115 protein-coding genes and 1 pseudogene (2 of these 116 cut by a window edge) are annotated in these 111416 nt (G+C 63.2%); 53 read left to right on the plus strand and 63 right to left on the minus strand.

The features are described from left to right. Nucleotides 1–237, plus strand: the 3' end of a protein-coding gene (locus tag GC125_RS17020; RefSeq protein WP_151986736.1) for a cupin domain-containing protein. The gene continues 246 nt to the left of window position 1, outside the view; the window shows 237 of its 483 coding nt (coding positions 247–483); the start codon falls outside the window, past its left edge; the stop codon is at nucleotides 235–237. Here GC125_RS17020 and yddG read toward each other — a convergent pair. Both yddG and GC125_RS17030 read right to left on the minus strand, forming a co-directional pair. After that, complete coding sequence (yddG, locus tag GC125_RS17025) at nucleotides 226–1107, minus strand: aromatic amino acid exporter YddG (RefSeq protein ID WP_151986737.1); 882 nt, start codon at nucleotides 1105–1107, stop codon at nucleotides 226–228. The genes GC125_RS17020 and yddG overlap by 12 nt on opposite strands. Nucleotides 1108–1176: 69 nt before the next feature. After that, complete coding sequence (locus GC125_RS17030) at nucleotides 1177–1968, minus strand: DUF3108 domain-containing protein (protein ID WP_151986738.1); 792 nt, start codon at nucleotides 1966–1968, stop codon at nucleotides 1177–1179. Between the two features lie 282 nt (nucleotides 1969–2250). Between GC125_RS17030 and rpmB the strand changes: the two genes are divergently transcribed. Both rpmB and GC125_RS17040 read left to right on the plus strand, forming a co-directional pair. Continuing rightward, nucleotides 2251–2553, plus strand: coding sequence for a 50S ribosomal protein L28 (gene rpmB, locus GC125_RS17035; protein ID WP_151986739.1), 303 nt, complete (start codon nucleotides 2251–2253; stop codon nucleotides 2551–2553). Nucleotides 2554–2636: 83 nt separating this feature from the next. Next, nucleotides 2637–3272: a queuosine precursor transporter gene (locus tag GC125_RS17040; protein WP_151986740.1), complete on the plus strand. Its 636-nt coding sequence runs from the start codon at nucleotides 2637–2639 to the stop codon at nucleotides 3270–3272. On the opposite strand, the gene GC125_RS17045 is transcribed toward GC125_RS17040, so the two are convergent. The 4 genes from GC125_RS17045 to GC125_RS17060 all read right to left on the minus strand — a co-directional run bounded on the left by GC125_RS17045 (nucleotide 3273) and on the right by GC125_RS17060 (nucleotide 7901). After that, nucleotides 3273–4277: an esterase-like activity of phytase family protein gene (locus tag GC125_RS17045; protein WP_199864625.1), complete on the minus strand. Its 1005-nt coding sequence runs from the start codon at nucleotides 4275–4277 to the stop codon at nucleotides 3273–3275. Continuing rightward, nucleotides 4274–6184 carry a cobaltochelatase subunit CobT gene (cobT, locus tag GC125_RS17050; RefSeq protein ID WP_151986741.1) on the minus strand — a complete coding sequence of 637 codons (1911 nt, stop codon included), beginning with the start codon at nucleotides 6182–6184 and terminating at the stop codon, nucleotides 4274–4276. Before cobT ends, GC125_RS17045 begins: the two co-directional genes overlap by 4 nt. A gap of 16 nt (nucleotides 6185–6200) precedes the next feature. Then, a complete protein-coding gene (gene cobS / locus GC125_RS17055) occupies nucleotides 6201–7196 on the minus strand; it encodes a cobaltochelatase subunit CobS (RefSeq protein ID WP_151988033.1) in 996 nt (331 codons plus the stop codon). Between the two features lie 78 nt (nucleotides 7197–7274). Next, entirely contained in the window at nucleotides 7275–7901 is a 627-nt protein-coding gene (locus tag GC125_RS17060) for a J domain-containing protein (protein WP_151986742.1), read from the minus strand. Nucleotides 7902–8014: 113 nt separating this feature from the next. On the opposite strand from GC125_RS17060, the gene GC125_RS17065 reads away from it, so the two are divergent. Continuing rightward, on the plus strand, nucleotides 8015–8293 hold the full coding sequence (locus GC125_RS17065; RefSeq protein ID WP_151986743.1) for a BolA family protein: 279 nt from the start codon (nucleotides 8015–8017) through the stop codon (nucleotides 8291–8293). Between the two features lie 6 nt (nucleotides 8294–8299). Here the strand turns inward: GC125_RS17065 and GC125_RS17070 are convergent, their stop codons facing one another. Genes GC125_RS17070 through GC125_RS17080 form a run of 3 tightly spaced genes read right to left on the minus strand, consistent with a single transcriptional unit; the run spans nucleotide 8300 to nucleotide 11321 of the window. Continuing rightward, nucleotides 8300–9601, minus strand: coding sequence for an HlyC/CorC family transporter (locus GC125_RS17070; RefSeq protein WP_151986744.1), 1302 nt, complete (start codon nucleotides 9599–9601; stop codon nucleotides 8300–8302). Further along, complete coding sequence (gene aroB, locus GC125_RS17075) at nucleotides 9598–10728, minus strand: 3-dehydroquinate synthase (RefSeq protein WP_151988036.1); 1131 nt, start codon at nucleotides 10726–10728, stop codon at nucleotides 9598–9600. Before aroB ends, GC125_RS17070 begins: the two co-directional genes overlap by 4 nt. Nucleotides 10729–10730: 2 nt before the next feature. Continuing rightward, a complete protein-coding gene (locus GC125_RS17080; protein ID WP_151986745.1) occupies nucleotides 10731–11321 on the minus strand; it encodes a shikimate kinase in 591 nt (196 codons plus the stop codon). A 145-nt stretch (nucleotides 11322–11466) separates the two neighbouring features. Between GC125_RS17080 and GC125_RS17085 the strand changes: the two genes are divergently transcribed. The 3 genes from GC125_RS17085 (at nucleotide 11467) to GC125_RS17095 (ending at nucleotide 13737) form a co-directional block, all read left to right on the plus strand. Then, nucleotides 11467–11664: a hypothetical protein gene (locus tag GC125_RS17085; RefSeq protein ID WP_151986746.1), complete on the plus strand. Its 198-nt coding sequence runs from the start codon at nucleotides 11467–11469 to the stop codon at nucleotides 11662–11664. 51 nt (nucleotides 11665–11715) lie between these two features. Beyond that, entirely contained in the window at nucleotides 11716–12696 is a 981-nt protein-coding gene (locus tag GC125_RS17090) for a site-specific tyrosine recombinase XerD (protein WP_151986747.1), read from the plus strand. Between the two features lie 87 nt (nucleotides 12697–12783). After that, complete coding sequence (locus tag GC125_RS17095; RefSeq protein ID WP_151986748.1) at nucleotides 12784–13737, plus strand: acetyl-CoA carboxylase carboxyltransferase subunit alpha; 954 nt, start codon at nucleotides 12784–12786, stop codon at nucleotides 13735–13737. A gap of 41 nt (nucleotides 13738–13778) precedes the next feature. On the opposite strand, the gene GC125_RS17100 is transcribed toward GC125_RS17095, so the two are convergent. The 8 genes from GC125_RS17100 to panC form a co-directional block, all read right to left on the minus strand. Further along, nucleotides 13779–14171 carry a RidA family protein gene (locus tag GC125_RS17100; RefSeq protein WP_151986749.1) on the minus strand — a complete coding sequence of 131 codons (393 nt, stop codon included), beginning with the start codon at nucleotides 14169–14171 and terminating at the stop codon, nucleotides 13779–13781. Between the two features lie 23 nt (nucleotides 14172–14194). Next, on the minus strand, nucleotides 14195–15817 hold the full coding sequence (locus GC125_RS17105; RefSeq protein WP_151986750.1) for an AMP-binding protein: 1623 nt from the start codon (nucleotides 15815–15817) through the stop codon (nucleotides 14195–14197). A 75-nt stretch (nucleotides 15818–15892) separates the two neighbouring features. Continuing rightward, a complete protein-coding gene (locus GC125_RS17110) occupies nucleotides 15893–17035 on the minus strand; it encodes an acyl-CoA dehydrogenase family protein (RefSeq protein ID WP_151986751.1) in 1143 nt (380 codons plus the stop codon). Continuing rightward, nucleotides 17035–17847, minus strand: a complete 813-nt coding sequence (locus tag GC125_RS17115; protein WP_151986752.1) for an enoyl-CoA hydratase family protein — start codon at nucleotides 17845–17847, stop codon at nucleotides 17035–17037. The genes GC125_RS17110 and GC125_RS17115 overlap by 1 nt, the downstream gene beginning before the upstream one ends. Further along, nucleotides 17844–18338 (minus strand): MarR family winged helix-turn-helix transcriptional regulator, encoded by a 495-nt coding sequence (locus GC125_RS17120; protein ID WP_151986753.1) that lies wholly within the window; start codon nucleotides 18336–18338, stop codon nucleotides 17844–17846. The genes GC125_RS17115 and GC125_RS17120 overlap by 4 nt, the downstream gene beginning before the upstream one ends. After that, nucleotides 18335–19102, minus strand: coding sequence for an SDR family NAD(P)-dependent oxidoreductase (locus tag GC125_RS17125; RefSeq protein WP_151986754.1), 768 nt, complete (start codon nucleotides 19100–19102; stop codon nucleotides 18335–18337). Before GC125_RS17125 ends, GC125_RS17120 begins: the two co-directional genes overlap by 4 nt. After that, nucleotides 19102–21393 carry a bifunctional salicylyl-CoA 5-hydroxylase/oxidoreductase gene (locus GC125_RS17130; protein ID WP_151986755.1) on the minus strand — a complete coding sequence of 764 codons (2292 nt, stop codon included), beginning with the start codon at nucleotides 21391–21393 and terminating at the stop codon, nucleotides 19102–19104. The genes GC125_RS17125 and GC125_RS17130 overlap by 1 nt, the downstream gene beginning before the upstream one ends. Before the next feature lie 137 nt (nucleotides 21394–21530). Then, on the minus strand, nucleotides 21531–22376 hold the full coding sequence (gene panC, locus GC125_RS17135; protein WP_151986756.1) for a pantoate--beta-alanine ligase: 846 nt from the start codon (nucleotides 22374–22376) through the stop codon (nucleotides 21531–21533). A 217-nt stretch (nucleotides 22377–22593) separates the two neighbouring features. On the opposite strand from panC, the gene maiA reads away from it, so the two are divergent. Further along, entirely contained in the window at nucleotides 22594–23241 is a 648-nt protein-coding gene (gene maiA / locus GC125_RS17140) for a maleylacetoacetate isomerase (RefSeq protein ID WP_151988038.1), read from the plus strand. A 60-nt stretch (nucleotides 23242–23301) separates the two neighbouring features. Here the strand turns inward: maiA and GC125_RS17145 are convergent, their stop codons facing one another. The 6 genes from GC125_RS17145 to ubiE all read right to left on the minus strand — a co-directional run bounded on the left by GC125_RS17145 (nucleotide 23302) and on the right by ubiE (nucleotide 28496). After that, nucleotides 23302–23961, minus strand: a complete 660-nt coding sequence (locus GC125_RS17145) for a peroxiredoxin (protein WP_151986757.1) — start codon at nucleotides 23959–23961, stop codon at nucleotides 23302–23304. 135 nt (nucleotides 23962–24096) lie between these two features. Then, nucleotides 24097–24501: a GFA family protein gene (locus tag GC125_RS17150; protein ID WP_151986758.1), complete on the minus strand. Its 405-nt coding sequence runs from the start codon at nucleotides 24499–24501 to the stop codon at nucleotides 24097–24099. Nucleotides 24502–24516: 15 nt separating this feature from the next. Further along, the gene (gene coaBC, locus GC125_RS17155) at nucleotides 24517–25725 is read right to left on the minus strand and encodes a bifunctional phosphopantothenoylcysteine decarboxylase/phosphopantothenate--cysteine ligase CoaBC (protein WP_151986759.1); all 1209 of its coding nucleotides are present in this window, start codon (nucleotides 25723–25725) and stop codon (nucleotides 24517–24519) included. A 115-nt stretch (nucleotides 25726–25840) separates the two neighbouring features. Next, nucleotides 25841–26080, minus strand: coding sequence for a FitA-like ribbon-helix-helix domain-containing protein (locus tag GC125_RS17160; RefSeq protein WP_151986760.1), 240 nt, complete (start codon nucleotides 26078–26080; stop codon nucleotides 25841–25843). A 59-nt stretch (nucleotides 26081–26139) separates the two neighbouring features. Next, nucleotides 26140–27714: a 2-polyprenylphenol 6-hydroxylase gene (gene ubiB, locus GC125_RS17165; protein WP_151986761.1), complete on the minus strand. Its 1575-nt coding sequence runs from the start codon at nucleotides 27712–27714 to the stop codon at nucleotides 26140–26142. Between the two features lie 5 nt (nucleotides 27715–27719). Then, on the minus strand, nucleotides 27720–28496 hold the full coding sequence (gene ubiE, locus GC125_RS17170; protein WP_151986762.1) for a bifunctional demethylmenaquinone methyltransferase/2-methoxy-6-polyprenyl-1,4-benzoquinol methylase UbiE: 777 nt from the start codon (nucleotides 28494–28496) through the stop codon (nucleotides 27720–27722). A gap of 132 nt (nucleotides 28497–28628) precedes the next feature. Between ubiE and mutM the strand changes: the two genes are divergently transcribed. The 7 genes from mutM to GC125_RS17205 all read left to right on the plus strand — a co-directional run bounded on the left by mutM (nucleotide 28629) and on the right by GC125_RS17205 (nucleotide 36684). Further along, nucleotides 28629–29534 (plus strand): bifunctional DNA-formamidopyrimidine glycosylase/DNA-(apurinic or apyrimidinic site) lyase, encoded by a 906-nt coding sequence (gene mutM / locus GC125_RS17175; RefSeq protein WP_151986763.1) that lies wholly within the window; start codon nucleotides 28629–28631, stop codon nucleotides 29532–29534. A gap of 35 nt (nucleotides 29535–29569) precedes the next feature. After that, the gene (locus GC125_RS17180) at nucleotides 29570–30343 is read left to right on the plus strand and encodes an enoyl-CoA hydratase (RefSeq protein ID WP_151986764.1); all 774 of its coding nucleotides are present in this window, start codon (nucleotides 29570–29572) and stop codon (nucleotides 30341–30343) included. A 230-nt stretch (nucleotides 30344–30573) separates the two neighbouring features. After that, on the plus strand, nucleotides 30574–30840 hold the full coding sequence (gene rpsT, locus GC125_RS17185) for a 30S ribosomal protein S20 (RefSeq protein ID WP_151986765.1): 267 nt from the start codon (nucleotides 30574–30576) through the stop codon (nucleotides 30838–30840). 979 nt (nucleotides 30841–31819) lie between these two features. Continuing rightward, nucleotides 31820–33262, plus strand: a complete 1443-nt coding sequence (gene dnaA / locus GC125_RS17190) for a chromosomal replication initiator protein DnaA (protein ID WP_502706110.1) — start codon at nucleotides 31820–31822, stop codon at nucleotides 33260–33262. Nucleotides 33263–33618: 356 nt separating this feature from the next. Then, entirely contained in the window at nucleotides 33619–34737 is a 1119-nt protein-coding gene (gene dnaN, locus GC125_RS17195; protein ID WP_151986767.1) for a DNA polymerase III subunit beta, read from the plus strand. 35 nt (nucleotides 34738–34772) lie between these two features. Then, the gene (gene recF / locus GC125_RS17200) at nucleotides 34773–35918 is read left to right on the plus strand and encodes a DNA replication/repair protein RecF (RefSeq protein ID WP_151986768.1); all 1146 of its coding nucleotides are present in this window, start codon (nucleotides 34773–34775) and stop codon (nucleotides 35916–35918) included. Beyond that, complete coding sequence (locus GC125_RS17205; protein ID WP_151986769.1) at nucleotides 35911–36684, plus strand: molybdopterin-synthase adenylyltransferase MoeB; 774 nt, start codon at nucleotides 35911–35913, stop codon at nucleotides 36682–36684. Before recF ends, GC125_RS17205 begins: the two co-directional genes overlap by 8 nt. On the opposite strand, the gene GC125_RS17210 is transcribed toward GC125_RS17205, so the two are convergent. Then, a complete protein-coding gene (locus tag GC125_RS17210) occupies nucleotides 36681–37118 on the minus strand; it encodes a BLUF domain-containing protein (protein ID WP_199864626.1) in 438 nt (145 codons plus the stop codon). The genes GC125_RS17205 and GC125_RS17210 overlap by 4 nt on opposite strands. 113 nt (nucleotides 37119–37231) lie before the next feature. Further along, nucleotides 37232–38821 (minus strand): peptide chain release factor 3, encoded by a 1590-nt coding sequence (locus tag GC125_RS17215; protein WP_151986771.1) that lies wholly within the window; start codon nucleotides 38819–38821, stop codon nucleotides 37232–37234. 90 nt (nucleotides 38822–38911) lie between these two features. Here GC125_RS17215 and dut point away from each other — a divergent pair, with 90 nt between their 5' ends. Next, entirely contained in the window at nucleotides 38912–39388 is a 477-nt protein-coding gene (gene dut, locus GC125_RS17220) for a dUTP diphosphatase (RefSeq protein ID WP_151986772.1), read from the plus strand. Between the two features lie 69 nt (nucleotides 39389–39457). Here dut and GC125_RS17225 read toward each other — a convergent pair whose 3' ends face one another. Continuing rightward, nucleotides 39458–40363, minus strand: coding sequence for an EamA family transporter (locus GC125_RS17225; protein ID WP_151986773.1), 906 nt, complete (start codon nucleotides 40361–40363; stop codon nucleotides 39458–39460). Between the two features lie 132 nt (nucleotides 40364–40495). Here GC125_RS17225 and GC125_RS17230 point away from each other — a divergent pair, with 132 nt between their 5' ends. After that, nucleotides 40496–41221, plus strand: coding sequence for a pyrimidine 5'-nucleotidase (locus GC125_RS17230; RefSeq protein ID WP_151986774.1), 726 nt, complete (start codon nucleotides 40496–40498; stop codon nucleotides 41219–41221). Between the two features lie 25 nt (nucleotides 41222–41246). Here GC125_RS17230 and GC125_RS17235 read toward each other — a convergent pair whose 3' ends face one another. Both GC125_RS17235 and GC125_RS17240 read right to left on the minus strand, forming a co-directional pair. Beyond that, on the minus strand, nucleotides 41247–42281 hold the full coding sequence (locus tag GC125_RS17235) for a DUF1775 domain-containing protein (RefSeq protein WP_151986775.1): 1035 nt from the start codon (nucleotides 42279–42281) through the stop codon (nucleotides 41247–41249). A 61-nt stretch (nucleotides 42282–42342) separates the two neighbouring features. Continuing rightward, nucleotides 42343–42741, minus strand: a complete 399-nt coding sequence (locus GC125_RS17240) for a hypothetical protein (RefSeq protein WP_151986776.1) — start codon at nucleotides 42739–42741, stop codon at nucleotides 42343–42345. A gap of 161 nt (nucleotides 42742–42902) precedes the next feature. On the opposite strand from GC125_RS17240, the gene dapD reads away from it, so the two are divergent. Genes dapD through GC125_RS17260 form a run of 4 tightly spaced genes read left to right on the plus strand, consistent with a single transcriptional unit; the run spans nucleotide 42903 to nucleotide 45991 of the window. After that, a complete protein-coding gene (dapD, locus tag GC125_RS17245; protein WP_151986777.1) occupies nucleotides 42903–43751 on the plus strand; it encodes a 2,3,4,5-tetrahydropyridine-2,6-dicarboxylate N-succinyltransferase in 849 nt (282 codons plus the stop codon). Between the two features lies 1 nt (nucleotide 43752). Continuing rightward, the gene (locus GC125_RS17250) at nucleotides 43753–44172 is read left to right on the plus strand and encodes a DUF805 domain-containing protein (protein ID WP_151986778.1); all 420 of its coding nucleotides are present in this window, start codon (nucleotides 43753–43755) and stop codon (nucleotides 44170–44172) included. A gap of 20 nt (nucleotides 44173–44192) precedes the next feature. Further along, nucleotides 44193–45386, plus strand: a complete 1194-nt coding sequence (dapE, locus tag GC125_RS17255) for a succinyl-diaminopimelate desuccinylase (RefSeq protein ID WP_151986779.1) — start codon at nucleotides 44193–44195, stop codon at nucleotides 45384–45386. Next, nucleotides 45386–45991 carry a hypothetical protein gene (locus tag GC125_RS17260; RefSeq protein ID WP_151986780.1) on the plus strand — a complete coding sequence of 202 codons (606 nt, stop codon included), beginning with the start codon at nucleotides 45386–45388 and terminating at the stop codon, nucleotides 45989–45991. The genes dapE and GC125_RS17260 overlap by 1 nt, the downstream gene beginning before the upstream one ends. A gap of 14 nt (nucleotides 45992–46005) precedes the next feature. On the opposite strand, the gene arsH is transcribed toward GC125_RS17260, so the two are convergent. Further along, nucleotides 46006–46719 (minus strand): arsenical resistance protein ArsH, encoded by a 714-nt coding sequence (arsH, locus tag GC125_RS17265; protein WP_151986781.1) that lies wholly within the window; start codon nucleotides 46717–46719, stop codon nucleotides 46006–46008. Between the two features lie 132 nt (nucleotides 46720–46851). Next, nucleotides 46852–47256, minus strand: a complete 405-nt coding sequence (gene arsC / locus GC125_RS17270; protein WP_151986782.1) for an arsenate reductase (glutaredoxin) — start codon at nucleotides 47254–47256, stop codon at nucleotides 46852–46854. Nucleotides 47257–47393: 137 nt separating this feature from the next. On the opposite strand from arsC, the gene GC125_RS17275 reads away from it, so the two are divergent. Further along, nucleotides 47394–48128: a sulfate transporter family protein gene (locus GC125_RS17275; protein ID WP_151986783.1), complete on the plus strand. Its 735-nt coding sequence runs from the start codon at nucleotides 47394–47396 to the stop codon at nucleotides 48126–48128. Nucleotides 48129–48137: 9 nt separating this feature from the next. Here the strand turns inward: GC125_RS17275 and nth are convergent, their stop codons facing one another. After that, nucleotides 48138–48932, minus strand: coding sequence for an endonuclease III (nth, locus tag GC125_RS17280; protein WP_502706070.1), 795 nt, complete (start codon nucleotides 48930–48932; stop codon nucleotides 48138–48140). Here nth and GC125_RS17285 point away from each other — a divergent pair. After that, on the plus strand, nucleotides 48931–49425 hold the full coding sequence (locus GC125_RS17285) for a DUF2244 domain-containing protein (protein ID WP_151986785.1): 495 nt from the start codon (nucleotides 48931–48933) through the stop codon (nucleotides 49423–49425). The genes nth and GC125_RS17285 overlap by 2 nt on opposite strands. A gap of 14 nt (nucleotides 49426–49439) precedes the next feature. On the opposite strand, the gene olsB is transcribed toward GC125_RS17285, so the two are convergent. The 8 genes from olsB to GC125_RS17325 form a co-directional block, all read right to left on the minus strand. After that, on the minus strand, nucleotides 49440–50267 hold the full coding sequence (gene olsB, locus GC125_RS17290; protein ID WP_286165679.1) for a l-ornithine N(alpha)-acyltransferase: 828 nt from the start codon (nucleotides 50265–50267) through the stop codon (nucleotides 49440–49442). Between the two features lie 148 nt (nucleotides 50268–50415). After that, complete coding sequence (locus tag GC125_RS17295) at nucleotides 50416–52242, minus strand: ATP-binding protein (protein WP_199864627.1); 1827 nt, start codon at nucleotides 52240–52242, stop codon at nucleotides 50416–50418. Nucleotides 52243–52358: 116 nt separating this feature from the next. After that, entirely contained in the window at nucleotides 52359–52928 is a 570-nt protein-coding gene (locus GC125_RS17300; RefSeq protein WP_151986788.1) for a NifU family protein, read from the minus strand. Between the two features lie 212 nt (nucleotides 52929–53140). Further along, nucleotides 53141–53635 (minus strand): universal stress protein, encoded by a 495-nt coding sequence (locus GC125_RS17305; protein WP_151986789.1) that lies wholly within the window; start codon nucleotides 53633–53635, stop codon nucleotides 53141–53143. Nucleotides 53636–53701: 66 nt separating this feature from the next. After that, entirely contained in the window at nucleotides 53702–54763 is a 1062-nt protein-coding gene (trpS, locus tag GC125_RS17310) for a tryptophan--tRNA ligase (RefSeq protein WP_151986790.1), read from the minus strand. Nucleotides 54764–54879: 116 nt separating this feature from the next. Further along, a complete protein-coding gene (gene murJ, locus GC125_RS17315) occupies nucleotides 54880–56448 on the minus strand; it encodes a murein biosynthesis integral membrane protein MurJ (RefSeq protein WP_151986791.1) in 1569 nt (522 codons plus the stop codon). 6 nt (nucleotides 56449–56454) lie between these two features. Further along, nucleotides 56455–59298, minus strand: coding sequence for a [protein-PII] uridylyltransferase (locus GC125_RS17320; RefSeq protein WP_151986792.1), 2844 nt, complete (start codon nucleotides 59296–59298; stop codon nucleotides 56455–56457). Between the two features lie 71 nt (nucleotides 59299–59369). Next, nucleotides 59370–60320, minus strand: a complete 951-nt coding sequence (locus tag GC125_RS17325) for a nucleoside hydrolase (RefSeq protein WP_151986793.1) — start codon at nucleotides 60318–60320, stop codon at nucleotides 59370–59372. 166 nt (nucleotides 60321–60486) lie between these two features. On the opposite strand from GC125_RS17325, the gene GC125_RS17330 reads away from it, so the two are divergent. Both GC125_RS17330 and GC125_RS17335 read left to right on the plus strand, forming a co-directional pair. Then, nucleotides 60487–60912, plus strand: a complete 426-nt coding sequence (locus tag GC125_RS17330; RefSeq protein WP_151986794.1) for an Hsp20 family protein — start codon at nucleotides 60487–60489, stop codon at nucleotides 60910–60912. A 54-nt stretch (nucleotides 60913–60966) separates the two neighbouring features. Continuing rightward, nucleotides 60967–61254 (plus strand): BQ00720 family protein, encoded by a 288-nt coding sequence (locus GC125_RS17335; protein ID WP_151986795.1) that lies wholly within the window; start codon nucleotides 60967–60969, stop codon nucleotides 61252–61254. 54 nt (nucleotides 61255–61308) lie between these two features. On the opposite strand, the gene ptsN is transcribed toward GC125_RS17335, so the two are convergent. The 6 genes from ptsN to GC125_RS17365 all read right to left on the minus strand — a co-directional run bounded on the left by ptsN (nucleotide 61309) and on the right by GC125_RS17365 (nucleotide 66456). Then, nucleotides 61309–61773 (minus strand): PTS IIA-like nitrogen regulatory protein PtsN, encoded by a 465-nt coding sequence (ptsN, locus tag GC125_RS17340; protein ID WP_151986796.1) that lies wholly within the window; start codon nucleotides 61771–61773, stop codon nucleotides 61309–61311. 75 nt (nucleotides 61774–61848) lie between these two features. Further along, the gene (gene hpf, locus GC125_RS17345; RefSeq protein ID WP_151986797.1) at nucleotides 61849–62424 is read right to left on the minus strand and encodes a ribosome hibernation-promoting factor, HPF/YfiA family; all 576 of its coding nucleotides are present in this window, start codon (nucleotides 62422–62424) and stop codon (nucleotides 61849–61851) included. Between the two features lie 258 nt (nucleotides 62425–62682). After that, nucleotides 62683–64260: an RNA polymerase factor sigma-54 gene (gene rpoN, locus GC125_RS17350; protein ID WP_151986798.1), complete on the minus strand. Its 1578-nt coding sequence runs from the start codon at nucleotides 64258–64260 to the stop codon at nucleotides 62683–62685. Nucleotides 64261–64385: 125 nt separating this feature from the next. After that, nucleotides 64386–65180 (minus strand): LPS export ABC transporter ATP-binding protein, encoded by a 795-nt coding sequence (gene lptB / locus GC125_RS17355; protein ID WP_286165555.1) that lies wholly within the window; start codon nucleotides 65178–65180, stop codon nucleotides 64386–64388. A 21-nt stretch (nucleotides 65181–65201) separates the two neighbouring features. Continuing rightward, a complete protein-coding gene (locus tag GC125_RS17360) occupies nucleotides 65202–65636 on the minus strand; it encodes an LptA/OstA family protein (RefSeq protein ID WP_286165556.1) in 435 nt (144 codons plus the stop codon). A gap of 136 nt (nucleotides 65637–65772) precedes the next feature. Further along, nucleotides 65773–66456, minus strand: coding sequence for an LPS export ABC transporter periplasmic protein LptC (locus GC125_RS17365; RefSeq protein WP_151986801.1), 684 nt, complete (start codon nucleotides 66454–66456; stop codon nucleotides 65773–65775). 175 nt (nucleotides 66457–66631) lie between these two features. Between GC125_RS17365 and sppA the strand changes: the two genes are divergently transcribed. From sppA to lhpI, 4 genes are all read left to right on the plus strand, one after another. Beyond that, nucleotides 66632–67618: a signal peptide peptidase SppA gene (sppA, locus tag GC125_RS17370; protein ID WP_151986802.1), complete on the plus strand. Its 987-nt coding sequence runs from the start codon at nucleotides 66632–66634 to the stop codon at nucleotides 67616–67618. Then, nucleotides 67615–67905 (plus strand): integration host factor subunit beta, encoded by a 291-nt coding sequence (locus GC125_RS17375; RefSeq protein WP_151986803.1) that lies wholly within the window; start codon nucleotides 67615–67617, stop codon nucleotides 67903–67905. The genes sppA and GC125_RS17375 overlap by 4 nt, the downstream gene beginning before the upstream one ends. A 70-nt stretch (nucleotides 67906–67975) precedes the next feature. After that, entirely contained in the window at nucleotides 67976–68356 is a 381-nt protein-coding gene (locus tag GC125_RS17380; RefSeq protein WP_286165557.1) for a DUF1049 domain-containing protein, read from the plus strand. Between the two features lie 45 nt (nucleotides 68357–68401). Beyond that, nucleotides 68402–69373 carry a bifunctional Delta(1)-pyrroline-2-carboxylate/Delta(1)-piperideine-2-carboxylate reductase gene (gene lhpI / locus GC125_RS17385; protein WP_151986804.1) on the plus strand — a complete coding sequence of 324 codons (972 nt, stop codon included), beginning with the start codon at nucleotides 68402–68404 and terminating at the stop codon, nucleotides 69371–69373. 97 nt (nucleotides 69374–69470) lie between these two features. Here the strand turns inward: lhpI and GC125_RS17390 are convergent, their stop codons facing one another. After that, nucleotides 69471–69938 (minus strand): SRPBCC family protein, encoded by a 468-nt coding sequence (locus tag GC125_RS17390; protein WP_151986805.1) that lies wholly within the window; start codon nucleotides 69936–69938, stop codon nucleotides 69471–69473. A 128-nt stretch (nucleotides 69939–70066) separates the two neighbouring features. Between GC125_RS17390 and GC125_RS17395 the strand changes: the two genes are divergently transcribed. The 16 genes from GC125_RS17395 (at nucleotide 70067) to trmB (ending at nucleotide 84795) form a co-directional block, all read left to right on the plus strand. Then, nucleotides 70067–71074: a class I SAM-dependent methyltransferase gene (locus GC125_RS17395; protein WP_151986806.1), complete on the plus strand. Its 1008-nt coding sequence runs from the start codon at nucleotides 70067–70069 to the stop codon at nucleotides 71072–71074. After that, entirely contained in the window at nucleotides 71071–71907 is an 837-nt protein-coding gene (locus GC125_RS17400) for a TrmH family RNA methyltransferase (RefSeq protein ID WP_151986807.1), read from the plus strand. The genes GC125_RS17395 and GC125_RS17400 overlap by 4 nt, the downstream gene beginning before the upstream one ends. A gap of 5 nt (nucleotides 71908–71912) precedes the next feature. Next, nucleotides 71913–72422: a signal peptidase II gene (gene lspA, locus GC125_RS17405; RefSeq protein WP_502706071.1), complete on the plus strand. Its 510-nt coding sequence runs from the start codon at nucleotides 71913–71915 to the stop codon at nucleotides 72420–72422. A gap of 63 nt (nucleotides 72423–72485) precedes the next feature. Next, entirely contained in the window at nucleotides 72486–73484 is a 999-nt protein-coding gene (gene acuI / locus GC125_RS17410; RefSeq protein ID WP_151986809.1) for an acrylyl-CoA reductase (NADPH), read from the plus strand. Nucleotides 73485–73544: 60 nt separating this feature from the next. Next, nucleotides 73545–74225 carry a tRNA (adenosine(37)-N6)-threonylcarbamoyltransferase complex dimerization subunit type 1 TsaB gene (gene tsaB / locus GC125_RS17415; protein WP_151986810.1) on the plus strand — a complete coding sequence of 227 codons (681 nt, stop codon included), beginning with the start codon at nucleotides 73545–73547 and terminating at the stop codon, nucleotides 74223–74225. Beyond that, the gene (gene rimI, locus GC125_RS17420; RefSeq protein ID WP_151986811.1) at nucleotides 74222–74713 is read left to right on the plus strand and encodes a ribosomal protein S18-alanine N-acetyltransferase; all 492 of its coding nucleotides are present in this window, start codon (nucleotides 74222–74224) and stop codon (nucleotides 74711–74713) included. The genes tsaB and rimI overlap by 4 nt, the downstream gene beginning before the upstream one ends. A gap of 111 nt (nucleotides 74714–74824) precedes the next feature. Then, the gene (locus GC125_RS17425; protein ID WP_151988040.1) at nucleotides 74825–75205 is read left to right on the plus strand and encodes a Fur family transcriptional regulator; all 381 of its coding nucleotides are present in this window, start codon (nucleotides 74825–74827) and stop codon (nucleotides 75203–75205) included. A 49-nt stretch (nucleotides 75206–75254) separates the two neighbouring features. Next, a complete protein-coding gene (gene olsA / locus GC125_RS17430) occupies nucleotides 75255–76037 on the plus strand; it encodes a lyso-ornithine lipid O-acyltransferase (protein WP_151986812.1) in 783 nt (260 codons plus the stop codon). A 61-nt stretch (nucleotides 76038–76098) separates the two neighbouring features. Further along, a complete protein-coding gene (gene miaB / locus GC125_RS17435) occupies nucleotides 76099–77517 on the plus strand; it encodes a tRNA (N6-isopentenyl adenosine(37)-C2)-methylthiotransferase MiaB (RefSeq protein WP_151986813.1) in 1419 nt (472 codons plus the stop codon). Between the two features lie 38 nt (nucleotides 77518–77555). Next, nucleotides 77556–78614: a PhoH family protein gene (locus GC125_RS17440; RefSeq protein WP_151986814.1), complete on the plus strand. Its 1059-nt coding sequence runs from the start codon at nucleotides 77556–77558 to the stop codon at nucleotides 78612–78614. A gap of 11 nt (nucleotides 78615–78625) precedes the next feature. Then, nucleotides 78626–79150: an rRNA maturation RNase YbeY gene (gene ybeY, locus GC125_RS17445; protein ID WP_151988042.1), complete on the plus strand. Its 525-nt coding sequence runs from the start codon at nucleotides 78626–78628 to the stop codon at nucleotides 79148–79150. Further along, on the plus strand, nucleotides 79147–80355 hold the full coding sequence (locus GC125_RS17450) for a hemolysin family protein (RefSeq protein ID WP_151986815.1): 1209 nt from the start codon (nucleotides 79147–79149) through the stop codon (nucleotides 80353–80355). The genes ybeY and GC125_RS17450 overlap by 4 nt, the downstream gene beginning before the upstream one ends. A gap of 139 nt (nucleotides 80356–80494) precedes the next feature. After that, nucleotides 80495–82084: an apolipoprotein N-acyltransferase gene (gene lnt, locus GC125_RS17455; RefSeq protein ID WP_151988043.1), complete on the plus strand. Its 1590-nt coding sequence runs from the start codon at nucleotides 80495–80497 to the stop codon at nucleotides 82082–82084. Between the two features lie 151 nt (nucleotides 82085–82235). Continuing rightward, a complete protein-coding gene (locus tag GC125_RS17460) occupies nucleotides 82236–82649 on the plus strand; it encodes a helix-turn-helix domain-containing protein (RefSeq protein WP_151986816.1) in 414 nt (137 codons plus the stop codon). 181 nt (nucleotides 82650–82830) lie between these two features. Next, nucleotides 82831–84078: a methionine adenosyltransferase gene (metK, locus tag GC125_RS17465; protein WP_151986817.1), complete on the plus strand. Its 1248-nt coding sequence runs from the start codon at nucleotides 82831–82833 to the stop codon at nucleotides 84076–84078. Nucleotides 84079–84096: 18 nt separating this feature from the next. After that, nucleotides 84097–84795, plus strand: coding sequence for a tRNA (guanine(46)-N(7))-methyltransferase TrmB (gene trmB, locus GC125_RS17470; RefSeq protein WP_151986818.1), 699 nt, complete (start codon nucleotides 84097–84099; stop codon nucleotides 84793–84795). Nucleotides 84796–84832: 37 nt separating this feature from the next. Here the strand turns inward: trmB and GC125_RS17475 are convergent, their stop codons facing one another. The 4 genes from GC125_RS17475 to GC125_RS17490 form a co-directional block, all read right to left on the minus strand. Further along, nucleotides 84833–85861, minus strand: coding sequence for a glucokinase (locus GC125_RS17475; RefSeq protein ID WP_151986819.1), 1029 nt, complete (start codon nucleotides 85859–85861; stop codon nucleotides 84833–84835). A gap of 44 nt (nucleotides 85862–85905) precedes the next feature. Further along, a complete protein-coding gene (locus tag GC125_RS17480) occupies nucleotides 85906–86235 on the minus strand; it encodes a methylglyoxal synthase (RefSeq protein WP_151986820.1) in 330 nt (109 codons plus the stop codon). Between the two features lie 133 nt (nucleotides 86236–86368). After that, nucleotides 86369–87367: a penicillin-insensitive murein endopeptidase gene (gene mepA, locus GC125_RS17485; protein WP_151986821.1), complete on the minus strand. Its 999-nt coding sequence runs from the start codon at nucleotides 87365–87367 to the stop codon at nucleotides 86369–86371. A gap of 72 nt (nucleotides 87368–87439) precedes the next feature. Continuing rightward, nucleotides 87440–89254 carry a hypothetical protein gene (locus GC125_RS17490; RefSeq protein ID WP_151986822.1) on the minus strand — a complete coding sequence of 605 codons (1815 nt, stop codon included), beginning with the start codon at nucleotides 89252–89254 and terminating at the stop codon, nucleotides 87440–87442. A gap of 123 nt (nucleotides 89255–89377) precedes the next feature. On the opposite strand from GC125_RS17490, the gene GC125_RS17495 reads away from it, so the two are divergent. Both GC125_RS17495 and GC125_RS17500 read left to right on the plus strand, forming a co-directional pair. Beyond that, nucleotides 89378–90370: a glycosyltransferase gene (locus GC125_RS17495; protein ID WP_151986823.1), complete on the plus strand. Its 993-nt coding sequence runs from the start codon at nucleotides 89378–89380 to the stop codon at nucleotides 90368–90370. Then, entirely contained in the window at nucleotides 90370–90744 is a 375-nt protein-coding gene (locus GC125_RS17500) for a GtrA family protein (protein ID WP_151986824.1), read from the plus strand. Before GC125_RS17495 ends, GC125_RS17500 begins: the two co-directional genes overlap by 1 nt. Before the next feature lie 7 nt (nucleotides 90745–90751). On the opposite strand, the gene GC125_RS17505 is transcribed toward GC125_RS17500, so the two are convergent. Next, nucleotides 90752–91738 carry a Gfo/Idh/MocA family protein gene (locus GC125_RS17505; protein WP_151986825.1) on the minus strand — a complete coding sequence of 329 codons (987 nt, stop codon included), beginning with the start codon at nucleotides 91736–91738 and terminating at the stop codon, nucleotides 90752–90754. A gap of 376 nt (nucleotides 91739–92114) precedes the next feature. Between GC125_RS17505 and GC125_RS17510 the strand changes: the two are divergent. Then, nucleotides 92115–92561, plus strand: a pseudogene (locus GC125_RS17510) (cell wall hydrolase); the annotation flags it as partial. An 18-nt stretch (nucleotides 92562–92579) separates the two neighbouring features. Here GC125_RS17510 and GC125_RS17515 read toward each other — a convergent pair. The 4 genes from GC125_RS17515 to GC125_RS17530 all read right to left on the minus strand — a co-directional run bounded on the left by GC125_RS17515 (nucleotide 92580) and on the right by GC125_RS17530 (nucleotide 97974). Further along, a complete protein-coding gene (locus GC125_RS17515; protein WP_151986827.1) occupies nucleotides 92580–93962 on the minus strand; it encodes a nicotinate phosphoribosyltransferase in 1383 nt (460 codons plus the stop codon). Nucleotides 93963–94008: 46 nt separating this feature from the next. Beyond that, on the minus strand, nucleotides 94009–94683 hold the full coding sequence (locus tag GC125_RS17520; protein WP_151986828.1) for an endonuclease III domain-containing protein: 675 nt from the start codon (nucleotides 94681–94683) through the stop codon (nucleotides 94009–94011). A gap of 59 nt (nucleotides 94684–94742) precedes the next feature. After that, nucleotides 94743–95621 (minus strand): methylated-DNA--[protein]-cysteine S-methyltransferase, encoded by an 879-nt coding sequence (locus tag GC125_RS17525; RefSeq protein ID WP_151986829.1) that lies wholly within the window; start codon nucleotides 95619–95621, stop codon nucleotides 94743–94745. A gap of 73 nt (nucleotides 95622–95694) precedes the next feature. Further along, nucleotides 95695–97974 carry an NADP-dependent malic enzyme gene (locus tag GC125_RS17530; RefSeq protein WP_151988045.1) on the minus strand — a complete coding sequence of 760 codons (2280 nt, stop codon included), beginning with the start codon at nucleotides 97972–97974 and terminating at the stop codon, nucleotides 95695–95697. Nucleotides 97975–98173: 199 nt separating this feature from the next. On the opposite strand from GC125_RS17530, the gene mutS reads away from it, so the two are divergent. The 3 genes from mutS to GC125_RS17545 all read left to right on the plus strand — a co-directional run bounded on the left by mutS (nucleotide 98174) and on the right by GC125_RS17545 (nucleotide 102496). Beyond that, nucleotides 98174–100912 (plus strand): DNA mismatch repair protein MutS, encoded by a 2739-nt coding sequence (gene mutS, locus GC125_RS17535; RefSeq protein ID WP_151988047.1) that lies wholly within the window; start codon nucleotides 98174–98176, stop codon nucleotides 100910–100912. Between the two features lie 149 nt (nucleotides 100913–101061). After that, nucleotides 101062–101763, plus strand: coding sequence for a nucleotide exchange factor GrpE (gene grpE / locus GC125_RS17540; RefSeq protein ID WP_151986830.1), 702 nt, complete (start codon nucleotides 101062–101064; stop codon nucleotides 101761–101763). Nucleotides 101764–101863: 100 nt separating this feature from the next. Continuing rightward, on the plus strand, nucleotides 101864–102496 hold the full coding sequence (locus GC125_RS17545) for a trimeric intracellular cation channel family protein (protein WP_151986831.1): 633 nt from the start codon (nucleotides 101864–101866) through the stop codon (nucleotides 102494–102496). On the opposite strand, the gene GC125_RS17550 is transcribed toward GC125_RS17545, so the two are convergent. From GC125_RS17550 to def, 6 genes are all read right to left on the minus strand, one after another. Continuing rightward, nucleotides 102489–102917: a type II toxin-antitoxin system VapC family toxin gene (locus GC125_RS17550; protein WP_151986832.1), complete on the minus strand. Its 429-nt coding sequence runs from the start codon at nucleotides 102915–102917 to the stop codon at nucleotides 102489–102491. The two genes, GC125_RS17545 and GC125_RS17550, sit on opposite strands and share 8 nt — an antisense overlap. Further along, the gene (locus GC125_RS17555) at nucleotides 102917–103162 is read right to left on the minus strand and encodes a type II toxin-antitoxin system VapB family antitoxin (RefSeq protein ID WP_151986833.1); all 246 of its coding nucleotides are present in this window, start codon (nucleotides 103160–103162) and stop codon (nucleotides 102917–102919) included. Before GC125_RS17555 ends, GC125_RS17550 begins: the two co-directional genes overlap by 1 nt. A 54-nt stretch (nucleotides 103163–103216) precedes the next feature. Continuing rightward, nucleotides 103217–104209, minus strand: coding sequence for an adenosine kinase (locus tag GC125_RS17560; protein WP_151986834.1), 993 nt, complete (start codon nucleotides 104207–104209; stop codon nucleotides 103217–103219). An 80-nt stretch (nucleotides 104210–104289) separates the two neighbouring features. Continuing rightward, nucleotides 104290–105033 (minus strand): tRNA pseudouridine(38-40) synthase TruA, encoded by a 744-nt coding sequence (gene truA / locus GC125_RS17565; RefSeq protein WP_151986835.1) that lies wholly within the window; start codon nucleotides 105031–105033, stop codon nucleotides 104290–104292. Beyond that, a complete protein-coding gene (fmt, locus tag GC125_RS17570) occupies nucleotides 105033–105968 on the minus strand; it encodes a methionyl-tRNA formyltransferase (RefSeq protein WP_151986836.1) in 936 nt (311 codons plus the stop codon). Before fmt ends, truA begins: the two co-directional genes overlap by 1 nt. Nucleotides 105969–106022: 54 nt before the next feature. Continuing rightward, nucleotides 106023–106547, minus strand: a complete 525-nt coding sequence (def, locus tag GC125_RS17575) for a peptide deformylase (RefSeq protein WP_151986837.1) — start codon at nucleotides 106545–106547, stop codon at nucleotides 106023–106025. A 207-nt stretch (nucleotides 106548–106754) separates the two neighbouring features. Between def and GC125_RS17580 the strand changes: the two genes are divergently transcribed. Both GC125_RS17580 and GC125_RS17585 read left to right on the plus strand, forming a co-directional pair. After that, the gene (locus GC125_RS17580) at nucleotides 106755–107903 is read left to right on the plus strand and encodes a DNA recombination protein RmuC (protein WP_502706111.1); all 1149 of its coding nucleotides are present in this window, start codon (nucleotides 106755–106757) and stop codon (nucleotides 107901–107903) included. 68 nt (nucleotides 107904–107971) lie between these two features. Beyond that, complete coding sequence (locus tag GC125_RS17585) at nucleotides 107972–108886, plus strand: ribokinase (protein ID WP_151986839.1); 915 nt, start codon at nucleotides 107972–107974, stop codon at nucleotides 108884–108886. Nucleotides 108887–108894: 8 nt separating this feature from the next. On the opposite strand, the gene GC125_RS17590 is transcribed toward GC125_RS17585, so the two are convergent. Next, on the minus strand, nucleotides 108895–110349 hold the full coding sequence (locus GC125_RS17590) for a RimK family ATP-grasp domain-containing protein (protein ID WP_151986840.1): 1455 nt from the start codon (nucleotides 110347–110349) through the stop codon (nucleotides 108895–108897). Further along, nucleotides 110349–111416: the 3' portion of a GNAT family N-acetyltransferase/peptidase C39 family protein gene (locus tag GC125_RS17595; protein ID WP_151986841.1), read on the minus strand. The gene runs 42 nt beyond the window's last position; only the last 1068 of its 1110 coding nucleotides appear in the window; the start codon falls outside the window, past its right edge; its stop codon occupies nucleotides 110349–110351. Before GC125_RS17595 ends, GC125_RS17590 begins: the two co-directional genes overlap by 1 nt.

Consider the following 111416-nt stretch of genomic DNA (forward strand, 5'->3'; position numbering starts at 1 on the left):
CTTTCCATCACGCTGTCGCCCAACGGCCACGACGCGGAAAGCCATCGGCTCGGTCCCGATATCCTGATGGGCCAGCGTCCGCAGATCATTGTGCCGGCAGGCTGGTGGCAGACCGCCTGCTCGCTCGGCGAATACACGCTGGTCGGCTGCACGGTGGCACCGGGCTTCGTGTTCGATCAGTTCGAGATGGCGGAGCCGGACTGGCGGCCGACGCCCCGTCCATCCTCAGGCGGTTGAGGCAGGGCGCCTGCGTGTAATCAGGTCCTTTGCCGCGAGGGCCGCACCGCCCGTGATGAGCAGGCAGGCGATCCCGATGCGCCAAGTCAATTCGCCGTAGCCCGCCGCGATCAGGATCAGCGTCGACAGGAGCGGCGCGGCATAGCTTGAGGCACCGAGCACCTGGATGTCGCCGTGCTTCACGCCGTAATCCCAGACATAGAACGCGCCGCCCACCGGCATCAGGCCGAGCCCCACGACGGCCAGCCATTGCAGCGTCGTTTGCGGCCAGACCGTCTCCTCAAGGCCGAGATGGCAGACCACCGAGAGTGCCGCGGTCGCAAGGCAGAAGCCAGTCACCACATCCGTCGGCACGACGCCGAAGCGGCGCGACAGCAGCGAATAGGCCGACCAGGTGAAGGCGCACAGAAACGCCATGGCGTAGCCGAAAAGATAACCTCCTTCGAAAGCGATGCCCTGCCTGGAGATGATCAGCACTGTGCCGGCAAGACCGGCCGCACAGCCCGCTAGGTGATGCCAGCCGAGGCGCTCGCCGGGCAGCATTGCCGAGCCGACGACGATGAGAAGCGGCCAGAGATAGGCGATCAGGCCGGCCTCGACCGCCGGGGCGTTTCTCAAAGCCGTGAAATAGAGAAAGTGATAGCCGAAAAGGCCCCCGATACCGAGCGCCCAGACCGGCCATGGCTGCCTGAAGGCCTTCCAACGCCTCGGATCGCGGAGAAGGAAAACGATGCCGATCAAACCACCAATCGTGAAACAGATGGCAGAAAGCTGAAAAGGCGGCACTTCGCCCGATGCGGCGGTGAAGAGTGCGAGCAGCGACCACATGAGGATCGCAGAGAACCCGATCGCCGTCGCCCGTGCCTTCACCTGTCTGCCCCCTGAGCCCGACATTTGTGGGCCGACGGCTCAAGCGTTATCGGGGGAAGGCGCGACGGGTCAAGAACCGAAATGGGTCGCCGTAATCGTCACCGGCCCGAGCTTCGTTGGCACGCGCGCATAGACAGGCGCGTAGATACCAGCCTCTTGGTTATGGGCGAACCAGACTTCGACATTCATCTCGCGCATGTACTGGATGGAGCTGTTCTTGGCGTGGTAGCCGGATTTCGGCTCGGCGCGGGCCGAACAGACCGTCGCCTCGACCTCGAAGGGTACGCCATCATAGCTTTCGGCCCGGAAAAGCTGCGTGCCAGCGTCGTAGAGATGGATGTCGTAGCGCGTTTCGCCATCGAAGATCGGCAATGTGCGATCGCAGACATTGCTTCCTTCCGGGATCATGACGCCTGCGATCGGATCGAGTACGGCCCGCATGTCGCTTTCCGGCACGGGTACCCAGTCCTCGCGCGTGCGCTTCTTCTCCGGCGTCAGGATCGCCGAGGTGACCGAACCGTTGTCGAAATCGACCTCCATGCGCTGTTCGTCGTCACCGGAAGAATACGCAACGACATAGCGCTCGGCCTGCATGCGATCGTCCGCCTTGACGCCGGAAACCGTCGTTGAGCCTGTGGTGCGGCCGACGATGTTGGCGACGCCCGCCGACTGCATCTCGCCGGCGACGGTGAACCGATCGCCATCGAAGACGGTGGTGAAGGTGGCGCGCGCGACCGGCAGGCCGATATAGGCCACGCGATAGTCGGCGCGGTGGGTGGACGGGTCGGCTGCGGCGACGTTGGCGCCAAGCAGGATTGTCACAACGGCGCATGGTGCGATGACGACATGACGGCTTTTCAAGGCTTTTGCTCCTTGTGCTCAAGTCTTTCTCGGTCCATTCATAGCGTTCGAATAGCGATCATTTTGTGGGCGTGGCCGGGCAAGTCTGGGGCGGGTCTCCGGAAAGCGTGCGATGTGCCACTCAAATTGGCCGTTTCGCTTGACGGCAGCGCGCTCGCTGACTATAGAACCGCGACTTTTCCGATAACGGGCGGCGACGTGCGGCGGGTATGCAATCCGGCAACGCATCCGCTTTGAAGGCCCGACGACGAACTCAGACCGATTAAGAATGAAGGTGCACCCATGTCCCGCAGTTGCGAATTGACCGGCAAGGCCGTCCAGTCGGGCAACAATGTGAGCCACGCGAACAACAAGACGCGCCGCCGCTTTCTGCCCAATCTCTGCAGCGTCACGCTGATCTCCGACGCGCTCGGCCAGAGCTACCGTCTGCGCGTTTCCGCGCATGCGCTGCGTTCGGTCGAGCATCGCGGCGGCCTCGACGCGTTCCTGCTGAAGGCGAAGGAAGGCGAGCTTTCCATGCGCGCCCGCCTGCTGAAGCGCCAGATCGCCAAGAAGAACGTCGGCGAGACTGCGGCGGCAGCCTAAGCTTTCAAGCATAGACATGAGGGCGCGGCGGTCATCGTCCGCGCCCTTTCATTTCAACTGGTGGCATCACCCAGGATAAAAAAATGCAGGCTCTCAAGCAGCACGCACCCTTCATTGCGGCCATGGCGCTCGTCGTCGCGGCATCGAATTTCCTTGTCCAGTTTCCGGTCCAGGCGACCATCGGCGGGTACGATCTCGCCGATCTTCTGACCTGGGGCGCCTTCACCTACCCTGTCGCCTTTCTGGTCACCGACCTCACGAACCGCCGCTACGGCCCGCAGGCAGCTCGCCGGGTCGTCCTGGTGGGCTTCGCGGTCGCGGTGGTGCTGTCTGTCTGGCTGGCCACCCCGCGCATCGCGATCGCATCCGGTTCCGCCTTCCTCGTCGCCCAGTTGCTCGACGTGTCGATCTTCGACCGTCTGCGCCGCGCCGCCTGGTGGAAGGCACCGCTGATCTCAAGCGTGATCGGATCGATCGTCGATACCATCATCTTCTTCTCGCTGGCCTTTGCGCCCGTGTTCGGCGTCCTTGGCGCCAATGACGCGTTCGCGATCGCATCCGCGCCGCTGCTCGGGCTGATCGCTCTGGAGGCGCCGCGCTGGCTCTCCTGGGCGCTTGGGGATCTCGGGGTGAAGCTGGTCGTATCCATGGTGATGCTCGCGCCCTACGGCGCGCTGCTGGCGCTCATGCGCAACGATGGCCAGCCCCGGCCGGCCTGATCATTCGACCAGTTCGAATTCCAGCATCAGGTTTCGCTGAAGGAACAGGTGGTTGTCGTCCGAGACGAGGATGACGCTGATCCGTCCATCCGCATGCTCGATGACGTCGAGCCCCTCCATATTGTCGATCTGATCGCCGAAACTGGCATCGAGCACGACGTCACCATCGACGACTGCACCGGGCCGGATGTCGGCCACCGCGATCCTGCGGATGCGCATGCCGATGCCTTCGCTCAGCGAAAAACGGCGCTCCAGCAGGAGAATGTCGCCATCCGGCAGAAACGCGCCATCGGTTATGTCGAAGGGAGGGTGCCGCTTGACGAAGAATACGCCCTCCTGCGGGCCCGAAAGAACCGCCGCGTAGATGTCGCCATCGGCATTGACGCTGCGCTCGCTGACCAACACCGGCGCACCGGCCAGCGGCCCATCCTCGGGCGCGACCATCACCGTCTCGATGCCGGCGTTGCGGCGAAGTTCGGCGCGCGGCATGACCATCGACATCGAACCTTCCGGCGGCGCAGGCGGGAAGCTCGAACGATCGAAGATTTCGACGCGATGATTGTGCTCGAAGCCGACGATCAGACGGTCGCCGTCGAGAGCCAACCCCTCGGCATCTGCCTGAGACTTGCGCTCGTGGGGGACGCCCGCATCGCTGAGGATAGGCGCCATGCGAAAATCGGAGAGCCCGCGCATGCGGCCGTCGTCGTCGCGCAGAATGCGGCCGCGATACCAGTTGCCGGTGTCCATCACGCCGATGAAGGCATCGGCGCTACCGTCATAGCGGATCGCGGACATGCCGCCCACGACGCCGCCTGCGGATGAAAACTCCAGCCCGCCGCGAAATTCGAATGCGCCGAAGCGCGTTTGATCGGACCCGATGCGAAACGTGTCGATGGATTGGGCGTTGATCGGAATTGGCGCGTCGCTTTCGGCATCCTGCGCGCGTGCACAGCCGGCGGCGAAGATCGTGACGGCCAGGAGCAGGCCGCAGCGTGTGAGCGTCAACCGGCCCTGCGCATTGCCGGGCCGCGCCTCCCTGCGGAGGGCCCCTGCTCTTCCTCGAACAGGCTTGCCAGCTGTTCGGTCATGGCGCCTGCCAGTTCCTCGGCATCGATGATCGTGACCGCGCGCCGATAGTAGCGCGTGACGTCATGGCCGATGCCGATGGCGAGAAGCTCGACCGGCGAGCGGGTCTCGATTTCCTCGATCACAGCGCGCAGATGGCGCTCCAGATAGTTGCCCGGATTGACCGAAAGCGTCGAATCGTCGACCGGCGCTCCATCGGAGATCATCATCAGGATGCGGCGCTGCTCGGGGCGGCTCAGCAGACGGTTGTGCGCCCAGATCAGCGCCTCGCCGTCGATGTTTTCCTTGAGCAGGCCTTCGCGCATCATCAGGCCGAGGTTGCGGCGCGCGCGGCGCCATGGGGCATCGGCGGACTTGTAGACGATGTGGCGCAGATCGTTGAGACGGCCGGGGCTCGTCGGCTTGCCTTCCGCAAGCCACTTCTCGCGTGCCTGCCCGCCCTTCCAGGCCTTGGTGGTGAAACCGAGGATCTCGACCTTCACACCGCAGCGCTCGAGCGTGCGGGCAAGAATGTCGGCGCAGGTGGCGGCGACGGTGATCGGGCGGCCGCGCATAGAGCCGGAATTGTCGATGAGCAGCGTGACCACCGTGTCGCGGAAATTCGTATCCCGCTCCATCTTGAAGGAGAGCGGCTGCATCGGGTCCATGATCAGCCGCGACAGGCGCGCCGGATCGAGATAGCCTTCTTCCAGATCGAAATCCCAGGCGCGGTTCTGCTGCGCCATCAGGCGGCGCTGCAGGCGATTGGCCAGACGGCCGACGACGCCCTGCAAATGGGCGAGTTGCTTATCGAGGAATGCGCGCAGCCGATCGAGTTCTGCCTCGTCGCAGAGATCGGACGATGCGACCTCCTCGTCGAAGGTCTCGGTGAAGACGCGGTAGTCGACCTTCTCGTTGATGTCGGACAGCGGCACGTTCGGCCGGCGGGTCTCGCCCGGCGAATCCGCTTCCTCGTCCATGTCCTCGTCGAAGTCCTGCTCTGAGACTTCCGCGCCGTCCATCTCGCCCTGTTCGGACTGGTCGTCGGCGCTGTCGTTGTCTTCCGAAGGCGCGCTGTCGGAGCCTGCGGCCTCGTCGGCGCTGTCTTCCTTGTCTTCGTTGGAGCGCGGCTGCTCCTCGTTGTCGTCCTCGTTGTCTTCGCTCTGCTGGTCCTCGTCCTCGCCGTAGTCCTCGGCCATTTCCATGGAGGAAAGCATGTTCCGCATGGCGCGGGCGAAAGCCTGCTGGTCGTCAACGGCGTTTACGAGATTGTCGAGGTCACCGGCGGCCTTGTCCTCGATCCAGCTGCGCCAGAGGTCGACGACCTTGCCGGCCGTTTCCGGCACTGCGCGGCCCGTCAGGCGCTCGCGCACCAGAAGCGCAACGGCTTCCTCGAGCGGCGCATCCTCCTGGTTGGTGATGCCCTTGTAGTTCGCCTTGGCGTATTTGTCGGAGAGCATGGAGGCGATGTTGTCGCCGACGCCGGACATGCGCCTCGTGCCGATCGCCTCGACGCGGGCCTGTTCGACCGCATCGTAGATCGCGCGGGCATCGGAACCGGCAGGCGCCATCGTCGTGTGGACACGGCTGTCGTGGCAGGCCTTGCGCAGCGCCATGGAGTCGCCGATGCCACGCGTCACGGCAAGATCATGACGGGTTGGACGCTTCGGCAGGTCGGGAAGGCGGGCGCGTTCGCCCGTCAGGCCCGGCCGTTCATTGGCATAGACGACCTCGAGCTCGTGGTCGCCGGCGATCGAACGGATGCAGCCGGCAAGCGCGCGCTTGAACGGTTCGGTATCGACCGGGCCGCCGGGCTTTCCCTTCGAATTATCGCCGCGTCCTGCCATGCTCGCTCCGCGCCTTTCAGCTATTGGCATCCAGAACGATGTTGGCGGCGCTTTCCTTCAGTTCCTCGCCGAAGGCGCGCTGATACTGCTCAGCAACCAGCGTGCGCTCCAGTTCGTCGCACTTGTTGAGGAAGGTGACCCTGAAAGCAAAGGAGATGTCGCCGAAGATGCGGGCGTTTTCCGCCCAGGTGATGACCGTGCGCGGGCTCATGACGGTCGACAGATCGCCGTTCATGAAGGCCGACCGCGTCATGTCGGCCAGACGCACCATGCGCGAGACCGTATCGCGGCCCTTTTCCGTGTCGAAGCTCTTCACCTTGGCCAACACGATGCCGACTTCGTTGTCATGCGGCAGGTAGTTCAACGTCGTCACGATGGACCAGCGGTCCATCTGCGCCTGGTTGATCTGCTGGGTGCCGTGATAGAGGCCGGTCGTATCGCCAAGGCCGACCGTGTTGGCCGTCGCGAAGAGGCGGAACGCAGGGTGCGGCCTGATGACGCGGCTCTGGTCGAGCAGCGTCAGACGGCCCGACGATTCGAGCACGCGCTGGATGACGAACATCACATCCGGACGACCGGCGTCGTACTCGTCGAAGACGAGCGCGACATTGTGCTGGTAGGCCCAGGGCAGAATGCCGTCCTTGAATTCGGTGATCTGCAGACCGTCCTTGATGACGATCGCATCCTTGCCGACGAGGTCGATACGGCTGACATGGCTGTCGAGGTTGACGCGCACGCAGGGCCATCTCAGCCGTGCAGCGACCTGCTCGATATGGGTCGACTTGCCCGTACCGTGGTAGCCGGAGACCATGACGCGCCGGTTATGCGCAAAGCCCGCCAGGATCGCGAGCGTCGTATCGCGGTCGAAGAGATAGTCCGGATCTAGCTCCGGTACATAGGCATCGACGGACGAATAGGCCGGCACATCCATATCGCTGTCGATACGGAACGTCTCGCGGACCGACACCGTCGTGTCGGGAAGGTTCTCAATGGCAATGTCGATCTTGTTCATCATGTCATCCGCCTGGCAGCGGCTTCTTTTTTAAGAGGATGCCGAGGGAGGCACGATGTCCCGTCGACTTGATTGGCTCTAACAGAAACCAGACTGCTTTAACAATTGATAGGCCTGCACCACGGCGCGAAATCGTTCTTCCGACGATCGATCGCCGCCATTGGCATCGGGGTGGTGTTTCTTCACGAGCGCCTTGTAGCGCGTCTTGATATCTTCGGAGCCGGCGGAACCATCGAGCCCCAGCGTCTCGAAGGCCTTGGTCTCAAGCGTCTTCAACTTGCGCTGGCGAGGTTCGCCTCGGCGCGCGCGGGTTCGCGCCTCGCCGAAAAAGCCGAAGGGATCGCGCATGCGCGCTTGCGAGGCCGCGCTGCCCGAGCGGGCCTGGCTTTGCGTGGGGCTGGCCTTGGCCGCCTTGTTGACGCCGACCGTCCAGGTCGGGCGGTGGCCGGTCAGCGCCTCTTTCTGGTAGCGCGCGATCTCAGTGTCGGAGAGACCGGAAAAGTAGTTGTAGCCCTTGTTGTACTGCCGCACGTGATCGACGCAGAACATGAAATAGGCGCCCTCCGCCTCGCGTCCGACGGGCGCGCGGTGGGTGCCTTTCTCGTTGCATCCGTCCCATTGGCACACGGGCGTGGTCGGCTCGGGACGTGCCCTTGCCTTGCCCTTGACCCTGATGCGGTCAAAATATTTCGAATCCAGTTTCATCGTCTGACATTATGGGGCGCCGCAGGGGCACGAACAAGGATTGACAATTGGCGATCTGGCTCCCTATGCGGCAACGCATCACCTGCTGCAACCAAAGCTGAACGAGGGCGACCATGAGCATGGAAGAAACGATCGAGCGCAAGCTGCGGGACGCGTTTCAGCCCGAGCGGCTGGACGTCATCAATGAAAGCCATCTGCATGCGGGCCACCGCGAGTTCGACGGCACGGGAGAAACCCATTTCCGCGTCCGTATTGTCGCGCCCGCCTTCGCCGGCAAATCCCGGATCGAGCGCCACCGCGCACTGAACGAGCTTCTCGCGCCGGAAATCGAAGCCGGCGTTCATGCCCTGGCGCTGGAGCCGGCCGCTCCCGGTGAAACGACCCGCTGGTAAGACGCGTCAGGCGACCACGTCTTCCAGCGGCTTGATGCGCAGACGCGTTATGCGGTTCTTCTCGCGCTTCATCACCGTGAAGCGCTTGCCGTGGAACGTGAAGGCCTGGCGCTCGTCCGGAATGATCTGACTTTCGTGGATGACGAGCCCGGCGATCGTCGTCGCCTCTTCGTCCGGCAGATTCCAGTCGAGCGCACGGTTGAGATCGCGGATCGGCACCTGGCCGTCCACGACGACAGATCCGTCGGCCTCCTGGTGCACGCCCTGCATGTCGATATCGTGCTCGTCGGCAATCTCGCCGACGATCTCCTCGAGAATGTCTTCGAGCGTCACCAGTCCTTCGACCTCGCCGTACTCGTCGACGACGATGGCGAAGTGGGTCTTGCGGCGAAGAAACGCGTTCAGCTGATCCTTCAGGTTGGTCGTGTCCGGCACGAACCATGGCTTCTGCGCGATCTTGGCGATATCGATGCGTGCCGGGTCGTTGCCGACATCGGCGAGCGCGCGTAGCAGGTCCTTGGCATGAACAACCCCGATGATGTTGTCGGTCTGGCCGCGCCAAACAGGCATCCGGGTGTGGGGGCTGTCCAAGATCGTGCGGACGACCGCTTCCGGCGTGTCGTCCGCGCTCACCATACGCATCGAGGTCCGGTGAACCATGATGTCGGACACTTCGAGTTCGTCGAGATCGAGCACGCCGCCCAGGCGGTCGCGGTCCGCCTTGATCACCGATCCCTCGCGGTGCAACAGGTCGACGGCACCGCGAAGCTCTTCGTGGGCCGTCAGCATCGATGTTCCGGCCGATAGCGTAACCCCGAACACGCCAAGGATCTTCCGCACGATCCAGTTCACCACCGAAGACAGTGGACCGAAGACCTTGACGAAGATCCGCACCGGATTGGAAACAGCCAGTGCGAAGCGATCCGGACCGGAGATCGCCCAGCTTTTCGGCAATACCTCGGCGAAGATCACGAGCAGCACCGTCATCGCGATGGTCGCCACGGCCACGCCGGAATCGCCGAAAATGCCGAGCAACAGGCTGGTCGCCAAGGACGATGCAAGAATGTTGACGAGGTTGTTGCCGATGAGCAACGCCCCGATCAGCCGGTCGCGGCGATCGATCAACGTGCCGACTACGCCGGCGCGCGGATCGCCATTGGTCTCGAGCGTGTGCATGCGCGAGCGGGAGGCGGCCGTCAGCGCCGTCTCCGATCCGGAGAAGAAGGCAGATGCGCAGATCAGGCCGAGGATCGCCAGTGCGGTCAGCCAGTAATCCGAGATGAAGCTTGCGAAAGCATCTGCTGTCATTGCGCCAGCTTCTCCTTGAGAAATGCGAGAACTTCCGCCGGCGGTACGTCGTCGGCGATGAAGGATTGGCCGATCCCGCGCGTCAGGATGAAGGTCAGCCGGCCGCGGACGACCTTCTTGTCCTGCCCCATCAGATCGAGAAGGCGTTCGGCAGGCGGCAGGTCGCCCGGAATATCGGAGAGCCGCGTCGGCAGCCCGACCTCTTTCAGATGCGCCGAGACGCGGGCGGCATCGTCGGCGCTGGCGAGGTTCATGCGGTTGGAAAATGCGTGCGCCAGCACAATGCCTATGGCGACGCCCTCGCCATGCACCAGACGACGGCCGTCATAGGCGGTCGCGGCTTCCAGTGCGTGGCCGAATGTATGACCGAGATTGAGCAATGCCCGACGGCCGCTCTCGCGTTCGTCGGCGACGACTACCTCCGCCTTGGCCTCGCAGCTGACCGCGATCGCCTCGACGCGCTCGGGTCCACCTTCGAACACACGTCGCCAGTTCTTCTCCAGCCAGGCGAAGAAGTCGGGCTTGTCGATCAGTCCGTATTTAGCGACCTCGGCGTAGCCTGCGCGAAACTCGCGGGGCGATAGCGTATCGAGCACGGCCGTATCGGCGATGACCAGCGACGGCTGATGGAAGACGCCGACCAGGTTCTTGCCATGGGTTGAATTGATGCCCGTCTTGCCGCCGACGGAACTATCGACCTGCGCGAGCAGCGAGGTCGGGATCTGGATGAAATGCATGCCCCGGCGCACGATGCCGGCTGCAAAACCGGCAAGATCGCCAATGACACCACCGCCAAGAGCGACGATCGCGTCGCCACGCTCGAGCCGTGCGGCGAGCACCGCGTCGACGACGTCGATCAGATGCTCGAAGCTCTTGGTCTTCTCGCCGGCTGGCAGCGTGATCGTCTCATGGCCGATCCCGGCCTCGTCGAGTGCGGATTGGAGCAAGCCGAGATGGAAACCGGCGACGGTCGCATCGGTGACGATCGCCACACGCGCCTTCGGAAGTCGTTTGGCGATCAGCGCACCCGCGGTCCGCAAAGCTCCGGGTTCGATGACGATCTCATACGCGCGATCGCCCAGCGGAACCTGGACGCGCCGACCGGCGCCGGCTTCGACCTGATGCATGCTCATGAAATCGCTGCCTCTCCGGCGCGGGCAGCAAGGGCGGCGATCGTTTCCTCGACGATCACTTCCTTGCGGACATTTCGGGAATTGATGGTGATGTCGGCTTCCGCATAGATCGGATAGCGCTTCTCCATCAAGGTCTTGAGCGTCTGCTCAGGCTCGGCGGTCTTGAGGAGCGGCCGTGTGTCGCGCTTCTTCACACGCTCCCACAGAACGTCGAGGTCCGCCTTCAGCCAGATCGAAACGGCTTCTTCCTTGATCAGGGCGCGCGATTTCTCGTTGATGAAGGCGCCGCCTCCGGTGGACAGAACGCGCGGGCCCGATTTGAGCAGGCGTTCGATCACACGCGCCTCGAGCGCCCGAAATTCCGGCTCGCCGTAGAGATCGAAGAGTTCGGCGATGGTCATCTGGGAGACGCGCTCGATCTCGGCATCGGAATCGACGAAAGGCAATTCAAGCGCCGTCGCAACCATCTTGCCGATCACAGACTTGCCGGCGCCCATCAGGCCGACGAAGACGAGATTGCGCGCGCCAAAGGCTTCGCGCGCAACGCGGCGGAGATCTTGCCGGCTCGCTTCGCTTGCCGCTGTCATCGCAGGGTCCCATCCTTGAGGTACGGCACCTCCTATCGCGAAATGGGTCCGGACCGTCAAGGCTCGCGGGCCCAGAGGACGCCCTGCGCTTGCTTCGAATCGGCCGGTCGCCCATAAAGGGCACCCGAACAGTGGACTGCAACCGATGCCCTCGCTCATTCGATTTCTGGTGTTTTGCGGCGTCGTCGTCGGTCTGGTCTATGGCGCGATGCTCGCGCTCGTGATCTTCGTGGAGCCGAACCCGCGCGAGATCACCGTCAGAGTTCCCACAGAGCGGATCAACCAGCCGGCAGGCGGAGCCGCCACGGGTGACACTGCCCCGACGATCGGGCAATCGGACTGACCCGGTCAGTCACGAGCCACCAGCATTCGACCACCCGCCTTCGGAGAACCCATGGCTGATCTCAGCGCGGCCCACCTGGAGGCCTTCATCGAAATGATGGGCGTGGAGCGCGGAGCTGCCGACAACACGCTGACCTCCTATGCACGGGATCTGGACGACGCCTTCGCCTTTCTCCGCGACCACAAATCCTCGCTGACAGCGGCGACCGGGCCGGACCTCGATGCCTATCTCGCCAACATCCATGGCCGGGGCTTCGCGCCCGCATCGCAGGCGCGGCGGTTGTCGACGCTGCGGCAGTTCTACGGGTTCCTCTATTCCGAGGGTATCCGGACCGACGATCCGACTGCGAACCTGCAGGCGCCCGCGAAAAGCCAGACCTTGCCGAAGACGATGTCGATGGCCGATGTCGACCGGCTCATCGAACAGGCGGAGATGGAAGCGGGAGAAACCGGCCAAACGCCGTTCGAGACCTGTCGCCGGCTGCGGCTGCTGGCGCTTCTGGAACTGCTCTACGCCACGGGCATGCGCGTCAGCGAACTTGTCGCGCTTCCCGCGAGCGTGGTGGCGACGCGCAGCGACATGCTGGTGATCCGCGGCAAAGGCAACAAGGAGCGCCTCGTGCCGTTGACCGGCCGGGCGCAGCGCGCGGCTGAGCGCTACAGGGCGGCCCTCCAAGCGACGCGCGTTGATGAGCCTCGCATCGGCGGAGCGCCTGACGAACGCTGGCTGTTTCCCGCCGATTCCGAAAGCGGCTATCTCGCGCGGCAGGTGTTCGCCCGCGATCTGAAGGCACTGGCCGGACGAGCCGGGCTCGATACCGCGCTCGTCTCGCCGCACGTGCTGCGTCACGCGTTTGCCAGCCATCTGCTCGCCAATGGCGCGGATCTGCGCGTCGTGCAGGAACTGCTCGGCCATGCCGACATCTCCACCACTCAGATCTATACTCACGTGCTGGAAGAGCGGCTGCATCGGCTTGTGCAGGACCATCACCCCCTTGCAAAGCGCGGCAAAAAACAGGAAGAGAACGCCTGAAAGCGCGGCCAGTCCGCCGCGTGCCGCCTTACCGACACGATCTTCACGCAGGTGTCGGCCGTCGCCATCATTCAACCGACCGGGCCCATGCATAATTATCTCGAATTCGAAAAGCCGATCTCCGATCTCGAGGGCAAGATCCACGAGCTGAAGAAACTGGGCGAAGAGGACGAGAGCGTCGACACGGCCGATGAAATCGCACGGCTCGAGGCGCGCGCACGCGATGCAATGGCGGACATCTACGCGAAGCTCACGCCGTGGCAGAAGACGCAGGTCGCCCGTCACCCGGCGCGGCCACACTTCTTCGACTACGCGAAATCGCTCTTCACCGAATTCACGCCGCTCGCCGGCGACCGCAAATTCTCGGAGGACGCTGCGATTCAGGCGGGCCTCGCCCGCTTTCGTGGCACGCCCGTTGCTCTGATCGGTCAGGAAAAGGGCCACGACACCAAATCCCGCATCCGGCACAATTTCGGCAGCGCGAAGCCCGAAGGGTATCGCAAGGCGATCCGCATCATGGAAATGGCGGACCGCTTCGGTCTGCCGATCGTGACACTGATCGATACGGCGGGCGCCTATCCGGGCGTCGGGGCAGAAGAGCGCGGCCAGGCGGAAGCCATCGCTCGGTCCACCGAAATGTGCCTCAAGGTGAAAGTGCCGATCGTTTCGGTCATCATCGGCGAAGGCGGGTCGGGCGGCGCTATCGCGATCGCCACGGGCAACCGCGTCTATATGCTCGAGCACTCGATCTACAGCGTCATTTCGCCCGAAGGCGCCGCCTCGATCCTATGGCGCGACTCGACCAAGGCCAAGGACGCGGCAACCAGCATGCGGATCACGGCCGAAGACCTCAAGGATCTCGGCATCGTCGACGGCATCATTCCGGAGCCTGTCGGCGGCGCGCATCGCGAGCCGGAAAAGGCGATGGCCGCCACCGGCAGCGTGATTGCCGATGCGTTGAAGGACCTCTCGGCGCTCGACGGCGCCGGGTTGGTCAAGGATCGCCGCCAGAAATATCTGGCGATAGGCCGCCAGCACTGACGGCCAAACATCTCCCGAACCTTCGCCTTTAAGCGAACGCCTCAGAGAACGGCGGTCGCTTCGATCTCGACTTTCGCACGATCCTCGACCAGCGCCGTGACCTGCACCATCGTCATGGCCGGGAAATTGCGGCCCATGACATCGCGGTAGACGCGGCCGAGGTCCTTGAGACCGGCGAGATATTCCTGCTTGTCGGTGACGAACCAGGTCAGGCGCACGAGATGCTCGGGGCCGGCGCCACCTTCTTCCAGAACGGCGCGGATGTTTTTCAACGCCTGCTCGCACTGGCCGACGAAGTCATCCGTTTCGAACACCTGATCCGCCGTCCAGCCGATCTGGCCTCCGACGAAGATCATCGTTCCTGTCGCCTTCATGCCATTCGCGTAGCCCTTGGCGGGCGCCCAGCCTTCAGGGTGGAGTGTGGTCACGCTCATACGTCTTCTTTCCGTCTTGTCGTTCAGTGGCCGGCGCGCAGCCTGAAGCGCTGGATCTTGCCGGTCTGGGTCTTCGGGAGTTCGTCCACGAAACGGACGAGGCGGGGATATTTGTAAGGGGCGATGACCGCCTTCACGTGGTCCTGCAGGCGCTTTGCCGTGACGGTGTCCGTTTCGACACCCGACGTCACGACCACATAGGCGCAGACGACCGTGCCGCGCTCCTCGTCCGGAACGCCGATGACAGCGCATTCGGCGACATCGTCATGTGCGAGCAGCGCCGCTTCCACCTCAGGCCCCGCGATGTTGTAACCGGCCGAGACGATCATGTCGTCGGAGCGGGCGGCAAAGTGGAAATAGCCCTCTTCGTCCTGGGTGAAGCTGTCGCCGGTGACGTTCCAGCCGTCGCGCACGTAATCGCGCTGGCGGTCGTCGGCGAGATAACGGCAGCCCGTCGGGCCCTTCACGGCAAGCTTGCCCACTGTGCCGCGCGGAACTTCATGCATGTTCTCGTCGACCACGATCGCCGAATAGCCGGTCACCGGGCGCCCGGTCGATCCCGCGCGCGCATCGTCGAAGCGGTTGGTGATGAAGATGTGCAGGAGCTCGGTCGATCCGATGCCGTCGAGCATCGGCTTGCCGGTCTTCTTGACCCACGCATCGAAGACGGGAGCCGGAAGCGTCTCGCCGGCCGACACCGCCGCGCGGAGCGAGGACAGATCGGCACCCTCCTCCATGGCCGCCAGCATGGCGCGATAGGCCGTTGGCGCCGTGAAGCAGACGGTCGCGCGGTACTTCTGGATGATCTCGATCATGTTCGGCGGCGCTGCCTTCTCGAGCAGCGTCGCGGCAGCGCCGAAGCGCAGCGGAAACACGGCCAGCCCGCCAAGGCCGAAAGTGAAGGCAAGCGGCGGCGAACCGACGAAAATGTCGTCCGGCGTGACGTTCAGGACTTCGCGCGCGTAGCCGTCGGCGACGATCAACAGATCGCGGTGGAAATGCATGGTGGCCTTCGGCTCACCCGTGGTGCCCGAGGTGAAGCCGAGGAGCGCCACGTCGTCACGGCCCGTCTTCACCGCATCGAAGCGCACCGGCTTGTCGAGCGCGACCCGGTCCAGTTCCGCATCGAAATTGGCAGTGCCGTCGAAACCGACGACCTTCTGCAGAAACGTGCTGTCCTTGGCGCAGGCGACGAGTTCGTCCATCAGCCGAGTATCGCAAAGCGCCAGCGAAACTTCCGCCTTGTCGACGATCTTAGCCAGCTCGCCGGCGCGCAGCATCGGCATCGTGTTGACGACGACGGCGCCGGCTTTCGTCGCGGCAAGCCAGCAGGCCACCATGGCGGGGTTGTTGGCCGAGCGGATCAGCACGCGGTTGCCGGGACGGACGCCGTAATCCTCGGTCAGCGCATGCGCCAGGCGGTTCGTCCAGTCCGACAGTTCCTTGTAGGTGCGGCGGCGACCGTTGCCGATCAGCGCGACATTGTCGCCGAAGCCTTTTTCGACCAGGCGATCGGTGAGCTCGACGCCGGCATTCAGATAATCCGGATAATCGAAGCCGGAGAAATCGATCTCAGGCCATTGATCGAAGGGGGGCAGGTTGTCGCGGGCGAAGGTATCGGTGTGGCCCGTCGGTCCCAATTGCATGTCTCTCTCCCAAAACCTCGCGCCAAAAACTTAGGCCCAAAACACTCAGGCCCAAAACACTCAGGCCCAAAACACTCAGGCCATGACCTGTCTGGCAATGACGACCTTCTGCACGTCGGACGCCCCCTCGTAGATTCGCAGCGCACGAATCTCGCGGTAGAGGCTTTCGACGATCGAGCCCTTGCGCACGCCGTCTCCGCCATGGATCTGCACGGCCTTGTCGATCACCGATTGCGCCCGGTCGGTGGCGTAAAGCTTGGCCATCGCCGCTTCCCGCGTTACCCGCGGCGCGCCCATGTCCTTGGTCCAGGCGGCGCGGTAGATGAGGAGCGCCGCCGCATCGACGTCGAGCGCCATGTCGGCGATGTGGCCCTGCACCATCTGCAGATCACCCAGCGGTGCGCCGAAAAGTTCGCGCTCGCGGGCGCGCTTCACCGTTTCGTCCAGCGCCCGGCGTGCAAAGCCGAGTGCCGCCGCGCCAACGGTCGAACGGAAGACATCGAGCACCGACATGGCGATCTTGAAGCCATCGCCCGGCTTGCCGATCAGTGCGGCGGCGGGGATGCGGCAGTTCTCGAATTTCAGGCGGGCCAATGGATGCGGCGCGATGACGTCGATCCGCTCGGCGATGGTGAGGCCCGGCGTGTCGGCCGGCACGACGAAGGCCGAAATGCCTCTTGCGCCCGGTGCCTCGCCGGTGCGCGCGAAGACGCAATAGAGATCGGCGATGCCGCCGTTGGAAATCCAGGTCTTCTCGCCGTCGAGCACATAGGCGTCGCCGTCATGGCGCGCCGTCATGTCCATGTTGGCGACGTCCGAGCCCGACTTCGGCTCCGAAAGGGCGAAGGCGGAGATCGCGTCGCCCGCGCGGGTTTTCGAAAGCCAGGCCTTCTGCTCGGGCGTGCCGAACAGCGAGATCGCGCCGGTGCCGAGGCCCTGCATCGCAAAGGCGAAATCGGCGAGACCGTCGTGGCGTGCCAGCGTTTCGCGGATGATGGCGAGCGAGCGCACGTCGAGCGGACCATCGCCCTCAGGATCGATGGCCGAGTGGCGCAGGAAGCCGGCGGCCCCGAGTGCCTTGACCAGCGCCTTGCAGGCGCCGTCCACATCGTGATGATCGACGGGCAGGTGCTTTTCGCACCAAGCTTCGAGTTCGGCTGCGAGCGCGCGGTGCCGGTCCTCGAAGAACGGCCAGGAGAGGAAGGACTGGTCGGCCATCAATTGCCCTCGAACACGGGCTTCTGCTTCGCCACGAAGGCATGGTAGGCGCGGTGGAAATCCTGTGTCTGCATGCAGATCGCCTGCGCCTGGGCCTCCGCCTCGATCGCCTGCTCCAACCCCATCGACCATTCGTGGTTCAGCTGGGTCTTGGTGATCGAGTGCGCGAAATTGGGGCCGGCTGCAATGCGTGACGCGATGTCCATTGCATCCTTTTCGAGATCGGCGGCAGCCACGAGGCGGTTGTAATAGCCCCAGCGTTCGCCTTCGTCCGCGCTCATCGAACGGCCCGTATAGAGCAGTTCGGCGGCGCGGCCCTGGCCGATCTGGCGGGGCAGCATGGCGCAAGCGCCCATGTCGCAACCGGCGAGCCCGACTTTCGTGAACAGAAACGCCGTCTTCGCCTCGGGCGTCGCGATGCGGATATCGGACGCCATCGTGATGATCGCGCCGGCGCCGACGGCCACGCCATCGACTGCAGAGATGATCGGCTTGCCACAGTTCAGCATCGCCTTGACCAGGTCGCCGGTCATGCGCGTGAAGTTCAACAGGCCCTTCATGTCCATGCCGGTCAGCGGGCCGATGATGTCGTGCACGTCACCGCCGGAGCAGAAATTGCCGCCATTCGGGAGGAAGACGACAACGTCGACATCGTCGGCATAGGTCAGGGCGCGGAAGGTGTCGCGCAGTTCGGCATAGCTTTCGAAGGTCAGCGGGTTCTTGCGCTCGGGGCGCGACAGGCGAATGCGCGCGATGGTGCCGTCCACCTCCCATTCGAAGTGCTGCGGCTTCAAATCCTTCATCGCGGTCATTCAGTCTCTCCCAATTTCGGTTCGGCGGCGCCCAGAAGCGCCATCAGCTGGCGGGCAGCGTCGTCGTCCAGCCCGCCGAGCAATTCGTTCACCCAGCCGCGGTGGACGCCGGCCATGGATGCGAAGTCCTCCTGCCCCTTGCGCGTCAGCCGCACTAGCATGGCGCGGCGGTCGTTTTCGACGGAGACCCGCACGACGAGCCCATCGGCGACAAGGCGTTCGATAATCCCCGTCACGTTGCCGTTGGAGACCATCAGTTCGGACGACAATTCGCTCATCTTCATGCCCTTTTCGGCACGGTAGAGCGCGGCCAGCACATCGAAGCGGGGCAGCGTCGTGTTATATTCCACCCGCAGCCGCTCGCGCAGAACGGCCTCGATCTGGCGCTGCGTTTTCAAAAGCTTCAGCCAGACCCGCAGCCGTTGGCGCGCGGCATCGGGCTTTGCGATTTCCAGAGAATCTAAGGCCTTGGCGGTTTCCTGGTCACTCATATCTCGCCCCCCGAAATCGAGATCGCCTGCCCGGTGACCGAGCCGGCATCGGCGCCGCAAAGCCACGTCACGGCATCGGCAATCTCGCGCGGCTGGATGAAGCGGCCCATCGGGTTGTTGACGGTCAGCGCCGCGGCAGCATCGTCGCGCCCCTTGCCGGTCTTTTCCATGATGTTCTCGATCGAGCGCTCCAGAAGCGGTGTCTCGGTGAAGCCCGGGCAGATGGCGTTGACCGTCACGCCCGTCTTTGCCGTTTCGAGCGCGAGCGCCCGCGTCAGGCCGATGACGCCATGCTTGGCGGCGCAGTAGTGCGAAACGTAAGGGTAGCCTTTCAGGCCGGCGGTCGAGGCAATTGCGATCAGCCGCCCGAAGCGTGCATCGCGCATCGCCGGCAGCGCGTGGCGAAACGTCGTGAACACGCCGGTGAGGTTGACCGCCAGCATGCGGTTCCAGCCGTCGATGTCCATCTTGTGGAACGGTACGCTGTCGGCTGCACCGGCATTGGCGACGACGATGGAAAGCGGACCGCATTCAGCAACGGCTCTTCCAAACGCATCCGCCAAGGAGCGTTCATCCGTCACGTCGCCTTCGACCGCGAAAATGCGCTCATGCGCGCCGGCAACATCCTCAAGCGCCGAAAGCCGGCGGCCGAGAATCGTGACGGAAGCGCCGCGGGCTGCGAGCGTCTCGGCGATCACGGCACCGACGCCGGTCCCGCCGCCGGTCACGAGCGCATGGCGCCCGGTGAGATCGAGGCCGCTCATCAGACAGCCGTCAGGTTTTCGCCGCGCTCCGAGAGGCGATAGAGCTGGTCGCGACCCGGCCAGTAAGGGGCGGGCCAGGTTTCGTTTCGATCACCCAGGCCAGCTGCGGCGTGCAGCATCCAGTACGGGTCGGCAAGGTGCGGCCGGGCAAGACAGACGAGATCGGCGCGGCCGGCCATCAGGATCGAGTTGACGTGGTCAGGCTCGTAGATGTTGCCGACAGCCATTGTCGCCATGCCCGTTTCGTTGCGGATGCGGTCCGAGAACGGCGTCTGGAACATGCGGCCGTAGACGGGCCGAGCGCGCTTCGAGGTCTGGCCGGCCGAGACGTCGCAGATATCAACGCCCGCTGCCTGCAGCATGCGGGCGATTTCCACCGCTTCGCCGGGACCAACGCCCTCGCCGTCTACCCAGTCATTGGCGGAAATGCGCACCGAGATCGGCTTGTTCTGGGGCCAGACGGCACGAACCGCGTGGAAGATTTCCAGCGGATAGCGCATGCGGTTTTCGAGGCTGCCGCCATACTCATCGGTGCGGCGGTTGGTCAGCGGCGTGATGAAGGCCGACAGCAGGTAGCCATGTGCCATATGGATTTCGAGCATGTCGAACCCGGCGCGATCGGCCATCTCGGCGGAAGCGACGAACTGGTCACGCACCTTGTCCATGTCGGCGCGGTCCATTTCCTTCGGAGCCGCGTTCTTGTCCGACCAAGGCACGACGGAGGGTGCGAGAAGCTCCCAATTGTCCTCACGCAGAGGCGCGTCCATTTCTTCCCATCCAACCTGCGTCGAACCCTTGGCACCGGCATGGCCGATCTGGGCGCAGATCTTCGCATCCGTTTCGGCATGGACGAAATCGACGATGCGCTTCCACGCAGCCTCGTGCTCGGGCTTGTAAAGCCCCGGGCAGCCGGGCGTGATGCGGCCTTCAGGCGATACGCAGGTCATCTCGACATAAAGCAGGCCGGCACCGCCCTTGGCGCGCTCGCCATAGTGCACGAGATGCCAATCGGTCGGGGTACCGTCCACGGCTTTGTACTGGGCCATGGGCGAGACGACGACGCGGTTCTTCAGCGTCATTTCGCGCAACTTGAAGGGCGCGAACATCGGGCGGCGAACCGGGGAGTTGCCGTTGACGCCGGATTCCTTCTGGAACCAGCCTTCTGCACTCTCCAGCCAGTCCGCATCGCGCATGCGCAGATTTTCGTGGCTGATGCGCTGCGAACGGGTGAGCAGCGAATAGTTGAACTGCACCGGATCGAGATCGAGATACCGCTCGACGTCCTCGAACCAGGCGAGCGAGTTCTTGGCGGCCGACTGCAGGCGCAGCACTTCCAGCCGTCGCGCTTCCTCGTATTTGGCGAATGCCGCCTCAAGCGTCGGCTCGGAATGGAGATATTCGGCCATGGCGATCGCGCTTTCCAGCGCGAGCTTGGTGCCGGAGCCAATGGAGAAATGCGCAGAGGCCGCCGCGTCGCCCATCAGCGCCAGGTTTTCATAGGACCAGCGCTCGCAGAGCACGCGCGGGAAGTTGATCCAGGCCGAACCACGGATATGGCCGGCATTGGTCATCAGGCTGTGGCCGCCAAGGTGATCCTTGAAGATCTCCTCGCAGACGGCGATGGATTCCTGCTGGCTCATATCGCCGAAGCCGAACTTGTCCCAGGTTTCCTGGCTGCATTCGACGATGAACGTCGCCGTGTCCGGGTCGAACTGGTAGGCATGGGCCCAGACCCAGCCATGCTCGGTCTTCTCGAAGATGAAGGTGAAGGCATCGTCGAATTTCTGGTGAGTCCCGAGCCAGACGAACTTGCACTTGCGGGTGTCGATGTCGGGCTTGAAGACGTCTTCGAACGTCCTGCGCGCCTTGGAATTCAGACCATCCGACGCGATGACCAGATCATACTCGGCCATATAGGTGCGGACGTCTTCGATTTCCGTTTCGAAACGGAGTTCGACGCCCAGTTCACGTGCCCTGCCCTGCAGCAATTCGAGCAGCTTCTTGCGGCCGATACCGCAGAAGCCGTGACCGGTCGAGACCGTGCGCGTGTCCTTGTAGACCACAGCGATATCGTCCCAGTAGGCGAAATGCTCGCGGATCGCTTCGGCGCTCTTGGCGTCGTTTTCCTTAAGATTGTCGAGCGTCTCGTCCGACAGGACGACGCCCCAGCCGAACGTGTCGTTCGGGCGGTTGCGCTCGATCACGACCGCCTCATGGGATGGGTCACGCAGCTTCATGCTGATCGCAAAATAGAGACCGGCCGGACCGCCACCAAGACATGCAACGCGCATCGCTTCACTCCCTCATGTTCGACAGGGAGAGTGTCAGAGCGGAATGCTTTTTTCAAGCATGAAACTTCAAGCCTAAAGTTTCTGATTTCGATGGCTTGAAGAATGCGATTGCTGCTCCACACACAGCAGAGATCACGCTACGGCACGGCAACGGGGACGTTGTCGATCAACCGGACATCTCCCAACCAGACTGCCGCCAACAGGCGCGCTGGTCGAGCGAGGGCGTTCACCGGCGACAAATCGTCCTCATGGCGCAGTTCGAGATATTCGAACCGTGCCTCCGGGATGGATTTCAGCCGTACGGTCGCCGCCTCGAGCGTCTCTGTGATATCGGCGCCTGCGGCCAGACTTTCGGCTGCCTCGCGCAAAGCCGCCGCGATGGCCGAGGCATTCGATCGATCGCCAGCCGACAACCGCTCGTTTCGGGAAGAAAGAGCCAAACCGTCGGCATCCCGCACCGTCGGGCAGCCCACCACTTCTATCGGAATGTCGAGGTCCCGCGCCATGCGCCGCACCACGTGCAATTGCTGGAAATCCTTCTCGCCGAAGAACGCCCTGTCGGCACCGGCCTGAAGGAAAAGCTTGGAAACCACGGTCGCGACGCCATCGAAATGCCCCGTTCGTCCCGCACCGCAAAGGCCCTCCGAGACACCGGAGACCGACACCTTGGTCTGGAAGCCGGAGGGGTACATTTCAGCGGCGCTTGGCGCGTAAAGCACGTGCGCGCCAAGCGGTTTCAGCTTTTGCGCGTCGCTCTCCTCGGTGCGTGGGTAGGCGTCAAGGTCAGACGCATCGTTGAACTGCTTGGGATTGACGAAAAGCGTCACGATGACCCTGTCCGTTTCCGCCAATGCGCGACGCACCAGACTGAGATGGCCTTCATGGAGCGCGCCCATGGTCGGCACGACGCCGACGGTCCGGCCCTCCCGGCGCCAGGTCCCGACCTCTTCGCGCAGCTCAGCCACCGTCCTGATGATCTTCATGGCTCACTCCCCTTCTCGCCCAATCGGCAGATGCCACAAATTTGCGCGGATATCGACTGCCTCTTCCGGCCCCGACACCGGCTCAGCCCTTGCAGCCCAGTCGGATTGATTTGCATGCTACCCATAACGTCGGCGGCCGGTTACGGTGCGGCAAAAGCAGGCCGCATCCGGGACGAGACGCGGCGTTGATCGCCTGAAGGAGGAGCACGTCGTGTCCATGGTATTTTATGGCTATTTCCGATCGTCGGCAGCCTATCGCTGCCGCATCGCCTTCAATCTGAAGGGCCTCAGCCCTGAAAACCGCTACGTGCATCTGCGCAACCGTGGCGGCGAGCAGAAGATGCCGGCCTTTACCGCTCTCAACCCTCAGGGACTCGTACCGGCTCTGGAAATCGAGGGCGCCGTCCTCACGCAGTCGCTGGCCATCATCGAATGGCTGGAGGAAACGCACGACGGGCCAGCTCTTCTGCCGAGTGACCCACTGGAGCGCGCGGAGGTGCGCGCATTCGCGCAAGTCATCGCTTGCGACACTCACCCGCTGCAGAACCTGCGGGTGCTCGATTACCTGAAAGGCCCACTCGGGCTCAGCCAGGCGCAGGCGGACGACTGGTGTCGGGAGTGGATCGGGCGCGGGCTTTCAGCCTGCGAGGCCCTGCTGGAGCGCAGGGATACCGAAACCACCTTCTGTTTCGGCGAGACACCCGGGCTTGCCGACATCTGCCTGGTGCCGCAGATGTTTTCCGCGGCCCGCTTCGGCGTCGATCTCACTGCCATGCCGCGCCTTCGGGCGATCGAGCGGACTTGCAACGCGCTCGAGGCATTTGCGGATGCACATCCCTCGCGCCAACCCGACACCGAAGCCTGATCATAAAAAAATGCCGCGGCGCGAGCCACGGCATTTTCGTCTGCTGAAAGCACTGACCGATCAGGCCGAAGGCTGCTTCGTCTTGCGCAGATAGGGCAGCACGCGCTCGAACGAGCCGAAACGCTTTTCGGCATCCTCGTCGGAGACGCCGGCGGTGATGATGACATCCTCGCCCTGCTTCCACTGCGCCGGCGTTGCCACCTGGTGCTTGGCCGTCAGCTGGATGGAATCGATCGCCCGCAAAATCTCATCGAAGTTGCGGCCCGTCGTCATCGGATAGGTGAGGATCAGCTTTACCTTCTTGTCCGGCCCAATGACGAAAACCGAACGAACCGTCGCATTGTCGGCAGGCGTCCGGCCTTCGGAGCTGTCGCCAGCTTCTGCCGGCAGCATGTCGTAGAGCTTCGCGACCTTGAGGTCCTTGTCGCCGATCAGCGGGTACTCGACAGAGTGGCCGGTCGCGATCTTGATGTCTTCCTTCCACTTGCCGTGGCTTTCGACCGGATCGACCGAGATGCCGATGATCTTTGCATTGCGCTTCTCGAACTCGCCGGCGAGGCCCGCCATGTAGCCAAGCTCCGTGGTGCAGACCGGTGTGAAGTTCTTCGGGTGCGAAAAGAGAATGGCCCACCCGTCTCCGATCCACTCGTGAAAATTGATCGTCCCTTGAGTGGTTTCGGCGGTGAAATCGGGCGCCGTGTCGTTGATGCGAAGACCCATAGCCGTCTCCCTTTCGATTGGATTGTCCTGTTGCCCTAACATAATGATGCCGATCGCTCCTTGCGACCGACAGGCGCTCCAAACTTGGCCGTGCACCCAATCGGGCGTTCCGGCATCGGCACTATTCTTGAAAAATCATTCCGCCGGGGATTTGGGCAGCCCGCGCAAATCCTGCGACCACGGCAAGGCGGACCCGCACCAGATCTGCCTGGATGGCGCCAGCTCGGCACGCTGGACAAGCGTGCCTACCCGCAGCCCCAACGGGCTGTCTGCATTGTCTGCGTCTGCCGACCATAGCGGCGAGCCGCATGCCGCACAGAACGCCTGCTCGCGACGATTGCCGCTTTCGGCCATTTTCACGTAACGCTGAGGCTGGCCGCGCAACAGAGCAAAATCGGCCCGCCGCGTCGAGACCGAGATGCGATAAGCGGTGCCCGTCAGGCGCTGGCAGTCGGTGCAATGACAAATCGTGACGCGGTCGGGGTCGATCTCGGCCGTAAAGGCGATTGCTCCGCAATGACAGGTGCCGTCGACTTTCACCGCGTGTCTCCTCGATCAGATGGCGAGCTTTTCCGCGATCAGATTGGCCAGTCGTTCGGCCACCTCGTCCTTGTCCATATCCGGCCAGGGCTCCGTGCCTTCCGCCGTCAGGATATGAACTTTGTTGCGGGTGCCGCCCATGACGCCCGTCCCCGACCCGACATCGTTCGCGACGATGAGGTCGGCGCCCTTGCGGGCAAGCTTGGCGCGCCCGTTCTGTTCGACATCGTCGGTTTCCGCGGCAAATCCCACAACCAGTTTGGGTCGCTGTGCGTGGTGGCCGATCGTCTTCAGGATATCCGGGTTTTCGACCAGTTGCAGCGCAGGCGGGGCGGCATTCGCCTGCTTCTTGATCTTATGGCCCTCGTCGGTGACCGTGCGCCAATCGGCTACCGCTGCAACCATCACGGCGATATCGGCTGGCAATGCCGCTTCCACGGCTGTCATCATCTGGCGCGCCGTCTCGACATGGATCGTGTCGACACCCGCGGGATCCGCGATCGTCACGGGACCCGTGACAAGCGTGACGGAACAGCCGAGGCGGGCGAGCGCGGCGGCGATGGCATGGCCCTGCCGACCGCTGGAACGATTGGCAATATACCGGACGGGATCGATCGGTTCATGGGTCGGTCCGGATGTGACGATCGCATGCCGGCCGGTGAGCGGCTTGGGCGCTTCGTCCAGCAATGCTTCTGCGGCAGCCACGATGGCGAGCGGTTCACTCATGCGCCCGCGGCCCGCCTCCCCGCTTTCCGCCATCTCCCCGGTCTCGGGGCCGACGAAATGGATGCCGTCATTTCTCAGTTGCGCGACATTGCGCGACGTCGCCTTGTGGGTCCACATGGCAGGGTTCATGGCGGGAGCGAGCAAAACCTTGCGATGCGTCGCGAGCAGGACGGTCGATGCGAGATCGTTGGCCAATCCGGCGACCATCTTCGCCATCAGATCCGCCGTCGCAGGCGCGACGATGATCAGATCGCAGTCGCGTGCGAGCCGAATATGGCCCACATCCTGCTCGTCTTCACGCGAGAAGAGTTCGGTGAAGACCTTGTCCGCCGCCAGCGCTCCGACGGCCAGCGGCGTGATGAATTCGCAGGCGCCCGCGGTCATGATCGGTCGGACGGCAGCGCCGCGCTCGCGCAGACGGCGGATCAGATCGAGGCTCTTATAGGCCGCAATGCCGCCGCCGATGATGAGAAGAATGCGCTTGCCGTTCAACGCCATAGCTACCCGCCAGCTTCAATCCGCGGAAAGCGCGGATCGAACGTCGGTATGCCCGAAATCATCGCCCTTGAACAGAAGCGGCACGTTTCGAGCGCAGAACCGTCGATGACGAGGCTCATTGCTCTTCTATGTACGCCCAGAGAGCATCAAACTCGGCCTTTTGGTCGAAATCCGCTCGCGGACGGATGCCGAGTGCGAGAAGGTCCTCGACCCTCGGCTTCTTTCGCTGGCGCTCTCCGCGAACCGACTCGGTCAAAATCCGGCGCGCTTCTTCCTCTATGGATACGCCGTGGGCAGCTGCGCGTTCGCGCAGTGCCTGCTTCGTTTCCTCGTCCAGCTTGCGTACGGTCGGCACGCTCTAACCCCTGCAATCGAGATTACCACGCGTCGTCAAGCGCAAGCATGCTAGCACGATCAGCCGATCTGAAACGCGATCCACACCAGGGTCGCTGCGATGATCCAGAGCGCGACCCGTCCGCTTCGGCTGTGGCGGGCTTCTGCCCGGCCGATCGCTTCCGCCGTTTCGGCGTCGAACCGCAGGCCCTTTTCGGCCATTGCATCGATTTCCCGCGTCAGACGCTCGGTGCGGGCAGCGATCTCGGGCGCCTGCTCGGCCAGCTTGAAGGCGGCGCGCAATCCGTCGCGCGCGTCGCTGACGATGCGGGCCGGCCCAAGATTGCCTCGGATCCATTCGCCGACGACGGGCTCGGCGGCGCGCCACATATTGAACCGCGGATTGAGCGTGCGGGCGACACCCTCGACGACGACCATGGTCTTCTGCAGCATCACGAGTTCAGGCCGCGTCTGCATGTCGAAAAGTTCGGTCACCTCGAACAGAAGCGTCAGCAGCCGGGCCATGGAGATGGTTTCGGCAGACTGGCCGTGGATCGGCTCGCCGATGGCGCGGATGGCCTGCGCGAAACTCGCCACATCGTAGGATCGCGCCACATATCCCGCTTCGAAATGCACTTCTGCAACGCGCATGTAGTCCCGCGTGATGAAGCCGAAGAGAATTTCGGCCAGGAACCTGCGCTCCTTCTTGCCGAGCCTGCCGACGATCCCGAGGTCAACTGCAACGATCGTGCCGTCGGCTTCAACGAACAGATTGCCCTGGTGCATGTCGGCGTGGAAGAAGCCGTCCCGCAACGTGTGGCGCAGGAACGACTGGATCAGAACGTCGGCTAGATGGTCGAGGTCGTGGCCGGCATCGCGCAAAGCGTCCACCTGGGACATCTTGATGCCATCAATCCACTCCATCGTGATGACGTCGCGGCCGGTGCGCTCCCAGTCGACGGTCGGAACACGAAAACCGGGATCTTTCGCGATGTTCTCGCCAAGCTCGGAGAGCGCCGCCGCTTCCAGCCGCAGATCCATCTCGATGCGGGTCGTCTGCTCGAGAATCCGCGTCACCTCTATCGGGCGAAGCCGGCGGGTAAAGGGAATGTGGCGTTCCAGGAGTTCCGACACGAAATAGAAGGTCGCGAGGTCCCGGCGGAAGCGTCCGCGGACGCCGGGACGGGCAACCTTGACGGCAACCTTGTGTTCGGCGCCGTCCTGCAAGACGTAGGCCGGATGGACCTGCGCGATCGACGCGGCTGCGATCGGCGGCTCGATCCGCACATAGGCATCGTTTATCGGACGACCGATCGAAAGGGAGACGCTCTCCATCGCCTGCTCGAGCGGAAAAGTCTCCATCCGATCCTGGAGAAGCGCGAGATCGGCCGCGATGTCGGCACCGACGACATCGGGCCGGGTCGCCAGGAATTGACCGAGCTTGACGTAGGATGGACCGAGCCGAGCAACGGCGCGCGCCAGCCGGTCGCTGCGGCTTGCTTCCTTGGCCTTCGACCGCGCCAGATGGCGGGAAAAGCCGTGCAGGGTGCGCATCAGCGGCGGCAGATCATCGGCAGGCAAGGCCGCGATCACGCCTTCGCGCACGAACACCCAGCCGACACGGACCAGCTGCAGATAGGACGTGATATTGCCCATGCGGCTCAAAGCTTCCAGCCGGAATGCAAGGCCGCGATGCCGCCCGAATAATCGGTCCAGCGGACGCGATCGAAGCCTGCCTGCTCAATCATCCGCGCAAAATCTGCCTGACGCGGGAATTTGCGGATGGATTCGACCAGATACCGGTAGGGTTCGCCGTCACCTGCGATCGCCTTGCCGAGTGCCGGGATGCCATTGAAGGACCAGGCGTCGTAGACCTTGTCGAGGATCGGCATCTGGACCTCGGAGAATTCCAGGACCAGAAGCCTGCCGCCACGCTTCAGGACGCGATGCGCCTCGCCCAACGCCTTGGCGATATCGGGGACGTTTCGAATGCCGAAAGCGATCGTATAGGCGTCGAACTCAGCGTCGCCAAACGGCAGGTCCTCTGCGTTGGCTTCCACGAAATCGACGTTCTCGGACAGGTTTCGCTTCTCGGCGCGCTCCTGGCCGACGCCCAGCATCGATCCATTGATGTCGAGCACGGTTGCATGCGCCTGACGGTGCGAGGCGTCGACGATGCGGAAGGCGATATCGCCGGTGCCGCCGGCCACGTCGAGCACCTTGAAGCCGGCATGCCGCGGCGGGTTGAGCGCCGTCACCATCGCGTCCTTCCAGACGCGGTGCATGCCGGCCGACATCACATCGTTCATGATGTCGTAGCGCCGGGCCACCTGGTGGAAAACGGCATCGACCATGCCCTGTTTTTCGCCGCTGCCGACGGATTTGAATCCGAAGGAAGTATCCATGCCGCCTTGGGCCGTTGCGCGCTCATCGGACATGCAGTGTCTCAATCCTCGTTGCCATCGGCTTTGCCGCACTCGTCGCGAGGTCTTATATGGGCAATCATTCTGAAATCAAAAGCTTCGGCGCAGCTTGGCCGCGAAGCTCATCGAGAAAGCGCGGGGCGCTCAATGCCGGAATTGCCAGAAGTGGAAACGGTGCGGCGCGGCCTGGCGCCCGCCATGGAAGGCCGTACCATCGCACGTGTCGAGCAGCGGCGGCCCGATCTCCGGTTTCCGTTTCCCGAAAACTTCGCCGCACGTCTTCAAGGCCGCCGCATCATTTCGCTCGGGCGGCGGGCGAAATATCTGCTGATCGAACTCGACGACGACGCTGTCGTCGTCGCGCATCTCGGCATGTCGGGGTCGTTCCGGATGGAGGCACCCGGTGCCCATGATCCGGATAAGGACACGCCCGGCAATTTTCATCGCGCGCGCTCGCGCCTCACCCAGCACGATCACGTCGTCTTCCATCTGGCGGACGAAGGGGAGCCGCTCTCCGTCATCTATAATGACCCACGCCGGTTCGGCTTCATGACCCTGATCGAGCGCAAGGCGGACCTGCCGGTTCACCCCCACTTTCTGGGCCTCGGGCGCGAGCCGACCGGCAATGATCTCGATGCAGCCTATCTCGCGTCGCGCTTTGCGGGAAAGACGGCTCCGCTCAAGGCCGCGCTTCTCGACCAGCGTGTCATCGCGGGGCTCGGCAATATCTATGTGTGCGAGGCGCTGTGGCGTTCCCGCCTGTCGCCGCGCCGGGCCGCCGGTTCGCTTGTGACGTCGGGTGGCAAGCCGGGCAAACGGCTTGAGGCGCTGAGCGTCGCCATTCGCAACGTGATCGCCGATGCCATCGCTGCCGGCGGCTCGTCGTTGCGCGATTACATGCAGGCTGACGGGGCGCTCGGCTATTTCCAGCACAGCTTTTCCGTCTACGATCGCGAGGGCGAGCCTTGCCGTCGCGAGGCTTGTGGCGGTACGGTCCGCCGCATCGTCCAAAGCGGGCGATCGACATTCTTCTGCCCCAGCTGCCAGCGGTGATCCCGGGCGGGGCCTTCAAGAGCAAGGGAGGTTTCATGGCCTACGAAACGATCAAGGTGGAGACGCGCGATCGTGTGGCGATCGTGACTTTGAACAGGCCCGATGCCCTCAATGCTTTGAACTCCACCGTAATGACCGAGCTGATCGACGCAACCGAAGGCTTCGATCGCGATGCCGGCATCGGGGCGATCGTCATCACCGGTTCGGAAAAGGCCTTTGCCGCCGGTGCCGACATCAAGGAAATGCAATCGCTCACCTTCGTCGACAATTATCTCGGCGACTTCATCGGTGGCTGGGATGCCATTGCGCGCACCCGCAAGCCGAAGATCGCCGCCGTTTCGGGCTATGCGCTGGGCGGAGGCTGCGAACTGGCCATGCTCTGCGATTTCATCATCGCCTCCGATACCGCCAAATTCGGCCAGCCGGAGATCACGCTCGGGGTCATCCCTGGAATGGGCGGGACACAGCGCCTCACGCGCGCGGTCGGCAAGGCCAAGGCGATGGATCTGTGTTTGACCGGCCGCATGATGGACGCCGAAGAAGCCGAGCGCTCAGGGCTTGTCGCCCGGGTCGTGCCAGCCGGTGATCTTCTCGAGGTGGCGATCAAAGCCGCCCAGAAGATCGCATCCTTTCCGCTGCCGGCCGTGATGATGGCCAAGGAAACGGTCGACCGCGCCTTCGAAAGCACGCTCGGCGAGGGTTTGCGCTTCGAACGCCGGGTGTTCCACTCTCTGTTCGCGACAGAAGATCAGAAGGAAGGCATGGCGGCCTTTAGCGAAAAGCGGAAGCCCGTCTTCAAGAACCGCTAGCGGCCGATCGGGCGGGCGGCTATAAGCGCCTCGGAGAGACGTTTCCAACCGTCTCTCCTGCGTTTTGCGCGTTGACGCGTCCGATCATTCCAGCTATACGCGCCGCACGGATTTGGCAGACCATTGTGTGTCCGCCTGCTCATTTGCTCCCACTCTCGATGATGTCGAAACCTCCTGAGGTTTCTCCGCGGGCAGTGGCGGCACGGAACAAGTTTGTAAGAGAGGCATCGATGGCCAATACCACTTCGGCGAAAAAAGCGACCCGCAAGATGGCGCGCCGCACCCTGATCAACAAGTCGCGCCGCTCGCGCGTTCGCACCTACGTCCGCAAGGTCGAAGAAGCGATCGCTTCCGGCGATCTGCAGGCAGCTGCCGATGCTTTCAAGGCGGCACAGCCCGAGCTGATGCGCGCTGCGACCAAGGGCGTGATGCACAAGAATACGGCATCGCGGAAAGTCTCGCGCCTGGCGGCCCGGGTCAAGGCGATCAGCGCCTAATACGTCCCAGTTCCGGACATGATATGGTTAAGCCTGGCCGTGGCCGGGCTTTTCTGATTCAAGCTTTTCCGAAATGCCACAGTCGCTCGATCGCCCGTCACATCGCTGACACAAGCCTCATCAGCTGACACATTTTATCGTTTCAGAACAAAGAGTTACAAGAGGTAGCTCTTTGTACGCGACTTGTTCTCCCCGCCGCAATTTGGCCAAAAGCCGTCAAGCTCAATTTTATTTTTTTCTCGCCGCCTCTCATATTTTGCAGTGGATTTTTCGAAAAGCGCCTTGCTTCAACGCGTTACCGAAAACGCACTCCTTGCGGCCCTGATGCAGCCGGGCTGTCAAGCGGCCTACCGTTAAAACCGCGTAAATTCTCCGGTTGATATCTCTTAAGGAGACTGCCTTAATACCTTCCACAGGGGGCAGCCAATGAAGAGGTGATGGACCGCATGCGGACCGTTGCTGCCGACATTCAGGTGTCGCGTCAGGCTGTCTCTGCCACATCGTTATGGCGCGGCGTAATCGCGCAATCATTGTCTTGATGACGAGACTGGCGCGCGGATTTGAATCCGCGTGACACCTTTCTTGTTGTCCAATCGAAAGGCCACGGCGTCGGGGCGCTTGTGGGTCACAGCAGGGGGATATTCAGGGTATGCACAGATAGCGGGTCGACATGGCAAAAACCGGCTCTCCTTTGTTGCGAGGCGAAGGGACCGGAGCCGGTAGTCGGTACAGACGCGAGGCCGTACCGACTGATGCGAGTTTCGACATGTCAAAAGAGCGAAACCGCATCTGAAATGGCGCCATCCGATGGGCATGATGTCCGGGATGGGTGGGACAGGCGAACAGAAGTTAAAGGCGGCAAAATATGCAATCGACACCAGCGTCCGTCGCACAAGGCGGCGATTGGAATGCGCGCAAGGATGTGGAGGACACCAGTTCGTCCGACCTCAACCCGCAACAGCGGAACGAAGGCGATGAGATGGTCCATGATGCGCAGTTCGAACGGGTTCGCGCACGCCTCAAGGCGCAGCTCGGCCAGGAAATCTTTGCAAGTTGGTTCGGTCGTCTGAAGGTCGACTCCACGTCAAAGAGCGTCGTGCGGCTTTCCGTGCCGACCACGTTTCTCAAGTCATGGATCCAGAACCGTTATCTGGAGCTCATCTGCAAACTCTATCAAGAAGAGAATGCCGAGATCCTGCGCGTCGAGATCGTCGTGCGTTCCGCCACCCGGGCTTCACGTCCGATAATTGGGCAGAACACCGGAGAGGCCGCGGGCGCCGCGCAGATCGGCAATGCCATGAATCCGGTCCACATCCGCATTCCGTCGGCTGGTCCTGCACCTGCTTCGTCGCGCCGCCCTGCCCCAGGGTCCAATCCCGTGGTCGGTTCTCCGCTCGATGCCCGCTATACGTTTGAATCCTTCATCGAGGGGTCTTCGAACCGCGTGGCTCTTGCGGCGGCAAAGACGATCGCCGAGGCGGGCGCGGGCGCTGTGCGCTTCAATCCTCTCTTCGTTCATTCCAGCGTCGGGCTCGGAAAGACCCACCTGCTGCAGGCAATCGCATCGGCAGCTCTCGCCAGCCCGCGCAATCCGCGCGTGGTCTATCTGACGGCGGAATATTTCATGTGGCGGTTCGCCAGCGCCATTCGCGACAATGACGCGCTGTCTTTCAAGGACGCGTTGCGCAACATCGATCTCCTGATCATCGACGACATGCAGTTCCTGCAGGGCAAGTCGATCCAGAACGAGTTCTGCCATCTTCTCAACATGCTGCTCGACAGCGCCAAGCAGGTTGTCGTTGCCGCCGATCGGGCACCGTGGGAGCTGGAATCGCTGGACGCCCGCGTGCGCTCGCGCCTTCAGGGCGGGGTCGCCATCGAGATGGAAGGGCCTGATTACGAAATGCGCCTGGAAATCCTGCAGCAGCGGCTTGCCGCGGCGCAGGCAGAAGACCCATCCGTCGACATTCCGTTGCCGATCCTCGATCATGTGGCGCGCCACATCACCGCGAGCGGCCGCGAACTGGAAGGTGCCTTCAACCAGCTTCTCTTCCGTCGCTCCTTCGAGCCGAACCTCACGATCGAGCGGGTGGACGAGTTTCTTGGCCATCTGGTCAATGCCGGCGAGCCCAAGCGCGTCCGCATAGAAGACATTCAGAGGGTCGTTGCGCGCCACTACAATGTCTCGCGTCAGGAACTGGTTTCCAATCGCCGTACCCGCGTGATCGTCAAGCCGCGCCAGATCGCGATGTATCTGGCCAAGACGCTGACGCCGCGCTCGTTTCCGGAAATCGGCCGCCGCTTCGGCGGACGTGATCACACGACCGTTCTGCATGCCGTGCGCAAGATCGAAGATCTGATCGGAAAAGACACCAAGCTTTCCCATGAGGTCGAACTTCTGAAGCGTCTGATCAACGAATAGGCTACGCGCTGCCGCCCATTTTCGCCCGCATCGTACAAATCTGCGGACAGGCGGCAGCGTGACCGGAGCCCGGAGAGGGCGGCGGACGGCCGACAGCGGCATTCTGGCTCTTAACAGAGACCGATGCCGCTGCCGGTCGCCTGGTTATTCCAGGCTTTTTCCCCATGATCCACGCTCTTGAGGGGCGCGAGGGGGTCCCTTTGGCCTTGCGCTCAGCCGGCCGAATTGCCAAATTGCCGGTCCACATTTAAGCGAGCCTCCGAACAAGCGATCGCAGTAGGTCCGGCCAGTCGCGGTCGGAGAGGCTGGCCCGCCAGAACGCCCCAAGTAGGCTTGAGAAGACGAGAAACGGTCCCATGCGTGTCACGCTCGAACGGTCGAACCTCTTGAAGTCGCTGAACCACGTTCACCGCGTGGTGGAACGGCGCAACACGATCCCGATCCTGTCGAACGTGCTGCTGCGAGCGGAGGGCGCAAGCCTTTCCATGCGCGCGACGGATCTCGACCTCGAAATCACCGAAGCCGCTCCCGCCATGGTCGAGCAGGCCGGATCGACCACCGTTCCCGCCCATCTTCTCTACGACATCGTGCGCAAGCTGCCGGATGGCGCCGAGGTTTCGCTGTCGATGACGGGCGAAAAGGGACAGATGAGCGTCTCGTCGAGCCGCTCACGCTTTACGCTGCAGTGCCTGCCCGAGACGGATTTTCCGGATCTGACGGCCGGTGCCTTCAGTCACACGTTCCGCCTGCCCGCGGAGACGCTGCGTATGCTGATTGCGCGCACCCAGTTCGCGATCTCGACGGAAGAGACCCGCTACTATCTGAACGGCATCTACATGCACACGGTCGAGGATGGCGACAAGCTCAAGCTGCGCGCCGTCGCGACCGACGGTCACCGGCTGGCGCGGGCCGATATCATTGCGCCCTCGGGCGCCGAGGGCATGCCGGGCATCATCATTCCGCGCAAGACCGTGGGTGAGCTGCAGAAGCTGGTCGACGATCCGGAAGTCGTCGTCACCGTCGAGCTGTCCGATGCCAAAATCCGTTTTACGATCGGCTCGATCGTTTTGACCTCCAAGCTGATCGACGGCACCTTCCCGGACTATCAGCGCGTCATCCCCACCGGGAACGACAAGGAACTGACGATCGACTGCCAATCCTTCGCGCAGGCCGTCGACCGCGTGTCGACGATTTCATCGGAGCGCGGGCGCGCCGTCAAGCTCGCCATCCGCGATGGTCAGCTGGTGCTGACGGTGAACAACCCGGATTCCGGTAGCGCGACGGAAGAGCTGGCCGTCGGCTACGACAACGAGCCGATCGAGATCGGCTTCAATGCGAAATATCTTCTCGATATCACAAGCCAGCTCACCGGCACCGAAGCCGTGTTCATGCTGGCAGATCCCGGTTCGCCGACGCTTGTGCGCGAAACCAGCGATGACGACGCGCTCTACGTTCTGATGCCGATGCGGGTTTGACCGCGCCTTTCGAACGCCCCGAGGCGGCAAGGCTGATGCCGGAAAAAGTGGCCATCGGGCGTCTCAGCCTCACGGACTTTCGCAATTATCGCGAACTGACGCTTCGCTTCGCCGGCAAGCATGTCGTCTTCACCGGTAACAACGGTGCCGGCAAGACGAACCTCATCGAAGCGATTTCGCTCCTTTCGCCCGGCCGCGGCATGCGGCGCATCGTCTATTCGGAAGCCGCGCGCGAAGGATCGGCCGGCGGTTTCACACTGTTTGCCGAAGTCGAGGGCATGGCAGGTCCTGCCACCATCGGCACCACGGCTGGTGATGACGCGGAAGGCGGCCAGCGCCGCGTCCGCATCAATGGGGCAGCCGCGCGCACCAACGAGGCGCTGCTCGACCATCTTCGGATCACCTGGCTGACGCCGGCGATGGACGGGCTCTTCACCGGGCCCGCAGGGGATCGCAGGCGGTTTCTCGACCGCATGGTTCTCGCCGTCGATCCGGGTCACGGCCGGCGGGTTGCGGATTACGAAAAAGCCATGCGCGGACGCAACAGGCTACTTTCGGAGGGCCGGCTCGATCGCGCCTGGCTGGAAGGCATCGAGGCACAGGTGGCCGAGCTTGCCGTGGCGATCGCCGTTGCCCGGCAGGATTTCGTGCGGCTGCTCACGGTTCTTCTGGAACGCGCGCCGAGTGAAGCCGCCAGCCGCTTTCCCAAGGCAGCAATCAAGCTCACGGGTTTCATGGACGACCAGCAGGGCCTCGCGGCCAGCGACATGGAAGCGCGCTTTGCCGCGTCGCTCGCGGAATCCCGCTGGCGAGACGAAGCGGCGGGGCGGATGCTGGAAGGTCCGCACCGGCAGGATCTCGAGGTGGTACATGCGGAGAAATCGATGCCCGCAGCACAATCCTCGACCGGCGAACAGAAGGCGCTGCTGGTGGGTCTCGTTCTTGCCCACGCCCGGCTCGTCGGCGACCTGACGGGAGCCGCGCCGATCCTGCTGCTCGACGAGATCGCCGCGCATCTCGATCCAACGCGCCGCGCCGCGCTCTTCAGCATCATCGACGATCTGGGTGGCCAGGCTTTCATGACGGGCACGGATGCCGCTCTATTTTCCGCCTTGGAGGGACGCGCGCAATTCCTTAGCGTGAATGCCGGCACAGTGACGGAGACCGTTTTCGATGGCTGAACCCGCGCCGCCTCCCCTTTCGCCGGACGAAATTCAACGCTATGCGCGCCACATCGTGCTTCCCGAAGTGGGCGGGCCGGGCCAGCAGAAACTGAAGGCCGCTCGGGTCCTCGTGATCGGCGCCGGCGGTCTGGGTGCTCCCGTCATCGCCTATCTGGCTGCTGCGGGTGTCGGCACGATCGGCATCGTCGACGACGACACGGTTTCCCTTTCGAACCTCCAGCGTCAGGTCATCCACCGCACCGCGTCCATCGGCATGGCAAAGACGGAAAGCGCTGCGCAATCCGTCCAGGCGCTCAACGAACACGTCGAGATCGTCCAGCACCAGACGCGGCTCGATGATGGCAACGCGCGCGCGCTTTTAGCCGGCTATCATCTCGTCATCGACGGTTCGGACAATTTCGAGACCCGCTATCTCGCGGCCGACACGGCCTTGGATATGAAGATCCCTTTGGTGACGGGCGCGGTCGGGCGTTTCGATGGGTCGCTCACGGTCATCCTGCCCGAAGGCGTCGACGCAGAGGGCCGGCCTCACCCGAATTTCCGCGATCTTTTCCCCGAGCCGCCTCCGGCGGGCCTCGTGCCCTCCTGCGCTGAAGCCGGCGTCGTCGGGGCCCTCACCGGCGTGATCGGCACGCTGCAAGCCATGGAAGCGATCAAGTTGATCACCGGGATCGGCGAGCCGCTTGTCGGACGTCTGCTGCTTTATGATGCGCTCGGCGCACGCTTCGATGTGATGCGCTACCGAAAAGCAAAAGAAGCTTAGCCGGCTTTCTCCAGGAAATCGGCGCTGGCGAATGCCATGATGGCGTCGAGCATCAACCCGTCATCGTCGCCCTTCATGCGGCTATGGAGCGCCTGACGCGACATCTTGAAGACCGAGCCGTCCTGCTGCTTGCTCGGATCGAGCCGCTTGAAGCCCATCTGCCACTGCGAGAAGGCCCGCTTTTCGGCGTTGCGCTCGACGAGCACCATGAAATTGCGATGACGCGGGTCTCTCCGGATCACACGCGCGACCTCGCCGACCGTCGCCCGGTCCCCTTCGAGAACCTGGATGAAGGTGTCGTCGGCGTAGAGCAGGACGCCGGTCACATCGCGCGTTTCATTGTTTCGGCGGGAGGAGGCAAGGATATCGTCGAGATCGCTTGGGCTGATCGGACGCGTGGCACCGCTTACGTAAAGCAGTTGGAAGATCGACACGCAGGGTTCTCCGGATGCTCTTGGGAAGGAGCATCCGGTATAACCCACAAGCGTTACTCGACCCTTAAGTCATTATATTAGAAGTACTTTTATCAGAAATACTGAGAATAACTTCAGGCGGCGATGCCGATTTGGTATTCCTTGATCGCGTCGAACTTGATCGCCTTCCAGCGTTCTGCCTCGTAATTCAATGAAAACCCGTCGGACGCCAGGAACACGGGATCGCCGTCGAGATCACGGGCAATGTCGCCACGCTTGACGGTGACGAAGCGTTCGAGCTCGGCCTTGTCCGCCGACGATATCCAGCGGCAGACATTGAACCGCGCGAGTTCGAAGGACACCGGAAGACCGTATTCGGCTTCCAGGCGCGCCTTCAGAACGTCAAGCTGCAGGGCACCGACGACGCCGACGAGCGGTGGCGACCCATCTTCCGGCTGGAAGAGCTGCACGACGCCCTCCTCGGCCATCTGCGCCAGCGCTTCCTTCATCTTCTTCGCCTTCATCGCATCTTCGAGTCGCACACGGCGCAGGATCTCAGGCGCAAAATTCGGCACGCCCTTGAAGACGAGGTGCTCGCCATCGGTCAGCGTGTCGCCGATCCGCAGCGTGCCATGGTTCGGAATGCCGACCACGTCGCCGGCATAGGCTGTGTCGGCAAGCTGGCGCTGGTGGGCAAAGAAGAATTGCGGCGCCGAAAGCGACATCGGCTTTCCGGTGCGGGCAAGCCTAGCTTTCATGCCGCGCTGCAGGCGGCCGGAGCACACGCGCACGAATGCAATGCGGTCGCGGTGGTTGGGATCCATATTGGCCTGGATCTTGAAGACGAAGGCCGACATCTTTTCGTCGGTGGCCGCGACTTTCCTCGTGTCGGCGATCTGGTCGCGCGGGGGCGGCGCGTAGCGGCCGAGCGCATTGATCAGGTCGCGAACGCCGAAATTACGCAGCGCGGAGCCGAAATAGACGGGCGTCAGATGGCCTTCGAGGAAGGCTTGGCTGTCGAACGGCCGGCAGGCTTCCATGGCGAGCGCGCATTCCTCGATGAAGGCCGCACGTTCGTTTTCGGGCAGAAGGCCGGCGACCGCATCGGACTCAGGCCCATTCACCGGCGTCGTGTGTTCCTCGACGTCGCTGCGGCGAATGGTGTTGTCGGCGAGATGATAGGTTCCCGAGAAACTTTTGGCGCGACCGATCGGCCAGGTCATGGGGGCCGTATCGAGCGCCAGCTTCTGCTCGACCTCGTCGAGGATTTCGAACGGGTCGCGGCTTTCGCGGTCCATCTTGTTGATGAAGGTCACGATCGGAATGTCGCGCAAGCGGCAGACCTCGAACAGCTTCAATGTTCGCGGCTCGATGCCCTTAGCCGCGTCGATGACCATGATGGCGGCATCGACAGCGGTCAGCGTGCGATAGGTGTCGTCGGCGAAGTCCTCGTGGCCCGGCGTGTCGAGCAGGTTGAAGACGTGGTCGCCATATTCGAAGGTCATCACCGAGGTGACGACCGAGATGCCGCGTTCGCGCTCGATCTTCATCCAGTCGGATCGCGTGTTCATACGGTCCTTCTTGGCCTTGACCTCGCCGGCAAGCTGGATCGCGCCCCCGAACAGCAGCAGCTTCTCGGTCAGCGTGGTCTTGCCCGCGTCGGGGTGCGAGATGATCGCGAAAGTGCGGCGCCGTGCCACTTCGGCGGCCAGTGGTTCGCTCATGGTGTGGATATCCTGTTGTTGCGCGGTTTCTAGCCGTTCCGCCCGCGTCTTTCAATTGACCGTGACGCGTGGCTTGCGGCAAATGCGGCGATGACGACCCCAGCGACGACCGATGACCCCATCCTTGGCTTGATCCGCCTTCCCCACGGCGAAGGGCTTGCCCTGCCCGGCTACCAGACCGACGGCGCCGCCGGCATGGATCTGCGCGCGGCCGTTGAAGCGGACAAGCCCCGCATGCTCGCCCCCGGCGCACGAATGCTCGTGCCCACCGGCTTCATTTTCGAAATACCCGTGGGCTACGAGGTACAGATACGGCCGCGATCCGGGCTCGCCTATAAAAATGGGGTGACCTGCCTCAATACACCAGGGACGATCGACTGGGATTATCGCGGCGAGGTGCAGGTGCTGCTGATCAACCATGGCGATGCGCCCTTCGAGATCACCCGCGGCTTGCGCATTGCGCAGATGGTGATCGCCCCGGTCGTGCGCGCCGCCGTCGAGGAGCGGCAGCAGGCCGCGGAAACCTCGCGCGGCGCCGGAGGCTTCGGTTCCACGGGTACTGGATAGGCTGTGGATAACCACTGGAAAACCTGTGGGTCGATCGTGGACGAACGACCGACGCCGTTCTGCTAATGTTCAGACGACCAAGACCAGCGCCGCGACACCGCAAACGATCAACGCGCAGCCGGCGAGTTCCATCCGCGTGATGGTTTCCTTGAAGATGAAGACCGACGCAGCGAAGGTGAACAGCATCTCCACCTGTGCCACCGCCTTGACGTAGGCCGCTTGCTGCAGCGTCATCGCGGTAAACCAGCCGAAGGATGCCGTTGCACCCGCCAAACCCACCAGAAGCGCGGGTTTCCAGGCCTTTCGGATGCGCGCGAATTCCTCCGGCTCGCGCAGCGCCATCCAGATCGACATCACGACTGTCTGGAAAACGACCGCGACGGCGAGCGTCGTGCCGGCCTGAATCACCGCATGCGGGCCGCCGAGCGAAACGGACGCCGCGCGGTAGGACACGCCCGAGACGCCGAACAGCGTACCCGAGGCGAGGCCGATGAGCGCCGTGCGGCTGGTGACCGACAGCAAAAGCGCCTTTGTGGAAAACGCCGTGCGCGCCACCGAGATCAGCATGACGCCGAAGACCGAAATCGCGATCGCAATCAGCGTTCCGAGCGTGACGAGTTCGCCCAGGAACAGCAACCCGAACAAGGCCGCCTGGGCCGGCTCGGTCCGCGAATAGGCTGTGCCGACCGTGAAGTTACGAAACGAGAAGAGATGGACGAGCAGTGCCTGTGCGAGGATCTGCGCGATGGACGCGAGAACCACCCAGAGGAAGAAGGTGGGGTGGACCTGTGGGATCGGGAGATTGAGCGCGGCGACCGCAATCGCCAGGAACAACAGTGCGAAGGGCACGCCGAAGCCGAAGCGCACGAAGGTTGCCCCCGTCGTGCCCATCGCGCCCTTGAGATATTTCTGAAGCGCCGAACGGATATTCTGGACGAATGCCGCGGCGAAAGTGATTGCGACCCAAAGTTCCATGTTGGTGGCGTTAGCACGAAGCAATCGCGCTCGGTAGCATCCCCGCTCGGAGAATGATGGCTTTGGCGCCTGCCAATCACCATATTCGGGGTTCTTCCTGTTTCTTTACACCCGGTATGGCATAAAGCGGCGATGGCACCGAAGAATCACACACCTAAACCCGACGATTTCACGCATATCCGCGATTGGGTCTTCGATCTCGACAACACGCTTTACCCGCGCCACACAGATCTGTTCTCGCAGATCGATGCGCGGATGACCGACTTCGTGGCAGAGCTGCTGCAGTTGCCTTCGGACGAAGCGCGCGTGCTGCAGAAGCAATATTACCGCGATCACGGCACCACGCTGAAAGGCTTGATGACCGAGCACCAGATCGACCCGAACGCGTTTCTGGAACGGGTGCACGACATCGATTATTCTTGGGTGAAACCGGATCCGGCGCTCGGCGAAGCGATCAAGTCGCTTCCCGGCCGCAAGTTCATCTTCACCAATGGCGACACGCGCCATGCGCAGCGCACCGCCAAGGCGCTCGGCATTCTCGATCATTTCGACGACATCTTCGACATCGTCGCAGCCGACCTGATGCCGAAGCCGGCCGCCGCCACCTATGACAAGTTCATGGGGCTGCACCGCATCGAGGCGGACCGTGCCGTGATGTTCGAGGACCTGCCCAGGAACCTCACCGTGCCCAAGGCTGTCGGCATGAAGACCGTCCTGATCGTGCCGAACAACATGGAAGGTCCGCTCGGCGACGTCTGGGAGCACGAGGGCTATGACGGCGACCATATCGACTACGTGACCGACGATCTGGCTGCGTTCCTCAAAGCGGCACAGCGCCAGTTGGAGCCGGGCGAATAACGCCCGGCTTGATTATGTTTCAGTCTTAATGCTGGTGCTCTTGCGAGCCGCCCGCTTCCCGGCTACCGGCAGGCAATACGAGCAGATCAAGCGTCACTTCGCCGGCATTCTCGAACTCGAGCGTGACCGATACGGTTTCGCCTTCGACGAAGCCTTCCGACAGATCCTGGAACATCAAGTGATAGCCACCCGGTTCCAGCGCGATGCTTTCGCCTGCGGGAATGGCGATGCCGTCATCCAGCCTGCGCATCGTCATGACGTCGTTCTCGACTGCCATTTCGTGGATTTCCGAGCGCTCGGTCACCGGTGAGGTCACGGCGACCAGGCGGTCGTCGTCGCTTCCCGCATTTTGCACCACCAGATAGCCGCCGCCGACACGCTGGTTCGGCAGCGTCGCGCGGGTCCAGTAACCCGAGATCGTCAGGTCGCCGACCGTCACCGGCTCGGCTTCGGCGCTCATGGCAGCATCGCCGCCATGGGCGTGGTCGCCATGGGCATGGGCTGCGTGGCCATGCGCGTGCTCGCCGCCTTCCGCTTCTGCGGCCACGACGGTCAGCGCCGGTGCAGGATAGTCGAGGCTGTGCGGGTCGACGCCTTCATCGGCAATTTCGACCCAGGCGACTTCTCCGTCGGCGCAGAGCTGCGTGGTCGGGAAGTTGAGGACGGCGCCGGGTTCGACGTTGGAGATGCCGCCGACAACGACGAATTCATCGTAGTGGCCTTCCTGCAGATCACCGCCCGACCATGTCACGGAGCGCACGCCGGAGGTGACTTCGCGGCCGTGCAGATCGTGCGGCTCGGCATAGTCGCCGGTTTCGGTTTCAAGCGTCCAACCGGCCTTCGGCATGGGCTTGGCGTCGATGAAGCCTTCCGGCAGGCCGATCGTCACCGTATGCGTCGCCTGGCCGTCGCAGCCGTGCGGAATGCGCATGACGGCCTTGAAGGAACCGGGCTGGGCCTCTGCCCGCTCGAGCGAAGCGTGGGCGGACGCGTAGGAGATGGGGAATACGGAAAGCGAGGCGAGCATGGTGCCGCCCAGTACGGATGCATGAATGCGCATTTGAATGCCTTTTTCAGATCTAGGAATGCCAGAGGGTCGACCACTTTGTGGTCGCATCGGATCAGATCGAAAAAGGCGGTCCTTGGCCGGGAGGCCCGAAACTGCGGTCCGGGCCAGGAAAGACTGTGACCGACAGGGGTGCGGCACTACCTGCCGCTTGCGGCTGGCCGATGCGTCCAATCTCCGGCTGGGATGGTTCCGGCATAGCCGTCAGCGCGCAGAGTGCGGTGCAGACGCAGTGGTCGATGGCCGACGAGGCGCCGTCACCATCGGTCGCCTCCGCCGGATCGAACGGTCCGTGGACGGTGCAGATGACGCCGGACGTTTCGCCTGCGGCGGCATGCGCCTCGACGAAAGGCTGCAGGAACGGCAGCGCCAGAACGAGCAACGCCACCCGCGCGAACAGCGAGATCTCGCTGCGCAGGCCGACGATCAACCCTTCGTGCCGCCGTTTCCTCATGGCTGCACCTCTTAACGGCTTCGGCCGACAGCGCCAAACGACAAATTGCAGCAGGCCCGGTGCATTGCGCTCCTTGCCACAATCGTGCCTCTTCCTTAGGAGGACGGACATCGTGCGGGCAGCAATGCCCGGCACCACCGATAGTCAGACGAGAGGCCCGCATGACCAGCCATCAAGACCTTGCCCGGATCATCGACACCGCCTTCGAGGGGCGCGACCAGATCACCACGTCCACCAAGGGCGAAGTGCGCGATGCGGTCGAAACCGCGCTCAACCTGCTCGACCAGGGCAAGGCGCGCGTGGCCGAGAAGGGCAGCGACGGCCAGTGGACCGTCAATCAATGGCTGAAGAAGGCCGTGCTTCTCTCCTTCCGCCTGAACCCGATGGACATCATCAAGGGCGGCCCGGGCGACAGCGTCTGGTGGGACAAGGTCGGCTCCAAGTTCGACGGCTGGAGCGGCATCGATTTCGAGAATGCCGGCTTCCGCGCCGTGCCCAACTGCACCGTGCGCCGCTCAGCCTTCATCGGCCGCAACGTTATTCTGATGCCCTCCTTCGTCAATCTGGGCGCCTATGTGGATGAAGGCACCATGGTCGACACGTGGGCGACCGTCGGCTCCTGCGCGCAGATCGGCAAGAACGTGCACCTGTCGGGCGGCGTCGGCATCGGCGGCGTTCTGGAGCCGCTGCAGGCCGGCCCCGTGATCATCGAGGACAACTGCTTCATCGGCGCCCGTTCCGAGGTGGTCGAAGGCTGCATCGTGCGCGAAGGCGCGGTTCTCGGCATGGGCGTCTATATCGGCAAGTCCACCAAGATCGTCGACCGCGAGACCGGCAGCGTCACCTATGGCGAAATCCCGGCCTATTCGGTCGTGGTGGCCGGCAGCATGCCCGGCAAGCCGATGGGCAATGGCGAGCCTGGCCCCGGCCTCTATTGCGCCGTGATCGTCAAGAAAGTGGACGAGAAGACGCGGTCGAAGACATCGATCAACGAGTTGTTGCGGGCATGAGATGAGCGACAGCCAGCCAGGGGCGGACAACGATCCTCACGGCGCCACCGGCGCCACCCTCGGCTGGCTGTTCCTTTCGGGACACGGGCGCATCGGCCGGCGCCTCTTCGTCCTCGGCTGGTTGTTTCTGACAGCGATCAACGGCTTCCTGCTGTCCATCCTCCTCAAGCTCGACGAGGAAAGCGAGACAGTCCTAGTCTGGATCTCCGTCTCGTTCGTCGTCGGGCTCTTCACCCTCGTCGCGTCCGTCATGCTGACGATCAAGCGCCTGCGCGACATCAATGCGGCGAGCGCGTTCGCCGTGCTGATCTTCATTCCCATGCTGTCGCTCATCGTGCTGGGGCTGCTAGCGCTCATTCCGGGACGACCGGAGGGCGAGGAAGTGGACGAACGCGACGAAAGCGATGACACCGACCTCTGAACCGGGCTAATCCTGCGCACATGACCCAAGACACCCTCGCCACAGACCCCGTCGCCAATCTGGCAGCGCTCGTGCGCTGCGCGTCCGTCACGCCGGCAGAAGGCGGGGCGCTCGGCGCGCTCGAAGCCATGCTCGTTCCGCTCGGCTTTTCCGTCGAACGCGTCACCTTCAGCGACGACGATACGGCGGATGTCGAAAACCTTTACGCGCGTCTCGGCAGTGCGGAACCGCATCTGATGTTTGCCGGCCATACCGATGTTGTGCCGCCCGGTGATGTCGCCACCTGGTCGAAGCCGCCCTTCGAGGCGGCCATCGTCGACGACATGATGATCGGCCGCGGCACGGTCGACATGAAGGGCGGAATTGCCGCCTTTGTGGCCGCCTGCGCGAGCTACATCGCTGAAAACGGACCGCCGAAAGGCTCGATCTCCTTCCTCATCACCGGCGACGAGGAAGGGCCCTCGATCAACGGCACCGAGAAGCTGCTGAAACATGCGGATGCGAAGGGCGAGGTCTGGCAGGGCGCGATCGTCGGCGAGCCGACGAACCCGGAAGCCATGGGCGACATGATCAAGATCGGCCGCCGGGGCTCGCTGTCGGGCTTCATCACCGTTCAGGGCGTGCAGGGTCACGTCGCCTATCCGCATCTTGCGGACAACCCGATCCGCGCAATCGTGGCCTTCTGCAATGCGCTGCTCGACACACCGTTTGACCATGGCACGGAAACGTTTCCGGCCACCAATCTCGAAATCACGTCGATCGATGTCGGCAATCCGTCCGTCAATGTGATCCCGAGCAAGGCAACCGCAGCTTTCAACGTGCGTTTCAATGATCGGTGGGACGCGGAAAGCCTGCAGATGGACATTCACAACAGGCTGGACCAGGCGGCGGAGTCCTTAAGAAGCAGCACCGAGCGGCCGCCGGTCGAGTTCGACGTTACCTGGAAGGAGCGTCCGAGCCCTTCCTTCCTGACGCGCGACGAAACGCTGGTCGCCGCCATGCAGCAGGCTGTCGAGAGTGTGACCGGGCGAACGCCAAAGCTTTCCACGACCGGTGGAACGTCCGACGCCCGCTTCATCAAGGATTATTGCCCCGTCGTCGAATTCGGCCTTGTCGGCCAGACCATGCACATGGTCGACGAGCGCGTGGCGCTATCCGATCTCAGAACGCTGACGCAGATCTACCGCCAATTCCTCGACCGCTGGTTCGCCTGATGGTCAGCGGCGGGGAAGTGCAGCGGTATCTGTCCGGCGTGTTCCTGCTGGCACGCAACGATCAGCGCGGCTTTTCCTATCTGGATCTCACTGCGGACGGCTTCTGGCGCTCCTTCGCCGCGATCCTCTACGCCGTGCCCGCCTTCGCGCTGTCCTGGCTCAACTACCGCACGAGCTACATCGCGGCTGCAGGCGACAGCGCTGCGACAGGCCTCGGCTTCTTCCTGCGGCTTGCGATGATCGACGTTCTCAATTGGATCGTCCCTGTGATCATCGTCGCCTTCGTTGCGGCGCCGCTCGGCCTTTCGGCCCATTTCGCCCGTTGGGTCATCGCTACGAACTGGCTGAGCCTGCCCTTCGCCTATCTGATGGCGATCCCGGTTACGCTGATGCTTCTGATGCCCGGCGCCGAGCCCATCGCGGTGATCACCTCGCTCGCCTTCTTCGGCATCGCGATCGCGATCTTCTTCCGCGTAACGCGCATCGCCTTCGAGAACGACATGCCGGTGGCGATCGGCATCACCATCGGTCTCGTCGTTCTCTCTTTCACGATGACGGGCATGCTCCACGCCGCCTTCGGGCTCGCGCTGGAACCGTTGCCGTAAGCACCGCAGCCCGATCAGATGGCGCGCTGGTTGACGCGCTTCGACAGGTCCGAGGCGCTCTCGACACGCTCCGAATAGCGATCGACGAGATAATCGGATCGGTCACGCACCAGCAGCGTGAACTTCATGAGCTCTTCCATCACGTCGACCATGCGATTGTAGAAGGGCGACGGCTTCATGCGGCCGTCATCCTCGAACTCGGTGAACGCCTTCGGGACAGAGGACTGGTTGGGGATCGTCACCATGCGCATCCAGCGCCCGAGGATGCGCAGTTGGTTGACCGTGTTGAAGCTCTGCGAACCGCCGCAGACCTGCATCAGCGCCAGCGTGCGGCCCTGGGTTGGGCGCATGCCGCCGAGCGCAAGCGGCAGCCAGTCGATCTGGGCCTTCATGATGCCGGTCATCGCGCCGTGGCGCTCGGGCGAGCACCAGACATGGGCCTCCGACCAGATCGACAGATCGCGCAGTTCCTGCACCTTCGGATGGTCGGCGGAGGCAGCATCCGGAAGCGGCAGGTCCTTCGGGTCAAAAATCCTCACGTCGGCACCAAAGCGGGTGAGAACCCTGGCCGCCTCCTCGGTCATCAGGCGCGAATAGGATCGTTCGCGCAACGACCCGTACAGCATCAGGACGCGGGGTGGATGCGTCTTGTGAGCGGGCCTCAGCAGCGCGGCCTCGTCAATGAGTCTGAACGCATCTTCGCGCAGTGCCGGGAAATCTTGCGTCATGAAAATGCCTTTGCTGTCGATGGAGGGCTCCGAGGCCTAGAGCAATTTCGCTCTGAACCGCGCGATTGTTCTGGGTTCTGACTATTGCGCGTTTCCGAACGGTGAACCGGTATCCACTTCACCTGGAAACGCTCAAGGCCGCCGGATTACTTCGCCATCTTCCTTCGTAAACTCGATCACCGCGCCTTCGGGAAGCAGATCTAGAACCCGTTCTGAGGGGCGGCAGAGACGCGTGCCCCGCGGGGTGATCACGAACGGTCGATTGATAAGAATCGGGTGCTCCATCATGCGGTCGAGAAGATCATCCTCCGTCAGGCGCGCATCGTCGAGACCGAGCGCGTCGTAGGGCGTACCCTTGCGCCGCAGCGCTTCGCGGACCGTCAGCCCCGCATCGGCGATCATCTGCCTGAGCGTTTCGCGCGTCGGCGGGTCCTTGAGATACTCAATCAGCAGAGGTTCGACGCCGCTTGCCCTGATCATCGCGAGCGCATTGCGCGAGGTGCCGCAGGCGGGATTATGGTAGATCGTCACGCTCACGCGGAACTCCGTAAAGTCATATTTCTAGATTTATCGATATATCGTCCGTTGCCGGGAACTGCAACACCGTCGCGGCTCGACATTGCAGCGCAGCATCTGCCCTCCTACATCATCTGAGACAAAAGAGGGCCCGGGCCATGATCTTCAGCAGCATCCGTCTCGCAATCGCGGACCTACTCGCGCCGGAAAGCCGTTCGGCATTCTGGAAGGTGATCGGCCTGACATTGCTGATGCTCGTCGGGCTGTGGTTCCTCGTTACGGGCGTCTTTTCAGAATGGGCTCTGCCATGGATGCAGGGGTTCTTTCCGGAGATGCCGGAGTGGTCGAGCACGGCCGGTTTCTTCGTCGGCATCCTCGCCTCGATCGCGCTGGCGCTTGGCCTCGCATTTTTGATCGCCCCGATTTCCGTGCTGATCGCCGGCTTGTTTCTCGACGATGTCGCGGAAGCAATCGAGCGGCGGCATTATGGAGATCGGCCGGTTGGTCAGGCGCTGTCGCTGCGGCAGTCCATTCCGCACACGCTCAAGTTCCTCGGCATCGTCATTCTCGGCAACCTTCTGGCGCTGACGCTGCTCTTCATCCCGCTCGTCAATCTGATGGCGTTCTTCGTGGTCAACGCCTATCTGCTGAGCCGTGAGTTCTTCGAATTCGCTGCGATGCGCTACCACACGCCGGCGGACGCCAAGCAACTGCGGTCGCGCCACGGCACCACGGTGTTCTTCGCGGGCATCGCCATCGCGGCATTTCTGGCGATCCCCATCCTCAACCTGCTGACGCCGCTCTTTGCGGCAGCGCTGATGGTGCACCTGCACCAGCGCGTCGTGGCGAAGGATCCGGACTACGCGCTCACCGCTCACGCCGCTGCGCGCTGACGCTCAGGATCAGATCGCTTCTGCCGTCGGGGCGTCGATGTCTTGCGTCAATTCGACGATCGGGGCGGGAATGTCCGTGGTCTTTTCCTTGGACTTGCAGATATCGGCGATGACGCAGCGCTCGCACTCCGGCTTGCGCGCCTTGCAGACATAGCGTCCATGCAGGATCAGCCAGTGGTGCGCGTGATAGAGATAGGGCTGCGGGATCACCCGCATCAGGATCTCCTCCACCTCGTCGGGCGTCTTGCCCGGCGCGAGGCCGATGCGGTTCCCGATGCGGAAGATGTGGGTGTCGACCGCCATCGTCGCCTGACCGAACGCCATTGAGAGCACCACATTCGCGGTCTTCCGGCCGACGCCCGGAAGCGTCACCAGTTCTTCCCGCGTCATCGGCACCTCGCCGCCGAATCCGTCGACGAGCTTCTGGCTGAGCGCGATGACGTTCTTCGCCTTGTTGCGGAAAAGGCCGATCGTCTTGATGTAGTCGCGCACCTTGTCTTCCCCGAGCGCCAGCATCTTCTGCGGCGTGTCGGCCACCTTGAAGAGCGCGCGCGTCGCCTTGTTGACACCGGCATCGGTTGCTTGGGCGGAGAGCGCAACGGCCACGACCAGCGTGAACGGGTTCACATGCTCCAGCTCGCCCTTCGGCTCGGGCCGCTGCAGCTGGAAGCGCCGGAACATCTCCTCCAGTTCTACCTTGGTATAGCGGCTGCGCCGCGTCGGTTTGCGGGGGGTGCGGCTCGCGATTATTTGTCCGGCGGGGGTCTTGGGCTTTTGCATCCGGCCTCTATAATCTGCGTTCATGAGCCAAGGCAACGCGGCCGATGCCGCACCAGACACACCGGTCTTCGAGGCCCTTCTGACGCCGCACCGGTCGCTCGGACGCGGCGGCTTCATCGTGCTGATGACGCTGACCTCGGCGCTGTTCATCGCCCACGGGATCGTGTTCCTGATCGCCGGGGCCTGGCCGATCTTTCTGTTCTTCGGGCTGGATCTCGCGCTGCTCTACGGCGCGTTCTGGCTGAACTACCGTTCGGCACGTGCGCGCGAGATCGTCAGCGTGTCGCGCACATTGCTGTCGGTGCGCAAGATCGCGCCCTCGGGCCGCAGCGCGGAGCACCGGTTCAACCCGTTCTGGGCGCGCTTCCATGTGGCGCGGCATGAGGAGATCGGCATAACCGGCATGGCCGTGGAAGGTGAAGGCCGGCGCACCGATGTGGGATCGTTCCTCAACCCCGACGATCGCGAAAGCTTCGCCCGCGCCTTTTCAGGCGCGCTTGCGTCGGTCAAGCGCTGAGCGACCCTGCCTGATCAACCGCAGAAGCGGCTGGCATCGGCTCGGTAATAATTCACGTATCGCGGGCTGATCGCGGCGCGCGGCAAAACCACCATCACGTCCGTCGTGCCGAAGGCGCGATCGATGACGGCGCCGTCGCCGAAGCGGGCGCCAAGCCTCAGATATCCCTTCACCAGCGGCGGCAGGGCTGCGAGCGCCTCGCGCGGGCGGATTGCCTCGACGGGCATCAGATCGATCTTGCGGTACAGCTCCGGCAGGGCAGACACGGCCCATTCGCCTTGGGCGGCAGCCGAATGATGCAGGAACGACAGCGCAAGCGCATGGGCTTCCGGCCGGCAGCCTCCGAAGGATGCGCAGCCGAACATCACGTCGATGCCATGCTCCAGCGCATAGGCCCAGATGCCCTGCCACAGCAGCTCTACGGTGCGCTTGGTGCGATAAGGCGGCAGGACGCAGGAGCGGCCGAGCTCGAGAAAGCGCTTCTGCGGGTGGCGCGCGATCATGTCCGCAACGCCGAATTCCGAGGTGGAGTAGAAGCCGTGATGGGCCTTTGCCACGCTTTGGCGCAGCAGCCGGTAGGTGCCGACGATCTGGTCCTCGGCGTCGCCGCCAAGGCTGGTGTCCAGCACCAGCAGGTGATCGCAATAGGTGTCGAAACTGTCGACATCGTAGCCCGTCGATGCGGAAGCGGGCGTCATGCGGGCGCCGAACTCTCCTACGAAGACGTTGTGGCGCACGCGTTGCGCGGCACGGATTTCAGAGGGATCTGCGGCAAGGCGGGTGACCAGCGAACCGATGCGGCCGAGGATGGCGCGGTCGGCAACGACATGGGGCGGGATCATCCGGCTCTGGCTGGCGGCAAGCTGTCGAAGCTCTAACGTCATGGGGAATCATCCAAAAAAGGCAACCGTTTCTGCAGCGCCTTTAAACATGACTGTGCAACAGAGCAGTGACAAGGTCGACGGGCAGACGAAACCGTAAGCTGCGGCTTCAGGACGCGATGCGCGAAATCAGGCGCAAAAGGCTCGTCGGATCGATCGGTTTCTCGAGATAAAGGTCTGCGCCGAGCAGCAGGGTCGCTTCGCGCGTCTCGTTCTGGCCGTCGGCGCTCAGCACCACGACCGGGATATGCGGCAGGCGCCGAGCCCGCTGGGTCGCGCGGATTGCGCCGATCGCGGTCGCGCCATCCATCACCGGCATGGCGAGATCGGTGATGAGAAGATCGTGGGCGCATGCGCCGGTAATCGGATCGAAGGTCCTGTCGATCAGTTGCTGGCCATTCTCGACGAGGACCACGGAATGGCCCTCCTTGCGCAGAACGTTGGTGATGAGCAGCGCGTTCACTGGATTGTCCTCGGCGACGAGGATGTTCAGCGAGCGCGTCATCCCGTCCAACACGATGAGACGATCGCCATCGGGATGTGGCACGGTGTCGGGCAAGGCACGGAATTCGCCTCGAAGAACCGAAACGAGGCTCTTGAGGCGGATCGGCGAGATCAACCAGCTGTCGAAACCGCGCTCGGTCAAGCGCTGCAGCGCTTCACGCTCGATGGGGCGGACGAGAAGCGTGCGCCGCGGACCGCCATTCTCGAAAAGCGGCAGGCCGGCGATCGATCCACGGGCGCGGTCGACGATACGGGCATCGACGATGACGTCGGTGATCTCTTCATCTGCGCAGAAGGCAGCGAGATCCCCACTCGGCGTGGCCACGTGCCAGCTGCGCCCACCTTCGGCGGCGATGCGCTTGACGAGCGCATCCGCCGTCTGGCCGCGCGGCACGAGCAGCAGGACGCGGTTTCCGGCAAGCGCCGGCTGCTTGGCAAAGTGATCGATCCCCGAGGGCGACAGCGCCTCGGCGAGCGGCAGGGTCACGATGAACCTGCTGCCGTGCCCGGTCAGGCTCTCGACAGTGATCGTCCCGCCGAGCGCCTTGACGATGCGGTTGGAGATGGACAGTCCGAGGCCGACACCGCCATGGGTGCGCGTCTTGCCGCCGTTTGCCTGTTCGAATTCCTCGAAGATGCGCTGCTGGTCACCACGCGCCAGCCCCGGCCCGGTATCCGCAAAAGTCAGCACCAGGTTGTCGTCGACCCGCGCGACCTCGAGCATGACGCCGCCTGAGTCGGTGAACTTGATGGCGTTGCCGAGGAGATTGAAGACCACCTGCCGGAGTCGGTTGTGGTCGGTGGCGACCATGGTCGGCGTGCCTGCTGCGATCGCTGCGGCGACGTCGATGCCCTTTTCGTGGGCGCGCGGCGCCATCAGTTCGATCGCATCTTCGATCAGATGATGCAGATCGCCGGTCTCGCGCCTTGGTTCGAACTTGCCCGCCTCGATGGCAGAGAAGTCCAGCAGGTCCGCGACGAGATCGAACAGCGCAGTTGCGGAGCGGCGCACGGCTTCGACATAGCTTTCCTGTTCGGCGGAAAGCTGCGTGCGCTCCAGCAGATGGGTCATTCCGAGGATGCCGTTCAGCGGCGTGCGCACTTCGTGGCTCACCATGGCCAGGAAGCGCGATTTGGCACGGCTTGCATCTTCCGCCTTGCGGCGGGCTTCGACGAGTTCGGCCGGCAGCGCCACGGCTTTCTGATCGGGGGCGACAGTTCGTGCCGTGTGACCGGAGACGAATGCGATCGCGGCTGCGCCTGTCAGCCCCACCATAAGGAAAGGCATGCTGGACGGCGCGATGAAGGACACGATGGTTGCAACGAGGAGACCGGCGAGCACGATCCCGGCCTGGGGCTGGTCGGCCAGCCGCCGACGAACGTTGTTCCACCACCCGCCGGAGGCCTGATGGTCGGGCTGGAAGGGTTTCAAGACCCGTGAACGTTCGCTGTCAGGGACAAAGGCCATGGAGCGAGACTACCAGCCTCGCCCTAGGGAAGATTTGAAACCTTCAGTAAGATTTTAGGGAGATCGAGAGGGTGAAGCCCTCAGACCGCCTCGACTTCCCGAACTTCGGGAATGAAGTGCTTCAGAAGGTTCTGGATGCCGTGCTTCAGGGTCGCCGTGGACGACGGGCATCCGGCGCAAGCGCCCTTCATGTTCAGGAAGACCGTGCCTTCCTTGAAGCCACGGAACGTGATGTCGCCGCCATCCTGTGCGACTGCCGGACGGACGCGCGTTTCCAGAAGTTCCTTGATCGTCGCGACGATCGTTTCGTCCTCGTCGTCGAAGAACTCGCCGTCGTCCATGGCGTTGCCGCCGGTGTTGGCAGCCGCCATGACCGGCTGGCCGGCCATGAAGTGTTCCATGATCATACCAAGGACGGCGGGCTTGAGATGCTGCCAGTCGAGACCGTCGGTCTTGGTGATGGTGACGAAGTCATAGCCGAAGAAGACGCCTTCGACGCCGGCGATGGCGAAAAGCTTGCCAGCAAGCGGGGAGGTTTCAGCGGCAGAAGCGGCATCGCGGAAATCCGCAGTGCCCTGCTGCATCACGACCTTGCCCGGCAGAAACTTGAGTGTGGCGGGATTTGGGGTGGCTTCGGTCTGGATGAACATGTTCATTACTCCCTGCAAACCGGGCTTAACCGATTGGAGCGCGATGCGCGCCTCTAATGTGTCGCGTTTCCGAACGATGAACCGGTATCCACTTCACCTGGAAACGCTTCTAGTTTGGAATCTTTCCAAAGAAGATATGGCTTTCCGCGCCCGCGATCAAGCGATCGCTTTGCGATAGTTGACTGGATTTGGAAAGTTTGATGCGCGTCGGCTCAGCTCAGCGCATCGATGTCGTCGTCTGACAGGTCGCTCGGGATAACCGTCACCGGCACCGGGAAGGCGCCCGCACCACGTCCGCCGATCGCCGACACGAGCGGACCGGGGCCATCCTTTGCCGATCCCGCCGCGAGCACGAGGATCGCGATGTCCTTGTCTTCCTCGATCAGCGCATTGATCTCGTCGCGCGTCGACCCCTCGCGCACCACGGTTTCGGCATCGATGCCGATCGTTTCGCGCACGCGGCCGGCAGACTTGGCGAGAAGGCTCTCGGCCTCTTCGAACGCCTCTGCGCGCATGATCTCCTCGACACCCAGCCAGTGCTGGAAATCGGAAGGCTCCACAACGAACAGCAACACGAGGCCGCCGCCGGAGTTCTTGGCGCGCATGGCCGCGTAGCGCACGGCACGTTCGCATTCGGGGGTGTCATCCAGCACCGCCATGAATTTGCGGCGGTGGCCTTCTTCGCGCGATAGTCGTCTTGATACCATGGCGCGGACATTGCCACCGCGCCCATGGCCCGGCAAGAGGCATTCTGAGCGGTTGCTTTTCGCCGCTCAGAGGAAGCCGATGATGTCCTTGACGTCTGCCATCGTCTCTTCGGCGATGACCCTGGCCTTCGCGGCACCCTTCGCCAGAACCGCATCGATATGGCCGGGATCGTCCATCAGACGTCGCATTTCACCGTTCATCGTCGCGAGCTTCTCGACGGCAAGATCGGCGAGCGCCGGCTTGAATTCGGAGAACTGGCGGCCACTGAATTCGGCGATCACCGCTGCCCGGCTCGTTTCAGCCAAGGCCGCGTAGAGCGTGACCAGATTCTCCGCCTCCGGGCGGCCGGCGAGCCCTTCGACTTCGGATGGCAACGCGTCGGGATCGGTCTTGGCCTTGCGGATCTTCTTCAGGATCGTGTCTGCATCGTCCGTCAGGTTGATGCGCGACAGGTCGGACGGATCCGATTTCGACATCTTCTTGGTGCCATCGCGCAGAGACATCACGCGCGGTGCCGGGCCCTCGATCAACGGCTCGGTCAGCGGGAAATAGGCGTCGATGCGCTCTTCTCCCACAATGGTTTCGACCGCGCGGCCGCTCGACGCGATCTTGCCGGAGAAATCGATGTTGAACTTCATCGCGATATCGCGGGTCAATTCGAGATGCTGCTTCTGGTCATCGCCGACCGGCACATGGGTCGCGCGATAGAGCAGGATGTCGGCCGCCATCAGCGACGGATAGGCAAGCAGGCCGAGCGAAGCGCTTTCGCGGTCCTTGCCGGCCTTGTCCTTGAACTGCGTCATGCGGTTCATCCAGCCGATGCGCGCAACGCAATTGAAGATCCAGGCAAGCTCGGCATGGCCCGATACGGCGGACTGGTTGAAGACGATGTGGCGCTCTGGATCGATGCCGGCTGCGAGAAATGCCGCGGTGATGGAGCGCGTCTGGCCTTTCAGGTCCTCATGGACAAGCTGTGCCGTAATCGCATGCAGGTCGACGACGCAATAGATGCAGTCGTAGCTGTCCTGCAGCGCGACGAAGCGCTTGATGGCGCCGAGATAGTTGCCGAGATGGAGGTTGCCGGTGGGCTGAACGCCCGAGAACACCCGCTCCTTGAATTCTGCCATGCGCACTGCCGGGCTTGTGGAGGGCCCGCTCCTTTTTACCGGCCCGATCGGGCCTATTGAAATCGCGGCGGGTTATGCATGGACACCGGCTCTTCCGCAAGAGCCAGCCTTGCGGATCAAGCCGTTGCCTTGTTCCGCTTGAGGAGCCGCATGAGATGACGGCCCTCGATCGCGCCGGTGGCGAGCGTAAATCCGAAATAGACGAGCGCTGCGACACCGATCGTACCGAAAACGGCGATTGCCCTGACCAGCAGCTGCGCATCCATCAGATACGGTTCCAGATAGACGAGCGCCAACCAGAGTACCCCGCCCATGAGGGCGCTACCGGCGATGATCAGAGCGATCCGCCGCAGTGTCACGCTCGATGGCCTGAAGAGGTTGCGGTTCCACAGAACAAAGGCGAGCAGGCCGGCATTTGCCCAGCCGAACAGTGCTGTCGCGATGCCGATGCCGACGACGCCATAAATCGGGAACAGGATGAGGCTCGCCGCAACGTTGACGACGACGCCGACGCCAGCCATCCACATGGGGGTACGCATGTCTTCGCGCGCATAGAAGCCCGGCTGAAAAATCTTGATCAGCACAAAGGCCGGCAAGCCGAGCGCGAAAGCGGCAAGGACGGCGGCGGTGATATCGGTCGTTTCCCGCGTGAACGCGCCACGTTCGAAGAGCAACGCGACAATCGGCGCGGGCAAGATCAGCAGTCCAACCGTCGCGGGCACAGTCAAAGCCAGCCCGAATTCGAGGCTGCGATTTTGCAGCACCGCGGCATCGCCAATATCACCGGCCTTCAGCGAACGGGCCAGTTCCGGCAATAGGACGACGCCGATGGCAACGCCGATCGTCGACAAGGGCAGCTGGAGAATGCGGTCCGCGTAATTCATCACCGCGATGGCGCCATCCTGGCCGGAAGCGATGATCTGGCCGATGAGGAGATTGATCTGCGTGATGCCGCCGGTAATGGCGGCCGGCAGGGCCAGCCACAGCAGGCGCTTGACCGCCGGTGTCGGGCGCGGAACACGAAGGCCGATCTTGAAGTGTTCGCGGCGCACGCCCCAGACGATGGCGCCCAGTTGTACGAACCCGGCGACGACGACGCCCCAGGAAAGCGCGAGCCCAAGTCCCTCTTCGTCCTGGCCAAGCGCCATGGCGATGAGGATCGCTCCGACCATCACGAAATTCAGCAGGATCGGGACGAAGGCTGCCAGGAAATATCGGCGAAACGCGTTCAATATTCCCGAGAACATCGCCACCAGCGACATGGCGGCGAGATACGGGAACATGATCCGCGTCATCGTCACCGTCAGATCGAACTTATCCGGCGTGTCGGCAAAGCGCGGAGCGACGATCGTGCCGACCAGAAACGGCATGAAGATCATCGCAAGCGCAGAGAGCGCGAGCAGGATGAAGATCAGGACCGAGAAGACCTGCTCGGCGAAATCCCTCGCCGCGGCACGCCCCCCGCCTTCAAGCTGCTTTGCGAAGAGCGGGACGAAAGCCGAGTTGAAGGCGCCCTCGGCAAACAGGCGACGAAACAGATTCGGGAAGCGGAACGCCGCATAGAATGCATCGGCGACAGGGCCGGCGCCGAGCGTGCTGGCGATCAAGGCCTCGCGCACGAACCCCATGACGCGGCTGCCCATGGTCGCTCCGCCGACGGTGGCAAATTTGGCAATCAGACCCATGGCGGTTCAGGCTTTCAAGCGGCGCGCCGGCGTGCGGCGTGTCGATGGCGGTGCGACCATTCCGTTCGGCATACGCTCGCGTGCTTCGTCTTCGACATTCGCCATCACCGCCTTCAGCCGCGCGATAATGTTGGCTTGTCGCGTTTCGGAGACGATCTTGTGGCCGACGAGGTCGGTGACGTAAAAATTGTCGATGACTTTTTCGCCGAAGGTCGAGACATGGGCGGACGCGATGTCGAGCGACAGGTCGGACAAGACCGCGGTTATGCCGGCGAGAAGTCCCGTCCGATCCAGCCCTTCCACTTCGATGACGGTAAATTTGTTCGACAGCGAATTCGATATCGTCACCGCCGGCGCTACCCGGAAGGCGTGCGATTTGCGCGGCTGCTTCGATTTCGGCGCGATCACATCGGGAAGACGCTTCTTGCCGGACAGCATGTCCTCGATCAGGCGGCCGATGCTGGTCGCCCGGCGGATTTCGTCGGCATCGTCCTTAAACTCGCGGTTGATCAGGATCGTGTCGAGTGCGCGGCCGTCGGATGTCGTGAAGATCTGCGCGTCGGCGATGTTGGCCCCCGCAGCGGCACAGGCACCGGCGACCAGCGTCAACAGGCGGGGATGGTCGGGCGACAAGACGGTGATTTCGGTGATCGCGTGGAAGGAATGCGTTCGCACCATGGTCGCGAGCACGCGGCCTTCGCGATCGGCCTCGCGTACGAAGTCGGCATGCCGGATCTGGTCGTCGAGTTCGGTCGAAAGAAGATAGGGCTCATAATGCAGGCCGAGATAGCGTTGGCGGTCCGCCTCTTCCCAGGAGGCGAGCGCCTTGGCCAATTGCTCCGACGCAAACAGAGCGCGCTCCCGGCGCGAGACCTCCGAAAAGCCGCCGGACAGCATCAGCTCGGTTTCGTAATAGAGCGTGCGCAGGAGCTGGCCTTTCCAGCCGTTCCAGACGCCGGGGCCGACCGCGCGGATATCGCAGACGGTCAGGATCAGAAGCAGCTTGAGCCGATCGAGCGACTGCACGATCTGCGCGAAATCCTCGATGGTCTTGCGGTCGTTCAGGTCGCGCGCCTGCGCGATCATCGACATCTTGAGATGGACCTCGATCAGCCATGCCACCAGCTCGGTCTGCTTCGGCGAGAGACCGAGCCGCGGACAAAGCTTGCGCGCAACGCGGGCGCCGGCGATGGAATGATCCTCCGGGCGACCCTTGGCGACATCGTGCAGAAATATGGCGACGTAGAGCGCCTGCCGCTCCTCGATATTCGGCATCAGGCTCGATGCCAGGGGATGGGCATCGTTGTCGCGGCCATTATCGATATCGGACAACACGCCGACGGTGCGGATCAGGTGCTCGTCGACCGTGTAATGATGATACATGTTGAACTGCATCATCGCGACGATCTTGCCGAATTCCGGGATGAACCTACCCAGAAGACCTGCTTCGTTCATGCGCCTGAGGATCAGCGCGGGATCACGGCGCGAGGTGAGGATCGACAGGAACAGCCGGTTGGCCTCCGCGTCTTCGCGAAGCTCGTTCTTCACGAGCCGCAGCGACCGCGTGACCCGCTTCAACGCATCGGGATGGAATTCGAGCCCGTTGATATCGGCCAGATGAAAGAGGCGGATCAGGTTCACCGGATCGCGCTTGAACACATCCTTGTCGGCAATGGTGATGCGGCCCCGATCTTCCAGGAAATCCAGCGTGCCGGCAATCTTGCGCGTGCGTGCGGTGAAGCGCGAGATCATCGCCGTGATGCCCGGCGCTTCTTTCGCCTGCTGGTCCTCGAGTTCTGCGCAGAGGATGCGCGTCAGGTCGCCCACATCCTTCGCCACGAGGAAATAGTGCTTCATGAAACGTTCGACGGCGGAGAGGCCCGGATGATCGTGGTAACCGAGTGCCTCGGCGATCTCGCGCTGGATGTCGAAGGCGAGCCGCTCTTCCGCCTTGCCTGTGAGGAAATGCATCTGGCAGCGCACCGCCCAGAGAAAATCCTCTGCCTTCTTGAAGACCTTGAACTCGCCCTTGGACAGGACGCCGAGCTTCACGAGCTCCGCCTCGTCATCGATGCGGTAGAAGTATTTGGCGATCCAGAACAGCGTGTTGAGGTCTCGCAGGCCGCCCTTGCCTTCCTTGACGTTCGGCTCGACAAGGTAACGCGTGTCGCCCGACTTGCGGTGGCGCTGGTCGCGTTCGGCGAGCTTCGCTTCGATGAATTCCGGTGCGGTCGATCGCACCACCTGCGTGTCGAAACGCTCGGTCAGTGCATCGAACAGCGCGGCGGCCCCACAGATGCGGCGCGCTTCGAGGATCGCGGTGCGGATGGTGATGTCGCTGCGCGACAGGCGAATGCATTCGTCGATCGTGCGCGTAGCGTGGCCGACCTTGAAGCCCATGTCCCAAAGCACGTAGAGCACGAACTGGGCGACGTCCTCCTCCCGCCCCGAGCGGCGGTCGGCGAGAATGAAGAGCAGGTCGATGTCGGAGCCCGGCGCCAGAGTGCCGCGGCCATACCCGCCGACGGCTGCCACCGTCATCCCATCGCCGGCGCCCGCACCCGAACTCGGCGTCGGATAGGCATGCGTCGTCGCATAATCAAAGAGCGCGGTGATGATCGTGTCCTGGAGATGCGATATCCGCGCTGCACAGAGCAGGCCGGAGCCATCGTTTTCCAGGAGCGAGCGCGCCTTTTCGCGGCCTTCGCTGCTCACACGACGCATCTCGGCCAGAAGAGCCGCACGTGCCGCCGGCGTCGCGCCACCATGCTCGGCAGCAATGGCCGAAACGGCCCGGGCCAGCGCAGGGGCGTCGACGATTTGCGTGAACTTCATGTCGTGCTGCGTCATGGAATCATGCCGGCCCCAGTTTCCCAGAAGCGCTATAGCCTATCTCGATGCTCGGGCGCCATTGCGGCCTGTCAGGAATAGGTCGCAAGGCGATCCGTCAAAAGATCGAAGAAGCCCGCGGCATCGACGTCACGCATCACTGTGGCGTTCGGCAGCCGGTCGGTGACGTGCCACCAATCGACGACCGTCATGCCGCGCGTCAGCTCAGACGCAGTCTCGATCTCGACATTGCAGACGCGGCCGGAAAAGAGGTCGGGCCGCAGCAGATAAGCGATCACGCAAGGATCATGCAGCGGCGCGCCATCGGAGCCGTATTTCTGCTCGTCGAAACGCTCGAAGAACACCAGCATCTCCGCGAGAGCCTGCGTAGCCTTCGAAGGGAGCGCGGCGATGGCCTCCGTGCGGGCACGGGTGGTGAGAACCTTGTGCGTGACGTCGAGCGGCATCATCACGATCGGCACGCCGGCACGAAAGACCACGTCCGCCGCTTCGGGGTCGACATAGATGTTGAATTCGGCGGCGGGCGTGATGTTGCCGCCTTCGAAGAAACCGCCGCCCATCAGGACGATCTCGGCAATGCGGCCGGCGATCTCCGGTGCCTTTTGAAGCGCCAGCGCCAGATTGGTGAGCGGCCCCAGCGCACAGAGCGTGACCGTGCCGGCCTCCTCGGCGCGCAGCGTGCGGATGATGAAATCGACCGCGCCTTCGTCCTGAAGCTTCAGGACGGGCTCATCGAGTAGCGGACCGTCGAGTCCCGTCTTGCCGTGGACGTGTTCCGCGGTCACCAGCGGCCGCGTCAGTGGTCCATGGGCACCCGCATAAACGGGGATGTCGTCACGCCCTGCCAGTTCACAGATGATCAGCGCGTTGCGGGTCGTCCAGTCGAGTGGAACGTTGCCGGCAACGGTCGTGATGCCGAGAATGTCCAATTCTGGGCTTGCCAGCGCCAGCAGGATCGCCGCCGCGTCGTCCTGCCCCGGGTCGGTGTCGATGATGATCTTGCGCGTCGTGCCACTTTGCATGTCGTTTCAGGTCCAGATCGCTTCTTTCCGGCAACGCCTATCCTCGCCGACGGCTCGCCGCAAGACGCTTGCAGTGCAGCAATCCCCCACCCATATTGAGAGCAACGGAGATGCCGCCTTTAGGGTCTCCGCCTGAATGGTCGCTTCGTGCAAGGACTGGCAGACGATGTCGCGCATAACTCCCTTTTCGAGCCCGCTGCTGCTCGGCTTCGATACGATGGAAAAGACGCTGGAGCGTCTTGCCAAGGCGAGTGATGGCTATCCGCCCTACAATATTGAGCGGATCGCCCCGCGTGACGGCATCGGAGACCGGTTGCGCATCACGGTGGCCGTCGCAGGTTTCAGCGACGACCAGCTGGATGTGACCACCGAAGAGAACCAACTGATCATCCGCGGCCGTCAGGTCGATACCGAAGAGCGCGACTATCTGCATCGCGGCATCGCCGCGCGACAGTTCCAACGCGTTTTTGTGTTGGCGGATGGGATCGAAGTTCTCTCTGCGGAGTTGAACAATGGGCTTCTTTCCATTGATCTTGCCCGTCCGGAACCGCAGCGACTGGTGAAGAAAATTAATATTTCGGTTCGAGACTGAAATATGCAGGGCGCGAGTCGATCTTCGATCGAGCGGCCCGTTTGGAGAAATGCCATGGCTTTCAAGGAATTGACATCGCGAGATGCCGCCGGCGCCGAGCTGGCAGCGAAGATCACCGCGAACGAGCTTGCCGATCTCGGCAATGGCGAGGTCGGCTACATCCGGAAGATGCGGTCGGAAGACGTGTCCAAGAAATTCCCCCAAGCGCCCGACCTTGAGCCCGGGCTCGACCTTTGGGGCCTGTTCGGGGCCGACGGTACGCCGATCCTTCTGAGCGACAGCAGGTCCAGCGCCTTCTTCAAGGCAGCCGAGAACGATCTGAGCACCGTTAGCGTCCACTGACGCACGGGTTCTCTGCAGCGAAAGGTCGACGTATTCTGCGTCGGCCTTTCGACGTCAGGCCGCGTTGGACGCCTCGTCCTGGGTCAGGAATGTGTAAATGGCCGACGCCTGGTCACTGGCTCTCAGCTTTGCGACCGTATCGGAATCACGCAGAACGCGCGCGATGCGCGACAGTGCCTTCAAGTGATCCGCACCCGCCCCTTCCGGAGCTAGCAGCAGGAAAACGAGATCGACCGGCTGATCGTCGAGCGCTTCGAAATCGATCGGCTGATCGAGACGCGCAAAGACGCCCACGATCCCGGTCAACGTCGTCAACTTGCCATGGGGTATGGCGATGCCGTTCCCCACGCCGGTTGAGCCGAGCCTTTCGCGCTGAAGGATGACCTCGAAGATTTCCCGTTCGGTCAATCCGGTAATTTGGGCGGCTTTCGAAGCCAGCTCCTGGAGGAGCTGTTTCTTCGAGTTTGCCTTGAGCGCGGGTATCACCGCGTCCGGGGCAAGCAGATCAGCCAAAGCCATTCCTATTCCTCGCGTATCATCCCGGCGACATCGAACGTCCGCCCCGCAACGGGGCGGACGAAACGCATCAATTCGTCAGGATTTATTGTTGGCTGCGTCGACCCAGCCAATGTTGCCATCTGTCCGGCGGTAAACCACGTTGAGGGCATCGTTGCCGGCATTGCGAAAAATCAGAACCGGTTCATCTGTCATGTCCAGCGCCATGACTGCGCTTGCGACCGACATGGTTCTTACCACTTTTGAGCTCTCGGCGACAATGACCGGGGCATAATCCTCAGGAATTTCGTCATCGTCATCGTTGCCGCTGTCCATCACGGTGTAGGGCAGCTCCATCATCTTGCTCTGGCCGTTGCCTGCGTGATGATCCTTGAGACGGCGCTTGTAACGGCGAAGCCGCTTTTCCAAGCGCTCCGAAGCGCCATCAAACGCGAAATGCGGTTCCTGACCTTCCCCCGTCGCCTGCATTACCACGCCCGTATCGAGATGAATCTTGCAGTCGGCGGTGAAGCGCGACCCGGATTTCTCGACGGTCACCTGGCTGGAATATCCTCCGTCGAAATACTTGCTGACTGCATCCTGGATCTTGTCCTCGATCCTTGTGCGGAATGCTTCGCCGATTTCCATATGTTTTCCAGACACGCGCACGCTCATGGAGAGCCCTTTCTTATTCTGTGACTTGCGGGTGTCAGCTTATGCCAAGGTCGTGCGCCATCCAAGCGCAGACCTCTCAATCGGTCCGGTCCTTCGCGGCACGCGGCTCGCGTATTTCTTCCGGCCATCGGCGGTTGTCGTTTTTCGGATCGCAGCCGCACGCCTTGCGCACGGCCGGTTCCACGAATGGCCGGGCGTGTACGCGTCGCAGAATGCCCTGTCAAGCAAGGCCGAATGACGCTCGAAGCGGTTGAACCGTTAGGAAGCGATGCTCGCCATGAGCGCCTTCTTTTCCCTCCGGCGTTGGACCGACGAGGGAATATTCATCGATTCCCGATACTTCGCGACGGTCCTGCGGGCGAGATCGATGCCCCGATTCTTCAGCACTTTGACGATGTCGTCATCGGAAAGAACCGCATCTGCCTCTTCCGCTCCGATCATTTTTCGAATCGTCTGGCGTACCGCCTCGGCCGAATGGGCATCGCCCCCTTCGGAGGATGCGATCGAGACTGTGAAGAAGTATTTCAGCTCGAACACGCCGCGGGGCGTCATCATGTATTTGTTCGAGGTGACGCGACTGACGGTCGATTCATGCATGCCGATCGCGTCGGCGACCGCGCGCAGATTGAGCGGCCGCAGATGGCTTACGCCGTGCAGAAGGAATGCGTCCTGCTGGCGGACGATCTCGCTCGCCACCTTCATGATCGTTCGGGCGCGCTGATCCAGGCTGCGCGTCAGCCAATTCGCGCTTTGCAGGCATTCGGCGAGGAAGGCCTGATCTTCCGGCTTTTTGCCAGCGATGCGGCTTACATGGGCGTAATAGGTCTGGTTGACGAGAACGCGCGGAAGCGCATCGGGGCTCAGTTCCACGTGCCAGCCGCCCTCCGCAGCCTGCCGGACCATGACATCGGGCACGATCGTTTCGACGCTGCCCTTCTGAAACGCCAGGCCCGGCTTGGGATCGAGCGCGCGGATCTCGCCGAGCATGTCGAGAATATCCTCGTCGTCGACACCGCAAAGCTTGCGCAGCGCTGCGAAATCCCGTCGCGCCAGCAATTCGAGGTTTTCCAGCAGGCATGCCATGGCCGGATCGTGTCTATCGCGCGCTTTGAGCTGAAGCGCGAGGCATTCTTTCAGCGAACGGGCGAAAAGCCCGGGCGGATCCATGCGCTGCAACCGATCGAGGACGGCAGCGATCACGTCTTCCGAAACGTCAAGTCGTTCCGCCATCGTGCCCGCATCGAAATCAACATAGCCCGCATCGTCGAGATGGTCGGCGATCTCGGCGGCGATGACGCGATGGACGGGATCGGCGATGGACAGCGCGATTTCCGCCTCGACATGATCGCGCAGCGTCGTTGCCGCCGCCACGAACTCGTCGAGATCATGGACGTCGCCGGCACCGGACCCGTTCGCGCCCGGCATCGACTTCCAGCTGTCGAGAAACTCGGGGGACGCGGCTTTCTGCGGCTCGCCGTCGTCTGGGAAGATGTTGTCGTAATTCGCGTCCAGGCGCTCGGACACGAACTCGCCGTCCGGCGTCAGGCCGTCTTTTGCCCAATCTGCATCGCCATCGGCGAGGCCGCTGTCACTGCCCGCGCCATCGCGGCTGTCGCCCTCGTCCGACCGGCGCTCGTTCGATCGGCCGAAATCGTTGGCGGGCAGGTCGCCGTCGTCGCCCGCCAGCTCCAGCAGCGGGTTCTTTTCGACTTCCTGCTCTATGAAACGGTTGAGCTCGATATGCGTCAGCTGCAACAGCCGGATCGACTGAATGAGCTGAGGGGTCATCACCAAGGATTGGCTCTGGCGCAGTTGCAGGCTTGCCGACAGTGCCATGACTGAAACGAACTCCCGAAACGCTACGCTCCGTGCGCGTTTCCGCACGGCAAATTCAATGTGGCCCAAAAATTGCCTTTTTCCCGATCCGGGTCAAGCAAAAGCAGATTTCTGCGACATTGTGCTTAAAGCGTAAACTGTTCGCCCAGGTACAGGCGGCGAACATCGGGGTTCGCGACGATTTCATCCGGCCGGCCATGCGTCAGTACGGCGCCCTGGTGGATGATGTAGGCACGGTCGATGAGGCCGAGGGTCTCGCGCACATTGTGGTCGGTGATCAAGACGCCGATGCCGCGCTTTGTCAGGTGGCGGACGAGATTCTGAATGTCAGCCACCGCGATCGGATCGACGCCGGCAAAGGGTTCGTCGAGCAGCATGAAGGTCGGGTCGGAGGCGAGTGCGCGGGCAATTTCGAGGCGACGCCGCTCGCCGCCGGAAAGCGCGATGGACGGCGACTTGGCAAGATGGTCGATATGGAATTCTTCCAGCAGCGAGGCGAGTTTCTCCGACCGCTTCTTCCGGTCGGGCTCCACCACCTCCAGCACGGCGCGCACGTTTTCCTCGACGCTCAAGCCGCGAAAGATCGACGCCTCCTGCGGAAGGTAACCGACGCCAAGGCGAGCACGGCGATACATCGGCATCTGCGTCACGTCGAAACCATCGATCTCGATCGTGCCCTTGTCGACCGGAACGAGGCCCGTAATCATATAAAAACACGTCGTCTTGCCGGCACCGTTCGGCCCGAGCAGGCCAACGGCCTCGCCGCGACGCACACCCAGGGACACGCCGTTGACGACGGCGCGCGACTTGTAGCTCTTGGTCAGCCCCCGCGCGATCAACGTGCCCTGGTAGCGCGCTTCGGATGGCGCATTGCTATCGCGCGCAGGCGGCGCTCCCCGGTCGAAGAGAGAATTGAGCAAGTGGATCGGTCCTTGAGGCCGTTATTCTGAGGGCCGCGAGGCTGGGTTCAACTGGATCTGCACCCGGTTCCCGCAGCTTTCGAGGCGTGCATTGCCGTTGGCGACCTCGACCGTCAGCTTGCAGCCGACGAGGACATTGTCGCCTTCCGACAGGACGACCCTGTCGCCGGATAATGTCAGGATTTCGTTCGACATGTCATAGGTTCCGGCATCGGCCGTCGCCGTCTGCTCGCCGGACTGGAGAAGCACGTCGTTGCGCAACTCGATCCGGTCGATCGCCGCCGTTCCAGTCGAGACCGAACCGCTGTCGCCGCTGTAGAACACGGTCATGGCGCCCGATTTCAGCACCATTTCGCCCTGCACGACATTCACATTGCCCGTGAAATCGGCGCGGCCGTCGCTTTCGCTGACCTGAAGCTCATCGCTTTCGATCTGGATCGGCTGGTCCTCTGACAAAGCGAATCTGGAGCTTTGCCGCTCGACGGTTTGCGCTTGAAGAGATGGCGCCGAACAGGCCAGCGCCACAAGGACAAAGCCTGCATAACGGGTAGGACGAGCGAGCAACGAAGTATAAAAATTCATGGGGGACATATCAGTCGGCGCTTTCTTCGCGGCTGCTTAGCGTCGACGGATCGATAATCATCCGCACGTCACGCTCGAAAACTATGATCGCGCCGTTATCCCTGATCCGAACCGACTGCGCAACAAGAGACGTCTTGCCATTACGGATGACAACGCCGTCGTTGGTTTCCATGGCACCGACACCCATGTCGAACCTGGCGGATTGAAGATCGACTTCAAGTCCCCCTGTCGCACGCACGGTGAAGGGTGCATCGAGCACCAGCGTTTGGAGCAGGCGATCGTAGACCCCGCGTTCGGCCTCGACGCTGGCGATCTCATCATCATCGCCGACCGGCAGTTCCGCGTTGATCTCGCTCAAAGTTATGACGTCCGGCGTGGCGACATTCTGCGTGGCGCGCGCGGCATTCATGCTGAAGGTTCGCTGACCGTCGTTCTGACCGGAGAGCGCCGGATTTTCCATGACGATGACACCATTCTCCATCGTCATGCGGTCGAAAACGATGTCGGCGGGCGCGACACGAAAAGCGATCGAGGCGACGACGAACGCGATCGCCAGGCCGATCGAGACGACGGGTAGCACTATTTTCAGTCGCTTGACCCAGGCGGAATGGCGCTGACCCTTGCGGTATTCGCGCGCAGCACGGCTCACTTCCGCGCCGCTCCCGTCTGCCATCGCATCACCCATTGCTGCCATTTTCGCCGCTCTTGTCATCCGTCAAAGTCCGACCTTGTGCGCCAATATGGTTATTTTGCCGTTGACCGACCAGTCGATGGCGGCGCTTGAGCGATATTTCCCTCGCCGTCATGGCGCGGCGGTTGCGGCTCTGGTATGGAAACCGGCCACGTGATCACGTGAAAGGATTGTTATCTTGGACCAATCTGGCATCGCCGATCGTCGGCGGCTCAGGCGCAAACTGACTTTTTGGCGCGTTGTCGGACTGCTGGCCGTCGTGCTGCTCGTCTTTGGCCTCACCTACGCCGGTGGGTTTGCCGAACGCGGCGAGAAGGCGCAGTCGCATATCGCACGTGTGATGGTTTCGGGCGTGATCACCGCGAATGAAGACCTTCTGGACCGGCTCGAGGACGTACGCGACGATCCAAACGTTCGGGCCGTTATCATCGGCATCGAGTCTCCCGGCGGGACCACCTATGGCGGTGAGGTTCTTTATAATGCGGTGCGTGAAATCGCAGCCGTCAAACCCGTGGTTGCCGAAGTGCGCGGGCTTGCCGCTTCTGCCGGCTACATGATCGCGAGCGCCACGGACCACATCGTCGCTGGCGAGGCCTCCATCGTTGGCTCGATCGGCGTGATCTTCCAGTATGGCAATGTCTCCGAGCTCCTCGACAATATCGGCATCAGCGTGGACGCCGTGAAGTCGTCGCCTCTCAAGGCAGAGCCTTCGCCCTTTTCGCCGGCCAACCCGGAGGCCGAGGAAATGATCGGCCGGCTCGTCGCCGACTCCTATGACTGGTTCGTGGATCTGGTCGCCGAACGGCGCGACATGACGCGACCCGAAACGCTCGCCATCGCCGACGGGTCGATCTTCACGGGGCGCCAGGCGCTTCAGAACGGCCTCGTCGACGCGATCGGCGCAGAGGCAGAGGTTCGCGCCTATCTCGGCACGCGCGACGTCGACACCGATCTCGACATCGTCGACTGGGAGCCCGAAGGATCGGGCGGCTTTTTCTTCGGCCAGGCAGCGGCCGGCCTCATCGGTGGATTGTTCGGCAATTCCGCGCTTGGAAGCCAGGTTGTGTCAGCATTTACCGATCAGAAGTTGTTTCTTGACGGTCTGACCTCGGTTTGGCAGTTTGGCGGGCAACAAGCACGAGACGACTGGGGGAATACACCGTGATAAAGTCGGAGCTGGTGCAGATCATTGCGTCTCGTAATCCGCACCTCTTCCACCGCGACGTTGAAAACATCGTCAATGCGATCCTGGACGAGATCACCAATGCTCTGGCCGATGGAAATCGCGTCGAACTGCGCGGTTTTGGCGCGTTTTCGGTAAAGAACAGACCGTCGCGCTCCGGCCGGAACCCGCGTACGGGTGAAACCGTTTTCGTCGAAGAGAAGTGGGTCCCCTTCTTCAAGACCGGCAAGGAACTGCGTGAGCGCTTGAACCCCGATCAGATCGACTGAAAGGGTTCATCCAAGCCGCTGATCAAGAGGCTTGCTCGGCTCACCAGTCATTACCAAGAGGCGCTTTCGCGTGAGAAAACTCGTCAACATCCTCATTCTGTTGCCCATCGCCGTGATCCTGATCGCTTTGTCGATCGCGAACCGTGGGGCCGTGACGCTGGCGCTGAACCCATTTGCGCCCGATGACAGCGTTCTGTCGATCAGCGGCCCGTTCTTCGTCTTTCTCTTCGTGGCGCTGATGCTCGGCATCCTGATCGGCGGCCTGGCCACGTGGTTCACGCAAGGCCACTACCGCAACCGCGCCCGCAAGCAGCGCTACGAAGCTGCAAAGTGGCATAATGAGGCGGATCGGCAGCGCGAACGTGCCAACGATCTCGCCCGCCAGACGGGCGGGTCCTCATCGAATTCTTTGACAAGCGGGTCCGGATCGACCTTGCCTGCCCGGACGTGATCTTCTGCCCGCCATTCTGCCCCTGATTTTGGAAGTGCGTTCTTCATGCGCGTGATCTCTGCCAGCGAAGTCGACCGTGCGCTCAGCTACAATGCCCTTGCCGGTGCGCTTGCCAAGACCTTTGCGGAGGGCGTTCAGGCGCCGACGCGCCACCACCACACGATCGAACGACCCGACGGCGCGGACACGACGCTGCTCCTGATGCCGGCCTGGAGCGATTTCAACGCGCGGGGCACGTCAGCCGACGGCTATATCGGCGTGAAGCTCGTCACCGTAAGCCCGGACAACAACGCGCTCGCCAAACCCGCCGTCATGGGCGTCTACATTCTCTCCGACGGGCAGACCGGCGAACCGCTCGCGCTAATCGACGGGCAGGCGCTGACGGTCTGGCGCACCGCAACCGCATCGGCGCTCGCCGGCCGCTATCTCGCCCGCAAGAACGCAAGCCGCATGGCGATGCTCGGCGCCGGCCGCCTCGCTCCCCATCTCATCCGCGCCCATGCCGCGATGCGGCCGATCTCGCACGTCACCCTGTGGAACCGCAGCCGCGAAAACGCCGATGCGGTCGCCGAGGCGCTGCGCGACGATCCCTTCGAGGTTCGTGTCGTGGAAGACCGGGAGGAAGCGATCCGCGATGCGGATATCATCTCCGCCGCGACGATCTCGGAGACGCCCTTAATCGAAGGTCGATGGCTGAAGCCGGGCGCGCATGTCGATCTCGTCGGTGCGTTCACGCCGAAGCTTCGGGAGAGCGATGACGAAACGGTTCGTCGGGCGACAATTTTCGTCGATACGTTCGACGGCGCGCTCAAGGAGGGCGGCGATCTCGTCCAGCCAATCGAAGCAGGCCTCGTTTCGCGCGACGACGTGAAGGCCGATCTCGCCATGCTCGCAAGCGGCGCCCATCCCGGGCGCACCTCCGACGATGAAATCACGCTCTTCAAATCGACCGGCTGCGCGCTCGAAGATTTCGCTGCCGGCATTCTGGTCTACGAGACGATTACACGCGACACGTGAGGCGCGCCATCACTCCTGTTTTTGCCGAAGTACCGCGAACGCATTCGCCCGCGACCGCAGATGGTCGGGGCGAGCCCGACCACGACGATGGCACGCCTCAGGCCTGGGCATTGGCGTTGGCGTTGGCGCCGCTGACCACTTCGTTGAACTTGGCGAAGAACTGGCCGGCCAGCTTCTTGGCGGTGCTGTCGATCAGGCGAGAGCCCATCTGGGCGATCTTGCCACCGACCTGGGCCTTGCAGTCGTAGTTCAGCACCGTCTCGGTCCCGTCCTCCTCGAGCGACACGTCGGCACCGCCCTTGGCGAATCCGGCGACGCCGCCCTTGCCTTCGCCCGAGATCGTGTAGCCCTTCGGCGGGTCGATGTTTTCGAGCGTCACGTTTCCGTTGAAGGTCGCGGTCACGATGCCGATCTTCAGCTTGACCGTGGCGGCCATGGCGTTGTCGCCGGTCATTTCGAGTGACTGGCACCCCGGAATGCACTGACGCAGGATTTCCGGGTCGTTCAGGGCCTCCCACACCTTCTGACGCGGTGCCTGGATGCGTTCGCTGCCGTTCATTTCCATGAAGCCGTCCTCCGCGCTTTCACTTCGATTTCCGGGCCTTTCTTGCAATTCGCCGGGCGCTTTGCCAAGAGGGAGCGCAAGAGAATGCCTTAAAGTATGAGCCCGGCCATTTTGCGGCCCGCTCGCCCATGGATCCGCCCTTGAGTGCAAAGACACGCCGCAGTCGAAGCAATGCGCCTGCCGAAGACGCGCAGAAACCGCCGCTTGCGGAACGTCCGCTGACGCAACGTCGCGGCGCGCGTCCGGCCGAGCGTGTGCCTGTCATTCTGGAAAGCGAAGGATCCGACGGTTACCGGCTCGTCGACAGCGGCATGGGCGAGAAGCTGGAGCAGTACGGCCCCTACCGGATCGTCCGGCCGGAAGCGCAGGCGCTCTGGCAGCGCAGCCTGCCGGCAAAAGACTGGGATCAGGTCGACGCCGTCTTCACCGGCGACACCGAAGAAGACGGCATGGGGCGCTGGCGCTTCCCGAAGACGCCACTCGGCGAAACCTGGCCGATGAAGCTGCTGGACGTCGATTTTCATGGCCGCTTCACTGCGTTTCGCCATGTCGGCGTCTTCCCCGAACAGATGGCGCACTGGTCGTGGATGGCCGAGCGCATCGCGTCTGCCGATCGGCCGCTCAAGGTGCTCAACCTCTTCGGGTATACGGGTGTTGCCTCGCTGATTGCGGCGGCCAATGGCGCGGAGGTCACCCATGTGGATGCCTCCAAGAAAGCGATTGGCTGGGGCCGCGAAAACCAGGCGCTCGCCCGGCTCGACGACAAGCCAATTCGCTGGATCTGCGACGACGCGATGAAATTCATCGCCCGCGAGGAGCGGCGCGGCAACCGCTACGACATCATCCTGACCGACCCGCCGAAATTCGGCCGCGGGCCAAATGGCGAGATCTGGCAGCTTTTCGACCATCTCGCGCTGATGCTCGACATTTGCCGCGAGCTCTTGAGCGAGCGGCCGGAAGGCCTCGTGCTGACGGCCTATTCCATCCGCGCGTCGTTCTATTCGATCCATGAGCTGATGCGCGAGACGATGCGCGGCGCCGGCGGCACGGTGGAATCGGGCGAGCTGATCCTGCGCGAAAGCGAAGCGGGCCGCGCGCTTTCGACCTCCCTCTTTTCACGGTGGCTGCCGCAATGAACGAACGCCGCCGCATCGGCCAGGTGAAGGAAGTCACGAGCCTTACCAATCCGCTGATCAAGGACATTCGCGGGCTTACCCAGAAGAAGAACCGCGAGGAAAGCGGGCAGTTTCTGGCCGAGGGCTTGAAGCTCGTCATCGATGCTCTCGATCTCGGCTGGACGATCTCGACGCTGATCTACGCCAAGAACGCCAAGGGGCGCCCGCATGTGGAGCCAACGGCGCTGAAGGCGCTGAACGCCGGTGCGCTGGTGCTCGAAGTCAGCGAGAAGGTGCTGTCGACGATCACGCGGCGCGACAATCCGCAGATGGTCGTCGGCGTGTTCGAGCAGCGCTATGGCAAGCTCGACCGGCAGACGCCGGGCAAGGGTGAGACCTGGCTTGCGCTCGACCGTGTTCGCGATCCCGGCAATCTCGGCACGATCATCCGCACCGCCGATGCGGCGGGCGCGTCCGGCATCGTTCTGGTCGGCGAAACCACCGATCCCTTCGCGCTGGAGACGGTGCGGGCCACCATGGGCTCCATCTTCGCCGTGCCGCTGTTTCGAGCCTCGGTTCCTGATTTCCTCGCCTGGTGCGGAAAGCTCAAGGCGCCGCTCGTCGGCACACATCTCGAAGGCGCGGTGGACTACCGGACCATCGACTTCAAGAAGGCACCGACCATCCTCTTGATGGGCAACGAGCAGCAGGGCCTGCCGCCGGAACTGTCGTCGGCTTGCTCGGCGCTCGCGCGTATCCCCCAGCAGGGCCGTGCCGATTCTCTCAATCTTGCCGTTGCGACCGGGCTCATGCTCTTCGAGGCGCGCCGGCATCTTCTTTCCCTGGAGACATGACCCCGATGGCCAAGCCAACCGCCCTTTCCCGGCCCTTGCCGGCGCTTGGCCTTCTGGCGCTGCTGATTGCCGCCGACCAGGCGATCAAGCTGTGGGTCGAAGCGGCGCTGCCGCTGCAGCAGCCGATCGAACTGTTGCCGATGCTGGCGCTCTTCCGCACCTACAACGAAGGCATCGCGTTCTCCTTCCTCGCCGGTCAATCGGAATGGACGCTGGTTGCCGTGACGACCCTGATCGTCTGCTTCGTCGTCTATCTTTGGCGGTCGACCGCGCCCGACCGCTTCTTCGCCCATCTCGGCTATGCGCTGATCGTCGGCGGCGCGATCGGCAATCTCATCGACCGGGCGGCCTACGGTCACGTGGTCGATTATATCCTCGTCTATACCGAGACCTGGTCGTTTGCCGTCTTCAACCTGGCCGACAGTTTCATCACCGTCGGCGCGGTTTCGATCGTGCTCGACGAGGTTCTTGCATGGCGGCAGGGCCGGACCACTCCGAAAGATCAAGCCGAATAAGGTTTCGCATCGGGCAAGACGCGCCTATCTCTGGCAGACGATCGCAAGCGAAGGAGGAAGCGCATGCAGGAGCCGTTCAAGGCCATCGTCGTCTCGCGCGATGAGAACAAGAAGCAGTCGGTGGCGATCACCGAACTCACCAATGCCGATCTGATGGAAGGCGACGTCGTCGTCGAGGTCGAGGCGACCACCGTCAACTACAAGGATGGGCTTGCCATCACCGGCAAAGGCCCGGTCGTGCGCCGCTGGCCCATGGTTCCCGGCATCGATGCCGCCGGCACGGTCGTTTCCTCTACTGGATCCGAATTCAAGGCAGGCGACAAGGTCCTGCTCAACGGCTTCGGCGTCGGCGAAACCCATCTTGGGGCTTATGCCCGCTACATGCAGCTCAGCAGCGACTGGCTGATCCCGCTGCCGGAGGGCATGAGTACCCACGACACGATGGCTGTCGGCACTGCAGGTTACACGGCGATGCTCTCCGTCATGGCGCTCGAGCGCCACGGGATCACGCCGGCATCCGGGCCGATCGCTGTGACCGGTGCGAATGGCGGAGTCGGCACGGTCGCGATCGCGCTCCTCTCCAAGCTCGGCTACGAGGTGATCGCCTCGACCGGTCGCCTGGGCGAAGCCGACTTCCTGAGATCGCTCGGCGCAACCGAGGTGATCGACCGGGCGGAGCTCTCCGAACCCGGCAAGCCGCTCGGCAAGGAGCGTTTCGCCGGCGGTATCGACGCCGTTGGCAGCCATACGCTGGCCAATCTGCTGGCGCAGACCCGCTATGGCGGCGTGGTCGCGGCTTGCGGACTTGCCCAGGGCATGGACCTGCCGACCACGGTCGCCCCCTTCATCCTGCGCGGCGTCACGCTTTGCGGGATCGATTCGGTGATGGCGCCGAAGGCGGTGCGCATCGAGGCATGGCGTCGCATCGCCAAGGATCTCGACATGGAGAAACTAAAGGCGATTTCGAAGACGATCGGCTTTGAGGATATCATCGGCGCCGCAACCGACATTCTCGACGGCAAGATCCGCGGCCGAGTCGTCGTCGACATGACCATCACCTAAGACGCAAGCGCTGTGCAGCTCGTCGTTTACCCGACCGCTGCCAGCGGCTAGACCGGTGCCATGATCATTCTCGCCCTCGATTCTTCGGCCAATCTTTGCGCCGCGGCTTTTCATGATGCGTCCAGCGACACCACGCTTGGACGTGTCGTGGAGGATATCGGCCGAGGCCATGCGGAACGGATGATGGCGGTGATCGAAGCGGCACGGGCCGAGGCCGGCATTACTCTCAAACAGATCGATCGGATCGCCGTGACGGTTGGCCCTGGCTCGTTCACGGGCATCCGCGTGGGTGTCGCGACCGCGCGCGGGCTGGCGCTGGCGCTTGGCCGCCCTTCCGTCGGCGTTACGACCCTGGAGGCTCTGGTCCCAGGAGCTGAGCCCCAAGACACGCCGGTCATGGCCGTTCTCGATGCTCGACGTGACGAAGTGTTCGCGCAAATCTTCGCGACCGATGGCACGACGCTGACCGATCCAGCCGCACTGTCCCTGGCGGAAGCGGCGGATCTCGCGACACGCCATGATGCTCGCCTCATGGGATCCGGCGCGCCTCCCGTCGCTGCCCTGATGGGCCGGCCGGAGCGCGTGATCTCCGAAGCTGGCATGGTCGAGATTCTGGACGTCGCCCGCATCGGCGCGCGCAAGCCCGCTGGCGCGCCACCGGCCCCGCTCTATCTGCGGTCGCCCGATGCCAAGCCGCAGGAAGCCTATCTCCTGGCGCGGCAGGAGCGGTTGGCCCAATGATCGGTGGCTTCTTCACCCGCACCGCCGACGTCGAGATCGTGCCGATGGAGCCATCCGATTGCGACCGCGCGGCCGAGCTTCACGGCGCAAGCTTTTCGCGTCCCTGGAGCGCCGACGAAATCGACGTACTCCTGACGCAAACCAACGTGCACGGTTTCGTCGCGCGTCAGTCGCCTTCTGGACGCGGATCCTTTGCCGGCTTCATATTGCTGCGCACCGCTGCCGACGAAGCCGAAGTGCTGACGATTGCGGTGCGCGAGCGATTCCGCAGCCAGGGGATCGGCTGGCGGCTGATGCTTGCCGGCATCCGGCAGATGCGCCAGGAAGGCGTCGCCTCGATCTTTCTCGAGGTCGATGCGGGCAACCTGCCGGCAGTTGCGCTTTACCGGCGCCTCGGCTTCATCAAGGTCGGCGAACGCGAGGCCTATTACAAGGCTGCCGATGGCCGCCGGACGACGGCGCTTGTCATGCGGCTTGATCTGATTTAGTGCGGCAAACATTCGCCGATCGTGCTCTGACGGTGGGTGGTCAATGCGAGGATCGGAGCGTTCGTGACCAGCGAGACAAAACCACTGGAAGAACGCTGCGCCGAGCGCGGCATGCGCATGACGGAGCAGCGCCGCGTCATCGCGCGCGTGCTCGACGGTGCCGACGATCACCCGGACGTGGAAGAACTCTACCGCCGTTCGGTTATCGTCGATCCGAAAATCTCCATATCGACCGTTTACCGCACCGTGCGCCTCTTCGAGGACATCGGCATCATCGAGCGGCACGATTTCCGTGACGGTCGCTCGCGCTACGAGACGGTGCCGGAAGAACACCACGACCATCTGATCGACCTCAAGACTGGCCAGGTGATCGAATTCCATTCGCCCGAGATCGAGGCGTTGCAGGAACGGATCGCTCGCGAGCACGGTTTCAGGCTCGTCGACCATCGGCTCGAGCTTTACGGCATCCCGCTCAAGAAGGGCGACGTCTGAGAGTGCGCACGCGCTCGGCACTTAAGCCAGCCCAGAAGACGAGAGTGCGATGATCGGCTGGCTGCGCCTCGTCTATGTAGCCCTCGCCTTCCTTGCCGTCACCGCGGTTCTTTTGCCGCCTCACCTTTTCGCCCTCTGGCTGGATCACCCTCTCGCCCGCCGCATTCCGCGGCTGTGGCACCGGCTGATGTGCCCGGTTCTCGGGCTGAAGGTCACGATGCGCGGCGCGCCGCATTCGAACGGTCCGCTGATGCTGATCTCGAACCACGTGTCGTGGCTCGACATCATCGCACTCGGGTCCGTCGCGGATGTCGCCTTCATCGCCAAGTCGGAAGTGAAGGATTGGCCGGTCTTCGGGCAGCTGGCGCGCTGGCAGCGCTCCATCTTCGTCGAGCGGAGCCAGCGGCGCTCAACCGGCAAGCAGGTCAACGCCATCACGGCGCGCCTGGAGCGGGGCGAGATTGTCGTGCTCTTCGCCGAAGGCACGACGTCGGACGGCAATCGCGTTCTGGAGTTCAAGTCGTCCCTGCTCGGCGTCGCCCGTCAGGCCGGCGAGGACGCCCATGCCGGCGTGGTGCTGCAGCCCGTGTCGATCGCCTATAACCGCATCCAGGGCCTGCCCATGGGACGGCGACATCGTTTCCTCGCCGCATGGCCGGGCGACGTCGAGCTCCTGCCGCACCTGCTGACGGTGCTGCGCGAAGGCGCGATCGACGTTGAGATCTGCTTCGGCAATCCGAGCGAGGTTTCCGATGCCCGCAGCCGCAAGGTTGTCAGCCGGGCACTGCGCGACGAAGTGGAGACGATGCTGGCGGAAGCGCTTCGGCGCTAGAATCCGCGCTTTTGCCGTCGCTGCCATTTTCATCCGGGCCCAGACCGACTAAATAGCCGCCATGCGATCATCGAGCACGCCATTGGCCAACACCCCGTCGATTTTAGAAACAGCGCCCGCGCCTTCGGATTCCAATCAGCGCAAGGTCTATGTGAAGACCTATGGCTGCCAGATGAACGCTTACGATTCCGACCGCATGGCGGACGCGCTGGCGAAGGATGGCTATAGCCGAACCGAGCGGCCGGAAGACGCCGACCTCTATCTGATCAACACCTGCCACATCCGCGACAAGGCCGCAGAAAAGGTCTATTCCGAACTTGGCCGCCTCGCCAAGCAGAAGGCGAAGGCCGAACCCGGCGCCAAGAATTTCCTCGTCGGCATCACCGGCTGCGTCGCCCAGGCTGAAGGCCAGGAAATCTTCCGCCGCGCCCCGGTGGTCGACCTCGTCGTCGGGCCCCAGACCTACCACCGCCTGCCCGAGATCGTCAGCGAAGCGCGCGCCGGTCGTCGGGTCGTCGATACCGATTACGCGATCGAGGACAAGTTCGCGCATCTGCCGAGGCCGGATCGCAAGATTGTCCAGGCCCGCGGCGTGACGGCGTTTCTCACCGTCCAGGAAGGCTGCGACAAGTTCTGCGCCTTCTGCGTCGTCCCCTATACGCGCGGCTCGGAAGTCTCCCGATCGGTGGCGCAAATCGTGGCCGAGGCGGAAGCGCTTGCTGAAGCAGGCGTTCGCGAACTCACCCTTCTCGGCCAGAACGTCAATGCGTGGCACGGTGCGGGCGCGGATGGCCGGCAATGGGGGCTCGGCGAGCTTCTCTTCCGGCTGGCCGAGGTGCCCGGCATCGCCCGCCTGCGATATATGACGAGCCACCCCCGCGATATGGACGATGCGCTGATCGCTGCCCATCGCGACCTGCCGCAGCTGATGCCGTATCTCCACCTGCCCGTGCAGTCCGGATCGGATGCGATCCTGAAGGCGATGAACCGTCAGCACAAAGCGGATGACTATCTGCGCCTGCTCGACCGAATTCGCGTTGCGCGGCCCGATATCGCGCTTTCGGGTGATTTCATCGTCGGATTCCCCGGGGAAACCGATGCGGATTTTGAGGCAACTCTCAGCCTGATCGAGACTGTGGGCTATGCGGCCGCCTATTCGTTCAAATATTCGGCTCGGCCCGGAACGCCGGCAGCGGAAGCTACGGAGCTGGTGCCCGAAGAGTTGAAGTCGGAACGGTTGCTGCGCCTGCAAGCTCTTGTGACGAAGCAGCAGTATGCGTTCCAGCAGGGCTGCGTCGGCAAGGTCGTCGACCTTCTTCTCGAAAAGCCGGGGCGCCACGCCGATCAGATGGTTGGACGCTCTCCTTGGCTGCAACCAACTATTGTTAATGCAAAGGCCGGTGCAATCGGCGACATTATCAAAGTGCGAATCACGGCAAGCGAGGCCAACAGTCTCTTTGCCGAATGCATCCAAGGCTGATAGTTTGTCCGTGAGTTGAGCGAAAGGAGCCCCACCGCTTGCAAGCGCACGATCCCGTCCTGACACCGCCGGATAGCCGCGCCTCTGGCGCCTCCGACACCACCCACATCGTGCTCACTTTCGAAAACAACAGACTTGCAAGCGCGCTGTTTGGCCAATTCGACCAAAATCTCGCTCTCATCGAGCAGAAACTCGGCGTCGATGCCCGCGCCCGCGGCAACCAGGTCGCTATTCGCGGCGACGCCGTGGCGACAGACCAGGCGCGCAAGACGCTCGATTTTCTCTATGACCGCCTTCAGGCGGGCAGCGAGATCGCCGCTTCCGACGTAGAAGGCGCGATCCGTATGGCGATCGCCGCCGACGATCAGCTGATTCTCCCGACCATGGAACGCAAGGGCAAGATGGCGCTGGCGCAGATTTCGACCCGCAAGAAGACGCTGGTTGCGCGCACGCCGACCCAGGACGCCTATATCCGCGCCATGGAACGCAGCGAGCTCGTGTTCGGCATCGGGCCTGCCGGTACCGGCAAGACCTACCTCGCGGTCGCGCACGCAGCCCAGCTTCTGGAGCGCGGCGCGATCGATCGCATCATCCTGTCCCGTCCGGCGGTCGAAGCCGGCGAGCGGCTCGGCTTTCTTCCAGGCGACATGAAGGAGAAGGTCGACCCCTACCTTCGGCCGCTCTATGACGCGCTTTACGACATGATGCCCGGCGACAAGGTCGAGCGCGCGATCACGGCGGGCGTCATCGAAATCGCCCCCCTCGCCTTCATGCGCGGTCGCACGCTGACCAACGCCGTCGTCATTCTCGACGAGGCGCAGAACACCACATCGATGCAGATGAAGATGTTTCTGACGCGTCTCGGCGAGAACGCCCGCATGATCGTCACCGGCGATCCGAGCCAGATCGATCTTCCGCGTGGCGTGAAGTCCGGCCTGGTCGAGGCGCTGCGCATCCTGAAGGGTGTCGAAGGTGTGATCACTTGTCGCTTCCGCGACGTCGACGTGGTTCGCCACCCGATGGTGGCCCGCATCGTCCGCGCCTACGACGCCGACAGCACCATGATTGACGAAAGCGGCAAGCCCGATCCGAGATGAGCGCCGTTGAGGTGAGCACGATCGACATCCAGGTGTCGGTGGAGGCAGGCGACTGGCCTGCGGAAGAGGCGCTGCACGAGACGGCCACGCGCGTGCTCGACGCCGCAAATTCCTATCTTTCCACCGAGCTGCACCAGCCCTTCCCGGCCTTGCCGCCGGAACTGTCGCTGCTCTTCACCGACGACGCGACGATGCGCACGATCAACGCCGAATGGCGCGACAAGGACAAGCCGACCAACGTGCTCTCTTTTCCCGCCTTTCCGCTGGTTCCCGGCGGCATGCCGGGGCCAATGCTTGGCGACATCGTGCTCGCCAGCGAAACAATTGCCAATGAAGCCAAGGACTTACAACGAAGTTCCGGCGATCATCTGGCGCATCTCCTCGTCCACGGCTATCTTCATCTCTTCGGCTATGACCATCTCGAGGCCGAGGACGCGGAGATCATGGAACATCATGAGGTCCGTATTCTCGCCGCACTCGGCATATCAGACCCATATGAGGGCCAATCCCTCATGGACACGACGAAGAGACAATGAACGAACAAGTTCGAATGCCCCTGCCGTCTCCCGCCTCGGATGAGGGCGGCGAAGACGGCTCCCAACCTCCGAGTACGAAGCCTCAGCAGCGCAGACGGACCGGCCCCTTAAACCTATGGTCCAGAGCGACGCGCTGGTTGAGGCCCACAGATCGCAACAACATCCGCGATAATTTCGCCGACGCGCTTTTGAGCGACGCCGAGCACAATCTCGCGTTCTCGCCCGAAGAACGCGCCATGCTGCACAACATCCTTCGCTTGCGCGAAGTGCGCGTGGAAGACGTCATGGTGCCACGCGCCGACGTCGACAGCGTCGATCAGACCACCACGCTCGCGGAACTGCTGGTCCATTTCGAAGAATCCGGCCACTCGCGCATGCCGGTCTACGCTGATCATCTCGATGATCCGCGCGGCATGGTCCATATCCGCGATCTTCTCGGCTACATCACCAAGCAGGCCCGCTCGAAGCGCCGCGCAACGACTACCAAAACCAGTGGCGCCGCAAACGCCAATGGCCAGGCGGGCAGTGGCGAGAGAGCGAAGCCGCGGCCGGCGGTCGATCTCGGCCGGGTCGATCTCAACAAAACGGTCCAGGAAGCCGGCATCATCCGGAAGGTACTTTTCGTGCCGCCGTCGATGCTCGCTTCCGATCTCATGGAGCGCATGCAGGCGACACGAACGCAGATGGCGCTCGTCATCGACGAGTATGGCGGCACGGACGGCCTCGTTTCGCTTGAAGACATCGTCGAAACAGTCGTCGGCGACATCGAGGACGAGCATGACGACGAAGAAGTCATGATCACGCGGTCGTCCGACGATGTCTTCCTGGTGGACGCCAAGGCAGAACTCGAGGACATCGCCGAAGCGATCGGCCCGGATTTCGACGTATCTGAGCAGATCGAGGACGTCGACACGCTCGGCGGTCTCATCTTCTCCGAACTCGGTCGCATCCCAGCCCGAGGCGAACTCGTCCAGGCGTTGCCCGGCTTCGAGTTTCACGTTCTCGATGCAGATCCGCGCCGCATCAAGCGGGTGCGCATCGTGCGCAAGCGCCACAACGACCGCCGCCGTCGTCCGGTTCGGCCGGAAGTGGAGAGCAACGCACAGCCACTCGCTCTGCCGGCACCAGAACCCGTGAACGAGCAGCCCATCGCGGCGGCGTCTCAGCCAGTGCCGCAACCATTGGAACAGTCGCAAAGAGGCTGATGAGGCGCTTCCTGGCGTCTTGTCCGCTTAATCCTTCACTGTCAGACAGATCAGCCGCCGCTGCCTTCGAGACAGCGGCGGCTTTTTTTGGAAGGATGGCGCCGGCGATTCGGGTTAGGGGCAAGCCATCATGAACGGATTGGAAGTGTTCGCGGGCCGCCTGATGCTGGCCTGGGGCTGGAAGCGGGCGGTGATCGCCATTCTGGCCGGCGCGCTCGCCGTGCTCGCGCACCCGCCCTTCGACTTCTTCTTCGCCATGTTCCTGACGTTCCCGATCCTCGTCTGGCTGCTCGACGGGGCAAGCGGCGATCCGGACCGCGGGTTCCTGCGCCGCCTATGGCCTGCCTTCGTCACGGGCTGGTATTTTGGGTTCGGCTATTTCTTGGCCGGACTCTGGTGGCTCGGAAACGCGCTTTTGGTGGAAGCCGAAAGCTTCGCCTGGGCCATTCCGCTTGCCGTTCTCGGCCTGCCCGCCTTTCTGGCGATCTTCTTCGGCCTGGGGACGGCCATCGCCCGAATTTTATGGTCCGACGGGCTAGGACGCATCGCGGCTCTTGCCTTCGGACTGGCGCTCATGGAATGGCTCCGCGGCTTCGTCCTCACCGGCTTTCCGTGGAACACGATCGGCTACGGCGCCATGCCGCTGCCTATCGCCATGCAGACCGTCCATATCCTCGGGCTGAACGGGATCACCGCTCTTTCCGTCTTCGCTTTTTCGATGCCGGCGCTTCTTGCGACACGCCAGCATATGCGGCGCGGCCTCGCACTGGCCGCTGTACTGGTGGCCGCCCATCTGGGCTACGGCGCCCATGTGCTGAACGAGGCCACCGCCACCGCCGCGGAAGACGCACCGACGATCCGCATCGTCCAGCCATCCATTCCGCAGTCGACCAAATGGGACGAAGCGGAACGCGACCAGATTTTCGAACAGCATCTGGCGCTGACACGGCAGGCGCCAGCGGAGGGAGAGCCTGCGCCGTCGCTCATCGTCTGGCCGGAAACGGCGGCTCCCTTCATCCTGACGGAAGCACCGATCGCGCTCGAAGCGATCGCGCAAGCCCTGCAGCCAGGCCAGCAGCTCGCCACCGGCGCGATCCGGATGGAAACCGCGCCGGGCAGTGGTGTGCGCTACTACAATGCGATCAGCGTGATCGGCGACGATGGCGAAATCCTCGCCTCTGCCGACAAGGTGCATCTCGTGCCCTTCGGCGAATACCTCCCACTGACGGACCTGCTGAGCTCGCTCGGGTTCTCGGCTGTTGCGCAGATGCCGGAAAGCTTCACGCCTGCGCCGGCGCGCACATTGCTGGCGTTGCCGACCGGCACCGCTCTTCCGCTGATCTGCTACGAAGCGATCTTCCCGCTGGAACTGCCCGAGGGTGGCGCAGCGCCCGACTTCATCCTCAACGTCACCAACGATGCCTGGTACGGGGCGACGCCGGGGCCCTACCAGCATTTCCGGCAGGCGCAGCTGCGGGCCGTCGAGCTCGGCCTGCCGCTCGTCCGGGCGGCCAATAACGGCATTTCGGCCATCACCGACAGCCAGGGGCGAATCATCGAAGGCCTCGGACTCGACGCCGTGGGCGTTATCGATGCCCAGGTGCCGCCCAAAACCGTATCGAATTGGGACAACAGCAATCGCGCACAAAACTTCTGGTTGATAATCGTGATACTTTTGTTAGGAGCTGCTACTGCGCGTTACGGTTTCAAGTGCCGGAGAATTGACTAAAAACCCCTAGAATTGCATAGTCATTCGCAAGGGCAATCTCGCGTATAGTGACCATACGGCTCGTTCAATTGCGGACGGGGCGACGCGCCACCTTGCTATATCGAAACCCTTATCGAGCAGTATTCGGGTGGCCGCGCGCAGAGGTAGTGTCATGATCGTCAACAAGAAGAAGCCCAATCCTATCGACATTCATGTCGGTAGCCGCATTCGCCTGAGGCGGACGATGATGGGGATGAGCCAGGAAAAGCTGGGTGAGAGCCTGGGCATTACCTTCCAGCAGATTCAGAAATACGAAAAAGGCACCAACCGCGTCGGTGCCAGCCGCCTCCAAAACATCTCCTCCATCCTGAGCGTGCCGGTTTCCTTCTTCTTCGAAGACGCTCCCGGTGACACCTCCACGCCGGGTGGCTTTTCCGAAGCGGCAAGCCCGAACTACGTTGTCGATTTCCTGTCATCCTCCGAGGGACTTCAGCTCAACCGCGCCTTCGTGCGGATCGAGGATCCCAAGGTGCGCCGCAAGCTCATCGAACTCGCCAAGGCGCTGGCGGGCGATCAGCCGGACTAGCGGCCAGAGCACTTCTGAGGGCGCTCCGCCCGAGCATTCGGCACCCCGCCGTTCTATCCGAAGCCCGGCTTCCGGATGGAAATGCTCATATCAAGATATATTTATGTCGTTCTACGCTTGTTTTTGGGCGTCGCCTTCAATATCACAGGGCGAGATTTGAAAGCCTGAAAAGGGTCATGGAATGGCGCGCGCCGAATACTACTTCACGAGCGAATCCGTCTCCGAAGGTCATCCCGACAAGGTCTGCGACCGCATCTCCGACGAGATCGTCGATCTGGTCTACAAGGAAGCCAAGAAGACCGGCGTCGATCCCTGGACCGTGCGTGTTGCCGCCGAAACGCTGACCACGACCAATCGCGTCGTCATCGCGGGCGAAGTTCGCATCCCCGAAACGCTGATGAAGAAGGACAAGAACGGCAAGTCGGTCATCAATCCGTCGCGGTTCAAGTCCGTTGCCCGTCGCGCCATCCGCGATATCGGCTACGAGCAGGACGGCTTCCACTGGAAGACGGCGAAGATCGACGTGCTGCTGCATTCGCAGTCCACGGACATCGCGCAGGGCGTCGACAATGCCTCCGACAACCAGGGCTTCGAAGGCGCTGGCGACCAGGGCATCATGTTCGGCTACGCCTGCCGCGAGACCGCGGAACTGATGCCGGCGCCGATCTACTATTCGCACAAAATCCTCGAGGTGCTGGCAACGGCGCGCAAGAAGGGCGAAGGCGATGTCGCAGGCCTTGGTCCGGACTCCAAGAGCCAGGTCACGGTGCGCTACGTCGACGGCAAGCCTGCCGAAGTCACGCAGATCGTTCTGTCGACGCAGCATTACGATGAAAACTGGGACTCCAAGAAGGTTCGCTCGGTCGTCGAGCCTTTCATTCGCGAAGCGCTGAGCGAAATCGAGATCGCCGAAAACTGCGTCTGGTACATCAACCCGACCGGCAAGTTCGTCATCGGCGGACCCGACGGCGATACCGGCCTGACCGGCCGCAAGATCATCGTCGACACCTATGGCGGCGCAGCACCCCATGGCGGTGGCGCGTTCTCCGGCAAGGATACGACCAAGGTCGACCGTTCGGCCGCCTACGCCGCGCGCTATCTCGCCAAGAACGTAGTCGCAGCCGGGCTTGCAGAGCGCTGCTCGATCCAGCTCGCCTACGCCATCGGCGTTGCCCAGCCGCTGTCGATCTATGTCGACCTCTACGGCACCGGCACCGTCAGCGAAGAAGCCGTCGAGGCTGCCGTGCGCGAGGTGATGGATCTTTCGCCGACCGGCATCCGCAAGCATCTGGACCTGAACAAGCCGATCTACGCCAAGACCTCCGCTTATGGCCATTTCGGTCGCAAGGCCGGTCGCGACGGTTCGTTCTCTTGGGAGAAGACAGACCTGATCAAGGCCCTCAAGGACGCCGTCAAGCAGGCAGCTTGACGGAATTCGGCGCTTCCCATGACGGAACCAAGACGTGAACGTGCGACGGAGGCCTTTTTCGGCCGCCGCCGCGGGAAGCCTCTGACCGATCTGCAAAGCGAGCGCATGCGCGACCTTCTTCCGCGCCTGCGTCTCGATCTGGACAGCCCTCCACCCTCGGATCTGAAGACGCTATTCGCCGCGCCGGTCGACGTTGTCAGACTGGAGATTGGGTTTGGCGGTGGCGAGCATCTTCTGCATCGCATCGAAGAAAACCCGCGTACCGGCTTCATCGGCGTCGAGCCCTTCGTCAACGGCATGGCGAAGTTTCTGCGTGCCGTCGCGGAAACACCCGGCGACCGCATCCGCGTCTATGACGACGATGCGACGCGGGTCCTCGACTGGCTGCCCGATGCCTCGATCGACCACATCGACCTGCTCTATCCCGACCCCTGGCCGAAGCCGCGCCATTTCAAGCGGCGCTTCGTCAATCCAGGCAATCTCGACCGCTTCGCCCGAGTGCTGAAGCCCGGCGGCGCGTTCAACTTCGCCTCCGATATCGACACCTATGTCGACTGGACGCTTGGCCATTGCGACCGGCATGCCGCGTTCGAGTGGCTGGCGACACGGCCCACCGACTGGCACACGCCCTATGCCGGCTGGCCTGGCACGCGCTACGAGGAAAAGGCGACCCTCGAAGGCCGCAAACCCTGCTATCTGAGGTTCCGCCGGGTCTGACCCCGGCTCGCGGCTGCGTGGTTGTTCGCGCCGCGGTTCAGAGACCGCCGCGCTTCCAGTGGCGGCCATCGATCGCAATGCCGAAAAGGCCAGGCGTGCGCGCAAAGGCGGCAAGGCCTGAGAGCGCGGCGAGCGGATGCGTCATCACGAATGTCGGCATCGCCGACAGAAGCCCCTGATGCGGCGCCTTGTCTTCGAAGGCTGCGCGGAATTCCGGCCCTTCGAGCGCCTTGATGACCTTCTGTGAAATACCGCCCGCCAGATACACACCTCCCTGCGCCATGAAGATCAGCGCCAGATCACCCGCACAGCGGCCGAGATAGGTCGCAAACAGCCGCAGCGTCTCGGCGGCAGGCTCTTCGCCCGCAAGGCCCGACGTGGTGATGTCGGCCGGTGTGGAGAGCACCGCATCCCGCCCGTCGGCAGTGCAGATCGCGCGGTAGATGTTGACGATACCGCGGCCGCACAGGAGCTGTTCGGCCGAGATGCGACCGTCGATCTGCTCCAGATGCGGGAAGATTTCGAAATCGCGCTTGGAGCGCGGGCCCATGTCGATGTGGCCACCCTCGCCCGGCACCGGGATCCATCGGCGCTGGGCATAGACGAGGCCGGCGACGCCAAGACCCGTGCCGGGTCCGAGCACGATGCGGGATGCATGCGGCTCGATGCGGCCCTTGCCGATCTGGTGCCGGTGGCTCTCATCGAGCGATGCGACGGCGAGTGCTTGTGCGGCGAAGTCGTTGACGACCACCACTTCGCTGAACCCGAGATCGGCGATCATCTGCTTGGGGCGAACGACCCAGGGGCAGTTGGTGAGGTCGATCTCATCGCCGTCGACCGGACCGGCAACGGCGAGGATCGCGCTGCGCGGTTGCAGGCTCGTCTTGTCGAGCACGCTCGTCTGGATCGCCTCGTCGATCGTCGCGAAATCGGCGGTCGCGACGTTCGGGAAGGCCTTGGGCTCGGAGTGGGCGTCGACCAGAATGGCAAAGCGGGCATTGGTGCCGCCGATGTCCCCGATCAGAATCGGAAAGGGAAAGTTCGGCTCATTGTCGTGCTGCACCATCGTTGCTTCCTGTCTGCAATCGTCGTCACTATGGGTTGCACCGTTCAGGGGCGCAACAATATCTCGGCCGTCGCCCGGTTGAGCGCCATCGGTATGTCGTAGACGATGGCAAGCCGCATCAACGCCTTCACATCGACGTCGTGGGGCATGGGCGTGAGGGGGTCGACGAAGAAGATCATCATGTCGATCTCGCCCGTCGCAATGAGCGCGCCGATCTGCTGGTCGCCGCCCAGCGGGCCGCTCTTCAATCGAACGAGCTCGAGATCGGGCACCGCTTCAAGCACCCTGCGTCCGGTTGTTTCCGTCGAGGCGATCCGCAAGCCCTTCAGGGCATCGGCATGAGCAGTCGCGAAGGCGACCATCTCGTCCTTCATCTGGTCATGCGCAATCAGCGCTAACGTTTTCCGCCCAGTCGACACCGCCCGTCGCCCCAGATTAAATCGATTTGATCTTCGGACCTATAGCGAAGACGCTCGATCAATGGAAGTCGCGGCGCGGTTTTGACGGCTACTGAAAAGGCCTGGGCGTCGGGATCGGCACCGGCGCGAAGCCGGCCGCAGAGCCGGGCAGCACCGCCTGCGTGCCGCCCGCATAGGTGACGGCAGCTTCGGATGCCGGAGCTGCAGCATCGAGCACCTGGGCGCAGGCGCGCGGCAGGTCGGAAAGCGGCGTGATCCGCGGCTTTGGGGGTGCCGGTGGCGGATCATCCGGCTGCGCCCACGGCTCCTCGGTGAACCACCAGGCAAGCGACGCATCGCAGCCGGAGCCGCTCGCCACGGGTTGCTGCGCCGTGCAGCCGGAGCTGCCATCCGGGCATTTCATGCGGATGTGGAAGTGATAGTGATGCCCGTAAATCGGCCGGACCTTGCCGAGATGCGTGCGATCGCCGGAATAGCTGTCGCAGAGTTTCTGCTTGATGCCGGGATGGACGAAAATTCGCTCCACCTGGGGATAGCTCGCCGCACGCATGATCAAGCGGCCATGGGCTTCGGTCCAACGGTTCGGATCGACCTGCAGCGAGCCGTCCGCCAGGACGGAGGGAGCCTCGGTGTCCTCGCGCTCCCGGGCGGTCAAACGCCGGTTCGGCATCGGTGTCAGCCAGATATCGGCGTCGAGGCCGATCTGGTGCGATGCGTGCCCGGACAGCATCGGACCGCCACGGGGCTGCGAGATGTCGCCGACCAGAAGTCCAGGCCAGCCATCCTGTGCCGCGGCTTCGCGCGACAGGCGATCGAGCAGCGCGATCATGTCGGGATGGCCCCAGCGACGGTTGCGCGAAAGGCGCATGGCCTGCCAGGTCGGCCCGTCGGTCGGGATGGCGATGCCGCCCGCAAGGCAGCCCTTGGAATAGAAGCCGATGGGGGCCGGCGCAGTCGCAGCCGGAAGGGCACGGGTGCCGAAGAGTTCCTTGGCATCCTGGGCCGTGGCTGGAAGCTCCGCCGCCAGCAAGGCGATCACAACCGCTCCCCACACGCCCGCGCGCCGTAACAATCTCGATCGTGCCAAGGCTTCACTCCCGCGTTTCGTATGCCACGGTAGCGAAGATTGCGATTCGAGGGAATCGTGTCTGCGCCGCGTTCACCGAACCCGGAAGATCGAAACGTCTTCGACGCTCGGCAAGCGCTCGAGATAGGACGGCACGCGCCCTTCGCCGATCGCGGCATAGAGCCCGTCGGGTGCGCGACGCGCGAGCATCCGCGTCTCCGGATCCCCCGGGCAATAGACGAGGATGCCGACGCCCGCCCCCTGCATAAAGGCACGTGCACTCTCGGGCGGCTCCATCGCAAGATGCAATTGCGTGAGCATGCCGCCCTGATTGCGGTGATAGGGCGCCGACAGTACACGATGCCCCGTGAAGCGCAGGATCGACGCTCCGAGATTGGAAACGGAGGAAACGGTGGTCGGTGGCAGGCCGCGCAATGGGGCCTGCGCCTCTGCCGTCTGGCAGGACCGCGCCGTCGAGGCGGGCGCCTCGGTAGCATTGGCCATCGCGTCGTTGAAGGCGAGATGCCCGGCGATTGCCCAGGAGGTCGGCGTCAGGATGATCACCGCCGCGCAGAATGCCAGCGCGCGGCGCCAGTTGCCCGGCTCGAGATGCATTCGGGCGCGCAGTGCCGCGACGACCGGGACGAATGCGAAAATCGCGAAAAGATTGGCGAAGACAGCGCCCCTGACCTGGATGGACGCTACGAGCAGCGCGGTGGCGAGCAGTAGCGCCAGCGTCAACGCCTGACGACGGCGATTGCCGATCCAGGCCGCATGCAAGCAGAGTGCAAGAGCGGCGATCGGCAGAAGATAGTGGCCGGCCAACGCTTCCGGCGCGCTTGTGGCGATATCCATCAGCGACTGCGCTTCCGTCACCTTCTCCAGCCAGAGTTCACGCAGCATCGGATCGAGCCCGGCGAGCGGATTGGCGAAGCACTGGGGCGCGAATGCTAGCGCGGCAGCCCCCGCGAGCGCTCCGACACCCGCCAGCATCATGAGGCGCCCAGGCAGTTTCTGCCGACGCCCAAGCGCTGCCGCAGCGAAGAGGGCGCCTGCGCCGACGACACCCGGCAGATAGAAGCCGGCCGAATAGGCATCGCAATAGGCGACCATGCGGGCACCGGGAGGAACGGTGGCAAGAAAAGTCGCGGTCAGCGTCGCGGCGAAGGCCAATGTGAACCCTTCGACGCCCGGTCGCGCGCGTTCTCCGAGGGCGAGCCAGACGAAGGCGACGGCAAGGCACGAAGCTGCCACGATCGGCATGGTTTCGGCGCCGATGCTGAGCGCCAGTGCGCCGACCGCGCCGGCCACGGCGAAGGCAGCCCGACTGGGCTTGCGCTGCAGCAGGCCGCCCGCCATCGCCGCCAACAGGACGAGCTGGACATTGTGGTGATCGATCGCGCCGGGCGAAAACCGGTTGATGCCGACCGTGTACATCGCGCCGAGAAAAAGCGCTGCTACGACGGCGTGCGGCCCCTCACCGCGAAAAGAAAGCGCAAGCGCCGAGAGGAGAGCGAGAAGCAACAGCGCAGGCCAGACGGCAAGCGCGAGCGCCTCGCCGGTTGCGCCCGGCACGATCGCCTGGAAAAGCGCGATCAGATTTGCGATTGGCAGGTCCACCAGTCGCGACCAGTGCATTTCCGTGCCCGCTTCAAGCCCGAGCCGATACTGCGTGAGGTCGAACCAGCCTTGGCCTGCGAGCAGGTCGCGCACCTGGACGAGACGCATGACATCGTCGTTGTCGGCGCCGACATAGTCGCCATCGTTGAAGCGTCGCGCGATGAGGACGGCGATCCCGATGAAAAAAGTGGCAAGCGTCGGCCAGAGCACCTTGGCACGGGTGATCGTCGGAGCACCGATTTTCGGCACCGTCCGCTCGCCAACGCCATTCGCTGTCCCGGCCGCCATGTTGCAGCACCCCGCCCGCACAAAGAACTATCCGGGCTGCAACCTAGCCTTAACCTTCCCAAGAAATAGTAAAGCGCCCGGAACAGCCGGCTAAGACGTCCAACGCTTGAGGATGGACAGAAGATGCAGGCCCCTTACGACATCGCCGTGCTCATTCCTTGCTACAACGAGGAAGCGACGATCTCGTCCGTCGTGGCGGATTTTCGGCGGGTCCTGCCCGAGGCGCGCATCTTCGTCTACGACAACAATTCATCCGACCGCACCGCGATGCTGGCCAAGCTTGCCGGTGCGACGGTCGTGCGCGAGCGCCGGCAGGGCAAGGGCCATGTCGTGCGCCGCATGTTCGCCGACATCGACGCCGACATCTACCTCATGGCCGATGGCGACGGCACCTATCCCGCCGACGATGCGCCGGAGCTCGTGCTGACCTTGATCAGCGAACGGGCGGACATGGTCGTCGCAACCCGCAAGGATGTGACACGCGATGCCGGACGCAAGGGCCACGCGTTCGGCAACCGGATCTTCAACAGCATCTACCGGCGTCTTTTCGGGCGCGATTTCACCGACATCTTCTCCGGCTACCGCGCCTTTTCCCGGCGCTTCGCGAAGAGCTTCCCGGCGCTTTCCGCAGGCTTCGAGATCGAAACGGAAATGTCCGTCCATGCATCGCAGCTCAAGCTGCCCGTGGCCGAAATCCCCGTAGTCTACGGGCGGCGTCCGGAAGGATCGCACAGCAAGCTCGGCACGTTCCGCGACGGCGGTCGCATCTTATGGATGCTGGCGCTGCTGATGAAGGAGACGCGTCCCTTCACCTTCTTCGGCAGCATCGCGCTCGGCTTTGCGCTCGTCTCGCTCGGCTTCATGCTGCCGGTGTTGATCGAGTATTTCCGCACGGGCCTCGTTGACCGTTTGCCGACCTGGATCCTGGCCGTCGCGCTCAGCCTCATGGCCCTAGTCGCGTTCGTGTCCGGCGTTATCCTGGATTCGGTTGCGCGCGGGCGCGCCGAGCAGAAGCGCGTGCATTATCTGACGTTGAAGCCCGGCTTTGCTCGTGCAGCCGAACGCGCGGACGAGCAGCCTGCCGCGAAGACCAAGTCGGCGCGCAAAGTCGCCTGATGCGGCGCGTGCTCGCCTTCGGCATGGTCGGCGCCATCGGCTTCGCCGTCGATGCCGGCGTCCTCGCATCGGGCCTGTATTTCGGACTGAATCCGCTGAGCGCGCGTATCCTTTCGATCGCTGCGGCGCTTCTGGTGACCTACGTGCTCAACCGCACCTTGACCTTCGGCAAGAGCGGTCGCTCGGTGGCTGCCGAAGGCTTGCGCTATGGCGGCGTGGGCTTGAGCTCGGCCGGGCTCAATTACCTCATCTATGCGGGGCTTCTTCTCGCCTTTCCGCGCCTGGTGCCGCTGGCTGCGCTCGTCGCGGCTTCGGCCGCGGCAGCGCTCTTTTCCTATTTCGGCTATCAGAAGCTCGTTTTCCGGCGGCCCTGACGACCCCTCAGATGGCTTCCCAGCCATCATGGTCGCCTGCCCGGAAGATCGCGTCGATCACCTTCTGGTTGGCACGCGAAGCCTCCAGTTCGAACAGGTCGATATCGCCGCCGGCAATCTTCTCGGCAAAGGCTTCGGCCTGGAGGCGGTACTGGCGCACGCCGGAGAAGCGGAAAATCTCGGAGCGGTCGCGCTTTATTGAATGCAGCGTGACGCTTGCGAGATCGTATTCGCCCGCATTGAAGGGCGCGGCCACCTCGATCGTGCCCTGATCGCCGTGGAAGACCATCGCCTGGCGTAGCGCCATCTGCGTGGAGCAGTAGAAACCCATCTCGAAATCACCGAAGTCGACGACCGCGCTGGCATAACGGTCGGTGCCGAAATCCGGATCACGCTCCACGGTGGCGCGCACGCGCTTCGGCTCCATTCCCGTGGCGAACCGCGCGGTTACGACGGGATAGACGCCGATGTCCGCAAGCGCCCCACCGCCCAGCGCCAGCTGGTTGCGCATGTTGCCGGGGTCCCGGTTGGCGTAGCTGAAAGCGCCATCGATGCGCCGCAGCTTCCCGATCGCGCCGCCGGCGATCAGTTCGCGCACCTTGCGCCATTGGGGATGGTAGAAGACCATGAAGGCCTCCGAGACGACGACGCCGGCCTTGTCGCGCGCGGCGATCACCGCATCGATCTGCTCGGCCTTCAACGCCAGCGGCTTTTCCACCAGCACATGCTTGCCGGCTTCGGCGGCGCGCACGGCCCATTCCACATGCTGGCTCGTCGGCAGCGGGATGTAGACCGCATCGACGTTCGGCGAGGCAAGAAGCGCGTCGTAGCTTCCGTGCACTTCGGAAATGCCGAAGCGTTGCGCCGTTTCCTGTCCCCGCTTCAGGTCGCGGCTTCCGATCGCCGTCACGACGCAGTTGCCAGCGTCCAGAAGCGCCGGGATCACCTGTTCGCGCGCGATCTTTGCCGTCGAGAGAATTCCGAAGCGCAGCATGGGTCTATCCTTACCTGATGGCTGACTGGTCCTGGAGCCATACAGGCAGGCCGCCCACTTGTCATCGACCCGGACTGCCGCGCCGCTGTTGCCGATCCGCAACATTCGACCCGACGAGCAGATTTTGCGGGAATAGGCTGCTCCCGTCTGCCGTTGTCGCAGCGTCAATCACATCTGGAGAAGAGCGATGCGCTACCGGACAGGGCGTGTTGCCGGCATTCTCCGTCAGGGACTGCTTCAGGCTGCGGCACTCGCGGCAGCGCTGTTGCTCGCCCCCATGACGGCCCATGCCAGCACCGCAGACTACATTCCCCGCTATCTCGACATCCGCACGCCGGAGCATCTGCGCGGCGTTCCAATCAACCGGGAACAGCGCGATTGCCTCGCGCAGGCGCTTTATCACGAAGCACGCGGCGAGACGGAGCTCGGCCGGATCGCAGTGGCCCAGGTTATTCTCAACCGGGTACGGGCCCGGGTCTATCCCGACACGATCTGCGATGTCGTCTACGAGAACCGGCACATGAAAAATCGCTGTCAGTTTTCCTTCGCCTGCGACGGGGTCAGCGATCGGCCGCGGGACGCAAAGTCCTGGCGATCAGCGGTCAGGCTCGCAAACGGAATCCTCTGCATCGGCGGATGCGCCCGACGGGCGGCTTCACCGGAAATCGAGCGGCTCAGCCGGGGGCTGAAATCGGCGACGCATTACCACGCCACCTATGTGCGCCCGCGATGGGCACGCGCCAAGAAGCGCGTCGGCCAGATCGGTCTCCACATCTTCTATCGAAGCGAACGCGTGGCGCGCACTATGCCGGCGTCCTACTGACGGGTTCCCAGTTACGCTTCAGGATGCGGTCGCGCGGGCCCGAATGTCCGCGAAGGTCCAGTCCTTCAGCAACGTACCGTCCTGCCAGACGGGTTCCATGAGGTTCACGTCGCCGTTCAGATCCTTGAGCGGCACCGCTTCGGGCCGGCCGTTCTTCAGGATGACCGCCTGGCGGTAGCGCTTGGAGGCCTTGCCGGGGTCGGTCTTCGGGTCCTTGGCGATGCCGTGCCACTGGCCTTCGCTGTCCTGGCGCGAATTGGCCTTCATGGCGAAGCGCAGCGTATCGCGGTTGACCTTCTGCAGCAGGCCGCCGCCCATGCCGAAAGCGAGGTTTTCCGACGACCAGCCGCGATCCTCGAGCCCGGTGAGGAGCCGGCGGATCATATCGGGCGAGATACCGTCGCCCTGGATGACGCGCACCGCGGGATTAAGCACCTTGTAGCCCTTGGCGTTGACGGAATGGCCGAAGATTTCGCCGAGCATTTCGATCGTGTCGATCGGTACGCGCGCCGCGTCGCCGGAATCAGGCCGCACCACCAGCGTGCCGCCGCTCGCCTCGACTTCGGCGCGGAGTTCGCCGCCCCAGATCTTCTTGACCGCGCGGTAGAGATCGTAGCTATCGGAGACGACGGCGACGAGCTTTCCCTTGCCGCCGAACTGCACGAGCATGTTGCGATAGGCATCCGTCTCGCGTTCCTCGCCCCAGCTCGTCATGGTCGAGTGTTCCGCCGCCGGGATCGAGAAGCCGGCCATCTTCTCGTGGTAGAAGCGGCGAGCATAGACGACACCGGCAACCGTGTCGGTGCCGAGGAAGCTGACGAGATGGGCCGCACCGCCGATGCCCGCCTGTTCGGCCGAGGTCGCGCCGCGCGCACCGAAATCGTGGAGGCGGAAAGGCAAAACCTCGTCCGGCGTCTCGCAGGTGCGCTCGAGCGACGCCTTGATCATGCCGCGCACCGAGTGGGACACGGTGGCGACGGTGGACGGATACCAGACGGCGCGCAGCAGCGCCGTTTCCAGGAATGTCGGCAGCCAGAAGAAGTCCGGATCGGTGTTGCGGATCTGGACGAGCGGCGTGCCGGCCGGCACGACCATCCCCTCGGGTAGCGCCTCGATCATCACCGGCATGGCGCCGCCATGGCGTTTGACAAGCAGTTCCCAGCCTTCGCGATGGAATGGCAGACCGTGCGCCGTGACGATTTCGGCGGCCTCTTCCACGTCGTCCATGGTCACGCGGCGGGAGAGATAATCCTTCAGGTACATCTGCAGCCCGAAGAACAGCACATGGTCGTAAGCCCCTCCGGGCCGGGCCTCGATATAGGCCGAGATGGCGGCGGTTTGCGGCGGATACTGCGCGAAATGCGAGTATTTGTAGCTGTCGGTGTTGAGGATCGGGTTCATGCTCATCCGTCCGATGTATAGCGCCGCCAAAAAAATCTGATCGTCCTTAGCGCGGAACCACTTTCCCCGGCCACTGGCAAATGTCGGCAATCACGCATTCGGTGCAGCGCGGCGCGCGCGACGTGCAGACCCGCTTACCGAACTGGATGAGCCAGAAATGTCCATCCCGCATAGCCCATCCGGGAGCACACGCTTCGAGCTGCGCCGCCGTTTGCGCTTCCGTCTTGCCAAGCGCAAGGCCCGTGCGGTTGCAGACACGGTGCACATGGGTGTCGACAGCAATGACGTCCGCCCCGAAGGTGAAGCTCATGACGATGTCGGCGCATTTGCGCCCGATGCCCGGCAGCTTCAGGAGACCCTCGCGCGTGTTGGGAACGACGCCGTCGTGCTCGGCCAGAAGCACCTCGCAGAAGCGGCGGATGTTGCGCGCTTTCATGTTGTAAAGGCCTGCCGGGCGGATTGCGTCGATCAACTCCTCTTCAGGCAAGCGCAGCACGGACTGCGGCGTGCGGGCCTTGGCGAACAGCGCCTTGGCGGCCGCTGCCGTGTTGCGATCGAGGCTCTGCGCGGACAGCATGCAGGAGATGCAGGAGCGGAACGCATCCGGCTGGCCCTTCGGCCCCTTGGCGTTTTTGGTGCGACCCGGCATCGCCTCGGACAGGCAGGAAAAGAGCGTTTCGATTTCTTCCGCGTCGAGCGGGCGTTCGGCGGCTGGCGTCATGCCAGCGGATTTAGCGCACTTGGCAAATGCTGACAGTGTCTGGCTGGATAGCCTGCCGATCAGGCGGCGGCCTGGCCGGTCTCCCAGCCGAGCATCGCGCGCTTGCGCGTCAGGCCCCAGTGATAGCCAGTCAGATCGCCCGATTTTCCGAGCGCGCGATGGCACGGCACAACGAAGGAGATCGGGTTGCGCCCGACGGCCGCGCCGACAGCACGCGACGCGGTTGGCTGGCCGATATCGCGGGCGATATCGGAATAGGTGACGGCCTTGGCGAGCGGTATCGTCATCAGCGCCTGCCAGACGCGGATCTGGAAGTCCGAACCTATCAGCACGACATTCAGCGGCGCATCCGCCGACCATCGCGAAGGATCGAAAATGCGGCTGCAATAGCGCGCGGTCTCGGCTGCATCCTCGACATAGGCCGCGCGGGGCCAGCGCGAGGCCATATCCTCGAAGGCATCGCGGCGATCGCCCGGGTCGTCGAAGGCAAGGCCGGCCAAGCCTCGATCCGTAATCATCACCAGCGCGGTGCCGAATGGCGAGGGATGGTAGCCATAGCGGATCGTCAGCCCCTCGCCCTTCGCCTTCCAGACACCGGGCGACATCGCTTCATGGGTGACGAAAAGATCGTGCAGCCGTCCGGGCCCCGAATAGCCGACCTCGAAGCTCGCATCGAGCAGCGGCAGCCCCTCCCGACCGAGCAGGCGTTTGGCATGATCGAGCGTCACGGCCTGCAGGAAGGCTTTCGGCGAAAGCCCCGCCCAGCGGGTGAAGACCTTCTGCAATTGAGTCGGCGACTGGCCGAGCTCCGCGGCGATCGTCTCCAACGTCGGCTGGCTGCGATAGTCGTTGGAAATCAGTTCGATCACGCCGCGCACGGTGTCGTAATCCGTGCCCTGCGGCGTGATCTCCTTTTGCAGGCGGGCAGCAATCGTCATGGCTGACATCTCCACTTCATGGGGTGGATATCACCACGATGGCCGCTTGCCCGCCACCCGATTCATGCGGCCATCAACTCGCGTTGAAGGCCGCGATAGCGGCGAGGTTGACGAGGTCGGTGTCCTTGGCGCTCATCGAGGCGATCTGGACGGATTTGTCGAGGCCGACCAGAAGCGGGCCTATCACGGTCGAACCGCCCAGTTCCTGCAGCATCTTCGTCGAGATGGAAGCCGAGTGGAACGCCGGCATCACGAGCACGTTCGCCGTGCCGGAAAGCCGGCAGAACGGATATTGCTCCATGATCTTCGGGTTGAGCGCGACGTCGGCCGCCATTTCGCCATCATATTCGAAATCGACGCGTCGCTTGTCGAGGATGCGGACCGCTTCCTTGACGCGATCGGAGCGCTCGCCGGACGGATGGCCGAAGGTGGAATAGGCCAGCATCGCGACGCGGGGCTCGTAGCCCATGCGCCGTGCAAGCCGGGCTGCCTCTTCGGCGATATCGGCCAGTTCCTCCGACGTCGGCATGTCGATGACCGCCGTATCGGCCACCAGCACGGTGCGGCCGCGGCAAAGCGCGAGCGACGCGCCGATAACGCGGTGGCCGGGCTTCACGTCGATCACGCGACGCACGTCCTCGAGTGCCGTCGAATAATTGCGCGTCGTGCCCGTGACCATCGCATCCGCATCGCCGAGCGCGACCATGCAGGCGGCGAAATGGTTGCGGTCGTTGTTGATGAGGCGCTGGCAATCGCGCTGCAGGTATCCCTGCCGCTGAAGCCGGCCGTAGAGGTAATCCACATAGGCGTTCACGCGGTGCGATCGGCGGGCGTTGATGAGCTCGATGCCGGGGCGGTTGAGGTCGATGCCGGCCTTCTGCGCAGTTTCCTGCATCTGCTCGTCGCGGCCGAGAAGGATCGCGGTGCCGAGCTTCTGGTTCACATAGGAGACGGCGGCGCGCATGACCTGCTCTTCTTCGCCCTCGGCGAAGACGACGCGACGCGGGTGGCGCCGCACGCGCTCATAGATGCGCTGCAGGGTGGATGCGATCGGATCGCGGCGCGCCGACAACTCGTTGGCATAGGCCTCCATGTTGAGGATCGGCTTTTGGGCAACGCCGGAGTCCATCGCGGCCTTGGCGACAGCGAGCGGGATGGCGGAGATCAGGCGCGGATCGAACGGTACCGGGATGATGTACTGCGGGCCGAAACGCGGCCTGTTGCCGGAATAGGCGGCAGCAACGTCGTCCGGCACGTCTTCCCGCGCAAGCGCTGCCAGCGCTTCGGCCGCCGCGATCTTCATCGCGTCGTTGATGGTGGATGCGCGCACGTCGAGCGCGCCGCGGAAGATATAGGGGAAGCCAAGCACGTTGTTGACCTGGTTGGGATAGTCCGAACGCCCTGTTGCCATGATCGCATCGGTGCGGATGTCTGCGACTTCCTCGGGCGTGATTTCCGGATCCGGGTTCGCCATGGCGAAGATGATCGGATTGGGCGCCATGGAGCGGATCATATCTTCCGTGAGCGCGCCTTTCACCGAGAGGCCGAACACCACGTCGGCGCCCTTAAGGGCATCGGCCAGCGTGCGGTCGTCGGTGACGATAGAATGCGCCGATTTCCACTGGTTCAGGCCTTCGGTGCGGTCCTTGTGGATGACGCCCTTGGTGTCGCAGAGCGTGACGTTGCCGGGCGTGAAACCCATGGCCTTGATCAGTTCCACGCAGGCGATGGCGGCGGCACCCGCACCATTGACGACGAGCTTCGTCGTCTTCACGTCGCGGCCGGTGAGGTGCAGCGCGTTGATCAGACCGGCGGCGGCGATGATCGCCGTGCCGTGCTGGTCGTCATGGAAGACCGGGATATCCATCAGTTCGCGCAGGCGCTGCTCGATGATGAAGCAGTCGGGTGCCCGGATGTCTTCCAGGTTGATCCCGCCGAAGGAGGGTCCGAGATAGCGCACGCAGTTGATGAATTCGTCGACATTCTCGGTATCGACTTCGAGGTCGATAGAATCGACGTCGGCAAAGCGCTTGAAGAGCACCGCCTTGCCTTCCATGACGGGTTTGGAGGCCAGCGCGCCGAGATTGCCGAGGCCGAGAATGGCCGTGCCGTTTGAAATGACGGCGACCATGTTGCCGCGCGTCGTGTAGTCGAAGGCGCGGGAGGGATCTTCGGCAATCGCCTTCACCGGCACGGCGACACCCGGCGAATAGGCGAGCGCGAGATCGCGCTGCGTCGCCATCGCCTTGGTCGGCGTCACCTCAAGCTTGCCAGGGCGTCCCCGCGCGTGAAAATCCAGCGCCTCCTGATCGGATATGCTGGACGCCGAACGGCCAGCCTTGCGCGGCTTCATTTCCATGGGCATGTTTCCTCATCATTTCGCGTCGCCGATTATTCGGCGCTTCTCGTCGCAGGCCGTTCTTGAGACGACTCTGAAACATCTTTATTCCTGTGGAGCGGGCTCGTGCAAACGTGCTTTCCGCCCCCGGGTCCCGCACACTAGACATCCCAAGCGAAATCGCAATTCGACAGGACGGACAGACCGCGTGCTCATGAAGAACGCTTCGTCGACAGAGTTGACCGCCGAGCGCCTGATCTCGGCCGAAAGCCTGTCCTCGGCGACGCCGATGATGGCGCAATTCATCGAAATCAAAGCCGCCAATCCGGATTCGCTGCTGTTCTATCGGATGGGCGATTTCTACGAACTTTTTTTCGATGACGCGGTTTCGGCGGCGCGCGCGCTCGGCATCACGCTGACGAAGCGCGGCCAGCACATGGGCGAGGACATTCCCATGTGCGGCGTGCCCGTGCATGCGGCCGACGATTATCTGCAGAAGCTGATCGCGCTCGGGTTCCGCGTCGCCGTCTGCGAGCAGATCGAAGATCCGGCCGAGGCGAAGAAGCGTGGCGGCAAGTCGGTCGTCCAGCGGGGCGTCACCCGGCTCGTGACGCCGGGCACGCTGACCGAGGAGCGTCTGCTCGATCCCGCCCAACCCAACTATCTGATGACGCTGACCCGGCTGAAATCGGCCGGCGAGCGCGGCTTCGCGATCGCTTGGATCGACATTTCGACCGGTGTCTTTCGTGTGGCGGAAACCGATCCCTCGCGGCTCGTCGCCGACATTCTGCGCATCGATCCGCGCGAAGTGCTGGTGCCAGACACGTTGTTTCACGATCCCGAGATGCGCGCGGCGATGGACATGCTCGGGCGCATCGTCATGCCGCAGCCTGCCGTGCTGTTCGACGGCGCAAGCGCCGAGGGGCGGGTGGCACGTTTCTTCGGGGTCGCGACGCTCTCGGGCTTCGGCAATTTCTCCCGCGCCGAACTCTCCGCAGCGGCTGCGGCGATCGGCTATGTCGAGAAGACGCAGCTTGCCGAGCGACCGCCCCTCTCGCGCCCGCAGCGTGATGAAGCGGGATCGACGCTCTTCATCGACCCTGCGACACGCGCCAATCTGGAACTGACGCGCACGCTTGCCGGCAGCCGCGACGGCTCGCTCCTGAAGGCGATCGACCGAACCGTCACCGGTGGTGGCGCTCGTCTTCTCGCCGAGCGGCTGACCGCGCCGCTGACGGACCCGGACGCCATCGACTGTCGTCTCGATGCGATCGCCTCGCTGATGGCGGAGCCGCGGCTTGCCGACGATCTCACCGACCTTCTCAAGCAAATGGCGGACATGCCGCGTGCGCTGTCGCGCATCGCACTCAACCGAGGCGGACCGCGCGATCTCGGAAGCCTCCGCCAAGGCCTCACGACCGCGCGCGCCATCGGCCAGATGCTTGCCGAACATGATCTGCCCGAAGAACTCGCCGAGGCGCGCGATGCGCTTGGCCGCTTGCCGCTTTCCCTGATTGCCGAACTCGACGCGACACTCGACGACGAGTTGCCGCTGCTGAAGCGCGATGGCGGCTTCGTGCGTCCCGGTCGCGACGGCGAGCTCGACGAGATGCGGGCGCTGCGCGACGACACGCGCCGGGTCATCGCCTCGCTGCAGGCGCGCTACGGCGAAGAGACCGGCGTCAAGTCGCTGAAGATCCGGCACAACAACGTGCTCGGCTATTATATCGAAGTGACGGCCGGAAATGCCGGGCCGCTCACCAGCGAAGAAGGCCGGGAGCGCTTCATCCATCGCCAGAGCATGGCGAACGCCATGCGCTTCACGACGACCGAGCTTGCGGATTTGGAATCGCGGATCGCCAATGCGGCCGGCCGCGCAACCGCGATCGAGCTTGCGATCTTCGACAAGCTTGCGGCAGAGGTCGTTGCCGGTGCCGACCCTATCCGTGACGCAGCCCATGCCATTGCCGTCATCGACGTGGCACGCGCGCTCGCGGCGCTTGCCGAAGAACAGGGCTATTGCCGCCCGATCGTCGATCGCTCGATGGATTTCGCCATTACCGCCGGCCGCCACCCCGTGGTGGAGCAGGCGCTGAGGCGTCAGGCGAGCGACCCGTTCGTTGCCAATGATTGCGACCTGTCGCCGCCGGACGGGGCAAGCCATGGCGCGCTCTGGCTTCTGACCGGCCCGAACATGGGCGGCAAGTCGACCTTCCTGCGCCAGAACGCCCTCATTGCCGTCATGGCGCAGATGGGCGCCTTCGTGCCGGCCGGGGCTGCCCGCATCGGCGTGATCGACCGGCTCTTCAGCCGCGTCGGCGCCTCCGACGATTTGGCGCGCGGGCGCTCCACCTTCATGGTCGAGATGGTCGAGACCGCCGCGATCCTCAACCAAGCGAGCGAGCGTTCGCTGGTCATCTTGGATGAAATCGGCCGCGGTACCGCGACCTTCGATGGGCTGTCGATTGCCTGGGCGGCCGTCGAATATCTGCACGAAGCCAATCGCTGCCGCGGGCTTTTCGCCACGCATTATCACGAGCTGACGGCGCTTTCGGAGCGTCTCGCCCGGCTTTCCAATGCGACCATGCGGGTCAAGGAATGGCAGGGCGAGGTGATCTTCCTGCATTCGGTCGGCCAGGGAGCGGCGGATCGATCCTACGGCATTCAGGTGGCGCGTCTTGCCGGCCTGCCGGACAGCGTCGTTTCGAGGGCGCGCAACGTGCTCGCCCAGCTTGAAGAGAACGACCGCAAGAGCCCGGCCGCAAACCTAGTCGACGACCTGCCGCTCTTTGCCGCCTCCATGCGGCAGGCAAAATCTGAAGCTGGCGTCGCGCCTTCAGGTCTGGCGAGCCAACTCGCCGCGATCAACCCAGACGAGTTGAGCCCCCGGGAAGCACTCGAGGTACTCTACCGACTGAAGAGCCTCGCCGTGGACGGCCAAACCAAAGGCTGAAGCCTAAGACAACCTTGATTTTTGGCGCCCGAACGTCGATATGCGGCCCAAGAGAATTCGCCGCCGTTACCGAAGTCGCTTGCCACGCGTTCCAGCGCCGGCAGCCGGGACGGTGCAACTTCAGGCCGACAGGGATTGAAACGAGCGTCATGACCGACGACACGAAGAAGACGACCGACTCCACGAAGCAGGACAGCGCCAACGAGGGCATGGAAGAAGCGGTGAAAGCTGCGGAATCCGCGTTCGATGAGCCCGATGATGGGTATGACGACGGCGCGCCGGATAATTCCGAAGCGATCGCCATCCTCGTCGACGGATTGAAGGCCGAGAATGCCGATCTCAAGGATCGCTATCTCCGCCTTGCCGCCGACATGGACAATCTGCGCCGCCGCACTGAACGCGACGTCAAGGATGCGCGCTCCTATTCGATCGCCAATTTCGCGCGCGACATGCTGGCCGTATCCGATAATCTGCGTCGTGCGCTCGATGCCATTCCCGCGGAATCCCGCGAAGCAGGCGACGATGGTTTCAAGGCGCTCGTCGAAGGCGTCGAGATGACCGAGCGCGCCATGCTGTCGACGCTCGAACGCCATGGCGTCACGAAGCAGAAGCCGGAGGGTCAGCGCTTCGATCCGAATTTCCACCAGGCGATGTTCGAAATCCCGAACCCCGACGTGCCGAACAACACCGTCATGCAGGTCGTCCAGGATGGCTACGTGATCGGCGAACGCGTTCTGCGCCCGGCCATGGTCGGCGTTGCCAAGGGCGGCCCGAAGCAGCCGGTGGAACCGAAGCCGGATGCCGGTGCGGAACCAGGCGCACCAAACGGCGAAGCCGAGCGGGACGCTTAAAGCCTCAGATCTGCGTTTTTCCCACAATTGACGCGCCCGGGATCCGGGCCATAAAAAGGCCGGCCAGTCCGGCCTTTTTCACGTTTTCAGGATCGCTCTCATGCCGATCATCGACCTGCTCGACTATGCCGGGGTCGCGGTCTTTGCGGCAACCGGCGCACTTGCCGCCTCGCGCAAGCAGCTCGATATCATCGGCTTCATCTTCCTGGCGGCCGTGACCGGCATCGGTGGCGGCACGCTGCGCGATCTCATCCTCGACGTGCCGGTGCTTTGGGTCGCCGATCCCGCCTATATCCTCGTCTGCGCGCTCGTTGCCGTCGCCGTCTTCTTCACGGCCCACCTCGTGGAGTCGCGCTACAAGCTCCTGCTTTGGCTCGACGCCGTCGGGCTGGCCGCCTATTGCGTCATGGGCGCCGCCAAGGGCTATGCCGTCACAGGCTCGACGACCGTGGCGATCGTCATGGGCGTGCTCACCTCGACCTTCGGCGGCATCCTGCGCGACATGCTCGCCGGCGAGCCTTCCGTCCTCATGCGCCCGGAAATCTACGTCACCGCCGCCCTCTCGGGCGCCGCCACCTATACGTTTCTGACTGCAGCAGGCCTGCCGGTGATCGTCGCGACGCTCGCAGGCGTCGGCGTCGCCTTCATCGTCCGCGGCGGCGCACTGCGCCACGGCTGGACCTTCAAACCCTACCGCGCCCGCCCGGGACGCGCACCGGAAGATATCATGTGACCACGCCGCCGAGATCGGTGTGCGTGAAGTCATCGCCCTTGTAGAGGAGTGGTACATTCTTCGCCTTGGCGCAGGCATAGGCGAAGCAATCGCCGTAATTCAGTCGCGCCGGATGGCCAACGAGCTTTCCGTAGCGCTGCTGCGCCGTGATCGCTTTGGCTCCGATCTCACTGCTGATTGCCAATTCGTCGGTCTCGATCTCGGCGAGGAATGCGTCCAGAGCTCTCGTCGCGGCATCGATTGCCGGCGCTGAAATCTGCGCGTCCGTGCCGTGCGCTCGCGCGAGCGCCATGACCACTTCGTATCGGACGAGCGGCGAAAGCAGGATCGGCGAAAGCGTTGCGGCGATCTTGTCGATGAACTGGTCTGCCTCCGGTTCTTCAAGCAGGATCGCCACGATCGCCGACGCATCGAGGAACATCAGTCGTCATCCCAGATCGTGTCGCTGAACGATTTCATGTCGAAATTGGGATCGCGCGGCCCGATGTCACGGGCCAGGGCCTGGGCACGGGCAAGTCGCTGCTTCAGCGGCAACTTTCGCCTGGTACGCGCGATTTCATGCTCAAGCGCCAAACGGACTGCCTCGGTCCTGGTGGGCAGATTGAGCAGAGACTGCAGTTCGATGGCCAGCGCGGAAACGCCGTCATCTCGCACATAAAGCGGCATGACCATATCCCTTGGAGATATCCCATATTGTAGAATTGGGATATCTCGTCAAGCTCAGCCCAGTTTGTGCGCCTTCGCCTCGTCGCGGAGCGACTGTGTCGGGCGAGGGCCGATCTGCTGGATGACGAGACCGGCGGCAAGCGAGCCCAGGCGGCCGCAGGTGGCGAGATCGCGGCCTTGCGTGTAGCCGTAGAGGAAGCCGGCGGCGTAGAGATCGCCGGCACCGGTCGTGTCGACCAGTTCCTCGATGACCAGCGGCTCGACGGTGACGCGCTCATCGCCGGTGACGACGATCGAGCCCTTCTCGCTCATGGTGACGACCGCGAGGCGGCAATCCTTGGCGATGGCCTGCAGCGCCTCTTCGAGGCTTTCGGTCTCATAGAGCGACTTCGCCTCGCTGGCATTGGCGAAGACGATATCAACCGTTCCCGAGCGCATCAGTTCGAGGAATTCCGCCCGGTAGCGATCGACGCAGAACGGATCCGAGAGCGTCATCGACATTTCCTGGCCATTGGCGTGGGCGATGCGGGCGCATTCGCGGATCGCTTCCTTGGCGCGGGGCGGATCCCAGAGATAGCCTTCGAAATAGGTGACCTTGGCGGATGCGACGACGGCTTCGTCCACGTCGTCCGGGCCAAGCTCGACGCAGGCGCCGAGATAGGTGTTCATCGAGCGTTCGCCATCGGGCGTGACGAAGATCATGGAGCGTGCCGTCGGCGGTGGCGAGGCGAGCGGTGCCGTCTCGAAATGCACGCCCTGGGCCCGGATGTCGTGCGCGTAGATCTCGCCGAGCTGGTCCCTGGCGACCTTGCCGAAGAAAGCGGCCTTGCCGCCGAAGCTTGCGATGCCCGCCGCCGTGTTGCCGGCCGAGCCACCGGAGGCTTCCACCGCCGGACCCATGCGCGCGTAGAGCGTTTCAGCCCGTTCAGCGTCGATCAGGTTCATCGCGCCCTTGATGATGGCATTGTCGTTGAGGAAAGCATCGTCACAGCGGGCGATGATGTCGACAATGGCATTGCCGATGCACAGGACGTCGATGGAAGACATGAAGGGTTCCGGGACTGTTGGAGAAGCGGGCCGCCCGCTGTTCTAGAGGTGCTGCGGTTCGAATGAAAGCAGCGATGGGTTCAATAGTCGACGCTTGAGAAATAGAGCCCGTCGGGCGGTGCGACAGGGCCACATTTCTTGCGGTCGCGCGCTTCAAGCGCCGCGGTCATGGTATCAGCGTTCCAGCGGCCTTCGCCGACGAGCTTGAGGGATCCCGCAAAGGAGCGGATCTGGTTGTGCAGGAAGCTCTGGGCCGACGCGTGGATCTCGATCGTTTCACCGTTGCGAAACACATCCAGCCGGTCGAGCGTGCGCACCGGGTTCTTCGCCTGGCACTGGACGGAGCGGAAGGTCGTGAAATCGTGGCGACCGACGAGGCGCTGCGCAGCTTCGTGCATCGCTTCGGCATCGAGCGGGCGCGGCACGCGCCAGGCGCGATCACGAAGGACGGTCAGCGGTGCCGCACGATTGACGATGTGGTAGACATAGTGCCGCTTCAGCGCCGAAAAGCGCGCATCGAACTCTTCCGTAACCAGGTTAACGGCGAGGATCGCGACGGCATCGCGGGCCTTGATCAGATGCGCATTCACCGCATTTCGGACGGTTTCGACCGGCCAGTTGCGCGCCAGATCCACGTGACCCACCTGGCCGAGCGCGTGGACGCCCGCATCGGTGCGCCCGGCGCCTTTCACCGCAACCGTTTCTCCGCTGAAGCCGAGGATCGCCGCCTCGATAGCGCCCTGAACGGTGCGACCATTGTCCTGGCGCTGCCAGCCGACGAAATCGGTGCCGTCATATTCGATGGTCAGCTTGTAGCGTGGCATCACGACACGACCGTGCCCTTCGCGATGCGTCCGCCGCGCTGGAAATCGTCCGCCGCCAACGGCTTTCCGCCGGCGCGCTGCAATTTCACGAGGCGTACCGCGCCCTGCCCGCAGGCGATGGTCAGGTCGTCATCCAGGACAGTGCCCGGCGCGCCGCTGCCTTCGGCAAGACGCGATGCCAGCACCTTCACCCGCTCGGGCTTGCCGGAAAATTCAGCTTCCAACCACGCGCCTGGGAACGGCGACAGCCCGCGGATGTGGTTGTGGACGTCTGCCGCGGATTTGGAGAAATCAATCCGCGTTTCCGACTTGTCGATCTTGCGGGCGTAGGTGGTCCCCTCCTCCACCTGCGGGGTCAGGGTCAGCGTCCCCGCCTCCAACGCCTTCATCGCACGGGCCATCAGGCTGCCGCCGATCACCATCATGCGATCGTGGAGTTCGCCGGTGGTCATGTCGGGCTCGATCGTCACGCGCTCGGTGAGGGCAACGGGGCCGGTATCGAGGCCCACATCCATCTTCATCACCATCATGCCGGTCTCCGCATCGCCGGCCATGATTGCCCGGTGGATGGGGGCCGCACCGCGCCAACGCGGCAGCAGCGACGCATGGCCGTTGAAACAGCCGTGATAGGGCGCGTATAGGATCGGCTGCGGCAAGAGCATCCCATAGGCGACCACCACCGCGACATCGGGCTTCAGCGCCGCAAAGGCTTCCTGTTCCTCGGCGCTCTTCAGGCTCACCGGCGAGCGTACCTCGAAGCCCAGAAGCTCCGCCTGCTGGTGCACGGGAGATTTGACGGGAGCGAGACCACGGCGGCCACCGGGCCGGGGCGGCTGGGTATAGACGGCAAGGATGGTGTGTCCATCCTGCGCCAGGGCGGCGAGCGTCGGCACCGCGAATTCCGGCGTTCCCATGAAGACGATCTTCAACGGCATCGGATCTCTTTCCTGCATGGCGGTCGTGGACGCCGGCCAGCGGTGAGGCGGCGCCTAGACGGCCGAGTCAGGCCGTGACTTGGCGAGCTTGGTGAATTTGCGCACGACCATATCGCGCTTCAGCTTCGAGATATGGTCGATGAAGAGCACGCCGTTCAAATGGTCGAGTTCATGCTGGAGGCAAGTGGCGAGAAGGCCATCGGCCTCGACGGTGCGCTCCTTGCCGTCGATGTCGAGATGGCGAACCGTGACGCGGCTCGGCCGTTCGACTTCAGCATAGTAATCGGGAATGGAAAGGCAGCCTTCTTCATAGACCGAGCGCTCGTCTGAGGATGCGAGGATCTCGGGATTGATGAAGATCTGAGGTTGGCGCCCCTCCTCGTCCTTCGCGACATCGATCACAAGCAGGCGGCGCGGAACACCGATCTGAATGGCGGCCAGTCCGATGCCCGGTGCATCGTACATGGTTTCGAGCATGTCATCGACGAGCCGGCGTACATCGCCGTCGACGCGTTCGAGCGGCTCGGAGTGCTGGCGCAGCACGGGATCGGGAAGAAGGATAAGTGGCTTAATGGTCATGCCCGGCAATTAAGCATCGCCGGCTTTGTCGTCAATCTTCCGCTTGTGTCAGGTGTGGCTCAAATCCCTTGCCGATGGAAACCGGTTACGATGTTCATGTTTTGATCTGGCATAGGCCCCGAATTGATGTAGGATTTGGCCATGATCGACCTAGCCCTTCTTTCACAGCCGCTTTTCCGGATCGGCGCCTACGACGTCAGCATCGGGATGACGCTTGCGGCGGCGCTCGCCGTGCTGGCCATCGTTTGGATCTGGCGCGCTGCCGCGCGCCGTGCGGAGCGCGCCGAGCTGGTGCATGCGGCGGAGGAGAGCGAGCAGCGGCTTGCCGAAATCCTCAAGGCGCAATCGGAAATGCAGGGTCGCATGGCGACGATGGCGGAGCTTTTCGGCGCACGACAGGCGGAACTCAACCAGTCGATCCAGCAACGGCTCGACGGCATGACGCAGCGCCTGGGAACGACGCTCACCGAACAGACGCGCTCGACGCACGAGAATCTCACGAAGTTGCAGGAACGTCTGGCCGTCATCGACACGGCGCAGAACAACATCCAGTCGCTTGCCAAGGATGTCGTCGGGCTGCAGGCAATCCTGTCCAACAAGCAGACGCGCGGGGCGTTCGGCCAGTCGCGCATGGAAACGATCATCGCCGATGCGCTGCCGATGGGCAGCTATACGTTCCAGGCCACGCTCTCCAACAATCAACGGCCCGACTGCCTGATCCATATGCCGAACGGCCAGCCGGCGCTGGCCATTGACGCCAAGTTCCCGCTCGAAGCGTGGCATGCCATCCGCGCGGCGGAGAATGCGGACGCGGCGAAGCCGGCCGCTCAGCAGTTTCGCCGTGACATGGACGTTCATATCAGGGCTATTTCGGAGAAATATCTGATCAAGGGCGAGACGCAGGATACGGCGTTTCTCTTCGTGCCGTCGGAATCGATCTTCGCCGAGATCCACGAGAATTTCGAGGAGATCGTCCAGCGTGCCCATCGAGCCCGCGTGGTCATCGTATCGCCCTCGCTCCTGATGCTGTCGATCCAAGTGGTGCAGGCGATATTGCGCGACCAGCGCATGCGCGAACAGGCGCATCTCATCCAGGGCGAAGTGGCGAAGCTGATGATCGATCTGACGCGGCTGGATCAGCGCGTGCGCAGCCTGCAAACCCATTTCGGCCAGACGCAGAAGGACATCGACCAGATCGTCACCTCGACCGACAAGCTGGCGAGGCGCGGCGCGCGGATCGAAGCGCTGGAATTGGAAGCACCAGGTGCCGACACTGCGCAGCCAGCCACCGAGCCGACCCATGCGGTCGAGAGCCGCACAGGATCGTTGCGGCTGCGCGTGGTGGAAGAAGACTGACACCCCCTTGCCGGCTCGACCGAAAAAGGCAGAGTGGCCGGCGCATTCAAGCGGGAGACAGTCAGGGCATGATCACCGTCGTCGGCTCCATCAACATTGACCTCATCGCCAACGTGGCGCGGTTGCCGAAACCGGGCGAGACGCTGGCCGGCACTGCCTTCACCACGGCGGCCGGCGGCAAGGGCGCAAACCAGGCGCTGGCCGCAAGGCGCGCCGGTGCCGAAGTGGCGATGGTCGGCGCCGTCGGCGCTGATGCGTTCGCCGAAGAAGCGCTTGCACTTCTGGCCGCCGCTAAGACCGATCTCAGCGCCATCGCCCATGTCGAAGGCGCTACCGGCATCGCCTCGATTCTGGTCGGAGCCGAAGATGGCGACAATGTCATTGTGGTCGTCGCCGGCGCCAATGGAGAAGTCGGCGCGGATGCGGCGAAAGCTGCCGTCGACCGGATGGGCAAGCACGATACGCTGCTTCTGCAGATGGAAATACCAGCGCCTGCGATCGAAGCGGCGCTGCAGGCGGCGCAGGCACAGGGTGTGCGCAGCATCCTCAATGTCGCCCCGCTGACCGAGGATGCGATCGCGCTCGCGCCGCTGGCCGGCATCGTGATCGCCAATGAAACGGAATTCGCGCTGCTCTGCCGGGCAAAAGACCAGTCTGCGGCTGAGCGTAAGGATGCGATGCAGACCATGAGCCGAGACCGCCACCAGACGATCATCGTGACGCTTGGCGCCGAAGGCGTGATCGCCTTTCACGAGGGCCGGATGCATCGCGTGCAGGGGCTGTCGATCAAGCCCGTCGACACGGTCGGCGCGGGCGACACGTTCTGCGGCTATCTCGCAACCGGCCTCGATGCCGGTCTGAATTTCGAGCTGGCTCTCAGGCGCGCGGCCGTTGCCGGCAGCCTCGCCTGCCTCAAGCCCGGCGCCCAGCCCTCGATCCCGCTTCACTCGGACGTCGATGCCGCGCTAGCCGATAGCCGATAAACCCCCGTTCAATTGTCGAGGCGCTCCAGGAACCAGTTGGTCAGCCGGGTCCAGACTTCGTCCTTCTCGGCAAAATCCTCGACGCCATGTTCGAGGTTGGGGTTGTCGTTGACCTCGATCACGAAGACGCCGTCGTCGGTTTCCTTGAGATCGACGCCGTAGAACCCGTCGCCGATGCAGCGCGCGGCCCGCAGGCCCGTGTCGACCACCAGCGGCGGCGCAGATGCCAGCGAGAAGGCCCGGAAGCCGCCTTCCAAAGGCTTGCCGCCGGTATCGTGCTTGATGATCTGCCAGTGTTCCTTGGCCATCAGGTACTGCACGGCGAACAGCGGCTTTCCGCCGAGCACGCCGATGCGCCAGTCATAGTCCGTCGGCATGAATTTCTGCGCCAGCAGCAGGTCGGAATCCTCAAGCCAGGTCGTTGCGAGCGTCTTCAGCTCGGCGAGAGACCCCACCTTGGAAACGCCGCGCGAGAACGAGGAGTCCGGGATCTTGAGAACCATCGGAAACCCAAGAAGATCGGCGGCGCGCTGCAGATCGTCGGTGCCGGCGATCATAACGGTCTTCGGCACGGGAATGCCGTTCCCGGCCATCAGTTCGTCGAGATAGACCTTGTTGGTGCAGCGGATCATCGACACCGGATCGTCGATGACCGGCATGCCTTCCTGCTGGGCACGGCGCGCGAACCGATATGTGTGGTTGGAGATCGACGTCGTTTCGCGGATGAAGAGCGCATCGTAGTTGGCGAGCCGCGACAGGTCGCGCTTGCCGATTGGCTCCACTTCCACGCCCATGCGCGCAGCGATGCGCGCCCAGTGCTTCAGGCTTGATATCGAGGATGGCGGCAGCGCTTCATTGGCATCGACGAGGGTGGCGAAGGTGTATCTGGCTGGCGTCTTGGCCTTGGCGTCGCGCCACTGCCGGCCCGTGTAGCGGTTGAGGCATTCGAAAAAGAAGGCGCGCTCCTTGTCGGAGAGCTTGGTCACCGAGCCGAGCGCCACCTTCGGGATCGACAGCCATGCGCCATTGTCCTTGATCGTGACTTCCACGAAAGGCGCGCGAAACCAGTCGAATACGAGGCGGGCGAAGCGTTCCAGGCGCTGGTCGGCCGTATAGCCGAAGAAGATGTTGAGCCGGGTTGGCCGCTCGCCTGCCTTGGCGCAAACCTTGTTCAGCGTATCCTCGAGCTCGGGGATCGCGTTTTCGTAGAGCTTGCGCGCCGACAGGTCGATGATCGTCTCGACCGACGGGATCACGCGCTGGCCGCGCGCGCCGGCGAGCAGCGAGGCGTAATAGCCACGGCTCTGATAGCGATAGGATCGCGCCAGGTTGATGATGTTCGGGCGGGAGCCCCGGAACAGCTCGGGCCGCGCGAGGTAGTCGCGGGTCGCAAGCACTTTGTGGGAGGTCGCCGCATGATCGATATCGTTCATGCGGGACGACAGGATCACCCAGTTGAACATCAGGTACGTCTGCCTTTCAGGATCACCGCGGCGCGCAGATTGGAGCGGCCGAAACGGGTGATGCGATCGAATATGTCGTAGGGAACCGGCAGGTTGGACGCGTCCGACGCCGTCTCGGACGTTTTCTCTTCCACCCACGGATCGTTGAGAATCAGGTGCCGACCATCGTCACCATGCACGAGCACCCAGTGCGGCACCTTCTTGCCGAACATGTAATAGCCGGAGATCAAGACGATGGCCGAATGGCCCCGTTCGATCGCAGCCCGGATCGTATGCAGCGAAGCGGCAAAATTGAGGACGGGAATGGCTGCCTCTTCCACCCGACGCCGAAAATCGCGCTGGGCCAGTTCCATGACCTGGCGCTTTTCCAGGTTTCGGACCGTGTCGAGGAATAGAACGTTGGTATCGGTGACGTAAATCTCCGGCTCGAGCCCATAGGCATGGGCCGTGACGGCGAGGCCGAACGGCTCGCAGCCGCCCATGCCCGACATCATGAAGACCGTCGTCGCTTCGCGCCAGAAGCGGATTTCCCAGACCGGATCCAGATAATCGCGCGAAACATAGCGCGCGAGCGCCATGTTGAGGCAGGCGGCGCCGCAGGTAAAATCCGTCGTCTGCTCGTAAAACGGCGTTTCGTAGTCCTGATGCTCGTCGTCCCGCAGGCGCTTCTCGAAGCGCAAGGCGCGGCTGTGGTCCTCGTAATAATCCTCGTAGACGCCGATGCGGCGATATCCCGACCGCTTATAGAGCGATATCGCCGGCATGTTGTCCTCGCGCACCTCAAGGCGCAGGAGGAAGCGATCATGCTGCTTGGCGGCCTCCTCGGCCTTGGCGAGCAGCGCCTTGCCGACACCCTGTCCCTTTGCGTCGGGCGCCACGCCGATCGAATACAGGCGGGCGAGGCCGGTGCCCTTGCGAAACAAAAGCATCGCATAACCGACGATGCGGCTTGCCTCGTCCTGCGCGACGATCGTCTCGGCCGTCGGCCGGTTGATCAGCGCGCGGAAGGAGCGTCTTGAAATCCGGTCCGTGGTGAAGACGGCATTTTCGATGGCGAGAAGGGCATC

Origin of the sequence: Rhizobium sp. EC-SD404 (assembly GCF_902498825.1) — a bacterium.
Taxonomy (GTDB): domain Bacteria; phylum Pseudomonadota; class Alphaproteobacteria; order Rhizobiales; family Rhizobiaceae; genus Georhizobium.

What these genes read in the sequence shown, in the direction of transcription:
- rpmB (WP_151986739.1), top strand. Translation starts at nt 2,251, where the DNA reads ATGTCCCGCAGTTGCGAATTGACCGGCAAGGCCGTCCAGTCGGGCAAC.
- GC125_RS17040 (WP_151986740.1), top strand. Translation starts at nt 2,637, where the DNA reads ATGCAGGCTCTCAAGCAGCACGCACCCTTCATTGCGGCCATGGCGCTC.
- cobT (WP_151986741.1), bottom strand. Translation starts at nt 6,184, where the DNA reads ATGGCAGGACGCGGCGATAATTCGAAGGGAAAGCCCGGCGGCCCGGTC.
- cobS (WP_151988033.1), bottom strand. Translation starts at nt 7,196, where the DNA reads ATGAACAAGATCGACATTGCCATTGAGAACCTTCCCGACACGACGGTG.
- GC125_RS17060 (WP_151986742.1), bottom strand. Translation starts at nt 7,901, where the DNA reads ATGAAACTGGATTCGAAATATTTTGACCGCATCAGGGTCAAGGGCAAG.
- GC125_RS17065 (WP_151986743.1), top strand. Translation starts at nt 8,015, where the DNA reads ATGAGCATGGAAGAAACGATCGAGCGCAAGCTGCGGGACGCGTTTCAG.
- GC125_RS17070 (WP_151986744.1), bottom strand. Translation starts at nt 9,601, where the DNA reads ATGACAGCAGATGCTTTCGCAAGCTTCATCTCGGATTACTGGCTGACC.
- aroB (WP_151988036.1), bottom strand. Translation starts at nt 10,728, where the DNA reads ATGCATCAGGTCGAAGCCGGCGCCGGTCGGCGCGTCCAGGTTCCGCTG.
- GC125_RS17080 (WP_151986745.1), bottom strand. Translation starts at nt 11,321, where the DNA reads ATGACAGCGGCAAGCGAAGCGAGCCGGCAAGATCTCCGCCGCGTTGCG.
- GC125_RS17085 (WP_151986746.1), top strand. Translation starts at nt 11,467, where the DNA reads ATGCCCTCGCTCATTCGATTTCTGGTGTTTTGCGGCGTCGTCGTCGGT.
- GC125_RS17090 (WP_151986747.1), top strand. Translation starts at nt 11,716, where the DNA reads ATGGCTGATCTCAGCGCGGCCCACCTGGAGGCCTTCATCGAAATGATG.
- GC125_RS17095 (WP_151986748.1), top strand. Translation starts at nt 12,784, where the DNA reads ATGCATAATTATCTCGAATTCGAAAAGCCGATCTCCGATCTCGAGGGC.
- GC125_RS17100 (WP_151986749.1), bottom strand. Translation starts at nt 14,171, where the DNA reads ATGAGCGTGACCACACTCCACCCTGAAGGCTGGGCGCCCGCCAAGGGC.
- GC125_RS17105 (WP_151986750.1), bottom strand. Translation starts at nt 15,817, where the DNA reads ATGCAATTGGGACCGACGGGCCACACCGATACCTTCGCCCGCGACAAC.
- GC125_RS17110 (WP_151986751.1), bottom strand. Translation starts at nt 17,035, where the DNA reads ATGGCCGACCAGTCCTTCCTCTCCTGGCCGTTCTTCGAGGACCGGCAC.
- GC125_RS17115 (WP_151986752.1), bottom strand. Translation starts at nt 17,847, where the DNA reads ATGACCGCGATGAAGGATTTGAAGCCGCAGCACTTCGAATGGGAGGTG.
- GC125_RS17120 (WP_151986753.1), bottom strand. Translation starts at nt 18,338, where the DNA reads ATGAGTGACCAGGAAACCGCCAAGGCCTTAGATTCTCTGGAAATCGCA.
- GC125_RS17125 (WP_151986754.1), bottom strand. Translation starts at nt 19,102, where the DNA reads ATGAGCGGCCTCGATCTCACCGGGCGCCATGCGCTCGTGACCGGCGGC.
- GC125_RS17130 (WP_151986755.1), bottom strand. Translation starts at nt 21,393, where the DNA reads ATGCGCGTTGCATGTCTTGGTGGCGGTCCGGCCGGTCTCTATTTTGCG.
- panC (WP_151986756.1), bottom strand. Translation starts at nt 22,376, where the DNA reads ATGAAGATCATCAGGACGGTGGCTGAGCTGCGCGAAGAGGTCGGGACC.
- maiA (WP_151988038.1), top strand. Translation starts at nt 22,594, where the DNA reads ATGGTATTTTATGGCTATTTCCGATCGTCGGCAGCCTATCGCTGCCGC.
- GC125_RS17145 (WP_151986757.1), bottom strand. Translation starts at nt 23,961, where the DNA reads ATGGGTCTTCGCATCAACGACACGGCGCCCGATTTCACCGCCGAAACC.
- coaBC (WP_151986759.1), bottom strand. Translation starts at nt 25,725, where the DNA reads ATGGCGTTGAACGGCAAGCGCATTCTTCTCATCATCGGCGGCGGCATT.
- ubiB (WP_151986761.1), bottom strand. Translation starts at nt 27,714, where the DNA reads ATGGGCAATATCACGTCCTATCTGCAGCTGGTCCGTGTCGGCTGGGTG.
- ubiE (WP_151986762.1), bottom strand. Translation starts at nt 28,496, where the DNA reads ATGTCCGATGAGCGCGCAACGGCCCAAGGCGGCATGGATACTTCCTTC.
- mutM (WP_151986763.1), top strand. Translation starts at nt 28,629, where the DNA reads ATGCCGGAATTGCCAGAAGTGGAAACGGTGCGGCGCGGCCTGGCGCCC.
- GC125_RS17180 (WP_151986764.1), top strand. Translation starts at nt 29,570, where the DNA reads ATGGCCTACGAAACGATCAAGGTGGAGACGCGCGATCGTGTGGCGATC.
- rpsT (WP_151986765.1), top strand. Translation starts at nt 30,574, where the DNA reads ATGGCCAATACCACTTCGGCGAAAAAAGCGACCCGCAAGATGGCGCGC.
- dnaA (WP_502706110.1), top strand. Translation starts at nt 31,820, where the DNA reads ATGGTCCATGATGCGCAGTTCGAACGGGTTCGCGCACGCCTCAAGGCG.
- dnaN (WP_151986767.1), top strand. Translation starts at nt 33,619, where the DNA reads ATGCGTGTCACGCTCGAACGGTCGAACCTCTTGAAGTCGCTGAACCAC.
- recF (WP_151986768.1), top strand. Translation starts at nt 34,773, where the DNA reads ATGCCGGAAAAAGTGGCCATCGGGCGTCTCAGCCTCACGGACTTTCGC.
- GC125_RS17205 (WP_151986769.1), top strand. Translation starts at nt 35,911, where the DNA reads ATGGCTGAACCCGCGCCGCCTCCCCTTTCGCCGGACGAAATTCAACGC.
- GC125_RS17215 (WP_151986771.1), bottom strand. Translation starts at nt 38,821, where the DNA reads ATGAGCGAACCACTGGCCGCCGAAGTGGCACGGCGCCGCACTTTCGCG.
- dut (WP_151986772.1), top strand. Translation starts at nt 38,912, where the DNA reads ATGACGACCCCAGCGACGACCGATGACCCCATCCTTGGCTTGATCCGC.
- GC125_RS17225 (WP_151986773.1), bottom strand. Translation starts at nt 40,363, where the DNA reads ATGGAACTTTGGGTCGCAATCACTTTCGCCGCGGCATTCGTCCAGAAT.
- GC125_RS17230 (WP_151986774.1), top strand. Translation starts at nt 40,496, where the DNA reads ATGGCACCGAAGAATCACACACCTAAACCCGACGATTTCACGCATATC.
- GC125_RS17235 (WP_151986775.1), bottom strand. Translation starts at nt 42,281, where the DNA reads ATGCGCATTCATGCATCCGTACTGGGCGGCACCATGCTCGCCTCGCTT.
- GC125_RS17240 (WP_151986776.1), bottom strand. Translation starts at nt 42,741, where the DNA reads ATGAGGAAACGGCGGCACGAAGGGTTGATCGTCGGCCTGCGCAGCGAG.
- dapD (WP_151986777.1), top strand. Translation starts at nt 42,903, where the DNA reads ATGACCAGCCATCAAGACCTTGCCCGGATCATCGACACCGCCTTCGAG.
- GC125_RS17250 (WP_151986778.1), top strand. Translation starts at nt 43,753, where the DNA reads ATGAGCGACAGCCAGCCAGGGGCGGACAACGATCCTCACGGCGCCACC.
- dapE (WP_151986779.1), top strand. Translation starts at nt 44,193, where the DNA reads ATGACCCAAGACACCCTCGCCACAGACCCCGTCGCCAATCTGGCAGCG.
- GC125_RS17260 (WP_151986780.1), top strand. Translation starts at nt 45,386, where the DNA reads ATGGTCAGCGGCGGGGAAGTGCAGCGGTATCTGTCCGGCGTGTTCCTG.
- arsH (WP_151986781.1), bottom strand. Translation starts at nt 46,719, where the DNA reads ATGACGCAAGATTTCCCGGCACTGCGCGAAGATGCGTTCAGACTCATT.
- GC125_RS17275 (WP_151986783.1), top strand. Translation starts at nt 47,394, where the DNA reads ATGATCTTCAGCAGCATCCGTCTCGCAATCGCGGACCTACTCGCGCCG.
- GC125_RS17285 (WP_151986785.1), top strand. Translation starts at nt 48,931, where the DNA reads ATGAGCCAAGGCAACGCGGCCGATGCCGCACCAGACACACCGGTCTTC.
- nth (WP_502706070.1), bottom strand. Translation starts at nt 48,932, where the DNA reads ATGAACGCAGATTATAGAGGCCGGATGCAAAAGCCCAAGACCCCCGCC.
- olsB (WP_286165679.1), bottom strand. Translation starts at nt 50,267, where the DNA reads ATGATCCCGCCCCATGTCGTTGCCGACCGCGCCATCCTCGGCCGCATC.
- GC125_RS17300 (WP_151986788.1), bottom strand. Translation starts at nt 52,928, where the DNA reads ATGTTCATCCAGACCGAAGCCACCCCAAATCCCGCCACACTCAAGTTT.
- GC125_RS17305 (WP_151986789.1), bottom strand. Translation starts at nt 53,635, where the DNA reads ATGGTATCAAGACGACTATCGCGCGAAGAAGGCCACCGCCGCAAATTC.
- trpS (WP_151986790.1), bottom strand. Translation starts at nt 54,763, where the DNA reads ATGGCAGAATTCAAGGAGCGGGTGTTCTCGGGCGTTCAGCCCACCGGC.
- murJ (WP_151986791.1), bottom strand. Translation starts at nt 56,448, where the DNA reads ATGGGTCTGATTGCCAAATTTGCCACCGTCGGCGGAGCGACCATGGGC.
- GC125_RS17320 (WP_151986792.1), bottom strand. Translation starts at nt 59,298, where the DNA reads ATGACGCAGCACGACATGAAGTTCACGCAAATCGTCGACGCCCCTGCG.
- GC125_RS17325 (WP_151986793.1), bottom strand. Translation starts at nt 60,320, where the DNA reads ATGCAAAGTGGCACGACGCGCAAGATCATCATCGACACCGACCCGGGG.
- GC125_RS17330 (WP_151986794.1), top strand. Translation starts at nt 60,487, where the DNA reads ATGTCGCGCATAACTCCCTTTTCGAGCCCGCTGCTGCTCGGCTTCGAT.
- GC125_RS17335 (WP_151986795.1), top strand. Translation starts at nt 60,967, where the DNA reads ATGGCTTTCAAGGAATTGACATCGCGAGATGCCGCCGGCGCCGAGCTG.
- ptsN (WP_151986796.1), bottom strand. Translation starts at nt 61,773, where the DNA reads ATGGCTTTGGCTGATCTGCTTGCCCCGGACGCGGTGATACCCGCGCTC.
- hpf (WP_151986797.1), bottom strand. Translation starts at nt 62,424, where the DNA reads ATGAGCGTGCGCGTGTCTGGAAAACATATGGAAATCGGCGAAGCATTC.
- rpoN (WP_151986798.1), bottom strand. Translation starts at nt 64,260, where the DNA reads ATGGCACTGTCGGCAAGCCTGCAACTGCGCCAGAGCCAATCCTTGGTG.
- GC125_RS17365 (WP_151986801.1), bottom strand. Translation starts at nt 66,456, where the DNA reads ATGGCAGCAATGGGTGATGCGATGGCAGACGGGAGCGGCGCGGAAGTG.
- lhpI (WP_151986804.1), top strand. Translation starts at nt 68,402, where the DNA reads ATGCGCGTGATCTCTGCCAGCGAAGTCGACCGTGCGCTCAGCTACAAT.
- GC125_RS17390 (WP_151986805.1), bottom strand. Translation starts at nt 69,938, where the DNA reads ATGGAAATGAACGGCAGCGAACGCATCCAGGCACCGCGTCAGAAGGTG.
- GC125_RS17395 (WP_151986806.1), top strand. Translation starts at nt 70,067, where the DNA reads ATGGATCCGCCCTTGAGTGCAAAGACACGCCGCAGTCGAAGCAATGCG.
- GC125_RS17400 (WP_151986807.1), top strand. Translation starts at nt 71,071, where the DNA reads ATGAACGAACGCCGCCGCATCGGCCAGGTGAAGGAAGTCACGAGCCTT.
- lspA (WP_502706071.1), top strand. Translation starts at nt 71,913, where the DNA reads ATGGCCAAGCCAACCGCCCTTTCCCGGCCCTTGCCGGCGCTTGGCCTT.
- acuI (WP_151986809.1), top strand. Translation starts at nt 72,486, where the DNA reads ATGCAGGAGCCGTTCAAGGCCATCGTCGTCTCGCGCGATGAGAACAAG.
- tsaB (WP_151986810.1), top strand. Translation starts at nt 73,545, where the DNA reads ATGATCATTCTCGCCCTCGATTCTTCGGCCAATCTTTGCGCCGCGGCT.
- rimI (WP_151986811.1), top strand. Translation starts at nt 74,222, where the DNA reads ATGATCGGTGGCTTCTTCACCCGCACCGCCGACGTCGAGATCGTGCCG.
- GC125_RS17425 (WP_151988040.1), top strand. Translation starts at nt 74,825, where the DNA reads ATGCGCATGACGGAGCAGCGCCGCGTCATCGCGCGCGTGCTCGACGGT.
- olsA (WP_151986812.1), top strand. Translation starts at nt 75,255, where the DNA reads ATGATCGGCTGGCTGCGCCTCGTCTATGTAGCCCTCGCCTTCCTTGCC.
- miaB (WP_151986813.1), top strand. Translation starts at nt 76,099, where the DNA reads ATGCGATCATCGAGCACGCCATTGGCCAACACCCCGTCGATTTTAGAA.
- GC125_RS17450 (WP_151986815.1), top strand. Translation starts at nt 79,147, where the DNA reads ATGAACGAACAAGTTCGAATGCCCCTGCCGTCTCCCGCCTCGGATGAG.
- GC125_RS17460 (WP_151986816.1), top strand. Translation starts at nt 82,236, where the DNA reads ATGATCGTCAACAAGAAGAAGCCCAATCCTATCGACATTCATGTCGGT.
- metK (WP_151986817.1), top strand. Translation starts at nt 82,831, where the DNA reads ATGGCGCGCGCCGAATACTACTTCACGAGCGAATCCGTCTCCGAAGGT.
- trmB (WP_151986818.1), top strand. Translation starts at nt 84,097, where the DNA reads ATGACGGAACCAAGACGTGAACGTGCGACGGAGGCCTTTTTCGGCCGC.
- GC125_RS17475 (WP_151986819.1), bottom strand. Translation starts at nt 85,861, where the DNA reads ATGGTGCAGCACGACAATGAGCCGAACTTTCCCTTTCCGATTCTGATC.
- GC125_RS17480 (WP_151986820.1), bottom strand. Translation starts at nt 86,235, where the DNA reads ATGAAGGACGAGATGGTCGCCTTCGCGACTGCTCATGCCGATGCCCTG.
- GC125_RS17490 (WP_151986822.1), bottom strand. Translation starts at nt 89,254, where the DNA reads ATGGCGGCCGGGACAGCGAATGGCGTTGGCGAGCGGACGGTGCCGAAA.
- GC125_RS17495 (WP_151986823.1), top strand. Translation starts at nt 89,378, where the DNA reads ATGCAGGCCCCTTACGACATCGCCGTGCTCATTCCTTGCTACAACGAG.
- GC125_RS17500 (WP_151986824.1), top strand. Translation starts at nt 90,370, where the DNA reads ATGCGGCGCGTGCTCGCCTTCGGCATGGTCGGCGCCATCGGCTTCGCC.
- GC125_RS17505 (WP_151986825.1), bottom strand. Translation starts at nt 91,738, where the DNA reads ATGCTGCGCTTCGGAATTCTCTCGACGGCAAAGATCGCGCGCGAACAG.
- GC125_RS17515 (WP_151986827.1), bottom strand. Translation starts at nt 93,962, where the DNA reads ATGAACCCGATCCTCAACACCGACAGCTACAAATACTCGCATTTCGCG.
- GC125_RS17520 (WP_151986828.1), bottom strand. Translation starts at nt 94,683, where the DNA reads ATGACGCCAGCCGCCGAACGCCCGCTCGACGCGGAAGAAATCGAAACG.
- GC125_RS17525 (WP_151986829.1), bottom strand. Translation starts at nt 95,621, where the DNA reads ATGACGATTGCTGCCCGCCTGCAAAAGGAGATCACGCCGCAGGGCACG.
- GC125_RS17530 (WP_151988045.1), bottom strand. Translation starts at nt 97,974, where the DNA reads ATGAAGCCGCGCAAGGCTGGCCGTTCGGCGTCCAGCATATCCGATCAG.
- mutS (WP_151988047.1), top strand. Translation starts at nt 98,174, where the DNA reads ATGAAGAACGCTTCGTCGACAGAGTTGACCGCCGAGCGCCTGATCTCG.
- grpE (WP_151986830.1), top strand. Translation starts at nt 101,062, where the DNA reads ATGACCGACGACACGAAGAAGACGACCGACTCCACGAAGCAGGACAGC.
- GC125_RS17545 (WP_151986831.1), top strand. Translation starts at nt 101,864, where the DNA reads ATGCCGATCATCGACCTGCTCGACTATGCCGGGGTCGCGGTCTTTGCG.
- GC125_RS17550 (WP_151986832.1), bottom strand. Translation starts at nt 102,917, where the DNA reads ATGTTCCTCGATGCGTCGGCGATCGTGGCGATCCTGCTTGAAGAACCG.
- GC125_RS17555 (WP_151986833.1), bottom strand. Translation starts at nt 103,162, where the DNA reads ATGCCGCTTTATGTGCGAGATGACGGCGTTTCCGCGCTGGCCATCGAA.
- GC125_RS17560 (WP_151986834.1), bottom strand. Translation starts at nt 104,209, where the DNA reads ATGTCTTCCATCGACGTCCTGTGCATCGGCAATGCCATTGTCGACATC.
- truA (WP_151986835.1), bottom strand. Translation starts at nt 105,033, where the DNA reads ATGCCACGCTACAAGCTGACCATCGAATATGACGGCACCGATTTCGTC.
- fmt (WP_151986836.1), bottom strand. Translation starts at nt 105,968, where the DNA reads ATGCCGTTGAAGATCGTCTTCATGGGAACGCCGGAATTCGCGGTGCCG.
- def (WP_151986837.1), bottom strand. Translation starts at nt 106,547, where the DNA reads ATGACCATTAAGCCACTTATCCTTCTTCCCGATCCCGTGCTGCGCCAG.
- GC125_RS17580 (WP_502706111.1), top strand. Translation starts at nt 106,755, where the DNA reads ATGACGCTTGCGGCGGCGCTCGCCGTGCTGGCCATCGTTTGGATCTGG.
- GC125_RS17585 (WP_151986839.1), top strand. Translation starts at nt 107,972, where the DNA reads ATGATCACCGTCGTCGGCTCCATCAACATTGACCTCATCGCCAACGTG.
- GC125_RS17590 (WP_151986840.1), bottom strand. Translation starts at nt 110,349, where the DNA reads ATGTTCAACTGGGTGATCCTGTCGTCCCGCATGAACGATATCGATCAT.